This window comes from Streptomyces sp. NPDC091387 (genome assembly GCF_044756945.1).
Taxonomy (GTDB): domain Bacteria; phylum Actinomycetota; class Actinomycetes; order Streptomycetales; family Streptomycetaceae; genus Streptomyces.
This window is the reverse complement of record NZ_JBIVTZ010000027.1, coordinates 1-87,473: the sequence shown is the minus strand read 5'-3', so window position 1 is coordinate 87,473 and position 87,473 is coordinate 1. Positions and strand designations below refer to the sequence as shown.

The window sequence follows — 87,473 nt, the reverse complement described above, 5'->3', positions numbered from 1 at the left end:
TTTCCAGTTCTTCGCTTTCGCGTTTCCCTTTCCGGCGAGTCCGACTCTATCAGATCCTTTCGGGCCTGATTCCCAGTCAGTGGGGCTTGTCTTCCCGGCTGTTGGGCCGTTCCGACGTCCCAAACTCTAGCGGATCTTCTCGGCGGCTCATAATCGAGCCTTCGAAATCAATTTCGGCATACCGAAATTCTCCCGGCTGGGAGATCGTGCTGAGTTTTGGTTGCCGCATTCGCGGCGGGATCGGTTGTCGCAGAAGTATTTCGGCTCCGTGACAACTCGAAGAACCTTACGGATCGCGGAGGGGCATGTCAACCCCTCTCTGACCTGCCCCGGCAGGGCCCTGTCAGTCCAGGTCGGTGAGGCGGCCGCCGGCGTCCGGCTGGGCGTGTTCCACCCGGCGCAGGAGCCGGATCAGCATCTCGCCGAGCACTCCGCGCTCGTCGCCCGAGAGGTCCTGGAGCAGCTCCTCCTCGAAGTCCGAGGCCATCCGCATCGCCTCCAGCCACTTCGTACGGCCCTCGTCCGTCAGCTCGACGATGACGCGGACCCGGTTGTTCTCGTCGCGGTCGCGGGTGACCAGGCCCTCACCCGCCATGCGGTCGATGCGGTGCGTCATCGCGGCCGGGGTGAGTCCGAGCCGTTTGGCCAGCTCCCCCGGGCCCAGCCGGTAAGGGGCACCGGACAGCACGAGGGTCTTGAGGACCTCCCACTCGGCGTTGCTGATGCCGAGGGCGGCGACCTGGCGTCCGTACGCCACGTTCATCCGGCGGTTCAGCCGGCCGAGTGCAGAGACGACCTGCTCGACCTGTGGGTCCAGGTCCCGGAACTCGCGCTGGTAGGCGGCGATCTGCTCGTCGAGGCTCGGCTCCTGGAGGCCCGGCTCGGTGGTGTCAGACATGGCGCGCAGTATGGCACGCCTCCCATGGCCGTCGAAGTCCTTCGATCTGTATTGTTGAGCTTCTAACTTTAGTGCTAAAGTCTTCGGGTTCGAGTCGTCCGACTCGCTCGATCACATGGCTTCGAGACCTTGAGGTAGGTGAGTGTGACCAGGGAAATGGGTGCAGCACTGCGGCGGATCCAGCTGGGGAGCGCGCTGAGCGCGTTCGGGCTCGGGTTCACCGTTCCGTATCTGTACGTCTATGTGGCGCAGGTACGGGATCTGGGTGCCGGTACGGCGGGAGTCGTACTGGCGGTCTTCGCCATGGCAGCGCTCGCCGTCCTGCCGTTCACCGGCCGGGTCATCGACCGTCGCGGGCCACTGCCCGTACTGCTCGTCGCCTCGGTCGTCGCCTCCCTGGGCGCGGCCGCCCTGGGCTTTTCCTCGCAGGTCACCGCCTCCGTCCTGTCAGCCGCGGTCCTCGGCGCGGGGACCGCCGTCATGCAGCCCGCCCTCGCCACGATGCTCGTGCGGTGCTCCTCCACCGGCACCCGCACCCGTGCCTTCGCCATGCAGTTCTTCCTGCAGAACCTGGGGCTCGGCATCGGCGGACTCGTCGGCGGACAGATCGTCGACACGGAGCGGCCGTCGTCCTTCACACTGCTGTTCCTGATCGAAGCGGTGATGTTCCTCGTGCTCGGCGCCATCACGGCGACCGTGCGGATGCCCCGTACGCCTGCCGTCGCGGTGGGGGTGTCCGATGCCGGAGACGCCCAGCGGGGCGGGATGCGGGTGCTGCTCTCGCACCGGGCCATGGTGCAGCTGTGTGTGCTGGGGTTCGTGGTGTTCTTCGCCTGCTACGGACAGTTCGAGTCCGGCCTCGCGGCGTACGGAACCGAGGCCGCCGGGATCAAGCCCTCCACGCTCGGGATCGCGCTGGCCGCCAACACCGCGGTCATCGTCGTCGCCCAGTTCGTGGTGCTGCGGCTCGTGGAGCGGCGCCGTCGCAGCCGGGTGATCGCCTCGGTCGGTCTGATCTGGGCCTTCGCCTGGATCGTGGCGGGCTACGCAGGCCTCGGGCACGGCAGCCAGACCATGGCGACGGCCGCGATGATCTCCACGTACGCGCTGTTCGGGCTCGGTGAGTCGATGCTCTCGCCGACCGTCGCACCGCTGGTCGCCGATCTCGCGCCGGAATCGATGGTCGGGCAGTACAACTCGGCCTTCGCCCTGTGCAAGCAGCTGGCGCTGGCGGTCGGCCCCGCCGTGGGCGGTCCCATGGGGGCCTCGCTGCACGGGCCGTACATCGTGACGTTCGTGCTGTTCTCGCTCGGCATCACGGTGCTCGCGCTGCGGCTGGGCCGACGGCTCGCCCCCGTACAGGACCAGCCCTCGCTCGCGGCGGTGCCGTCGCGGGTGGTGGCCGTCTCGATGCCGGAGAGCGCGTCGGCCGAGGTGCCGGCCCCGGTCGCCGCCGTCCACTGAGGGCCGCGGCCTCTACCGGGGCAGGGCGAACTCGCACCAGACGGCTTTGCCGCCGCCCGGTGTGCGGCGACTGCCCCAGGACGTGGCGATCGTCGCGACGATGGAGATCCCACGGCCCGCCTCGTCGGCCGGTTCGGCGCGGCGGCGGCGCGGCAGGTGGTCGTCGCCGTCCGTCACCTCGATGATCAGCCGGCGGTCGGTGCGCCGCAGCCCCAGGCGCATCGGCGGTGTGCCGTGCTGGAGGGAGTTGGCGACCAGCTCGCCGGCGGCCAGGACGCCCAGGTCGCACAGGTCCACCGGGAAGCGCCACGACGTCAGGACGCCCGTCGCGAAGGCGCGGGCGCGCGGAGCCGCTTCGATGCCGCCGAGCAGATCGAGCGAGGCGTTGTGGAACAGCTCCGCGGTCGGCCCGGTGCGGGCGGGGTGCTGGACCACCAGGACCGCCACGTCGTCGTCGTGTTCCGCGGTGATGTTGAGGGAGCGCATCAGGCGGTCGCAGACCACCTGCGGCGCGCCCTTCGCGCCGGACAGCGCGCGCTCCAGCGCGGCCACGCCCTCGTCGATGTCCTCGCTGCGGCGCTCGACCAGGCCGTCCGTGTAGAGGACGGCGGTGGAGCCGGGCGGCAGCGCGATCGTGCCGGAGGTGTGGATCCAGCCGCCGGTGCCGAGCGGGGGCCCGGTCGGGCCCTCGGCGCGGTGCACCGTGCCGTTCTCGTCGCGCACCAGGATCGGGAGGTGACCGGCGGAGGAGTAGACCAGCAGCCCCTCGTTGGGATCGTGGACCGCGTAGGCGCAGGTGGCGATCTGGCTGGCGTCGATCTCGGCGGCCAGCCCGTCGAGCAGCTGGAGGACCTCGTGCGGCGGGAGGTCCAGTCGGGCGTAGGCCCGGACGGCGGTGCGCAGCTGGCCCATCACGGCGGCGGCGCGCACCCCGCGCCCCATCACGTCCCCGATGACCAGGGCGGTGCGGCCCGCGCCGAGCGTGATGACGTCGTACCAGTCGCCGCCGACCGCGGCGTCCGTGCCGCCCGGCTGGTAGGTGGCGGCGATCCGCAGGTCGTCGGGCTGTTCCAGCTCCTGCGGGAGCAGTGAGCGCTGGAGGGTGACGGCCGTTTCGCGGTGGCGCCGCTCGCTGGTGCGCAGCCGCTCGGCCGCTTCGGCGTGGTCGGTGACATCGGCGGCGTACACGAGCACGCCGCCCTCGTGCCCCTTGTCCTGGTCGCGCGACACGGGGGTGCAGGTCACGGTGTACGAGCTGCCGCTGCCCACCTTGCGGGACTTGACCGTGCGGGGTGTGCCGCTGCGCAGGACCTGGTCCATCAGGGGGAGCAGGCTGAGCTCGGTGAGCTCGGGCATCGCCTCGGCCGCGGGGACACCGGACGGGCGGGGGCCGAAGGCCGCGGCGTAGGCGTCGTTGACGTACGCGATGCGGTGGTCGGGTCCGTGCACCAGAGCGACGAGGGCGGGCAGCTGGCCGAGGATGTCGCGGGCGGAGAGGTCCTCCAGGGCGGGCGCCGGGGGCCGGGTCGCGGGACTGTCCGGTTCGCCCTCCGGCGGGCCGGACCCGGTCTCGTCCTGTGTGTACTCGGCGCGGGCCGCCGGTACGGCACTGTGGTCGTCCCGGGCGGCGCGACGCTGCGTACCGGGTAGGCGGGCGCTCCAACGCGTGAAGTTCACGGAATTTCTGGCCTCGTGTGTCGGTCTGGTCCGCTCGGGCGGGCTGCTTCCTCTGCCGGGTCCTCAGCCGGTTCTTCCTGCCGGTTCTCTCTCGCCGGTTCGGGGCCGGACCGGCGGGAAGGCGCAGCCGGAGCCGGTCGCTGCTGGTCACTGTCGGTCGCTGCCTGCCGGATCACTCTGTGCAGATGTGAGCCCACCTATGGTCACACGTCCAGTGTGACGGACCCTACTGACACCGGACCCTACTGACCGCCGTCGCCGTCGGTCCCGGGACGTCTTCCCGCGGCGAGTTCGAACTCGGCCCTGGGGTGTTCCAGCGAGCCGAGGGAGACGATCTCGCGCTTGAAGAGGCCGGCGAGGGTCCATTCGGCGAGCACGCGGGCCTTGCGGTTGAACGTCGGGACCCGGCTCAGGTGGTACGTGCGGTGCATCAGCCAGGCCGGGTAGCCCTTGAGCCTGCGTCCGTAGACGTGCGCGACGCCCTTGTGGAGGCCGAGCGAGGCGACGGAGCCCGCGTAGCTGTGCCGGTACTCGGTGAGCGGTTCGCCGTTCATGGACGCGACGATGTTCTCCGCGAGGGCCTTGGCCTGGCGGACCGCGTGCTGGGCGTTGGGCGCGGTCTCCCGTCCGGGCTCGTCGGAGGTCAGGTCGGGGACGGCGGCGGCGTCACCGGCGGCCCAGACGTGCTCGGCCCCTTCGACGGTGAGCCTCGCCGTGCAGATGAGCCTGCCGCGGTCGTTGAGCGGGAGGCCGGTGGCGGCGAGCAGCGGCGCGGGCTTCACGCCCGCCGTCCACACGAGCGTGCGGGTCGGGAAGCGGGAGCCGTCGCTGAGCACGGCCACCCGGTCCTCGCAGGACTCCAGCCGGGTGTCGAGGCGTACGTCGATGTTGCGGCCGCGCAGCTCCCGTACGGCGTACCTGCCCATCGATTCGCCGACCTCGGGCAGGATGCGGCCGGTGGCCTCGACGAGGATCCACTTCAGGTCCTCGGCCTTGATGTTGTGGTAGTACCGCGCGGTGTAGCGGGCCATGTCCTCCAGCTCGGCCAGCGCCTCCACGCCCGCGTAGCCGCCGCCGACGAAGACGAAGGTGAGGGCGGCGTCGCGGATGGCGGGGTCGCGGGTGGCGGAGGCGATGTCCATCTGCTCGATCACGTGGTTGCGCAGCCCGATGGCCTCCTCGATGGTCTTGAAGCCGAACCCGTGGTCGGCGAGGCCGGGGACCGGGAGGGTGCGCGAGACGGAACCGGGCGCGATGACGATCTCGTCGTACGGGATCTCGATGGCCCCGGTGCCGTCCTCCGCCGTGGCGAGGGTGGTGACCGTCGCGGTGCGCTTGACGGTGTCGATGCGCTGCGCCTCGCCGATGACGATCGTGCAGTGCGGCAGGACCCGGCGCAGCGGGACGACCACGTGGCGCGGTGAGATCGAACCGGCGGCGGCTTCGGGAAGGAACGGCTGATACGTCATATAAGGATCAGGAGTGACGACGACGATCTCGGCCTCGCCGCTTCTGAGCCGCTGCTTCAGCTTCCGCTGGAGACGCAGCGCGGTGTACATCCCGACGTAGCCGCCGCCGACGACGAGAATGCGCGCACCCGGCGGGGGGCCGGGGGGTGTCCCCCCGGAATCTGAAGCCATCACCACCCCATGACGCAACGCGCTCCGGAGTTTGTCCACAGCCCCGGCAAATTGTGTGACCGGAGCTTCCGAACGGGCCGCTCCGGTTGATCGTTGCGGCAATACGGACGCCCCGCAGGTCAGGGGTTGCGGTGAGGGGCACGGGCGGAGGGCGAATCGGTGACCAACCGGTCCTTGTTCCGATCGGGGGGCGCTCCGGGCCGAACTGCCCCCTTCTGAATTGACCCTGGCTCAACTATGTTCGTGTGTCGTCGGGGTGTCGGATGTGGACCATCGGTCAACCCGACAGACACGGCGGGAGTCTCCGGGGGGAGACGTCATAACCGGGGGAACAGTCATGCATATTCAGGAATCGCATTGGCCGGCTACTGCTGTCGCGTCCGAAGGAAACGGACGAATCAGCGCAGTCGGTACGGTCGGAACGGTGAGCGGTATCGGGTCGTCGGGGCCCGCCGCGCCGTCGGGAGCAGTGAGCACTCTGGGTGCCGCGCTCGGCGCGGGCACCGTCGGTGCCGGGGCGCACGGCCGCTCGGCGCCGCTGCGCGTGGACGCGCAGCGCAATCTGGAACATGTGCTGCGGGCGGCCCGCGAAGTGTTCGGCGAGCTCGGGTACGGCGCTCCGATGGAGGACGTGGCGCGTCGCGCCCGGGTCGGTGTCGGCACGGTGTACCGGCGCTTCCCCAGCAAGGACGTGCTGGTGCGGCGGATAGCCGAGGAGGAGACCTCACGGCTGACCGACCAGGCCCGGTCCGCGCTGGGCCAGGAGGAGGAGCCGTGGTCGGCGCTGTCGCGCTTCCTGCGGACCTCGGTCGCCTCGGGCGCGGGGCGGCTGCTGCCTCCGCAGATACTGCGGGTCGGCGCGGACACCGACGACTCGACGGTGGTCGGCGATCCGGGCGCCGTACGGGCAGCGGAGCCGGCCGGACCGGGCTCGGCGGCCGGTGACGCCCGCGGCGAGCACCGGGTGCCGCAGCAGCGGCAGGAGGCCGGGCAATCGGCAGGGCAGGGCGGGCCGCGCGTGGCCGAGCCCCGGTCCGCGTCGGAGATCGACGGCGTCGGCAGCGGAGCGGCCGAGCTGCTGGAGGTCGTGGGCCGGCTGGTCGACCGGGCGCGGACGTCCGGTGAGCTGCGCCGCGACGTGACGGTGGCCGATGTGCTGCTGGTCATCGCGACGGCGGCGCCCTCGCTGCCGGACGCGGCTCAGCAGGCGGCTGCCTCGGCCCGGCTGCTCGACATCCTGCTGGAGGGGCTGCGCTCGCGGCCTGCGTGAGCGGGCTGGGCCGCGGGCTGCGGCCTGTGCGGGCAAAGGGCCGCGCGCTGAGGCAACGGGCTGCGTGAGCGCTGCCTCGGCGGGTGCGGCGGGCCGCGTCCGGCTGCACGGAATGCGGTGAGCGCGGTGAAAGCCGGTCGGTGCGTCGGTGTGGTCCCGTGATCGTGGGGGCGTACCGGCGGCCGGCCATGGCCTCTTCTGTCACTCGCGGCGCGAACCTGCGCAACTGCCCCAGCAGCACATCCTGTTACTTCTTCCCCGAACGGGTGTCCGCTAGTGCTCATATTCGGGAGAACGCCCCGGATGAGTGGTTGCCGGGGCTGAGAGGCCGCCACGCCTGCCCTCTGTGGCACGCTTGCCCGGTGTTCGGGTCCGAAAGCGCATAACGGGGGCGTCCGCGATGAGCGGTGACGGGCAGCAGGAAGAGTCGTTCGACGGTGTCTCCACCGCGGACGTCGGCACCGGCACGGGCGGCCGGCCCTCGGAGCAGGTGCCGAACCAGGCCGGACCCGGGCGCAAGAGCGCCGGCGAAGAGCCCGGCGGCACGATTCTGCCCGGACCGTGGCCCCCCACACCGGTCGAGCACCAGGCAGCGGCGGACACGGACGCGATCGGCGCCGCAGCGGCGGCGGTTCCGTTGCAGCGGGTGGGCAGCGGCTCGGCCGCTGCGGATACCTCCGTACTCGCCCCGTCCGACGCCCAGTTGATCCAGCAGATGCGGGACGGCGACGACCTCGCGTACGAGGAGCTGTTCCGCCGGCACTCGGACGCGGTGCGCAGGTACGCGCGCACCTGCTGCCGGGACGCGCACACCGCCGACGACCTGACGGCCGAGGTCTTCGCCCGGACACTGCAGGCGGTCCGGGGCGGCAAGGGGCCGCAGGAGGCCGTACGCGCCTACCTGATGACAGCGGTCCGGCATGTCGGCGCCGCCTGGACGAAGACCGCCAAGCGGGAGCAACTCGTCGATGACTTCGCGGCGTTCGCCGCTCAGGCGTCGCGCTCCTGGGAGGTGTCGGACGCGGACACCCTCGATCTCGGCGCCGATGTGATGGCGATGCACGAGGCCGAGCAGTCGATGGCGATGCAGGCCTTCCGCAGTCTCCCGGAGCGCTGGCAGGCGGTCCTGTGGCACACCACTGTCGAGGAGGAGTCGCCCAGCGACGTCGCCCCGCTGTTCGGGCTCACCGCCAACGCCACTTCGGTGCTCGCCAGCCGCGCCCGCGAAGGGCTCAAGCAGGCGTATCTGCAGGCCCATGTGAGCCAGGCGCTCACCTCCGGCGGGGACTGCGCGCGCTACGCCGACCGGCTCGGCGCCTACGCCCGTGGCGGGCTGCGGATGCGGGCCGAGCGCGGGCTGCGGGGACACCTGGACGAATGCGCGAAGTGCCGGCTGGCGGCGGGCGAACTCGCCCATGTGAACGCCGGGATCCCCGCGCTGCTCCCGGTCGCGGTCATCGGCTGGTTCGCCGCCGGATACGCGCTCAAGGCCGCCGGGATCGTGGCGGGCGGCGCAGCCGGTGCGGCGGGCGCGGGTGCCGCGGCCGCGGCGACCGGCGGAGGTTCGTCCGCGGGGTCGGCCGGTGGCGCCGCCGCCTCCGAGGGGCTCGGCGCCCCGGCGAAGGCGGGCATCGCGGCGGCGGTCGTCGTCGCGGCGGCGGCCGGACTGGCGTGGGCACTGGTCGGGGACGACCAGCCGAGGCCGGAGGCGAGGCCGGTGGCCAAACCGCCGGCCGTGGCGCCCGCGGTGCCGTCTCCCGCACCGCCGAAGCCGACCCCGCCTCCCGAGCCCGCGCCGGCCGTTCCCGTACCTCCGAAGCCGACCCCCACACCGACTCCGACTCCCACGCCCACCCCGACTCCGATGCCCACCCCGCCGGCTCCCGCCCCACCGCCGCCCGCCCCGAAGCCGACGCCGACACCCACCCCGACTCAGACGCCGACCCCGAAGCCTCCGCCGCCCGCTCCGGCACCGGCGCCGGAGGTCTACCAGGTCAACGAGTTGAGCTACAGCCTCTTCGGCGACCACACCGGCCCCGAGGTGGTGCTCGGTGAGAGCAGCTGGGTCTGGCAGCGTTCCGGGATGTCGATCGGCGGCACGAGGTACGCCCACGGGGTGACCGTGCACAGCCGCTCCTCCGTCGTCATCCAGCTGAACCGCCGGTGCACCCGTTACGAGGCGATGGTCGGCGTCGACGACCTGACCATGGGGCTCGGTTCCGTGCGCTTCTCCGTGTACAACGGCGACGGGGCGCGGCTGTGGCGGTCGCCGGTGATGAACGGCAACGACCCTGCCGTACCGGTCGGCGTCGGCATCGACGGCCAGGACCGGATCCGGCTCGTCGTGGAGCCGATGACCGAGTTCGGCGGGGTGGCCCTCGCGAACTGGGCCGAGTCCCGCATCAGTTGCCGCTGACCGGGGCCGGACGGGCCTGACCTCGCCGGTCCGTCGTCCGGTGGTTCAGCGGCACCGGCGCTTCAGCGGGCGGCCGCCTCCGGCGGTGGCAGCTCCGCGGTGATGTCCATGAGCAGGTCGATGACGTTGTCGACGGTCAGTCCGCGGCCCGCCGCGTGCTCCTCCTCGTACCGCCGCGCCCCCAGCTCCTGGCGGGCCAGCTGCGCCGCCGCGTCCACCTCGGACTGTTCCGCCGCGGTCCTGGGGCCGGACAGCCGCCAGTTGTCGGCAGCGGCCAGGATGCGTACGGCGGCCGCGTGACGGCCCACCTCGGGCAGTACGGTCACCACGCCGTCCGCCAGGTTCCCGGTGACGATCTCGGCGCACTGTGCGTCCCGTGCCGAGACGAGGGCCGCCGTCAGCCCGCGCAGGCCGGCGGCGGGACCGCCCTCGGGCCCCGGTTCGTGGATGGTGATGCGGGCCGACAGCCCCTCCAGGATCGCGCTGAAGTGCGTCGGCGGGCTGCCGTACTCGTTCTCCGCCTTCGCCGCGGCGTACATCCGCCGCGCCGCCACGACGTCACCGCGTTCCAGCGCCATGGTGGCCCGCAGGTACGGGACGTACGCGGCCGCGTCGTGCGTCTGGTAGCGCTGCGCCTCGGACTCCGACCGTTCCAGGAGCCGATCTGCGGCGGCCCGGTCGCCGGTGCGGTGGAAGAGTTCGGCGAGCCTGGCCAGGAGGAACGGGGCTTCGGCATGGGCCCCGACCTCGTGGGCGAGCAGCAGGGCCTCCTCGTACGCCGCACGCGCCTCGTCGTACCGCCCGCGCATCATGCCCGCCTCGGCAGCCGCGGAGGCGACCTGGGCGCGCATCCAGCGGTCGCCGACGAGGCGGCCCAGCGCGCGCAGCTCCGCCAGATCGGCGTCGACCCCAGGCATACCGCCGGGCATGTCGACGACCATGTGCGTGCGGAACATCAGCGCGACGCCGTACTCCCACACCCCGCCGTGGACACGGGCGTTGTCGACGACCGAGTCGATCTTCCTCCGGACGTCCTTCATGCCCAGGCTGAAGAACGAGGTCATCGGCCAGAGCAGCCCGGGGAAGCGAGCGGCCTGGGGTCCCGAGGACATGAAGGCGTCGCCCACCCGGCTCGCGAGCGCCTGGATGTCGTGGCTGTCGCTGTCCACGTCGGACGGACGGTTCTCCATCTCCAGGAAGAACCAGAGCATGCGCAGATTCATCCAGGACCAGTAACGGGGATCGGTGCGCTCTGTGGGCTCCGGGCCGAACGCCAGCGCCCGCTCGGTCCAGGTGAGGCCCTCGGTGCGGTAGTTGCGCAGCCACCAGAACCAGCCCATGCCCAGCACCAGACGTGCCGCGTCCGCTTCGGACGGCTGGTCCGCCTGGCACGGATCGGACGGGTGGGACGACTCGGACGGGCCTGCGGGGGCGGTGGTGCGGTGGAGGGCGGCCCGGATGTTGTCGAGGTCCGTCTCCAGGCGCTGGATCCAGGGCAACTGGTCGGCGGAGCGCAGCCTCGGCTCCGCCTCCTCGACGAGGGCGAGGAAGTGCGCGGTGTGCGCACGCCCGGCAGCGGCCCGTACGCCCGGGGTCTCGGCGCAGCGCTCCATGGCGTACTCGTGAATGGTCTCCAGGAGGCGGTAGCGCATCCCGCCGCCGTCGACCGGGGTGGCGACGACCAGGGACTTGTCGATGAGTGCCCCGATGAGGTCCGCGGTGTCGGCCGCGGTGTGCCGGGCGGGACCGGCCGGCGCCGTGATGACCGCCTCGGCGGCGGGCAGGTCCCAGCCGCCCGCGAAGACCGAGATCTGGCGCAGGGCGGTGCGTTCGTCCTCGTCCAGGAGGTCCCAGGACCAGTCGACGACGGCCCGCAGCGTCTGCTGGCGCGGCAGTACGGTCCGGCTGCCGCCGGTCAGCAGGCGGAACCGGTCGTCCAGCCGGTCCGCGATCTGGCGCGGGCCGAGCAACCGGAGCCGGGCGGCGGCGAGCTCGATGGCGAGCGGCAGCCCGTCCAGGCGGCGGCAGATCTCGGCGACGGCGTCCGGATCGTGCGCGGCCTCCCGCTCGGGGTCGAACTCGGGCCGCACGGCACGGGCCCGCTCGGTGAAGAGGCGGTGGGCGAGATCGGCCGGGAGCGGGTCGACCGGACGTACGCATTCGCCGGGCACGCCGAGCGGTTCGCGGCTGGTGGCGAGGATGCGCAGCCGCGGGCAGCGGGTCAGCAGGGCCTCGGCCAGCGCGGCCGCCGCGCCGATGACGTGCTCGCAGTTGTCGAGGATGAGGAGGAAAGGACGGAACCTGGAGCAGTGCGCGAGGTGATCGGCGAGCAGGTCGACCGGATCGGTGCGCGGATACGTTCCTTCGAGGGCGCTGTCCCGCAGCAGGGCGGTCTCGCGCAGCCCGAGCGCGGAGAGCACGGCTCCCGGGACGGCTTCGGGGTCCTCCACCGGGGCGAGTTCGGCGAGCCAGACGTCACCGGTGGCGGCGCGGCCCTCGTCCGCCGCGGATTCCTCGGCGAGACGGGTCTTCCCCGAGCCTCCGGGCCCGGTGAGGGTGACCAGCCGGGAGCGGGTCAGATCGTCCCGGATGGTGCGGAGTTCGGGCTCGCGCCCGACGAAGGAGGTGAGGCGGGGACGGAGATTGCCCCGGGCGGCTTCCGCCCCCTCGGGGCCGGGTGCGGACGCTGCGGGGGTGAGCAGTGCGCGGTGGAGGGCGGTCAGTTCGGGCCCTGGGTCGGTGCCCAGGCCCTCGGCGAGGGCGCGGCGCGCGTCCTCGTACGCGGCGAGCGCGTCGGCCGGCCGGCCGGCGGCGCGCAGGGCGCGGATGAGCTGGGCCCGGAAGCGTTCGTCGTACGGGTGGGCCGCAGTCAGCTCCATCAGCTCCGGTACGAGGGCGGAGGGCGGGGCGGTCGCGGGCAGCGATGTCGCAGGCAGGGGTGTCCGGGACTCGGTCGTCGCCATCGCCGGTCCGTCGGCTCCCGCGCATCGCAGGTCGGCCTCGATGCGGTGCTCCAGTGCTGCCAGCCGGTGGGCCTCCGGGCGCAGCGCGTGGCCGTGGTCGCGGTCGGGCAGGTCGGCCAGGGCGGGTCCGCGCCAGAGGGCGAGTGCCGTACGGAGCGTGCGGGCGGCGTCCCCGGGCGCACCGGCCTCCAGCTCGGCGGCGCCCTGCCGGGCGAGCCGCTCGAACACGTGCAGGTCGACGTCCTCCGGGCCGGCCGCCAGGCGGTAGCCGCCCGGGGTGCTGGTGAGCGCGTCCCTCCCCAGCGCCCGGCGCAGCCGGCCCACCAGTGCCTGGAGCGCGGCGGGGGCGTCCGCCGGGGGATCGTCCGCCCACACGTCGTCGACGAGTTCGGCGACCGGCACGGACCGGCCGGGGCGCAGCGCCAGGGCCGCGAGGAGAGCCCGCAGGCGCATACCGCCGAGGGGCAGCGCACCGCCCTGCTCGTCTCGCGCCTCCGTGGCGCCCAGGATCAGATACCGCACCCCGCCATTGTGTCCCGCCGCTCGGACAACGGAAGGCGGCCGGCCCACGGCAGGCACACCGAGCTGATCGCCCTCCCCATTGCCCTGCCGACGGCTACGGCTACGGCTACGGCTACGGCTACGGCTGCAGTGTCCGTCGTGCCGGGACCACGCCGCCGGCGACCGCGCGCTGGCGCGGTGCCGCCGTGCCCGTCCAGCAGGTGCCGCGGCGCGAGACGAGACGGCGCAGCCACAGTTCGGTGGAGGCGAGGTCGGCGAGGCCGTCCAGGGGGAGGGGTTCGCCCTCGGCGGCCGCGCGCAGAGCCTTCCGTACGACGCGGGCCTCGACCAGGCCCGCGTCGGCGAGCAGCGGGGCGTCGAAGAGGGCGATCAGCTCGGGCAGCGAGGCGCGCAGGCCGGTACGGGTGACCTCGGTCGAGGTGGCCTGGGAGGGGGTGCCCCAGCCGGGCGGCAGGTCGTGGATGCCGGTGCCCGCCAGGACCCGGCGCAGGATCGCCGCGCGGGCGCCCGGCTGGACCCGGAGGGACTCGGGGAGCGCGCGGGCGGCGCGTACGACCTGGTTGTCGAGGAAGGGGGCGTGCAGCCGCTGGCTGCGGACCTCTGCGGCCTGCTCCAGGATCCGGTGGTCGGCGGCGTTCCGGGCCAGCGCGGCCCTGGCGCGGGCCTCGCCGGGGCGCTGGACGGAGGTGGGGCGGATCGACGCCTCCTGAAGGCGAACCGATACTTCAGCGAGCGCCTCCCCGGTCAGCCAGCGGGCGGCCGGCCCCGGACGCGACCAGGTCAGCGCGGCGAGCGAGGCATCCGCGGGGGTGCCGAGGTCGGGGGTGAGGCGGTTGGCGTGGGGAAGGCGGACGGCCGCCGCTTCGAGACCGGTGCGGTACGACGTACGGGCGAGGCGCCGGGCCGCCCGGTAGACGGTCAGCGGGACGAACAGGGAGTGCGCGGAGGGGCCTTCGGCCTTGGCGAGTGCGGCGACCGGGCGCAGCAGGTGGCGTCTGCGGCGGTCGATCAGCAGGTCCGCGAGGCGGGCCGGGTGGGCGTCGAGCACCTGCCGGGCGCCGTCGCCCACGAAGTGGTCGGCGCTGCCCGCGGAGAGCCGGCGGCGGTGGCGTTCGACGTCGACGAGCGAGGGAGCCGGTTCGTCGGTCAGGGGACCGTTCGCCAACTCGGCGTACGGCAGGGCCTCTTCGCCCGCGGCGACGACGACGTGGTGCAGCCGGGGGTTGGCGGCGATGACGCGGGCGCGTTCGAGTTCGTCCTCGTGGGCGCGGGTGGTCAGGTCGTTGAACGTGACGGCGAGCAGCCGCTCACCCGCTCCCGTGCCGTGGCCCAGGAGCGTGCCGGGCAGTCCGGGGAGTCCGGCGGCGAGCAGGGCGAGGGTGGCCGACGCATTGCCTCCGGAGAGGTCGGAGCCGATGCCGGGCACGGGCGCGCCCCGGGCGGCACGGCGTTCGGCGGGGCCCATGCCGGGGACCGGTCCGGGGTCGGGAGGCATGGTCTCCGGGGCGTGGCGGGGCGCCAGCAGCCTGGCGCGCACGGCCTCGACCAGGGCGTCGCGCACCCCGTCGACGGCGCTCACCGGATCGAGCTCGGGCGCGGCCACGGCGAGGGAGGCCACCGCCTCGTAGCCGGTGATCTCCCGCGAGCCCTCGCGGAGGATCAGCGCGTGCCCCGGCGGGATGCGCTTCACACCGGCGTACGGAGTGCCGTCGCGCAGCGCCTCCGGGGTTTCGGGGCAGGCGAGCAGCGCGGCGAGGTGGCCGATGTCGAGCTGCGCCTCGATGAGGTCGGCGAGCGGGAGGGCGGCGGTGGCGTACGCCGTGCCGCCGGCCCAGGGGGTGTAGAAGACGGGGCGGGCTCCGGCGAGGTCGCCGACCACGGTGATCCGTCGGCCGATCTGGACGACGGCCGTGTAGCTGCCGGTCCAGGCGGTGAGGTGGCGCAGGGCTCCGCCGCGGGCGGCGAGCAGTCCGATGCGCAGCTGTTCGTCGGTGGCGCCGCAGCAGCCGAGTACGGCGATCCGGACCGTGGGCGCGCCCTCGGCCGTGTCCACCCGGACGGTACGGATCTCGTCGGGCCGCCAGTCGCCGACCGCCCAGAGCGGATCCGGGTCCCCCCACAGGAGTTGGGAACCCACGGGGTGCATCGTGCGCCCGTCGTCACGCGCGCCGACCGCCCCGACCGTGCCGAAGCTCGCGGCGATACTGCTCCAACCCACCAACCAACGCATCGCCGCCTCCACAGGCTGTGGACAAAACGGCGCGGCAGGGCGGTATCGGGAGAACTCCGGTAACGCGCGGCGCCGTTGCGGACATGCTGCCACGACAACGGCGTGCAGGAGTGGCCAGGGACGGCGCACGTCGTGAGCGCATGCGCCCCTGGCAAAGGCCGGAGCGGGCTGTCGGCCTCACCGTCCGGCCCTTCGCCCGCGCGCGTCGGTCCCGGCGGCAACGGAGTCACGGATTGCGCGTGTTGCCCTTCCTCGTGCGCACCACGTCGGCGACCCGGATCCGGCCACCGGGCACGCCGTGCGCGGACGACCGGCGAGATGTCCGCGAATCCGTCGGCCCAACCTCGCTCGACCGGTGATATCCAGCCAATCTCAGGGCGTGTGGGAACCTCAAGGCCAGAAATCCGCGCCCGTCTTCATCCGTATTCGCCCCGTCTTATCCCTGCCGTACCGGATGGGGTCACAGGCCGCCGCGGGCCGCCTCGGGGAGCCGGAAGAGCGAGGCGACCGAACGGCACGCGCTCGCGCGCGGACGCACAAGGAACACGCACGGAGCTTCCGGCGGAACTCCCGTGCGACCTCCCGCGCGCAGGCGGCTTCCCCGGGCCCGACACCAGCCCCGACCCCTCGTTCCCGGTCCGACGCACGGTCCGGGAGACGCAGTTCGCCTCCCGGACCGGTCCACCGCCTGCGGGGAATGAGGCGGCGGTTTCCCCCAGCCCGCAGTGTCCAGTGCGGCGGGCCGACCCACGCAGCACCCATGGAAGCGCTTCCGTTCGGACCGGGCCAGAGCGCACGGCCGGGCGCACGGCCACACACGAGGAGCACGCCGGGACACCTCTCAGGAGGCCCCGGCGAGGGGCGGACGGACCTCGCGAACCAGGGGCGGACGGACCTCGCGAACCAGGGGCGGCCGGACCGCCCTGAACACGCGTTCGGGCTGGTCAGCACGTGGGGCAGGGGTGCGGCCACGCGTCCCGAGGCCTGCCCTCGCCCCTGCCCGCACCCGCCTCCCGCGCCGCCCCGGCGATCCTCCCGCGCACCCCTCCCCGACCCTCTCCCGACCCCTTTCCCCGCACCCTCCCGGGCGCGGCCGGCGGACCGCACCCCTCCTCCCCGCCCTCCCCGCTTCCTCTCCGCCCCGCCCTCACTCTTCCTCCGCCACCCACCCGCCACGGCCGCCCCACCGGCCCCACGCGCCGTCGCGGTCCCCGCTGTTGGCCGCTGTTCGCTCCGGACGTACAACAATCCCGCCATACGGACGTCCGCCCCTTAACGGTAGGGATGCGGCGAACTACGCTGGGTTTACTGATGTTCTCGGCCGGGGGCATATTCCTCGGGGCTCGGCCAAATGCGTGTGCGGTCGGAGTGCCGGGGTTCGTCCCTGGGGAGAACACGGTACGAATGCCGCGCGCCTCAACGGTGACGCGGCTGCCGTCTGTGTGTCGAGGGGTGGCGCATGTCCAGGGAGCAACGCGGGCCGAACGAGAAGCTCGGAACCGTTCTCGCCCTCGCGGGAATCAGCAACGCCGGGCTCGCCCGGCGGGTGAACGACCTCGGGGCGCAGCGCGGACTGACACTTCGGTACGACAAGACCTCGGTGGCCAGATGGGTCTCCAAGGGCATGGTGCCGCAGGGCGCCGCGCCCCATCTCATCGCTGCGGCGATCGGGGCCAAGCTCGGCCGTCCGGTCCCGCTGCACGAGATCGGGCTCGCCGACGCCGACCCCGCGCCGGAGGTCGGTCTGACGTTCCCGCGCGATGTGGGTGAGGCGGTCCGCTCGGCGACCGAGCTGTACCGGCTGGATCTGGCCGGGCGGCGGGCCGGCAGCGGCGGCATCTGGCAGTCGCTGGCGGGCTCGTTCTCGGTGAGTGCGTACGCCACTCCCGCGTCCCGCTGGCTGATATCCCCCGCCGACCCGTCGGTCGCCCGCGCCTCGGCGGCCGCGGAGGCGGCGGTACTCGGCACGCAGGGCGCACGGGGCGCAGTGGGGGCGCAGGGCGCGCCGGGTGCACCCGGTTCCGCGGCGCCGCCCGGCGTGCCGGGGCAGCACATCCTGTCCGGAACGCCGCTCGTGCCCGGTCAGGCGGGGGCGCCGCCGGTCCACGGGCACAGCGTGTCGATCCCGGCCCAGCCGGGTCCCGACTCCGCGCACGGCGGCTCGCCGCTACGGGTCGGCCACAGCGATGTGTCCAAACTGCGGGAGGCCGCCCAGGACGCACGCCGCTGGGACTCCAAGTACGGCGGCGGGGACTGGCGTTCGTCCATGGTCCCGGAGTGCTTACGGGTCGACGCCGCACCGCTGCTGCTGGGTTCGTACAGCGACGAGGTGGGCCGGGCGCTGTTCGGCGCCGCGGCCGAACTGACCAGGCTCGCCGGATGGATGGCCTTCGACACCGGCCAGCAGGAGGCCGCACAGCGCTACTACATCCAGGCGCTGCGCCTGGCGCGCGCCGCGGCCGACGTCCCGCTCGGCGGCTATGTCCTCGCCTCCATGTCGCTGCAGGCGACCTACCGCGGCTTCGCCGACGAGGGCGTCGACCTGGCGCAGGCGGCCGTGGAGCGCAACCGCGGGCTCGCGACGGCGCGCACGATGAGCTTCTTCCGCCTGGTGGAGGCGCGGGCGCACGCCAAGGCGAGCGACGCACCGGCCGCGGGGGCCGCTCTGAAGGCCGCCGAGGGGTGGCTGGAGCGCTCCCGGGACGGCGACGCGGACCCGTCGTGGCTGGGCTTCTACTCGTACGACCGGTTCGCGGCCGACGCCGCGGAGTGCCACCTCGACCTGAAGGCGCCGCGGCAGGTGCGGCGCTTCACCGAGCAGGCGCTGTCCCGGCCGACCGAGGAGTTCGTCCGCTCGCACGGGCTGCGGCTCGTGGTCTCCGCCGTCGCCGAGCTGGAGTCGGGGAACCTGGACGCGGCCTGCGCGGCGGGGACCCGCGCGGTGGAGGTGGCGGGCCGCATCTCGTCGGCGCGGACCACCGAGTACGTGCGCGACCTGCTGCACCGGCTGGAGCCCTACGGGGACGAACCGCGCGTCGCCGAGCTGCGGGAACGCGCCCGCCCGCTGCTGGTGGCGCCCGCGTAGCCGGTCCGGTCGGTACCCCGCGCCGCCGGATTCGCGGGCGCCACGCTGGCCCTGATGGGTTTGAGTGCGTTGTCAGTGGGTCAGTGCACTATCGGGGTGGGAGGTGGCGTGATGATGACGCACGCGGCGTACGACTGCGATGTGCTGGTGATCGGCGGCGGGATCGTCGGTCTGTCGACCGCGTATGCGATCACGCGGACCGCCCCGGGCACGAGGGTGACCGTGCTGGAGAAGGAGTGGGGCCCCGCGCGCCACCAGACGGGGCGCAACAGCGGGGTGATCCACAGCGGCATCTACTACCGCCCGGGTTCGCTCAAGGCGCGGTACGCGGTGCGCGGCGCCGCCGAGATGGTCGACTTCTGCCGGGAGCACGGCATCGCGCACGCCGTGACCGGCAAGCTGATCGTCGCGACCGGGCGCGCCGAGCTGCCCCGGCTGCACGCGCTGGTGCAGCGCGGCCGCGAGCACGGGCTGCCGGTGCGGGAGCTGGGGCCGGCCCAGATCGCGGAGTACGAACCCCGGGTGCGCGGCCTCGCGGCGATCCGGGTGGGCACGACGGGGGTGTGCGACTACGGCGCGGTCGCCGAGCGGTTCGCCGACGAGGTGCGGGCCGGCGGCGGCCTGATCCGGTTCGGCGCCGAGGTGAGCGCGATCGACCGGCGGCCGTGGGGCGTCGCGGTGCGGACGGCGGACGGCCTGGTGGTGCGGGCCCGGGTGCTGGTCAACTGCGCGGGGCTGCAGTGCGACCGGGTGGCGCGGCTGGCGGGCGACGACCCGGGGATGCGGATCGTGCCCTTCCGGGGGGAGTACTACGAGCTGGCCCGGCCCGATCTGGTGCGCGGCCTGGTCTATCCGGTGCCGGATCCGGCGTTCCCGTTCCTCGGCGTGCATCTGACCCGCGGCCACGACGGCGGTGTCCACGTCGGGCCGAACGCGGTGCCCGCGCTGGCCCGCGAGGGCTACGGCTGGCCGGTCGTGCGCCCCCGCGAACTGATGGACACGCTGAGCTGGCCCGGCTCCTGGCGGATAGCGCGCAGGCACTGGCGGTACGGGGTGGGCGAGGTGCACCGCTCACTGTCGAAGCACGCCTTCACGGCGGCCGTGCGGCGGCTGCTGCCCGATGTCACGGAGGCCGATCTGCGGCCGGCCCCGGCCGGGGTCAGGGCCCAGGCGGTCCTCCGGGACGGCACGCTGGTGGACGATTTCCTGATCCGTGAGGCCCCGTACACGGTGCATGTGCTGAACGCTCCGTCGCCCGCCGCCACGGCCTCGCTGCCCATCGGGCGGGAGGTGGCACGCAGGGCGCTCCAGCGGGCGCAGGGGACGGGGTGGAAACCGCCCGCCGTAGAATCAGGGCATTGTGTCTGAGCCCATGAACCCCTCCCCCACGACGCCCGGCGGCGTCGCGCCCGGAGCCGAACCGACGGCGGACGACGCGCCTGGGGCCGACGCCGCGCCCGTCGCACCCGCCACCGCCGGAATCCCCGACGATCTGCGCGCCGCGGCCCTGGACCGCCAGCGCAGGCTGCGTCAGGAGCCCCGCTTCCCCGGCGGCCCCGCGGCCGATCCGGCCGGCTCGCACCATGAGCGCCGGATCCGCAGCTTCCAGCCGCGCCGCAGCCGGGTCTCGCCCGGCCAGCAGGACGCCCTGGAGCGGCTCTGGCCGAAGTGGGGCCTGGACATCGACGGCCTGCGAGTCCTCGATCTGCCCGAGCTGTTCGACGGGCTGCCGGTGGTGCTGGAGATCGGCTTCGGCATGGGCGAGGCCACCGCCCAGATGGCCGCCGACGACCCGGGCACCGGCATCCTCGCCGTCGACGTGCACACCCCGGGCCAGGGCAATCTCCTCCGCCTCGCGGACCGGAACGGCATGTCCAACATCCGGGTCGCCAACGGTGACGCGATCATCCTGCTGCGGGAGATGCTGACGCCGGACTCGCTGGACGGGCTCCGGGTCTACTTCCCCGACCCCTGGCCCAAGTCCCGCCACCACAAGCGCCGGCTGATCCAGCCGGAGTTCCTCGACCTGGTGGCGCAGCGGCTGCGGCCCGGAGCGGTCCTGCACTGCGCGACCGACTGGGAGCCGTACGCCGAACAGATGCTGGAGGTGCTGACCGCGCACCCCCGCTTCGAGAACACGGCGGCGGACGGCGGCTACGCACCACGGCCCGCGTTCCGGCCGCTGACCCGGTTCGAGGGACAGGGCCTGGACAAGGGCCACGTCGTGCACGACCTGCTCTTCGCCCGCCACTGAGCAGAGCGGGGTGGGGTGGCGGACATACGCCATGGCCGTTGTCAGTCCACCTCGTTAGGGTCGTGGGGTGTCCGACGGTTCTGTCCAGCAGCAGCGGCAGTCGCAGCCGGCCGTCCCGGTGCTTGAGCAGCAGCGGGTCGGCGAGATCCTGGCTGCCGTGCCGGAGCGGGGCCAGTGGCGTTACCGGCCGCGGCGCGTCGGCATGCTGTGGCGGAGCAGGACGCTCCGTGTCGTCGCCGTCTTCACCGTGCTGGCCCTCTGCGGTCTGGTGATCCTCGCGCTGGTCCGCGACCAGACGGGCACTCAGGGATTCCTCGTCGGCCTGGGGCTGGCCGTTCTGCCGGTCCCGCTGCTGATGACGGCGTTCCGCTGGCTGGACCGGGTGGAGCCGGGCCCGTGGCGCAACATGCTGTTCGCCTTCGCCTGGGGTGCCTGCGCGGCCGCCCTCGTCGCGATCCTCGCGAACTCCTTCGCGACCCAGTGGATCGCCACGGCCACCGCCGACCCGGACAGTGCGGATACCCTCGGCGCCACGGTCATAGCGCCCGTCATCGAGGAGAGCGCCAAGGCCGCGGCCGTGCTGCTGCTCTTCCTGTTCCGAAGACGGGATTTCAACGGGATCGTCGACGGTGTGGTCGTCGCCGGCTTCGCCGCGACGGGCTTCGCCTTCACCGAGAACATCCTCTATCTGGGCAACGCCTTCGGCGAGGACCAGCAGCTGGGCTCGGGGTTCGTGTCGGTGACCGTCGCGACGTTCTTCGTACGGGCGGTGATGTCACCGTTCGCGCATCCGCTCTTCACCGTCATGACCGGCATCGGCTTCGGGATCGCCGCGAGCAGCGCATACCACCAGCGGTTCCGCCGCCTCGCGCTGCCGGTGCTCGGCCTGGTCCTGGCGATGGGCATGCACGCCCTGTGGAACGGCTCGTCGACGTTCGGCCCGTACGGTTTCTACGCGGTGTACGGCCTGTTCATGGTGCCGGCCTTCGGCCTGGTGACCTGGCTGGCGATCTGGTCCCGCCGGCGCGAGCTGCGCACCCTGGCCGTCGAGCTGCCCGTCTACGCCGCAGCCGGCTGGCTCTCCCCCGCCGAACCCCTCGCCCTGTCCTCGATGCGGGCCCGCGGCAGGGCCAGGGACGCGGCACGCCGGTGGGCGGCGGCAGCGGGAGGCGGCCCGTACGGCCGCCAGGGCTACGTACCGGCCCCGGTCACCGCCCAGGCCAGGGACCGGGCGAAGGCACAGGCCAAGGCGGCGGCCCGCGCGGTCGCCGAGTACGAGTCGTTCGCGACGTCACTGGCCTTTCTGCGCCGACAGGCCCGCCGCGGCACGGCGGGCCCGGACCTGGCCGAACGTGAGCTGGAGCTGCTGCACCACCTGTGGCAGCGCCGTGAGGTCGCCGGACCCGCCCTGGCGTACGCGGCGCAGGCGACGCGGCGCCCGCGCCCCCGGTTCACCCCTCAGGCGCCCCGGCCGTACCAGGGACACGGGGCGTACCAGGGACACGGGGCGTACCAGCCCCACGGCAGCCACGCCCCGCACCCGTACCCCGCGTATCCGCACCCCACGTATCCGCACGGCCAGCCCCCGCACGGCCAACCCCCGTACGGCCGGCCCCAGTACGGCCGGCCCCAGTACAGACAGCCGCCGTACGCGGGGCAGCCGTACGCGCAGCCCCCGTACGACGCGCCGCTCCAGGACCCGGCGCCCTACAGCCCTCCGGATCAGTACCCGGATCAGTACAGCTAGGCCGGCGAACGGTTCTAGGCGGATGCCTCGGTGAGCTCGGTCAGCTCCTGGTCCGTGAGCCGCAGATCGGCGACGGCCACCAGCGCGGGCAGCTGCTCGACCGTGCGGGCGGAGGCGATCGGGGCGGCGACGGTCGACTGGGCGGCCAGCCAGGCCAGCGCCACGGTCGCGATCTCGGCGTTCCGCTCCTGCGCCACCTTGTCGAGCGCGGCCAGGACCTTCCGTCCACGCTCCGACTCCAGGTGCTCGCCCGCCTTTCCGGCGCGTGCGCTGTCCACGGTCGTACCGGGGCGGTACTTGCCGGTGAGGAAGCCGGAGGCGAGGGCGGAGTACGGGACGGCGGCGAGCCCGGCACGCGCGGCGGTGTCCTGGAGCTCGCCCTCGTAGGTGTCCCTGGAAACGAGGTTGTAGTGCGGCTGCAGGGCCACGTAGCGGGCCAGTCCCTCGCGCTCGGAGAAGTCCAGCGAGGCGCGGAGCCGCTCCGGGCCGATGTTGGAGACGGCGATCTCGCGGACCTTGCCGTCCTTCACCAGCTGGTCCAGGGCGGTGATGATCTCCTCGACCGGGACCGTCTCGTCGTCGAAGTGCGTGTAGTAGAGATCGATGTGGTCGGTACCGAGGCGGCGCAGCGACTCCTCGGCCGCGGCCTTGATGGTGGCGGGGGAGAGTCCCTTGTACGAGGGGTGGGCGCCGACCTTGGTGGCCACGACGATGTCGGAACGGTTGCCCCGCGACGCGAGCCACTTGCCGATGAGGGTCTCCGACTCGCCGCCCTCGTTACCGGGGACCCAGGAGGAGTACGTGTCGGCGGTGTCGATGAAGTTGCCGCCGGCCGCCGCGTACGCGTCGAGCACGGCGAAGGACTGCGCCTCGTCGGCGGTCCAGCCGAAGACGTTGCCGCCGAGGGCGAGCGGGAAGACCTGCAGGCTGGACGATCCGAGCTTGCGGAGAGAAGTCATGGAGGGAACAACCCGTTCCCCCGCCTCCGCTATTCCGTGCCGTGTACAGCTACGGCAGCGGACCGGCAGCCCTGACGTCGGGGGGGAGCGTCAGGACTGCCGGGGTTCAGTCCGCTCAGACCGTCAGGCCACGGGCGCGCAGCCAGCTCATCGGGTCGATCCCGCTGCCGTCCGGGGTGTGGACCTCGAGGTGGAGGTGCGGGCCGGTCACGTTGCCGGTCGCGCCGACGCGCCCGATGGTGTCCCCGGTGGTGACCTTCTGGCCGACGCCGACACCGATCGAGGACTGGTGGCAGAACCACAGCTCCGTACCGTCGTCGAGCTCCAGGACCGTGCGGTAGCCGTAAGCACCGGACCAGCCTGCCGACTTGACGGTGCCGGTGTGGATGGCCTTGATCGGGGTACCTGTCGGAGCGGCGAAGTCGAGGCCCGTGTGGTAGCCGGAGGACCACATCGAACCGGCCTCGCCGAAGGTCGAGGTGATCGTGTACGAGGAGGTGGGGATGGCGTAGCCGGCGGCGAGCTTGGCGAGCCGAGCTGCCTCCGCCTTCTTCTTGGCCTCCGCCTCCGCCTTCTTCTTCGCGGCGGCGACCTTGGCCTCCGCGGCGTCCTGCTGCTTCTTCGCCTCGGTGGCCGCCTTCTCCGCGGCGTCCTTCTCCTGGGCCGCCTTGGCCTCCGCGTCGGCGGAGTCCTGCTGCTGCTCGGCCTGCTGGAGGATGCGGGCGCGGAGCGCCTCGCCGGCGTCCGTCGTGCCCTGCTCGGCCTCTGTGGTGGTGATGCCGGCCGTCGTCAGCGGGGCGGAGGCGGTCTCGGCCCCGGCCTTCTCCGCCTCGGAGCCGCTGGAGAACAGTGCGCCGACGCCCGGCAGGGACTTGGCCTCGGGGAGCTTGTCCGAGATGGCGTCGGGAAGGGAGATGGAGACCGGCGGCTTGCTCTGTGCGGAGGCCATGCCGCCCGCGCCGACGGCCGCGATGACACCGACGCCGAGAACGGTGGAGCTACGGGCGAGACCGTTGCGCTGCTTGGCGACGCGGTGCTTGCCGCGTACGGGGCGGACGGACTCCTCCGTGGGGTTCCATTCCTCCCACGCCTTGCCGGACTCGGCCTCTTCGGCAGGGAAGACGTTGCCGAACTCGCTGCCCCGATCGGTTCCGTAAGCGGTTCCGTAGTCGGTCCCGTAAACGGTTCCGTGGTGGGTGCCGTAGACGGCACCGGGCCCGGTTCCGAAGTCGTTTCCGAGTTCGGGTGCGAACCGGGAGGGGGCTTCGGGGGCAGGCTTGTTGGACGCCACTGGGGCGCACTCCTTTCCTTCCTTCTCGCCTACCGGGTTAGCTGACGGGTTCGGAGCAGGAAGGTCTCCTACGGGTCCCTCCGTCTCTCGACGAGACAGAGATGCCCGATTCACCCCATGTAGGTGGTTCCCCGGTTCCCTTGCGGAATTCGGCGCTCGCGCACGGTGCCGCCTCTGACGGCGGCTGGGACAACCGCGCTGCGTTATCGAACGTTAATAGACACACGGGTCCGATTCCAAGCCGTTCCAACTGATCATTCCCGTCTTTGGCCTGGACTTTACGGGACACAACCGGGTGGAATCGGACGAGTTGATCGCCCCTCAATCGTTATCTGTTTTCTGACGTTGCGTCAAATGTTATGCGGAGGGGTTCCTTACGGTTACGCACGGTGGCATCGGCCGCGCCTCCTCCCCCACTTCCCCGCGCACTCTCCCCCGTCCTCCCCTCCGCCTTCACCCGGCACCGCCCCCCAGACCCACGATCTTCACGGTCGTGCGCCGCTCCGGCTGACCCTCGGTGGGGCGCACGACCGCGAGCAGCGCCATGTCGTCGGTCGTCACCCCACCGGTGTGCAGCCGTACGTCATCGGTCAGCGCCGACAGCAGTTCCTCGGGACCCGGGAAGATCCGCCCGCGCAGCCGCTCCGCGGGGTCGTAGAAGACCCCGGCGGCGTCCCGGGCCTCGGAGAGGCCGTCCGTGTACAGGAGGAGCGTCGCCCCGGCGGGCAGCTCCCACTCGTCGGAGCGGTCCGGCCACACGCCCAGGTCCATCCCCAGGGGCAGCGCGGGCAGCGTGGGCCGCAGCACCTCCAGCGCCCCGTCCGAGTGCAGCAGCAGCGGTTCGGGGTGGCCGCGGTTGACGATCCGCACCCGGGTCGCCCCCGGCGGGATCTCGGCCAGGACGGCGGTGATGAACCCCTCGACCGCGTCGAGGCCGCCCCTTCTGCTCGATTCCCGCGCCAGCGCACGCTCCAGCCGCTGAGCCACCCCCTCCAGCGACCGCTCCTGCTCGGCGGCCTCCCGGAACGCGCCGATGATCACCGCCACCGCCTCGACCGCGTCCAGCCCCTTGCCGCGCACGTCCCCGACCACCAGCCGCACCCCGTACGGGGTGTCCGTGACCGAGAACAGGTCGCCGCCGACGAACTCGTCCGCCTGCGCCGCCTCGTACCGCGCGGCCACGTACAGTCCGCCGATCCGGTCGGACGGCGTCGGCAGCACCGCGCGCATGGCGGTCTCCGCGATGACCCGCGCGGACGCCAGCTGCTCGTTGCTGCGCCGCACGACGCCGTTGATGAAGACCGCGAGCACGGAGACGGTGAAGACCGTGAGGAGCTCGATGGACGGCACGACCTGGAACAGGGAGCCGTGGTAGAGCCGCAGCGCCGCGATGGCCACCAGCGAGGCGGCTCCGACCCGGATGGTGCCCGCCAGCGAGAAGAACGGCGCGGCGATCAGCGGGGCCGCGGCGAAGAGCGGGACAGCCGTGAAGGCGGGCGGGGTGAAGAAGTCGAACACCAATGCGATGACGATCACCAGGCCGGGCAGCGCCCGGACGAGCCGGCGGTTCCGGACCTCGTCGGTGCGCCTCCCCCGCCGCTGCTCCCGCTTCCCCACCTGTGCTCTCCCGCCCGGTGCGCTCAGGGCCGCGGACGGTACCGCGCACCACCCCCAGACTTCCCGGACCACGGGCGGAGGTCTACTCCTCGACGGCCAGTGGGAGTAGGTGCGCGGCGCGGGTCGCACCGGCCGTGGGCCGATGGCCCGGCGAACATACACATGCACAAACGAACGAGACCCGGCACGCTGTGCGTGCCGGGTCTCGTTCTTCAGTAGCGGGGACAGGATTTGAACCTGCGACCTCTGGGTTATGAGCCCAGCGAGCTACCGAGCTGCTCCACCCCGCGTCGGTAAACACAACTCTACGGCATGTTCGACGCACTCGTGACCACCCCGCGCACGCTCCCCCTGCTCCCCGTCCGCCTCACCCGCGCCCTCCCCTCTCCCCGCCCCCTCGCTCCCCTCTCCCCGCCCGCGACCGTCCTCCCGACGGAACGCGCCAGGAACGCCAACGTGTCGAAATTGAGAAGGTGTTGCGAGGAACACGTGTTCTGCCGCAAGGTATCTGCTGCATCCCCCGGACCGGTGGGCTGCCCGTGCGAGCAGACCCGGGGCCGCGCGCTTCACCGTGCCCCGCGAACCGCTCCCGGTCTCTCATCGCAGCCTGTCTGGAGGGCCTCCGCCGATGACCGCACCGCTCACTCCCGCCCCCGTCCCCGTGTCCGCCCCCGCGGCCACTCCGGCCTCACCGCTGCGCGGTGCCGTCATCAGCGGCGTGATCGGTGGAGCGATCGGGGCGGTGATGAGTGCGGGAGTCAATTACGCGATCTTCGGAATGCCGGACAGCGAATCGGTCAACGCGGTCAACCACGCGGCATCCGGCCTGGTCAGCGGGTTCCTCGCGGGCTTCATAGGAATCCTCGCGCACCACCGGAAGGTCACGTCGGCCGCGCGTGCGGAGGCGGCGGCGAAGGCGGCCGCGCCCCCGGTCGCCGTACCGGAGCCGTAGCCCTAGCCGGAGTCGGAGCCGTACCCGGGACCGGGACCGTGTCATTCCGCGTCGGCGATCCGGGGCGTCCGGTCCCGGTCCGGGCCTTCTTCCTGGTCCTGGTCCCGGTTGCGCATGTCGCGGTCCGCGGTCGCGCCCGTGTCCGTGCCGCGCTGGAGCGACTGAAGGAGCGCCAGCCCCTGGCCGACGACGCCCGCCGCCATCTCGTTGACACCGTCGGTGCCGTTGAGCACGGTGAGGCTGGCTCCCGACATCCCGCGGGCGGCCGCGTCGGCCAGCGCCGGCAGGTTCTCCACGATGCGGTTGGCCGCGATGAGTTCCTGGTTGCCTTCCCGCAGCGAGACCGCGCGGGCCGTGTTGGGGTACGCCTGGGCGAGGGCCCGTTCGGCGTACGCGCTTCCGTCCGCCTCGAACTTCACCCGCCGGGCGAGGGGCGAAATGCGGTGGTATGAATTATTTCGTATTCACCCGTTCGACGCGGCTCCCTGGAGTGGACGATGGACGACTACCCGCTGCTCAACCTCTTCTGGACCATGCTCTGGTTCTTCCTCTGGATCATGTGGATGTTCCTTCTCTTCCGCGTCATCATGGACATCTTCCGCAGCGACGACCTGGGCGGACTGGCCAAGGCCGCTTGGCTGATCCTGACCCTGGTGCTGCCGTACCTGGGCGTCCTGATCTACGTCATCGTCCGCGGTAAATCCATGGGGACGCGCGACGCGAAGGACGCCAGGGAGCGGGACGCGGCCTTCAAGGCGTACGTGCGGGACGCGGCGGGCACGGATACCCCGGGCGGTGCGACGAGGAGCAACCACGTCGAGGACCTGACGAGACTCGCCGAGCTCAAGGACAAGGGCGCGATCACGGACGAGGAGTACCTGCAGGCGAAGACGAAGCTCCTCGTCTGACCCCCGGGTGCCGCACGGCCGACTCCCACTCCTGCCGGGTGGGGCCGTCGAATCCGGGTGCGAAGTCCGGATGGTCGGCCAGCCAGCACGCCAGGCGGGCGCGGACCTCCTCGGTGCCGTACGCCTGCTCGGCGGGCTGGACGAGATGACGGATCCGGGACCGCGCCCGCATGACCACCGGGTCGTCCCAGGAGCAGGCGGACAGGGCGGCCCTCTCGCGGGCCTCGGCGGTCGGCGGCCGCGCCGGGGCCTGCGCGGGGCTGCTGAGCCGGGCCTCGTTGGCCCGGTCCATGGCGACCTGGGTGTCGAACCACGGGCGCAGCGCCCGCCCGGTCCAGCGGTGGTACTCCCCGGCGAACGACGCGGGGTCGTCCCCGGCGGCGGTGGCCCGCCGGGCCACCCACTGGGCCGCGCGGAGGGCCAGCGCCACTCCCTGCCCCACGGTGGGGTTGGTGTACGTGGCCGCGTCCCCGATCCCGACCAGCCCGGTGACCACGGGCCCGGCCGCGTCCGCGAGCCCGGTCCAGCGGTTGTCCAGGCCCCCCATCGCGAGCACCCCGGAGATCGCCTCGGGCCGCAGGTCCAGCCACGCCGCGACAGCGGGGAACGTCCGGGCGACCCGTTCGAAGACCGCGGGGTCCCGGAGCGCGCCCCGGGTGGGATCGGCGACGGACACGGTGAGGGACACCGCGAAGGTGCCGTTGTCGGACGGGAAGACCCCGCCCACCGCGAAGGCCGCCACCGAACCCGCCTTGACGCGCCCCGGATTTCGCGGCCCGTCCGGGCGCAGCCGGTACCAGCGGCAGACGTACGCGATCCCCGTGCGGTGGTGCTCCACGACCGCGTCCCGGCAGCCCGCCCCGGACAGCCAGCCCGTCACCGGGGAGCGGCGCCCGCCGGCATCGACGACCAGATCCGCGCCGTGCCGCCCCGACGCGGACCGCACCCCCGTGACCCGTGGGACGTCGCCGTGCCGGTCGAGGGCGAGCCCTTCGGCGGGCTCCCCGAGGCGCATGTCGATCCCCGGCTCGCGGTGCACCGCGTCGTGCAGGGCGGCTTCGAGGACGATGCGGCGGGTCTGGACCGTGACCAGGTCCTCGTCACCGGGCCGGGCGGGCGGAGGCTCGGCGAACCACTCCAGCTCGTTGCGCTCCACGGCCCCCATGCGCAGCATCGCGTCATACACGTCCGGGGCCTCCGCGCGCAGGACGGTACGGACCGGGGCCAGCAGCCCGTGCGGCTGGTTCGCCTGCGGCACTCCGGGACGGCGCCGGCCGAAGAAGTCCGCGTCGAGATCGGTCCCCGGCCTACGGCCGTCCCGCTCCAGCACGGTGACCGAATGCCCCCGACGCGCCAGGAACAGCGCGGCGGCCAGTCCGCCGATCCCCCCACCGATCACCACGACCCGTGTCAACGCGGCTCCCTCCGGGCGCTGTTGGACATCAACGGTAGCCCGAGGTCCGCTCCAACACCCACGACCAAGCGGTGCACACCCTCGCTCGGACGCTCCCTGCGGTGCGGGACAGCGGGGAGCGCGCCAACCCGATGCCCTGCCGGAACGCACTGCCACACGCATGACGATGCGCGCCATGTCTCATCGCCACCGCCCCAAGTCGCGCATGACGAGCGCCCCACCCACTGGCTGATGCCGGGGCGCGGCGCTTCATCGCGTCCATGGTCAGCCGAGCGCGTCGATGGCCTTCACGATCAGGGCGCGCGCGTCAGCCCCGTACACGGCCATGCCCCTCAGCTGCTCGAAGGCGGCAAGGTAGAGCGCGATCTCGCTGGGCTGCGTGATGTTCACCTGCGCGGACAGGAGCTCGACGGAGACGAGGGTGTCGTCGTAGATGTGGAACGTCTCCTGCGGCCAGAGCGCCCGTTCCCGCGTAGCCATGGGGATGATGCCCAGCGAGACGGCCGGCATTGCCCCGACGGTCAGCAGGTGGCCAAGCTGGGCCGCCGCCGCTTCGGCGGTCCCGAGCTGGTAGTAGAGCACCGACTCCTCGATGAGGAGCAGGCACCGGTGCCCCGGTTCGTGGATCACCCGGGAGCGCTCGACCCTGGCCTCGGCTGCCTCGGTTCCGTCGTCGGGGATGTCGAGAAGTCGGGCGTTCTTGCTGAGCAGTGCACCGGCGTAGCCCACGGTCTGAACAAGACCGGGCACGAGCGTCGGCGAGTACACGCGGAACACGCGGGTCGACCGGTAGAGCTGCACGTAGCTGTCCTGCAACTGCCTCAGCCCGGTACGGACCCGGCGCCGCCACTCGGTGTAGAGCGTCTCTGCGTGCCGGGATGCTGCGATCAGATCGTCCGCACGGGTCGACGCCTGGCAGGTGTCGCACCAGTCGCGGATGTCCCGGACCGAGGGGGGTGTCTTCGCGTTCTCGATCCTGGACGTCTTCGCGTGGTGCCAGCCGCACTTGGCGGCGAGCTGGGTGACGGTCAGGCCGGCGTCCTGTCGGAGCTCGCGAAGCTGCCGGGCCACGCCCTCGCGGGCGGCTTGGGCCGAGGACGACGGTGAGATGGGCATGCGGGTGCGGTGCTTCCTGTCAGAGGAGGTTGTACTGGTCGTGCGGTACGGCCCGGTCCCACACAGCCTCGAATGCGTCTGCGCATTGCTTCACGATGTGGGGCTCGGTGCGGAGCTCAAGTCCGGGTTCGGTCCAGTTGCCTTCGCCGGTGAAGTGGTTGAAGAGCAACGTCTGTCCGTCGAAGATCCACAGATCGTTGCCGGGAAGCATGAGGTCCGAGGCGAGACGGCGGGGCAGCCAACGGACCTGCTCCCCGGCGTGGATGTTGACGGGGGTGCCGGCGTACTCGTAGCGGATGTAGTCGGTGACTGGCTCGGAGACGACCCGGGCCCGGCGCACAGTGACGCCGCGTGCGGTCGCGGTCTGGATGAGGTCGACCCAGGGCGCCCAGTACGCGGATGCCGGGTCGGCGTCCCGGTCCCCGGTGCGCTTCCAGTGATCGAAGTCGTCGGCCTCGTCGCCGACTCCGTAGGCGTCACGCATCTCCAGGTGAACGGCGGACTGCTGGGCTTCGGTGAGGAGTTCGCTAAAGCTGACGTTCGGCGGCATCGCATGCCTCCCTCAGCGCCGGCACCATACGGGCCGGAACGCGGATGACGGCCTCATGGTCGGGGATGCCGTGTGCGTGGCCGGGTGCGGTGTTGTGGGCGCACTCTTCGAGGGTCGCCTCATCGGCCTTGTAACTCTGCATCACGATGTCCCGATTCTCAGGGTCCACCCACACCGTGGGAGATCCGCTCTGCCCTGTGTCCGGGTCGATCCCGATGAACTCTAAGTTCACTGCTGCCTCCGGCGTTAGGTCGGTGCGCTGATGTGCACCAACCTGAACGCCCCGGCATCCGTAGTCAAGACCCAGTATCGTCCGACCGCAACCACCAGAGGGCATCTGTGCACACCTGTGCACATCACTGGCGTCCACGCACGAACCGTCCCTACGGTCAGCCGTATTCACCGGCCGACGGCAGGTGAGCACACTCGACACCGAGGTCTGGGCCGGACCCTGCTGTGCAAGCTCCCCCCTGACTCCCGTTCGCGCTGGTGCACCCGTAACCCGGCGCGAACGGGCCCCGCAAGTCCGTTGCACCACCTACGTGCAGGAGGAATTGCCACGATGAGCACAGTCGTTCGGCAGCAGACGCGCACCCGCGACCCGCAGACCATCCTCAACGCCGTCCAGCCACACATCCACCACCTCACCGTCAACGTGACCGACGGCGGCACCGTCTGGGAGCGGGAGATCGCACTCCTTCTCCGCGACAACACCATGGTCCGCAACATGGCCGAGCGCATCCTCGCGAACGCCGTGATGTACACGATCACGGCCATGGAGCACCCCGACGTACACCTCGGCGTCGGGAAGATCGTGGACATCGGCGTGCACCAGCTCATCCTCGACACGCCCGTGTACTTCGCCCTGTGCGACGCCTACAACGGCGGCCAGTACAAGCACCACGCCCCGTTCATCGAGCGCCGTAGCGACGGCCTGTGCCTGAGGACCGCGGACTTCCTGCAGTCCAACGGTTTCGACGTCGACGGCGAACTCTGGGCCATCGACGGCGCGAACTGCTCGCCGTGCGACAGCAAGGTCCCCGACAGTCACTGACCGCTCCCAGGCCGCCTCTGCCCTTCTCCCCCGAGGCGGGCAGGGGCTTCGCCTGCTCCCGCCCATGGAGGTCATTCCGTGCCCGCACGCCACGACATCGCAGCCGAGACCGAACTCTGGGACACCTACGCGGGCAGCGCCTTCAAGGAGGACATGCCGCCGGTGTTCAACTGGACTCAGTACGCCGGTCACGGCCCGGGGGCCGAAGTGCTCGGCGAGCCCCGCTCGGTGCTGGAGATCGGTTGCGGTACGGGCCGCGCGCTGGCGTACCTCGCCGAGCGCGGCGTCCACGCGACCGGTGTGGATCTCTCGTCCGTCATGGTGAAGAAGACCACGGAGCGCTGGGGACCCGCGGGCGTGGACTTCGTCTGTGCGGAGGTACTCGATCACCTCCGCGACAGCCCGCAGAAGTACGACGCCATCTACTCGGTCTTCGGCGCTGTGTGGTTCACCGACCCGGCCAGGCTCCTCCCGCTCCTTGCCGAGCGGCTCGAACCTGGCGGCGTCCTGGCGTTTTCTCACCCGCCGGCCATCCCCGGCGCCTATGGCCCGCAGGGCATGTACAAGGGCGGCTTCGCCGGAAAGGCGATGTTCACCTACCGCTACAGCTACACGCCCCGCCGGTGGAAGGGCCTCCTCGAACGCCACGGATTCCGCGACGTCGAGGCCCGCATCATCGACGCACCCGAGCCCGGACACATCGGCACGCTACTCGTCCGCGCCCACAGGTAGTCCGCCGCCGCAGTGAGCCCCGACCGCCCCTGCGATCGGGGCTCGGCCATGTCGTGATCGTTTGCGGGTTCGATGGAGCATCGCTGGAGCATGCACCCGAGATGATCTGGAACACGAGGAAGCCCCAGGCCGGAATCAAGCTCTGACCTGGGGCTTAGGGGTAGGCCGTGTGGGACTCGAACCCACAACCAACGGATTAAAAGTCCGCTGCTCTGCCAATTGAGCTAACGGCCCTCGGCGAATCACCCCCGAGCATAGCCCGCCGCGACCCGGCCGCCGATCGGGTATCGGTTGCCGGGCCCCGTCATCGTGGTGGCGGCCCCGCTCAGCGAGGTGTATTGCGGTTGATCGTGCGCTTGTGATCCGGATTGAGGAACCAGTGGCGGGCCGAGGCCAGCCACCAGGTGGCGGCGAAGCCGAGGACCACCAGGACGGCGATCGGGGCGTAGTTGAAGGTTTCCCAGGTGACGGGTGAGACCTGGGGCAGCATGAAGAGCACCGTGATGACCGCCACCCAGACCACCGCGACGATGCCGATGGGACGGGACCAGCGGCCCAGGTGCCAGGGGCCCCGCCGGAAGTCGTCGCCGCGCAGGAGGCGGAGCAGCGTGGGGATGACGTAGGCGATGTAGAGGCCGATCACCGCGATGGAGGTGACGGCCGCGTACGCGGTGACGTTGATCAGGTACGGGAGGCCCAGGACCAGCGCCCCGATGGCGGCCAGCCAGACCGCCGCCACGGGGGTGCGGGTGCGGGGGCTGACCGTGTGCCAGACGTGGGAGAACGGGAGGGCGCCGTCCCGGGAGAAGGCGTAGATCATCCGGCTGTTGGCGGTCACGGACGCCATGCCGCAGAAGAGCTGGGCGCCGATCACCACCAGGAGCAGCAGCTTGCCCGTGGTGGCGCCCAGGGCGTCCAGGAGGATCTGGGCGGGCGGGGCGCCGGTCGGGGAGGCCAGGGCCCCGTCGTAGGACTGGATGGCGAAGGTGAAGCCGAGGAGGAGGACGAGGCCGGCGATCCAGGAGGTCCAGATCGACTGGACGATGCCGCGCGGCCCGGCCGTCGCCGCGTCGTGCGTCTCCTCCGTCATGTGGGCGGAGGCGTCGTACCCGGTGAAGGTGTACTGGGCCATCAGCAGCCCGATCATCACGACGTAGAAGCCGCTGCCCCAGCCGGTGTTGTTCACGAACTCCGTGAAGACGAACGACGCGGACTGGTGGGAGTCCGGTACGAAGGTCAGCGCGCCGACGATGACCGCGACGCCGCCCACGTGCCACCACACGCTGACGCTGTTGAGGATCGCGACGATCCGTACCCCGAAGGTGTTCAGCAGGCCGTGCAGGAACAGGATCGCGGCGAAGAGGAGGATCGTGCGGCCGGGCGTGATCCGGAAGTCGAACTGGAGGTTCAGGTAGGCCCCCAGGAACGACGCCGCCCCGAAGTCGATCCCGGCGGTCACCGCGACCTGGCCCAGCACGTTGAACCAGCCGGTGAACCACGCCCACGCCGCCGCCGAACGCGGCGGGGCCAGCCGGTGGGCCCAGAAGTACAGGCCCGCGGACGTCGGGTACGCCGAACAGATCTCGGCCATCGCGAGGCCGACGAACAGCGTCATCAGGCCGACGCCGACCCAGCCCCAGGTGATCAGGACCGGGCCGCCGGTGTTCATGCCGAACAGGTAGAGCGTCAGGCAGCCGGAGAGCACCGAGATGATCGTGAACGAGACCGCGTAGTTGGAGAACGCCGACATCCGGCGGGCCAGCACCTGCGTGTAGCCGAGTTCGGCGAGCCGCTCCTCGTCCGAGCCGGACGGACCAGATGGACCGGACGGACCGGACGGACCGGACGGACCGGACGGACCGGACGGACCGGACGGACCGGACGGACCGGACGGACCGGGAGTTTCGGACGGGGCACCACTCGGATTGTTTGTCATGCCCCCAGCGATTCCCTCGCCGGGGGCACGACATGCACCGGTCGCCGCCCCCTCGGGGCTGGAGCCCGTCAGCCCCTCAGAAGATCCCCTTGTACGTCCACCCCGTGGCGATCTGCGTACGGGACCCGAACGAGCCCTTGCCGTTGCCGTTGTTGCGGTACAGCTTCCCGGCCTTGTCGCGTACGACGAGGTCGTTCCTGCCGTCGCCGCTCAGGTCGCCGACGCCCACCATCAGGTTGTACGAGCTCCCCCAGTCCGAGAACACCTTCACCCTCGGCGCGAAGCTGCCGTTGCCCAGGCCGTCGTAACGCCACAGGCCGCCCTTGCGGTCATGGCCGAGCAGGTCGGGACGGCCGTCACCCGTGATGTCGCCGACACCCGTGATCTGGGCGTACGTCTTCCAGTTGGTGAAGATCCTGGCCTTCGGCGCGAACTTCCCGCCGGCCACGCCCGCGTAGAAGTACATGTCGCCGGTGGACGTCTGCCGGGCCACGAGATCGGCCCGGCCGTCCCCGTTCAGATCGCCGGGCGAGGTCAGCACGTCGTACTGCTGCCAGCCCCCGCCGATCACGGTGTGGCTGCCGCCCGGCGTGTACCCCGAGTTGCCGCAGCGGCCGGCGTACTGGCGCAGTTCGCCGCCCGGCATCCGCACGATCAGTTCGGAGCAGCGGTCGCTACCGGTGTCCGCGAGCGGCACGGCGAGCGTGCCGGCGGGCCAGCCGGTCCCGGTGATCTTCCCGTCGAACGTGCCCGGGGCCCCCTTCCCGAACTGGACGGTCATCCCACCGGAGGAGTTGAGGGTGACCAGGTCTCCGATGCTGTACCGGCCCTGGTCGTGGAAGCCCGCCTTGCCGCCGCCCACCCCGATGGAGCCGCTGGTGGTGTACGTCCCTGACCCGTCCTCGGCCCTCGCGTTCAGGGTCCAGGTGTGCCGGCCGTTGCCTGTGTATCCGCCCGCGTCCGTCCGGCCGTTCCAGGCGACGTCCGCCTCGGTGCCGGATCCGGTGCCCTTGAGGGTACGTACCGTGCGGCCGGTCCAGTCCTTGACGGTGTACGTCCAGGTGACGGGCTTGTTGAACTGCCAGGTGCTGAGCCACGCCTCCAGGCCGTTCACGCCCTTGAGGTCGATGGAGGTGCCGCCGACGTCGGAGGCGATCTTCGCGAGGGGCTGCGCGGGCACGCCGCTGGGCACGATGTGGACGGAGTTCGCGGCATCGACGTACGCGATGTCCCCGCCGAACCTGTCCACCGCCCAGGTCAGCCGGCGCTCGTCGGTTGTCTTCCCCGCCGCCAGGTCGGCCACCGCACGGGGAGCCGCGGCCTTGCCCGTGTGGAAGTCGGTCAGCAGCAGCTTCCCGGTGGTCCTGTCGTGCCGGACGAGGTATCCGTCACCGACGAGGGCGGGCCCCGACGGCACGGTGAACGACTTCTTCGCCGTCCGGTCGTACACCCCGGCCGCACCGGTCGTCCCGCAGTTCCAGTAGACCCAGCGCCCGACCGCGCGCACCTCCTTGATCACACAGGCGGTGCCGGTGGCGGCCGTCTCCACGACCTTGTTCTTCCCGATGTCGGTCGCGGTGAGCGCGCCCTTGGCGGAAGTCGCCGCCCACAGCGAGGTGCCCCAGACGGAGGCGGCGGTGGCGTCGCGGACGAGGGGGGCGGGGGTCGCGTAGTAGCTCGGGTACATGCCGGCCCGCTGCTTGACGGGCGAGCCGCCGTTGACGACCCAGGCGCGGGCTGTCAGGTCCACGATCTTCGCGGTGCCCTCGGGGTAGCGGACATCGCCCCCGTTGTACGAGTTCCCCGGCCCCCAGAACTGGACGCTCTCGGTGCCGGCGTTGTCGCCGTTGACGAACACGACACCGAAGTGCCCGTGCCCCGAGGCCACCAGTTCCACGCAGGAGCCCATGTCGCAGGGCACCGTCCTGAAGTGCGCGCCATTGGCCAGGGCCCCGGCGTACGCCCGGCCCTCCCGCGCCCCCACGGTCGTGCCGTCGGCGGACACCTGGCGTTCGTAGATCATCGCGTCACCACTGGGGCTCCGCTCGGCCGTGACCAGCCGCCCACCGGCGAAGTCGAGACCGCGGACCCCGGTGGTCGCCACGGTGGCCGGAGCCCCGGCGCCGGCCGCCAGGGGCACGAATCCCGCCCCGATTCCAAGTGCCGCCGTCATCGCGACAGCACCGCGTACAACAGTGTGGCGTCTCACGCCCAGCCCCTTCCGGGAACTACCGAAGAGCATGAGGAGGACGCGGCAGAGTGCCGCGGTCTGTGCGAAGTGTGAAAGCCCCCCGGCCCTGACCCCTCATGCGAGTGGGCCGACTTTAACAGCATCCGCACAGGTGGTGACAGGAGATTCGAACCCGTTCAAAGAAACAGGGCCCGCACACCACCGAAGTGATGTGCGGGCCCTGCTCAGCAGTCAGGCGATCGGACGATCAGCCGTTGCGCTTCCAGCGCGGCTTGTCGTCGCGGCGGCCGAAGGAGCCGGTGCTCGTGCCGGTTCCCGTGGAGCGGTGGTCGTCACGACGGCCGGTCGGACGGTCGTTGCCGCCCGAGCGGAAGCCGCCGGAGGGACGGTCGTCACGGTTGAACGGGCGGTCGCCGCCACCGGAGCGGAAGCCACCGGACGGGCGCTCGTCACGACGGTCACGGTTGAACGCCGGACGGTCGTTGTCACGGCTGAAGCCACCGGCCGGGCGGTCGTTGTCGCGACGCTCGAAGGGGCGGCCGCCACGGTCGTCACGACGGTCGCCGCCACCGGAGCGGAAACCGCCCGAGGGACGCTCGTCGCGACGGTCACGGTTGAACGCCGGACGGTCGTTGTCACGACGCTCGAAAGAACGGCCGCCACGGTCGTCACGACGGTCGCCGCCACCGGAGCGGAAACCGCCACCGACGGGACGGTCCTCGCGACGGTCGTTGCTGCCGCGGAACGACGGGCGGTCGCTGCTGCCGCGGTAGCCGTTGCTGCCGGCGGGACGCCCACTGCGCTCGCCGGTACGGTCGTTGCCGCCGCGGTAGCCACCACGGTCGCCGCCGCGGTTGTCCCGGCGCTCGAAGTTGCCGCGGTCGTCGCGACGCTCCTCGCGCGCGGCCTGCTGCTCCGGCACGGAAGCGGCGGCCAGGAGTGCGGCCTCCGCCTCCGCGGCGACCTCGGCCACCGCTGCCTCGGGGTCGTCGCCCCGCTCGCGCGCCGCACGGGCGACCAGGCGGTCGGCCTCCTCGCGCAGCTCCACGGCACGGCGCTGGATGCGCTCGAGCTGCTTGGTCAGGTCGGCGGCCTCGCGCTCGGCCTGCTTGGCGGCGTTGTTCGCGGAGTCGGCCTGGACCTCGGTGAGCGAACGGGCACCGGTGATCTCGGCGACCTCGGGCTCGAAGACGCCCGCGCCCTGGACGATGTGGCGCGAGGCGTCGACGCCCGCGTCCTCCATCAGGCGGAAGATCTGACGACGCTGGTGCGGCAGCGCCAGCGAGACCACGACACCGGACTTGCCGGCACGGGCGGTACGGCCCGAGCGGTGCAGGTAGTCCTTGTGGTCGCCGGCCGGGTCCACGTTCAGGACCAGGTCGATGCCGTCGACGTGGATACCGCGCGCCGCGACGTCGGTCGCGACCAGCGCGTTGACGAAGCCCTTCTTGAAGTCCTCGAGAACGCGGGTACGGGCGCCCTGGGTCATGCCGCCGTGCAGCGCGTCCGCCTTGACGCCCGCCTCGACGAGCTGCTCGGCGATGCGGTCGGCGCCCAGCTGGGTGCGGACGAAGATGATCGTGCGGCCCTTGCGGGCGGCGATGGCGGAGGTGACCGGCGCCTTGTCCTTCGGCTTCACGACGAGGACGTGGTGCGACATGGTCGAGACGTTGCCCTGGGCGGAGTCGACCTCGTGGGTGACCGGGTTGCTCAGGTAGCGCTTGACCAGGGTGCCGATCTCGTTCTCCATGGTGGCGGAGAAGAGCATCCGCTGGCCGCCACCGGGGATCTGGTCGAGCAGCTCGGTGACCTCGGGCAGGAAGCCCAGGTCGGACATCTGGTCGGCCTCGTCGAGGACGGCGACCTGGACGTTCTCCAGGGAGCAGGCGCCCCGGTTGATGATGTCGCGCAGCCGGCCCGGGGTGGCGACGAGGACGTCGACACCGCGCTCCAGCGCGTAGATCTGGTTGCCCATCGACGTACCGCCGCAGACGACCTTCATCTTCAGGCCGAGCACGTCGCCGTACGGCTGCAGCGCGTCCGCGACCTGCATCGCGAGCTCACGCGTCGGGGTCAGGATGATCGCGCGGGGCTTCTTCTTCTCGGTGTGACCGCCGGACAGCGAGGCCAGCGTCGGCAGACCGAAGGAGAGGGTCTTGCCGGAGCCGGTACGGCCGCGGCCGAGGATGTCCTTTCCGGCCAGGGCGTCCGGAATGGTCGCTGCCTGGATCGGGAAGGGCGCGGTCACGCCGTTCTGCGCGAGCTTGCGGACGATGCCGTCGGGCAGGCCCAGGCTGGCGAACGTGACGGTCGGCTCGGCGTCCGCCTCGTCGGCGGCGGAGTCGGTGTCCGTGTCGGCGTCGGCCTGCGGGGCGTCGAAGACGCTCTGCTCGGCCTTCTCGGCCTCCGGGGCGGCCTTCTCGGCCTGGGGGGCCGCGCTCTCGGCCTGCGGAGCGTCGGCGTCGGCCTGGGGGGCCGCGATGTAGTCCTTGATGGAGACGGCGGACTCGGCGACTACGGCCTCTGCGGCCTCGACGAGCTCGTCGTTCTCGATGTTCTCGGGCAGCACGGTGTGGTCAGAACTAGAAATTGACATGCGAAATGCGAAACCTTCCGGAGTCTCGGCACGCGCCCGTAACTCCGTGTTTTCGCAATTTCGACCGCCTCAATGCGGTCCAGCCACGGCAAGGGAGAGTACGCGCCACACGGCGCTCTTCTGTGTCGGCGCCGGGCAATGGATCAAACGATCTACTACCATACGCACTCATCCCCGTATCGCGCAAACCGGCCCCCCGACGACCACCCCGTCAAGCCGGTCCCACCTGCGGCGATGCCTCCGGAGTCCGCATCTCGTCCACGTTGTCCAGCGCACCCATCGCGTCCGTACGAAGCTGCGCGGCGGGCGACGCCGAAGGCACCTCCGGCGGCTCCGAGGGCTGCGGCTCGGGCTCCGGCGGAGCCGACGGCTCGGGGGCCTGCGGTTCGGACGGAGCCGGGGGGTCCGGCCGCTGCGGGACCCCGGGCTCCGACGACGGGGGCGGCGGCGCCGGCATCCGGCCGATCCGGACCCGACCGGGCTCCGCGGACCCCGTGCCGGGGCTGCCCGAGGGCTTCGCGGAGGCGCTCGGGGCGCCGGACTCGGCCGCCTCCCGCTCCGAGTGCGCCTCGGCACCGGCGGTACGGGCCCGGCCGGTACCGGCCACGGTGGAGCCGTCGGGGCCGGCCGTCGACCCCTCCGGTGCGGCGGACCGCGAGGGTGCCGGTTTCCCGCCGCCGTCGCCGACGCTCATACAGCCTGTGGACGCGGCGATCGTCACAACGGTGACGGCCGCCCAGCGGACGGGGACAGGGACGGACAACTGGCGCACGGGGCACCTCCGGGAGCACGAAGAGGGACGAGGCGGTACGGAAACGAGCCGGGGAGCGCTGTGCCCAACTCCCGCCGCCCCGCCGGGGACACGCCCCCGGCCCCGGCCCGCACACCTCATTCACACCTGAGGGTCTACGTCAGGCACCGGCCCCGCGAGCCCCCGGCACGATCCGGACCACAGGCCCCGGCCGCCCCGCCCCTCACCCGTAACCGAGCGCGTGGAGCCTCTCGTCGTCGATGCCGAAGTGGTGGGCGATCTCATGGACGACGGTGATCTCCGTCTCGGCGACGACGCGCTCGCGCGACTCGCACATCCGCAGCGTCGGCCCCCGGTAGATGGTGATCCGGTCCGGCAGCACGCCCGCGTACCACTCACCGCGCTCGGTCAGCGGCGTGCCCTCGTAGAGCCCGAGCAGATCCGGATCATCGGCTTCCGGTTCGTCCTCGACGAAGACCGCGACGTTGTCCATCAGCCGGGTCAGCTCCGGCGGGATCCGGTCCAGGGCCTCGCCGACCAGTTCCTCGAACTCTTCCCGCGTCATCTCCAGCACCCCGTCATTGTCACGTACCGGGGCCGGATGTGCCCCGAGGTGCCCGGAGCGCATACCTGCCCGCGGACCGGGGCACAGTCGCCCAATGGCCCGCGACCCGTTCCGTGCCGCAGCAGCCCGTGTCCGCCGCCTCCGCGTCCGCCGCGCCGGCGGCGCGCTCGTCGCCCCGCCGCGCCCGTTCGTCCGCGCGCTGGGTCTGGTCACCGTCGTGCTGTTCGGCGCCTGGCTCGGGCTGCTGGCCGTCGGCAGCGTCCGTACGACCGTCGGCCCGATGGACACGACGATGACCCTGCGCCCCTCGCTCAGCGGCGGCACCAAGATCAACGTGTCGCCGCTCGGCGCCCTGGAACTGGACTCGCACCGCGCCCCGGTCCGGCTCGACGTCGACGTCGACCGCCTCGACCCGGTCCGCTCCGAGGCCCTGGTCCAGCACCCCGAACGGCTGTCGGGCCTGGAGGACGAGGTGACCGGCGACGTCGCCGCCGGCACCCGTGAGCTCGCCCTGCGCTCCTGCGTCGCGGTCGTCTCCGGAGCCACCGCACTGGGCCTCGCGGTCTACCGCAGGCCCCGCCGCGCCCTCGCGGCCGGCGGGCTCGCCCTCTCGCTGCTGGCCGCCTCCGGGGTCAGCGCGTACGCCACCTGGAACCCGAAGTCGGTCCTGGAGCCCCGGTTCTCCGGCCTGCTCTCCAGCGCCCCCTCCGTCGTCGGCGACGCCCGCTCGATCGTCAGCGACTTCGACGTCTACCAGCGAGAGCTGGCCCGGCTGGTCACCAACGTCACCAAGCTGTACGACGCCACCTCGACGCTCCCCGTCTACAGCCCGGACCCCGCCACGCTCCGCGTCCTGCACGTCTCCGACGTCCATCTGAACCCCGCGGCCTGGCACATCATCGGCTCGCTCGTCGAGCAGTACGACATCGACGTGATCATCGACTCGGGCGACACGACGGACCACGGCGCCGCCGTCGAGAACAACTTCCTCGACCCGGTCAGCGATCTGGGCGCCCCCTACGTCTGGGTCCGCGGCAACCACGACTCCGCGACCACCCAGAAGTACCTGGAGCACGCCGAACGGTTCAAGAACGTGCACGTGCTGGACGAGGGCCGGGCGGTGAACGTCGGCGGGCTGCGGGTCGCGGGCATGGGGGACCCGGAGTTCACCCCGGACCGCACCGGCCCCGCACAGGCCGAGGACGTCGAACGGACGGCGGGCCTGCGGCTGGCGACCGCCCTGCGCGACCAGCAGCGCGCCGGCACCCCGGTCGACATAGCCGTCACCCATGAGCCGGCGGCGGCCCGGGAGACGGACGGCACGGTCCCGCTCGTACTGGCCGGGCATGTGCACCACCGGCAGAACGAGGTGATGAAGCGCGGCACCCGGCTGAAGGTCGAGGGCTCCACGGGCGGCGGCGGGCTGCGCGCCGTACAGAACAAGAAGCCGGAACAGGTGCTCGCGTCCGTGCTCTACCTGGACCGCTCCACCCGGCGCCTGCAGGCCTGGGACGAGATCACCCTGGGTGGGCTCGGCCTGACGACGGCCGAGGTCAGCCGCCATCTCCCGGAGGAGAAACCGGCCCTCCCGACGCCGCTCCCGACGGCTCCCACGACGTCCCGGTAAACCGTTTTGGCGATAGCTGCCGCCATCCCATATGCTTCTGACGTCCCCGACGCGCTGGGAAAGCGCGCAGGTGGGCCCTTAGCCCTCATCGTCTAGTGGCCCAGGACGCCGCCCTTTCAAGGCGGTAGCACGGGTTCGAATCCCGTTGGGGGCACGCTAAAACGTGTGCGAGACTCGTCTCGCACATAGCTTGGTCCTGTGGAGCAGTTTGGAGTGCTCGCCACCCTGTCAAGGTGGAGGCCGCGGGTTCAAATCCCGTCAGGACCGCTGCAGCCCGTACGAGCTGCGTGGCTGGGTAGCTCAGTTGGTACGAGCGATCGCCTGAAAAGCGATAGGTCGCCGGTTCGATCCCGGCCCCAGCCACCACCCGAAGGCCCCGTCCGGTGGACGGGGCCTTCGCCGTGTCAGGCATCCTCCCGGTCGGCGGTGTTCAGCTCGTCCGCGGCCTCCGCACGGCGGCGCCGCCCGGCCCGTACCGCGAGCATCAGCAGCACCACGGCCACCACCGCGACCAGCATCACCGCGTCCGGCACATGCTCGCCGACGCCCTGGGCCCACTGCTCCACGGCGAACGACTGGTCCACGTCCAGCAGTCCCGGCAGCGCGGTCGTCCCGTCGTACACCAGGAACATGGCGCCGAGCCCGATGAAGAAGAGCCCCGACAGCAGCGACGTGGTGTGCAGCTCGAAGCGGCCGAGCCGCACGACCCGCCCGCGCAGCCACGCGCGGCGGCCCAGCTCGAACCGTTCCCAGAGCAGCGCGAGCAGGAAGAGCGGCACCGCCATGCCCAGGGCGTAGACGGCGAGCAGCAGTCCCCCGTACGCCGGGCTGCCGCTGACGGCCGCCACGGTCAGCACGCTCCCGAGGATCGGCCCCGCGCAGAATCCGGCCAGTCCGTAGACCGCGCCGAGCGCGTAGACCGATACGGCGGTGGTGGGACGGATCCGGCCGCTGAGGGCGGCGATCCGCCGCGAGGCGAAGCCGAGACCGACGATCTGGGCGACGCCGAGCACGATGATCAGCCAGCCCGCGCCGAGAACGAGGGCGTCGCGGTGGCTGTAGAAGAGCCGTCCGGCATACGAACCCGCCGCGCCCAGCGGGACGAGGGTGGTGGCCAGGCCCGCGTAGAAGATCCCGGTCCGGGCGAGGAGCCGTGAGGTGGAGTTGATGGAGTACGCGAAGAAGGCGGGGAGCAGCAGGGCGCTGCACGGGCTGAGCAGCGCCAGCAGTCCGCCGAGGAGTGCGGCGAAGTAGCCGATCCCGGCCGTCACTTCGTCGCGCCCGCGGAGCCCGTGCTGCCGGGGGACGGCTCGGCGCCCTTGGCGTCCTCGCCCGCGCCGCCGGCGTTCTTCGCCTGCTCCGCCGCCTGCTCGATGGCGTCGACGAAGGTCTGCGTCGACTGTGCTCCGGCGAGCGGGCGGCCGTTGATCAGGAAGGACGGGGTGGACGTCGCGCCGATTCCGTACCCCTGCTCCTGGTCCTTGCTCACCGCGGCCGCGGAAGCCGCGCCGTCCGTGTCGGCCTGGAAGCGGTCCAGGTCGGCCACTCCCGCCTGCTGGGCGAGCGCCTTCAGCCGGTCCTTGCCGAACCCCTTCTCCTTGACCCCTTCGGCGTACGCGGCGCTGTGGAACTGCCAGAAGCGCCCCTGCTGTCCGGCGGCCCAGGAGGCGCGCGCCGCGGTCTCCGACTCGGCGCCGAAGATCGGGAAGTTGCGCCACTCGATGCGCAGGGTTCCGTTGTCGACGTACTTCTTCACCAGGGCGGGTTCGGTGTCGCGGGCGAACTTCGCGCAGTAGCCGCACTTGAAGTCGGCGTACTCGATGAGGACGACGGGCGCGTCGGGGCGGCCCTGTGCCAGCTTGTCGCCGGCGTCGCGCCTGGCCAGCTTCGCCAGTTCGGGGTAGACGCCGGCCTCCGGGTCCGCGCTGACGTCGGCGACCGCGGAGGAGCCGGAGCCCGGGGAGTCGGGGGCGGTGGCCCGGTAGGAGACGTAACCGAGCAGGGCCGCGGCCACCACGATCCCGGCGCCGTAGACGAGTGGCTTCCTGGACCTGGCGGCCTTGTTCGGCCTGCCGGTCGTACGGGACTTCGGGGACGGCTTGGACATGGGCTTGGACATGCGGAACTCCGTGCTGGCGATGCGGGCGGGGTGAGGGAACGGCCGTGGGGACGCGGGCCGTCTACACCCTCAGTACGGAGAGCTCCACCGGAGAGGGCGCGGTCGCGTCGGGCCCGCGCAGCGCCGTCGGAGCGGGCGGCCGGACCGGCCCCGGCCCGGTGGCGACGGGCAGGCCCCATTCGGCGAGGCCCGGCGCCTGGTCCTGGGCCGTACGGGACCGGGCGGGAACGGCTGGTTCGCTGCCCTGGCGCTTCCCGCCCCTGCCGCAGCCCGGAATCCCGTCCCCGCTGTCCGCGGTGACCGTCACGACCGGCACCGGGTCCTGGGCGGATACGTGGACGGATGCCGGGCCGGATACCGGGGACGGCGCAACGGCCGCCGCCGGGACCGCCGCGGCGGCTGCCGTCCGGGCCACCGCCGACTGTCCGCAGAACAGCCCGAGGACCACCGCGAGGGCCGCCACCAGGCAGCACCACTGCGAACGGGTCACGGGCGGCCGGCCTTCCTGCGGGCTGTTCCGCGGACGGGGTTCACGGGGGTTCAACTGTCCGGAATGGTACGTGCTGTGATCGCGCCGCCCCCCACCGTGCCGACTCCGTGACCGAGCCCGCGGGAAATACGTTCGCCGTTCCTCGGGCCCGGGTGAGATCCTGGAACCCGTATGTCTACTTCCTTCGCCGATCTCCAGTCCCAGCTCGGGCAGCTCTCGCTGCGCGACGCCCACCGGCTCGGCCGCCGCCTCGAAGGCGCGCGCCGCATTCGTCAGCCCGAGGCCCAGCAAGGTGTGCTGGACGAGATCGCCGCCCAGGCCACGAAGGCGGCGGGGCGGCTCGCACTGCGGGCCGGGCGGCTGCCTGCCCTCACGTACCCCGAACAGCTTCCGGTCAGCCAGAAGAAGGACGAGATCCTGGAGGCGATACGTGACCACCAGGTCGTGATCGTCGCCGGTGAGACCGGTTCCGGCAAGACCACCCAGATCCCCAAGATCTGCATGGAGCTGGGGCGTGGCGTCCGGGGCATGATCGGGCACACCCAGCCCCGCCGGATCGCGGCGCGCACAGTGGCCGAGCGGATCGCCGAGGAGCTGAAGACGCCGCTGGGCGAGGCGGTGGGCTGGAAGGTCCGCTTCACCGACCAGGTGAATCAGGACGCGACCTTCGTCAAGCTCATGACGGACGGCATCCTGCTCGCCGAGATCCAGACGGACCGCGAGCTGCTCGCGTACGACACGATCATCATCGACGAGGCCCACGAGCGGTCGCTGAACATCGACTTCCTGCTCGGCTATCTGGCCCGGCTGCTGCCCAAGCGCCCGGATCTGAAGGTCGTCATCACCTCGGCGACGATCGACCCCCAGCGTTTCGCGCGCCACTTCGGCGAGGCCCCGGTCGTCGAGGTCAGCGGCCGTACGTACCCGGTGGAGGTGCGGTACCGCCCGCTCCTCGAGGAGGAGGGCGACGACTCCGACCGCGACCAGATCACCGCGATCTGCGACGCCGTCGACGAGCTCCAGTCGGAGGGGCCCGGCGACGTCCTGGTCTTCCTCTCCGGGGAGCGGGAGATCCGCGACACCGCGGACGCGCTGGGCAAACGCAACCTCAGACACACCGAGGTGCTCCCCCTCTACGCACGTCTGTCGCACGCCGAGCAGCACCGGGTGTTCCAGCGCCACACCGGTCGCAGGATCGTGCTGGCGACCAATGTCGCCGAGACCTCGCTGACCGTCCCCGGCATCAAGTACGTGATCGACCCGGGCAACGCCCGTATCTCCCGCTACAGCCACCGCACCAAGGTCCAGCGGCTGCCGATCGAGCGGATCTCGCAGGCCAGCGCCAACCAGCGCAAGGGCCGCTGCGGCCGTACGTCGGACGGCATCTGCATCCGGCTGTACTCCGAGGACGACTTCCTGACCCGTCCGGAGTTCACGGACCCGGAGATCCTGCGGACGAACCTGGCCTCCGTCATCCTCCAGATGACCGCGGCCGGTCTGGGCGACATCGAGAAGTTCCCCTTCATCGATCCGCCGGACCACCGCAACATCCGCGACGGTGTGCAGCTCCTCCAGGAGCTGGGGGCGCTGGATCCGGAGGAGAAGGATCCCAAGAAGCGGCTCACCCCGCTGGGCCGCCAGCTCTCCCAGCTGCCGGTGGACCCGCGCCTGGCCCGGATGGTCATCGAGGCCGACCGCAACGGCTGCGTCCGCGAGGTCATGGTCATCGCCGCCGCGCTCTCCATCCAGGACCCGCGCGAGCGCCCGTCCGAGAAGCAGACGCAGGCCGATCAGCAGCACGCCCGGTTCAAGGACGAGACGTCCGACTTCCTGGCGTTCCTGAACCTGTGGCGCTACGTCCGCGAGCAGCAGAAGGAGCGCGGCTCCTCCAGCTTCCGCCGGATGTGCAAACAGGAGTACCTGAACTTCCTGCGCATCCGCGAATGGCAGGACATCTACGCGCAGCTGCGCACGGTCGCCAAGCAGATGGGCATCGAGCTCAATGACGAGGATGCTCCGGAGCAGTCGGTGCACACCTCGCTGCTGGCCGGTCTGCTGTCGCACATCGGGCTGAAGGACACCGAGAAGAACGAGTACGTCGGTGCCCGCAACGCCAAGTTCGCGATCTTCCCGGGGTCGGCGCTCTTCAAGAAGCAGCCCCGGTTCGTGATGTCGGCCGAGCTGGTGGAGACGTCCCGGCTGTGGGCGCGGGTCAACGCCCGCGTCGAGCCGGAGTGGATCGAGCCGCTGGCCCAGCACCTGCTGAAGCGCACCTACAGCGAGCCGCACTGGGAGAAGGACCAGGCGGCGGTGATGGCGTTCGAGCGGGTCACGCTGTACGGCGTACCGATCGTCGCCCAGCGCAAGGTTAATTTCGGCCGTATCGACCAGGAGATCTCGCGGGACCTCTTCATCCGCAACGCCCTGGTCGAGGGCGACTGGCGCACGCACCACCAGTTCTTCCACGACAACCGCAAGCTCCTGGGCGAGGTCGAGGAGCTGGAGCACCGTGCCCGGCGCCGCGACATCCTCGTGGACGACGAGACGCTCTTCGACTTCTACGACCAGCGGCTCCCGGAGCACATCGTCTCGGGTGCGCACTTCGACTCCTGGTGGAAGCAGAAGCGCCGGGACGAGCCGGACGCGCTGGACTTCGAGCGCTCGATGCTCATCAACGAGAAGGCCGGGGACGTCACCAAGGACGACTACCCGGACTCCTGGCGGCAGGGGAAGCTCAAGTTCCGGGTGACGTACCAGTTCGAGCCCGGCGCGGACGCCGACGGCGTGACCGTCCACATCCCGCTCCAGGTGCTCAACCAGGTCACGTCGGAGGGCTTCGACTGGCAGATCCCGGGCCTGCGCGAGGAAGTGGTCACCGAGCTGATCCGCTCCCTGCCCAAGCCGATCCGCCGGCACTACGTCCCCGCCCCGGACTACGCGGACAAGTTCCTCGACCGGGCCGTGCCCCTCCAGGAGCCGCTGCCGGTCACGCTCGCCCGCGAGCTCCAGCGGATGGTCGGCGTCCCGGTCACCGCGGACGACTTCGACCTGAGCCGTGTCCCGGACCACCTGAAGATCACCTTCCGGATCGTCGACGAGCGGCGCCGCAAGGTCGCGGAGGACAAGGACCTGGAGGCGCTGAAGATCCAGCTGCGCCCCAAGGCCCGGCAGGCGCTCTCCAAGGCCGCCGCGGCGACCGCGGGCCCCACGGGCGAGTCCATCGAGCGTTCGGGCCTCACGGACTGGACGATCGGCACCCTGGACCGGATCTTCGAGACCCGGCGGGCCGGCCAGCCGGTGAAGGCCTACCCGGCCCTCGTCGACCAGGGCGAGACGGTCGCCGTACGGCTCTTCGACACCGAGGCCGAGCAGCAGCAGGCGATGTGGCGCGGCACCCGGAAGCTGATCCTGCTGAACATCCCGGTGAACCCGGCGAAGTTCGCCTCGGACAAGCTGACGAACCAGCAGAAGCTGGCCCTGTCCCGCAACCCGCACGGCTCCATCCAGGCGCTCTTCGACGACTGCGCGACCGCCGCCGCCGACCGGCTGATCGCCGCGCACGGCGGGCCCGCCTGGGACGAGGCGTCGTTCCGGAAGCTGTACGACAAGGTGCGCGCCGATCTGGTGGACCTCACCGTCCGCACGATCGGCCAGGTCCAGCAGATCCTGGCGGCCTGGCAGGCGTGCGAACGCCGGCTGAAGGCCACCAACAGCCTGGTCCTGATCAACAACGTCACCGACGTACGGGAGCACCTCGCCCGTCTCGTCCCGCCCGGGTTCGTCACCGCGACCGGGCTGCGCAGGCTGCCCGACCTGATGCGCTACCTGGTCGCGGAGGACCGCCGGCTCCAGCAGATGCCGACCAACGTCCAGCGCGACACCTCGCGCATGGAGAAGGTCCACGAGATGCAGGACGAGTACGCCTGGCTGCTCGAACAGCTGCCGCAGGGCAGGCCCGTTCCGCAGGAGGTCCTGGACATCCGCTGGATGATCGAGGAACTGCGCGTCAGCTACTTCGCGCACGCGCTGGGCACCGCGTTCCCCGTTTCCGACAAGCGGATCGTGAAGGCGATCGACGCCGCCGCCCCGTAACCGTCCGCCGGTGGCCGGGTAACCGGCCGGCCACCGGAAGTGAGGTCGACCGCACCCTCTGACCTCCTGTAGAGTCTGTCTTCGCAGCCAGCCGCGAGGCAGCCGCGAAAACCTGGTCCTGTGGAGCAGTTTGGAGTGCTCGCCACCCTGTCAAGGTGGAGGCCGCGGGTTCAAATCCCGTCAGGACCGCAGTAACGAAAGCCCGGATCCCCTGGATCCGGGCTTTCGCGCGTATTGACTCCGGTGTCCGCCGACGAGTACTCAGAAAACAGGGGCTGTCCCTGTTTTCTCGGCGCGGGACAGCGCGCATCCACCGGGAGGTGGCGCGGATGGCGGCATCCACGGGCGAGGGATTCCGAACGGGCGAGGGCGTCCGGACGGACAGGGAATCCGGGACCGATGACGGTTTCCGGCCGGACACCGGTTTCCGGACGGAGCAGAGACTGCGGGCGCCCGTGGATCTCCGGACGGACGGGGGCGGCGCCCCCGAACCGGCCCGCCCGCTGCCCCGGGCCCGGCGGAGAACACCCCGGCACGAGATCCGCGCCCTGCTGCGCGCCCATCTGGCGGCCGCCACCGGCTTCCGCCACCTCACCCGGCACTGCGCGGTCTGCGCCCGGCTACTGCGGCTCGCCATGGACCTCGTGACGGCCTCTCAGGTGGCGGACCCGACCGAGGAGCCGCCCGACCCTTCCGGGGCGCCCACAGGGCCCCGGAGGGCCGCCGTGCGGGCCCTCGGAGCGCCTCCCGGCGACGCACCGGCGCCGGGAGGCCCGGAACCGGTCCATGACGGCCGCTCCGCCACCCGGCAAGCACGGGACGAAAGTCCTCCCGCCACGTGACCAATGGCGTGCTGTCGCGCCCCTATGCAGTGGCAGGCTCGTGCTTGGCAAGAGTCATGCCGTGTGACGGGAGTCACTGAATCCGTTTTGAGAAGGGGTGACTTTACACCCTTCCTACAACTGGCGAATTTAATATGTGCAATTGCACCACTCGGACGGGACCCGCCCAGGAGCCCCCGAACCGTCCGCGCCAGGCCTTCCCGGGACGAGGTCACACAGTCCCGCACAGACCCGAGCAAGCCCGCACGAGAACCGTCGGGAGCCAACCGGGCGTCCGGTTTCCAGTGGCCTGAACAGGCAGCGCGCCGCGGACCGGAGCACACGTGAGCGGCCGGCCGTGCACGCACAAAAAAGATCGCGCTGGACCCGGCGGAGTCCAGCGCGATCTGACGACGTGACCTGTACGACACAGGTACGGCGCCCGTTGGGGCGGGCGCCCGTCATATGGAGCTATGGGTGGGCTACCTGGGTTGGGGGACCCAAAAGCCCGGTTGTGCTGCGGCGACAGGGGTTTGTCAGGCCTCGCTGCGCTGCTGCGGAATACCCGCAAGCAGTGCGCGGACCTCTGCCTCGCGGTACCGGCGATGTCCACCGAGCGTGCGGATGGACGTGAGCTTGCCTGCCTTGGCCCAACGGGTAACCGTCTTCGGGTCCACGCGGAACATCGTGGCAACCTCAGCCGGGGTCAGCAGCGGCTCGGCATCAGGGGTGCGAGCGGTCATGAGCGGCCTCCTCGGGAGAACCGAACAATCTCGGTTCTTTCCTCTAAATTCTGCACCTTGACCCACGTTGCCCGAAATGGCGGACGCGGGCCGAGTCGGTTATAGGACGAACGGCTTGTCCTCGGCACTACAACTACACCATCCGTCCAGCCACGTCGGCCAAACCGATGGAATTGCCCTCCCAGGTGTTCATCAGCGACGGAAGCCGATGGACCATGCCATAGCGGACAGTCACACCACCGTGACGATCAGTCACAGAGCGATCAGGAGTCGTCAGACCCCCCGTAGAACGCAATACAGAGCACTCCGCCCATAATTGGACGAATGGAGCCCTCCCCGGACTCCTTGTCCTATTTTGGCACGAGGAGTAGGTAAGGGCGCAAGGGCCCCGTAAGTGCAATCCATCACGCTTGAGGCAAAGGCCCGGTTCGGGACGTAGGTCCTGACACATCAGGAGTACGCTTCCGCCTCTTCACTCTCACGTGTCACACAGGACGCAGGTTCATCGCTTGTCAGTTCGCGAACTGACGATCCCTTACGGACCTCCAGCGCTCCGAAAGACGGGCGTACGCCGCACTCGCCCCCTCGGCATCACCGGACCGCAGCGCCTCGATGCCCTCCGCCACGTCCGCGGCACTCCGGTCCTCGGCGAGGTGCCGCGCCGGCAGGGCGTGCACCAGCCCGCCGTAGTCCAGCTCGACCAGGGCGCGCGGATGGAACTCCTCCAGCCAGCGCCCGACATCCACCAGGCCGTCGGTGAGCGGCCCCTCGTCCATCGCCTCGCGCAACGTCTTCAGCGCCCGCGCCAGCCGGCGGCGCGCCTGGACCATCGGCGTCCGGTAGCGCAGCACGGCCGGCTCGCCGTCCTCCCCCGCCGGCCGGTGCTCGCGCTCCTCGTCCGAGACCAGGACGAACCAGCGCACCGGGACCTGCCACACCGCCGTCCTGATCCAGGGCCGGGCGTCCGGATTGCGCTCCGACCACCGCTCGTGGTCGGCGAGCGCCTGCCCGCGCACCACCGGCGGCAGCACCGCGTCGAGCACCGGCCCGGGGAACATGTCCGCGAGACCGTCCAGCGCCAGCCAGCCGCGCAGCCGGGTCCGCCACGGGCAGACGCACACCACACCGTCCACCTCGGCGACGAACGCGTCGGCGCTCTCGTGCGCCGGGACACCGACCGGCGGGGTCGCCACCAGGTCGGCCAGCGAACGGCGCAGTTCGTCCTGGGCCGTGGGGATCCGGGCACGGCCCGCATAGCGCGCCCAGTGCGCGCGTTCGGCCTCCGGGAAGGCCGCCAGTGGCTCGTAGACCCTGAGGTAGGACGCGTATGGAACGGGCACCGAAGACACCACCGACATGCAGCGATCGTGTCACGCCCGTACTCCGGTCGTGGGTGATCCGCGGCACCTGATCGCATCTCCGTCGGTACGGGACGAGCGGCCTTAAGCTCATGCCCACGGACCGCCCGTGCCGGTCGGTCCGGGGCCCTCCCCACCTTCAGGAGGGCCTTCCCGCCGCTTCGTAATGGGGAGTCACCACAGTGACCGATGTGACCGACGGCGTCCTGCACACCCTGTTCCAGTCGGATCAGGGGGGCCACGAACAAGTCGTGCTCTGTCAGGACCGTGCCAGCGGCCTCAAGGCCGTCATCGCCATCCACTCCACCGCCCTGGGCCCAGCCCTGGGCGGTACCCGTTTCTATCCGTACGCCTCCGAGGAGGCGGCCGTCGCGGACGCCCTGAACCTGGCGCGCGGCATGTCGTACAAGAACGCCCTGGCCGGGCTCGGCCACGGTGGCGGCAAGGCCGTCATCATCGGCGACCCCGAGTCCTTCGAGGGCGCCCGGCGGACCGAACTGCTGCTGGCCTACGGCCGGTCGGTGGCCTCGCTCGGCGGCCGCTACGTGACGGCCTGCGATGTGGGCACGTACGTCGCCGACATGGACGTCGTGGCCCGCGAGTGCCGCTGGACCACCGGCCGTTCCCCCGAGAACGGCGGCGCCGGCGACTCGTCGGTGCTCACCGCGTTCGGCGTCTTCCAGGGCATGCGGGCCTCGGCCCAGCACCTCTGGGGCGACCCGACGCTGCGTGGCCGAAAAGTGGGGGTCGCCGGAGTCGGCAAGGTCGGCCATCACCTCGTCGAGCACCTGCTGGCGGACGGCGCCCTGGTCACGATCACCGATGTGCGGGACGAGTCCGTGCGCCGGATCACCGAGAAGCACCCCGAGGTCGCCGTGGCGGCGGACACCGGAACGCTGATCCGCACCGAGGGCCTGGACATCTACGCCCCGTGCGCGCTCGGTGGCGCGCTGAACGACGACACCGTTCCGGTGCTCACCGCTTCCGTGGTGTGCGGCGCGGCCAACAACCAGCTCGCACACCCGGGCGTGGAGAAGGATCTCGCGGACCGCTCGATCCTCTACGCACCCGATTACGTGGTGAACGCCGGCGGCGTCATCCAGGTCGCCGACGAGCTGCACGGCTTCGACTTCGACCGCTGCCGGGCCAAGGCGGCACGGATCTTCGACACGACGCTGGCCATATTCGCACGTGCGAAGAGTGATGGCATCCCGCCGGCCGCCGCGGCCGACCGGATCGCCGAGCAGCGGATGGCCGACGCACGCCGTCGCTGACCGCGGCGGGGGCCCTACGGGGCGTCATTCCCCGCGCAGGGCTCGCTGTACCCGCCGATCGGGGAGACATGCCTCACCCCGGACGGCGGGTCGCATGCCCAGAAGAGGTTAAAATCGCAGTTGACCAGCGAGGACGGGGCTCCTCGCGGGTCCTCTTCCGGGGCGTGTGATGCGGGCGGCGTACCGTAGGGCCGCGGAAGCAGGTACCGTTAAAGCTCTACAGGCACGGTCTCTCTGCCGAGAGTCCGTCCTGAAACATGAACGCGTGTCAAGACTCTGGGGCCGTCGAGCCCCGTCACCGAGGGGGTCGAGCCATGGGGCGCGGCCGGGCAAAGGCCAAGCAGACGAAGGTCGCCCGCCAGCTGAAGTACAGCAGCGGCGGGACGGACCTGTCACGTCTGGCCAATGAGCTGGGCGCATCGCCTTCGAGTCAGCCACCGAACGCAGAGCCGTTCGAGGACGACGACGAGGAAGATGACCCGTACGCACAGTACGCGGATCTGTACAACGACGACGATGACGAGGACGAGGACGGCCAGTCCGGTCCGTCGTCACAGCGCCGCGGCGCTTGACCTCGCGCTGACACATCAACCCGGTCCGGGCCTGCCCCGGACCGGGTTCTGTGCTGTCCCGGTCCGAAGAGCGCGCCGTCCCGGTCCACCGGGCGGATCATGGCGACCCGCCCGGCGTCCCGGAGCCGTATTCCGTGCCGCGCTCAGCGCGCGTACCCGCCCACGAGCTCCGCGCCCGTCGTGTGCGCACCGCGGTCGGTGATCTCGCCGGCGATCCAGGAGTCGACACCGCGGTCCGCCAGCGTCGTCAGGGCCGCGTCGGCCGACTCCGCCGGGACGATCGCGATCATGCCGACGCCCATGTTGAGCGTCTTCTCCAGCTCCAGCTGCTCGACCTGACCGGCCTTGCCCACCAGATCGAAGACCGCGCCGGGCGTCCAGGTGGAGCGGTCCACCGTCGCGTGCAGTCCGGCCGGGACGACCCGGGCCAGGTTGTTCGCCAGACCGCCGCCGGTGACGTGGCTGAAGCCGTGCACCTCGGTCGTACGGGTCAGTGCCAGGCAGTCCAGGGAGTAGATCCTGGTGGGCTCGAGGAGCTCCTCGCCGAGCGTCCGGCCGAACTCCTCGACCTCGCGGTCCAGCGTCCAGCCGGCCCGGTCGAAGACGACGTGGCGCACGAGCGAGTACCCGTTCGAGTGAAGCCCGGACGACGCCATCGCGATGACCGCGTCCCCCTTGCGGATGCGGTCGGGGCCCAGCAGACGGTCGGCCTCCACCACACCGGTACCGGCGCCGGCGACATCGAAGTCGTCCGGGCCGAGCAGGCCGGGGTGTTCGGCGGTCTCGCCGCCGACCAGGGCGCAGCCCGCCAGCACACAGCCTTCGGCGATGCCCTTCACGATGGCCGCGACACGCTCGGGGTGCACCTTGCCGACACAGATGTAGTCGGTCATGAAGAGGGGTTCGGCGCCGCAGACGACCAGGTCGTCCACGACCATGCCGACGAGGTCGTGGCCGATCGTGTCGTACACGCCCATCTGGCGGGCGAGGTCGACCTTGGTGCCGACGCCGTCGGTGGCGGAGGCGAGCAGCGGACGCTCGTAGCGCTTGAGGGCCGAGGCGTCGAAGAGTCCGGCGAAGCCGCCGAGGCCGCCGAGGCCCGCGACCTCGGGGCGCTGCGTCTTCTTCACCCACTCCTTCATCAGCTCGACGGCACGGTCGCCGGCCTCGATGTCGACGCCCGCTGCCGCGTAGGAAGCACCTGTTGTCTCAGACATTGCCTGGGATCTTTCGTGTGGAGATACGGGGCTGGTGGAAAGGCTGCCGGACGGTCCGGGTCACGGACGGCGCAGCGCGTCGGCCGCGGCGGTCGCCGCAGGGCCTGCCGCCAGCTCGGTCTCCAGCAGCTGCTTGCCGAGCAGCTCCGGGTCCGGAAGCTCCATCGGGTACTCGCCGTCGAAGCAGGCGCGGCAGAGGTTCGGCTTGTCGATCGTCGTCGCCTCGATCATCGAGTCGATCGAGATGTACGAGAGCGAGTCGGCCCCCATCGACGTGGCGATCTCGTCGACGGACATGCCGTTGGCGATCAGCTCGGCGCGGGTCGCGAAGTCGATGCCGAAGAAGCAGGGCCACTTCACCGGCGGGGACGAGATCCGGATGTGGATCTCGGCGGCGCCCGCCTCGCGGAGCATCCGGACCAGTGCGCGCTGGGTGTTGCCGCGGACGATCGAGTCGTCGACGACCACCAGGCGCTTGCCCTTGATGACTTCCTTGAGCGGGTTCAGCTTGAGCCGGATGCCCAGCTGCCGGATGGTCTGGGACGGCTGGATGAAGGTCCGGCCGACGTAGGCGTTCTTGACCAGTCCGGCACCGAACGGGATTCCGCTGGCCTCCGCGTAGCCGATGGCGGCGGGAGTGCCGGATTCCGGAGTCGCTATGACCAGATCGGCCTCGGCGGGAGCCTCCGCGGCCAGCCTGCGGCCCATCTCCACCCGGGAGAGGTAGACGTTCCGCCCGGCGATATCGGTGTCGGGGCGGGCCAGATAGACGTACTCGAAGACACAGCCCTTGGGCTTCGCTTCCGCGAACCGGGAGGTGCGCAGACCGTTCTCGTCGATGGCGACGAGCTCGCCGGGCTCGATCTCCCGGACGAAACTGGCGCCGCAGATGTCGAGGGCGGCGGACTCGGAGGCCACCACCCAGCCGCGCTCCAGCCGGCCCAGCACCAGCGGGCGGATGCCCTGCGGGTCACGGGCGGCGTAGAGGGTGTGCTCATCCATGAAGACGAGGGAGAAGGCCCCCTTCGCCTCGGGGAGCACCTTGGTGGCGGCTTCCTCGATGGTGAGCGGCTTGCCCTCGTCATCGGTCTGGCCGGCGAGCAGCGCGGTCACCAGATCGGTGTCGTTGGTCGCTGCGACCTGGGTGGCGCGACCGTCCTTGCGGGGGAGGTCGGCGACCATCTCGGCGAGCTGGGCCGTATTGACCAGGTTGCCGTTGTGGCCCAGGGCGATCGAGCCGTGCGCGGTCGCACGGAACGTCGGCTGCGCGTTCTCCCACACCGAGGCACCGGTGGTGGAGTAGCGGGCATGACCGACCGCGATATGGCCCTGGAGTGATCCCAGAGAAGTTTCGTCGAAGACCTGCGAGACCAGTCCCATGTCCTTGAAGACCAGGATCTGGGACCCGTTGCTCACTGCGATGCCCGCGGACTCCTGTCCACGGTGCTGCAGGGCATACAGTCCGAAATAGGTGAGCTTGGCGACCTCTTCGCCCGGAGCCCAGACACCGAAGACGCCGCAAGCGTCCTGGGGGCCTTTCTCTCCGGGGAGCAGGTCGTGGTTGAGTCGTCCATCACCACGAGGCACGCCACCGAGTGTAGGCGAGATCGACCACTGGTCCGAATGGGGACACCCGGCCGGAGCACGGGACAAGCGCCACCGCCGCCGCCTCCGGACGCCACAGGGGCGATCACCCGGAGTGATCATCGCGCGGGGGCGGGCGGCCCGCCGCGAGGGCCGCAGGGCAGTTGTCGCCCGGATCACCGGCGGATTACCGACTGGATCAGGCCAGGACCCCGAGGACCCGCCGGACCGGTTCGTGGCACTCCGTGAGCCGGCCCCCGGGCTCGCGGGACGGGGTGGCCGAACGCTCGTTTCGTGGTGAGCCTCACACCGGGCGGACCGGTATGCGGTATCTGGGAGGCGGGGTGATGCGGGGGTGAGGTGGGGCGAGGGGCTGCTGGGGAGGCGCGACTTTGGGGCGAGGGCGGGGCTTGGGGGCGGGCGCAGGGCTTGGGGCGGGGCTCGGGGGCTGGGGTGTCGCAGACCGGTCGGTCGGTCTCGACCGTTGGCCGTTGGCGTCGGCCGGTCGGTCGCGCGTCTTTGCCGCCGGTCGGCGCAGGGGTTCGGGGGCTAGCTCATCAGGGGCAGCAGCGCGGCGAGGTCCGCACGCTCGCCGCTGGCGCTGACCTTCGCCGCGTCGAGTGCCTGAGCCCACTCCGTCCGCCCGGTGGCCAGTCGGAACCAGGTGACCGGATCGGTCTCGACGACATTGGGCGGGGTGCCCCGGGTGTGCTTCGGGCCCTGGACGCACTGGACGACGGCGAACGGCGGGACCCTCACCTCGACCGAACCACCCGGCGCCTTCTCCGCCAGCGCGTCGGCGAGCAACCGGGTACAGGCGGCGAGCGCCTGACGGTCGTACGGGATGTCGAGCCCGGCCGCCTCGTTGAGGTCGTACGTGTGGACGACGAGCTCCACGGTCCGGGTGACCAGGAAGTCGCCGAGGCGCATCGCTCCGACCCGCGTGGGCAGCAGCCGATCCTCGGACGCGCCGGCCACGAGCGACTCGAAGCGGTCGGCGACCTCACCGTAGAGCGCGTTCACATCCGGGTGACCGGCGGCGAGCGCCGCGGTGTCGTCCGCGATCCGTCCGGCCCGCGCGGCGGTCGAGAACGGCCACTCCAGGAGCGTGACATCGGGCTTGGCGACGGCCAACTCGGGTTGCTCCAGATTCCGGCTGACGTGCGAGAGCGCCATGGTCAGGTGGACGGCCAGCTCGCGCACCGTCCAGCCGGCGAGGCCGCTCGGCCCGTCCAGCTGCTGGGCCGTGAGGGCGCCAACGGCCTTACGGACAAGGGCGAACTGCGCCAGGACCGCGGTGCGGGTCCGGACCGGGTCGTAGCGGCGGGCGCGCTTCTGGGACGGCGGCATGACGAGGAGCCTACGGCTTCGCCCCTGGCCCCTGCGGGGGCCGGCCGCGGGTCGCGTAGTCGCCCAGCCCCTTTTCGAGCAGGTCGAACCCGCGCCCGGCGATCACCACCGCGTCCGCGGCGATCTCCTCGACCGGCTCCCCGGCGAGCAGCCGCCGGTGGTTCTCCGTGATCAGGGCGTTGCGGGTGCCGATGAGCTGGGCGGCCACGATGCGCGCGATGGCCGGCTCCTCGCCCTCCTCGACCAGGACGTCGGTCAGCTGGTCGAAGGAGAGCACGAAGAAGGCGTGGGCCCTGGTCAGCAGCGCGGGCGTCTGCTGGATCAGCCGAAGGAGTCCGAGCGCCACCGGCGAAGCGCTCATCCCCACCGAGGCGTCCCGGTTCTCGATGGACGTCAGGAAGTGGCGGCGCACGCCGGCCACCGCGGACTCACCGGGCTCCCGGTTCCGCACCACCTGAGCGACATCGCCGATGTGCTCCTCCATCGGCGCGAAGACCAGGTCCTCTTTGCTGTCGAAGTAGTTGAAGACCGTCATCTTCGACACGTCGGCCGCTTCTGCGATCTCCGCGACCGAGACCTGGTCGAAGCCACGCTCCGTGAAGAGCTTCGCGGCCTCGGCCAGCAGACGGCGCCGCGTCTGGATCTTCTTGCGCTCACGCAGGCTCAGCCCCTCGGTCATGACATCACTGTACCAGGATGAAACTTAATCTTGGGCGACAACTTGACTGGGTATATTTTGATCGGGAGAGTGGTGGCCACCACAGCGGCGCCATGCCGCTCCGGAGGGGAGCCCCGCCATGCCCGAAACGAAGCCCGGGACAGAGACCGGGACCGGGACCGGGAGCGACACCGGGACGACGGCCATTACGGCCACGCGACCCACCGATTCGCAGTCCAGCAGTTCGCAGTCCATCGGCTCGCAGTCTTCCAGGCCCTCGGCAGCGCCCTGGGCGCGTCCGTCTTCGGCACCGTGCTGAGCCGGGTGTACGCGGCCCGCGGGCCGGGCGGGTCGGCCGGTGGAATCGGTGAGCTGACGGGAGCCGCCCGCCAGCAGGCGCTGCATGCCTCCGCCTCTTCGACCAACGTGGTGTTCTACTGCGCCACCGGCGTGATGATCCTCGCCGTATTCCTGGCCACGCGGCTTCCCGGGGCCGTCCGGACTCAGGAGGTCTGAGCCCCTCCCGGCTCCCCGGCCGGACTTCCGTGAACAGCCGCCCCTGCCGTGAATGCCTCCTCGTTCGCCGGAACACCTATCCCCCGCCAGGTGAACGGAATTCCGACCGCCACATCCAGATCCGGATCGTCCATCAGCTGGAAATGCACATGTGGTTCGGTGGAATTACCGGAGTTTCCGCACTCGGCGAGAGGCTGCCCGGCCCGGACCTTCTCCCCCGCCCTGACCCGGATCGAGCCGTGCCGCAGATGGGCGTACATGGCGTACGTACCGTCGCCCAGGTCCAGCACGATGTGGTTCCCGACGATGGCTCCCGCGCCGCGCACGTCCCGCACGGATGCCTCTATCAGCATCAAGTAGGCGAGCGCGGGGCCTGAGTTGCGGCTGAGGTGGTCGCGGCGGCCGTGCGAGGCGTGCACCACCGTGCCGTCCGCCGCCGCGAGGAGCGGAGCCCCGAAGGCCGGGAAGTGGTGGTTGCGCCGGGCGACGGGCCACAGCACGCGGAACTTCGGGCGGGACAGGGCGGTGCGCCCTTCTGGGGCGGCCCCGGGCCCACGATCCGTCCCGGGCCCCATCTCCGGCCCCAACCCAGTCTCCGGCTCCGGCTCCGGCTCCGGCTCGGCCACGATGTCGATCGCGTACGTCTGCCCGTAGGCGTGCACCCCGTGGCTGGGCACCCGGTCCGCCGGGCTGTTCAGCGCCGTCCAGCGCCCCGTCACCGGCGGCTCGATCTCCACCGCGGGCCGTGGGTCCGCCACCGCTGCCCGGCCCCTGCGGCCCGTCGTCAGACCGAGGGCGACCGCGGCGGCCGCCGGCACCCAGGTCAGCCAGTACGGGAACGGCGGCCGGGGGAAGAGGCTGATGACCACCATCACGAAGAAGGCGATCCAGCAGACCCGGTACAGCACCATGACAGCTTTACGGACGGACATGACTTCCCCCTGGATCGTCTGTTGCGTCGTGTGCGTTCCCCGAATTACCCGCTTCGTCGTGCGCGTTCCCCGAATTACCTGCTTCGTCGTGCGCGTTCCTCGAATTGCCTGCTTCGTCGTGCGCGTTCCTCGAATTGCCCGTCTTCCTCGTACGCGTTCCTCAGGATCTGGCCGCCGTGAGGACCACCAGCAGCGGCACCACCCTGGCGCCGGGGACCTCGTACCGTCCCCGCCCCGCCGTGTGCAGCCAGCCAGCACCGGTCAGTTGACGCAGATGGTGGTAGATCTGGCCCGTCGTACCGGTCTCGTCGAGCGCGGCGAGCTCCGCGGCCGTGCGCCGGCCGCCGAGGATCTCCCGCAGCAGCCGCAGCCGCACCGGATGCCCGAGCGCGGCGAACGACTCCGCGGCATCCGACCAGTCGGCGCCCGGTTCCCCGGGGTCAGCCGCCTCCCCGTCCTCCAGCAGCTGTTCCGTGAGCGCGCTGTACTGCCACTCGTACCGCTCGCCCGTCGGCAGTCGTACCGCGCCTGTGTACAGCACACCGCCATCCGCGGTCCCGGCCTCGGAGAGCTGTTGCTTCAGCCCTTCCAGGGCCCAGAAATCGGCCCCCGTCGGACGCGGGGCGTCCGGGCGGTCACCCACGAGCGCCTCGAGCCGCCGCTCCAGCTCCGAGACGCGCTCTTCCAGTTCCATTCAGCCAGATTACGTAATTACGTAATCTGGCGCAAGAGGGGACGTGCACGGTAACCAGCACGTGGAAAGCGGATGGCGGAAAGCCGAAAGGCCCCCACCCGGACGGAAACGACCGGGTGGGGGCCTCTGCGGCAGTGCGCGGGCCGAACTACGCGAGCAGTGCGGGGATCGTCCCCTCGTGCGCCGTACGCAGCTCGCTCAGCGGGATGGCGAACTCACCCTGGATCTCGATCTCCTCGCCGTCCACGACACCGATCCGGGCCACGGGCAGACCCCGCGCCCCGCACATGTCGTTGAAGCGGAGCTCCTCGCTGCGCGGGATCGAGACGATCGCGCGTCCCGCGGACTCGGAGAACAGGAAGGTGAACGCGTCCAGTCCGTCCGGCACGACCAGCCGGGCACCCTTGCCGCCGCGCAGGCAGGACTCGGTGACCGCCTGGATCAGACCGCCGTCGGACAGGTCGTGCGCCGCGTCGATCATGCCGTCGCGGGAGGCCGAGATCAGGATCTCGCCGAGCAGCTTCTCGCGGCCCAGGTCGACCTTGGGCGGCATGCCGCCGAGGTGGTTGTGGACGACCTCGGACCAGGCCGAGCCGCCGAACTCCTCGTGGGTGTCACCGAGCAGGTAGAGGAGCTGGCCCTCTTCCTTGAAGGCGACCGGCGTACGCCGGGTGACGTCGTCGATCACGCCGAGCACGGCCACGACCGGCGTCGGGTGGATCGCCGTCTCGCCGGTCTGGTTGTACAGCGACACGTTGCCGCCGGTGACCGGCGTGCCCAGCTCCAGGCAGCCGTCGGCCAGACCACGGGTGGCCTCGGCGAACTGCCACATGACGTCCGGGTCCTCGGGCGAGCCGAAGTTCAGGCAGTCCGAGATGGCGAGCGGCTTGGCGCCGGAGGCGGCGACGTTGCGGTACGACTCCGCCAGCGCGAGCTGCGCGCCGGTGTACGGGTCGAGCTTCGCGTACCGGCCGTTGCCGTCGGTCGCCATGGCCACGCCGAGGTTGGTGTTCTCGTCGATGCGGACCATGCCGGCGTCCTCGGGCATCGCGAGCACGGTGTTGCCCTGCACGAAGCGGTCGTACTGGTCCGTGATCCAGGACTTGGAGGCCTGGTTCGGCGAGGAGACGAGCCGCAGGACCTGCTCGCGCAGCTCGGCGCCGTCGGCCGGGCGGGCCAGCTTGCCGGCGTCGTCGGCCTGGAGCGCGTCCTGCCAGGACGGCCGGGCGTACGGGCGGTGGTACGTCGGGCCCTCGTGGGCCACGGACCGCGGCGGCACGTCCACGATCTGCTCGCCGTGCCAGAAGATCTCCAGCTGCGAGCCCTCGGTCACCTCACCGATGACGGTGGCGATGACGTCCCACTTCTCGCAGATCTCCAGGAAGCGGTCCACGTGCTGCGGCTCGACGATCGCGCACATGCGCTCCTGCGACTCGCTCATGAGGATTTCCTCGGGCGAGAGGGAGGAGTCGCGCAGCGGCACGGTGTCCAGCTCGACGCGCATACCGCCCGAACCGGCCGAGGCCAGCTCGGAGGTGGCACAGGAGAGCCCGGCGCCGCCGAGGTCCTGGATGCCCGCGACGAGCTTCTCCTTGAAGATCTCCAGGGTGCACTCGATGAGGAGCTTCTCCTGGAACGGGTCGCCGACCTGGACGGCCGGGCGCTTGGCCGGACCGGTCGACTCGAAGGTCTCCGAGGCCAGCACGGAGACGCCGCCGATGCCGTCGCCGCCGGTGCGGGCACCGTAGAGGATCACCTTGTTGCCGGGGCCGGAGGCCTGGGCGAGGTGGATGTCCTCGTGCTTCATCACGCCGATGCAGCCGGCGTTGACGAGCGGGTTGCCCTGGTAACAGGCGTCGAAGACGACCTCGCCGCCGATGTTCGGCAGGCCCAGGCAGTTGCCGTAGCCGCCGATGCCCGCGACGACGCCCGGCAGGACGCGCTTGGTGTCGGGGTGGTCGGCCGCGCCGAAGCGCAGCGGGTCGACGACCGCGACCGGGCGGGCGCCCATGGCGAGGATGTCGCGGACGATGCCGCCGACGCCGGTGGCCGCGCCCTGGTAGGGCTCGATGTACGAGGGGTGGTTGTGCGACTCGACCTTGAAGGTGACCGCGTAACCCTGGCCGACGTCGACCACACCGGCGTTCTCGCCGATGCCGACGAGCATCGCGTCGTTGGCGGGGACCTTCTCGCCGAACTGCTTGAGGTGGACCTTGCTGCTCTTGTAGGAGCAGTGCTCGGACCACATCACGGAGTACATGGCGAGCTCGGCGCCGGTGGGACGGCGGCCCAGGATCTCGCGGACCTTGGCGTACTCGTCCTCCTTGAGGCCGAGTTCCTTCCAGGGCTGCTCGGTGTCCGGGGTTTCGGCCGCGTGCTTGACCGTGTCCAGGCTCATGCGTTGACCAGCTTCTTGATGATCGAGGTGAAGAAACCGAGACCGTCGGTGCGACCGGTGCCGATCAGCGGCTCGACGGCGTGCTCGGGGTGCGGCATCAGACCGACGACGTTGCCCGCGGCGTTGGAGATGCCGGCGATGTCGCGCAGCGAGCCGTTGGGGTTGACGTCCACGTAACGGAACGCCACGCGGCCCTCGGCCTCCAGCTCGTCGAGCGTGTGCTCGTCGGCGGTGTAGCGGCCGTCCATGTTCTTGAGGGGAACGGAGATCTCCTGGCCCTCGGAGTAGTCCGAGGTCCAGGCGGTGTCCGCGTTCTCGACGCGCAGCTTCTGGTCGCGGCAGATGAAGTGCAGGTGGTTGTTGCGCAGCATCGCGCCGGGCAGCAGATGTGCCTCGGTCAGGATCTGGAAGCCGTTGCAGATACCGAGAACCGGCATCCCCGCCTTCGCCTGCTCGATCACGGTCTCCATGACCGGCGAGAAGCGGGAGATGGCTCCGGCCCGCAGGTAGTCGCCGTAGGAGAAACCGCCCGCCAGGATGACCGCGTCGACCTGGTGCAGATCCTTGTCGCGGTGCCAGAGCGAAACGGGCTCGGCGCCCGCCACCCGTACGGCCCGCAGGCTGTCCTGGTCGTCGAGGGTGCCCGGAAAGGTGACGACTCCGATACGAGCAGTCACTTCGACTCCTCGGCCTTCTCCACCTTCACGGTGAAGTCCTCGATGACGGTGTTGGCGAGGAACGTCTCGGCCATCTCGTGAATACGGGCGAGGGCGGCCTCGTCGACCGGCCCCTCGACCTCCAGCTCGAAACGCTTTCCCTGACGTACGTCCGCGATTCCCTCGAAGCCGAGACGGGGCAGCGCACGCTGCACAGCCTGTCCCTGCGGGTCGAGGATCTCGGGCTTGAGCATGACGTCGACTACGACGCGTGCCACTGGCACTCCCGGTGTGGTGGTGTGGTGCGGCTGTTTCTCCGGGGGGTTCCCCAGGACCCCCGCGGGTCCTGCCAGCGTACCTGTCCAGAAATTCTACGCGGGTAGATATCGGACGGCCCGGATCACGCCGAGATATCGGCCGCGACTACGGAAGCGTCAACGGAACCGGGAACGCGTGCGGGAACGGATGTGGCAACGGATACGGAAAATCCTGTGGAAAAAATCCCCCCCAGCAGCACACATAGCAGGCTGACACGCGCACGTAATTGGGTGGGCTTCACAATGCGGTGCCCATCGCTGTACAAATGATTACCGGGGAAAGTCACATTGCCCCGGAACGGCCGGCACCAGTCGGCCCTCATCCGCGCTCTCAGCCGGAAGGCCGGCATCCGCGCATGTCAGACGCGCAGATGCCGCAGGAAAGGACCGATATCCGTGGCTCAGCGCGTAGTGGTCACGCTCTCCGACGACATCGACGGGGGAGCGGCAGCGGAAACGGTCGCCTTCGCGCTGGACGGGAAGGCGTACGAGATCGACCTCAATCCGTCCAATGCAAAGAAACTGCGCAAGGCCCTGGCCCCGTACGTGGCGGCCGGCCGTAAGCAGACAAATGCCAGCAAGCACGGCAAGGTTCCCGTCTCGTACCGGCACACCTCGCTCGCGCCCGACCCGGCGGCCGTGCGGGCCTGGGCCCGGTCACACCGGATGGAGGTGCCGGCCCGCGGCCGGATTCCCAAGAAGGTCTACGAGGCGTTCCAAGAAGCCAGTTGAGCAAAGACGCCGGACGACCGGTGCCGGGCGGGGGTGTCGGACCGCCCGGCACCGGCCTCCCCGACGACACCTCGAGGGAGCCGACTTGCGCGACACCCCTGCAGGTCGGCTAGAGTCTGGAGCACGCCGAAGGGCAAGGCCGAAAAGCCGGGCCCCAAGCAGCGTGCGGGTGTAGTTCAGTAGTAGAACATCCCCCTTCCAGGGGGAAGGCGCAGTGTGCAATTCCTGTCACCCGCTCTGCATGACTCTTCCTCAACCACTTCAGTGGATCAGGTAGAGTAGTGCTCGCTCCACCGGTGAAAGCCGAGTGGCTGCAAATGCGGACGTAGCTCAGTTGGTAGAGCGCAACCTTGCCAAGGTTGAGGTCGCCAGTTCGAACCTGGTCGTCCGCTCATTGAGTAAGAAACCCCCGGTCTTTCGGCCGGGGGTTTCTTCGTGTGCGATCCCGGTCATATCCGCACCGCCCGCACCCCCCCATGACGTTTGTCATGGAGTGCGATGACAGCTCGCACTGCTCCCGGCACCGTCCGGGAGGAAGTCTTGAGTCATCACCTTCGACGAAATTCCCCATGAGTGCGTGATCGAGGCGGACGGTGTCCGACGCAGTTATGCGGGCGGCTTCGAGGCTGTGACCGGCGTCTCCTTCTCCGTGGCACGCGGCGAGCTGTTCGCCCTGCTCGGCACGAACGGCGCCGGCAAGACCTCCACCGTCGAACTGCTGGAGGGTCTGGCCCGTCCCGACGGCGGAACGGTTCGGGTGCTCGGCCACGACCCGTTCGAGGAACGCGCCGCCGTCCGCCCCCGGATCGGGGTGATGCTCCAGGAGGGCGGCTTCCCCTCCGACCTGACGACCACCGAGACGGTACGGATGTGGGCCGGCTGCACCAGCGGGGCCCGGCCCACCGGCGAGGCCCTGGACCTGGTGGGGCTCGGCCACCGGGCGCGCGTCCGGGTCAAACAGCTCTCCGGCGGCGAGCGGCGGCGGCTGGACCTGGCGCTGGCCCTGCTCGGCCGGCCCGAGGTGCTCTTCCTCGACGAACCGACCACCGGCCTCGACGCCGAGGGGCGGCGCGACACCTGGGCGCTGGTGCGACGGCTCCAGGAGGGCGGCATCACCGTGCTGCTCACCACGCACTACCTGGAGGAGGCCGAGGCGCTCGCCGACCGGCTGGCGATCATGCACCGGGGACGGATCGTGACCTCGGGCACCACCGCGGAGGTGACGGCCGCGCGGCCGTCCCGGATCCGGTTCGAGCTGCCCGAAGGGACCGCCGCGGGACAGCTGCCGCTGAGCCTGCGCGCCGCGGCCGACGGCCCGCGGATCGAGATCCGCACCCACCGCCTCCAGGAGTCGCTGGCCGAACTGCTGCGCTGGGCAACGGAGTCGGACGTCCGGCTGATCGGGCTCGACGCACGGTCCGCCTCACTCGAAGAGGCGTTCCTCGACATCGCCAGGTCCGCGGCGGCGACCGAGAACCACAAGCACGAAGACGAGAACAAGACCGGTACCGGAACCGAAAAGGTGGCTGTGGCATGACGACCGCGACAACGCGTGCGAACACCGCGACGCCCGGATCCCCGACCACGACGGCCCGGGGCCGGCTGACCGCCCTCGGACGGGCCGAACTGACGCTGCTCCTCCGCAACAGGACGGCCGTCTTCGTCGCGCTGTTCATGCCCGCCGTGATGGTCATGGCCATGAAGTCGACGTTCGAGCAGATAGACCTCGGCGGGACCGGGCTGACCGTAGCCGGAGCCGCGCTCACCGGTGGCATCGGAACGGTGCTGCTCCAGGCCGTCTACATGAACATGGTCGCCGCCTATGTGGCACGCCGCGAGGAACTGGTCCTGAAGCGGCTGCGTACCGGCGAGGTCACCGACGGGGAGATCCTGACCGGAACCGCGCTGCCCGCGGCCGCACTTGCCCTGGCGCAGACCGCCATGATCGTCGTGGCCGGTACCGCCTTCTTCGGCCTCGGCGCGCCCGAACGCCCCGAGCTGCTCCTGCTGGGGCTGGTGATGGGTGTGGTGCTGCTGACGGCACTGGCCGCCGCCACCTCGCTGATCACCCGCACCGTGCAGACCGCTCAGCTCACGACCCTCCCGCTGTTCTTCGCCTCGCTGATGGGCTCGGGACTCTTCGTACCGCTGGCGATCCTTCCGGACCGGCTCGCGGCTGTGTGCGAGCTGCTGCCGCTGACCGGAGTGATGACACTCGTACGGGCCGGCTGGCTCGGCGGCGCGGAGAGCGCCGACCTGCTGCGGGCCGCGCTGACCGGGTTGGTCTGGACCGTGCTCGCGGTGTTTGCTGTCAAGCGGTGGTTCCGCTGGGATCCGCGACGCTGAAGGGTGTGGTGCAGTGCTGACGCGTGTACGTGGCTGGCGCCGCGGCTGGCAGGAACGCAGCAAACTCGAACGGATCGACCTCTACACGCGGCTGACCGTGTCGGCGATTCCCTGGCTCTTCACCCTGACGTGGCAGCTGGCTCCGCTGAAGCAGGACATCCGCCATGAGCCGCTCCCGCTGGCGCTGGGCCTGGCCCTGCTCGTGGTCTGCCTGGCGCAGTGCGTGCTGAGCAGCCGCAACGTGCGGCCGTCGTACGAGCACTACCTCGGCATCTCCGTGTTCCCCCGGCAGCGGATGATCGCGCCGCTCGCCCTGCTGCTGGTGGGGCTGGGACTGCTGGCGGCACTGGCCGCCGTGGACGGGGTCGGCGGATCGGGGCTGCTGATGATGACCATGAACGCACCGATGGCGCTGGTGATGACACAGGTCCTGCTGGTCCCGGTCCGCACGTTCCTGGTCCAGTCGCTCGTCCTCGTCGGGCTGACCACCGGCATCCTCGCGGCCGCCGGGGCGCGGGGCGGAATCCTGGCCGGCGTGGTGCCGGCCACGCTCTTCGGCTGTGTGCTGGTCCTGATCTCCGTACGTCCGAGCACCTGGAGCCTGAGCGTGATGTGGCAGGCGGAGGAGGCCCGTGACGTGCAGGCCCGGCTCGCGGTCGCCGAGGAGCGGCTGCGGTTCGGGCGGGACATGCACGACGTGCTCGGCCGCAATCTCGCCGTGATCGCGCTCAAGAGCGAGCTGGCGGTGGAGCTGGCCCAGCGCGGCAGGCCCCGGGCGGTGGACCAGATGGTCGAGGTGCAGCGCATCGCCCGCGCCTCCCAGCAGGAGGTCCGCGACGTCGTACGGGGCTACCGGGAGGCGGATCTGCGTACGGAACTGGCCGGGGCGAAGGGCGTGTTGCGGGCGGCCGGCATCGAGTGCGCGGTGGTGGGCGACAGCGGAGCCGAACTGGCCGCGCCCGTCCAGGCCGCCCTCGGCTGGGTGGTGCGCGAGGCGGCCACCAACGTGCTGCGGCACGGCGACCCCCGACGCTGCACGATCCGGCTCACCGCCTCGGCCGACCAGGTGGTGCTGGACGTGGAGAACGACGGCGCGTCGACGACGACCACGACCGGGGAGTGCGGTTCCGGCGGGAGCGGTCCTGGCGGGAGCGGTTCCGGGCTGGCCGGACTGCGCGAACGGCTCGGCTCGCTCGACGGCTCGCTGGACGCGGGAACGCCCGGCGACGGGCTCTTCCGGCTGACCGCGAGAATCCCGCGGTCCCGCCCGGACACGGGCCGGAAGCCCGGTGTCGCGGCGCGTACGGCTCCCGCCGATGTACCGGATACGGCTTCCGCCGATGTACCAGCCACGGATACGCGTACGGCCTTTCTGGAGGAGCGAAGATGACTGCGGTGCGGGTGCTGCTCGCCGACGACGAGCACCTGATCCGGGGCGCGCTCGCCGCGCTGCTCGCGCTGGAGGACGACCTGGTGGTGGTCGCGGAGGCGGCGACCGGCCCGGAGGCGCTCGCCATGGCCCGTGCGCACCGTCCGGATGTGGCGGTCCTGGACCTGGAGATGCCGGGGGCGGACGGTGTGAGCGTCGCCACATCACTGCGGTCCGAACTCCCGGGCTGCCGCACCATGATCGTGACCAGTCACGGCCGGCCGGGACATCTGAAACGGGCCCTCGCGGCGGGCGTGCGGGCGTTCGTACCGAAGACCGTCAGCGCCCGGCAGCTGGCCGGGATCATCCGTACCGTGCACGCCGGGAACCGTTACGTGGATCCGGAGTTGGCGGCCGACGCCATCGCCGCCGGGGACTCGCCGCTGACCGTGCGCGAGGCCGAGGTGCTGGAACTGGCGGCGGACGGGGCGCCGGTCGCGGAGATCGCGCAGCGGGCCTCGCTGACGCAGGGAACGGTCCGGAACTACCTCTCGTCCGCGGCCTCGAAGCTCGGGGCCGAGAACCGCCACGCGGCGGTGCGTCTCGCGCGCGAGCGGGGTTGGGTATAGTAGTTCTCGCGCTTCGGCGCTTGCGGACGTAGCTCAGTTGGTAGAGCGCAACCTTGCCAAGGTTGAGGTCGCCAGTTCGAACCTGGTCGTCCGCTCCGTTCAGCAAGAAGCCCCCGGTCGAAAGACCGGGGGCTTCTTCGTGTGCCGGGGGCGGCTACTTCCAGGGCATGCCGGTGAGGAGTTCGTACGCCTCCAGGTACTTGGCCCGGGTCGCGTCCACGATCTCCTGCGGCAGTGCCGGCGGCGGCTGCTCGCTTCTGCGGTCCCAGCCGGAGACCGACGAGGTCAGCCAGTCGCGCACGAACTGCTTGTCGTACGACGGCTGGGCGTGGCCCGGCTCCCAGGTGGCGGCGGGCCAGAAGCGCGAGGAGTCCGGGGTCAGCACCTCGTCCGCGATGATCAGTTCCTCGCCGCCGTCGGCGGTGGGCGCGAAGCCGAACTCGAACTTCGTGTCCGCGAGGATGATCCCCCGCTCGCGAGCGATGTCACGGGCCCGGCCGTACACGTCCAGCGTCGTGCGGCGCAGCTGCGCCGCTGTCTCGGCGCCGACCTGGCGGGCCACTTCCTCGTAGCTCACGTTCTCGTCGTGGTCGCCGACGGCCGCCTTGGTGGCCGGGGTGAAGATCGGTCCCGGGAGCTCGGAGCCGTCGACGAGGCCCTCGGGCAGGCCGAGGCCGCAGACGGTGCGCGAGGCGTTGTACTCGGCCAGGCCGGAGCCCGTCAGATAGCCGCGGGCGACGCACTCGACCGGGACCATCCGCAGCGACCTGCAGATCGTCGTGCGGCCGGCCCACTCCTCGGGGGCGCCGGCCGGCAGCTCGGTGGACAGGACGTGGTTCGGCACGAGGTCGGCGAGCTGGTCGAACCACCACAGCGAGAGCTGCGTCAGCACACGGCCCTTGTCCGGGATCTCGGTGGGCAGGACCCAGTCGTACGCGGAAATCCGGTCGCTGGCGACCATGACGAGGTCACCGGCCTCGTTCCGGTACAGGTCGCGCACCTTGCCCGTGTGCAGGTGGGTGAGCCCCGGTACCTGTACGGGCTCGGGCTTTTCTACAAATCCGGACACGCTGCCTCCGCGTAGGTTGATCCAGGAGTCGTTCCGATTGTCCCGTATCCGGGTGCGGACGGCTGCGCAGGGGTGGAGCAGGGACGCGGCCCGGCGAGGGCGGGTGCCGTGGTCCTCAGGCGCGCTTGCAGATGCGGTCGAGGAGGTTGGCGGTGGCGCGCTGGATGCGCGGGTCCACATGGCCGGGGCGGTCCAGGGCCGGGGACCAGGCGAAGGTGCCGGAGGCGAAGACGAGCGCGCCGGACGGGGCCCGGTAGAGGGACGTCTCCTGGTGACGCGTCGCACCCTCGGTGTCCTGGTACGGGGAGTGGGCCAGCAGGATGCGGTTGTCGTGCTCGGGAAGCGTGGTGCGCGGGAAGTAGCGGTCGGCCTCGCCCGCGACCAGGCCGTCGATCTCGTCGCCCTCGCCCGCGCCGGTCGCGTCCCACAGCCAGTGCTCCGCGTTCCGTACGACGAGGGGGTGGGGGTCGGGGACCCGGCCCGCGTACTGGATGCCGAGGAGCTGCTGCTCGGCCCGGTCGACCTCGCGCCAGAGGGCGGGTTTTCCCGGGCCGCGCCGCTTGCGGCAGGTGAGGAGCCGGTCGGGGACGCCGGACGCCGACGGAGCGAGGCCGACCTGCCAGTACATGGTGTTGGCGGAGAGGAAGACCAGCGAGGTGCCGTTGTCGCGGGCGCGTTCGGTGGTGCGGCGCATGGGGACCGACCAGTACTCGTCGTGGCCGGGGAAGACCAGGCCCCGGTAACGGGTCGGGTCGACGCGGCCCGCGTGCAGGTCGCGGGCGTCGGCGTAGGCGATGTCGTAGCCGTAGCGCTCGGCCCAGCGGATGAAGTCGTAGGCATGGCCGACGTGCAGCGGGAGGCCCGCGCCGGCGTACGGGCGGTCGAAGGAGACGGTGACCGCCGCGTCCTCCTCGCCCAGCAGCCGGCCCTGTTCGTCCCACGCGTGGTAGAGGCTGGCGCCGGTGCGGCCGTCCTCCGGGTAGAGGTTGTACGCCTGCCAGGTGATGTCCGGGAGGATCAGCAGCAGATCGGCCGGCTGGTCGTCGCGGACCGTGAACGGGATGTGGGAGCGGTATCCGTCGACCGTCGTGAGGACGGCGACGTAGGCGCCGATCGACCAGTAGGTGGGGATCTGGAGCCGCCAGGACTGCCACCAGTGGTGGCAGGAGACCGTGCGGTCGGCGGCGAGGGGCGCGGGCTGGACGATGCCGGAGAGCCGCGGGCTCGTGGTGATCTTGGCGGCGCCGTCGCCCCCGTAGTGGCCGATGCGGTAGATGTCCACGGAGAACTGCTGGGGCGGGTCCACGGTGATGTGGAAGTCGATCGCCTCACCGGGGGCCGCGGCGCCGGTGGAACTGAAACCCTTGATCTGCCGGTGCACGTCGTCGGCGGTACGGGTGCCGCCGCCGGTGGAGCCGCGGGGCAGCGTGGGATCGGCGTACCAGGGCACAACCTGGCCGGTGTCGTCGAAGTAGTTCTCACTGCCGCGCAGCCACGGGAGGGGACCCTGCCCGAAGGGGTCGGTGACGGCGTGCGCGAGGGCACCTGATTCCCAACGACGAATCTGCTCCGCCCCCATAACGCGCTTCCCTCTCTCAGGCCCCCGGAACAACAGTGGTGCGCTGACTGTCAGCGCCGGTCCCCAGCACATCACATAACGCATCCACTCCGTCACCGTTCGTCGCGAATTGACGTTAACGGAACCTATTCTTCCGGGTATTGGGCGTCGAGGAGTGGTGATATGCCTTGATTACACCCCAGTTGCACCGAGGATCGCAGCGGAATCGCGCGAGCGGCGTGGCACACGCACGGGACGCGTGTGGCGGTGCCCGCGGGACGCGTGTGGCGGGCGTCCAGGATGCGTGCGGCGTGCGTTCGGGACAGCGCGGGGGCGCGTCCGGGGTGCGTGCGGGGCGCGCCTTCGTTACGCCCGGGGCGCGTCCGGAGTGCGTGCGGGGGCGCCATCGTTTCGCCCGGGGCGCGTCCGGGTTCGAACCCGGTTCAGACGAGGCGGACGGGCTTGTCGGTGCGCACACCGACCGAGGCGAGCCAGGAGTGCAGGGGGCCGGCGTCGCCGTCCTCGACGAGGCTGAGGACCGGGGCGCCGAGATCGGACCGGCGCGCGCCGTCGACCAGCAGCGCGGGACCGTCGAGCCAGTCGAGGCCGGGGGCCGCGCCCGCCGTGTCGACCGCGGCGCAGCAGACCATCGCCGCGACGTGGTCGGCGAGCAGCTCGGTCCCCGTACGGGGCGGCTGCAGCGGGAAGAGCGGGAGGGGGTCGGGCCCCCAGAAGTCCAGCACGTCTCCACCGGACCCGCCGGACGGGCCGGCCCCGCCGGGTATGGGCTGCGGGGACTGGCCCTGGGCGTGTCCCTGGGAGTGTCCCTGGCTCTGGGCCTGCGCCTCGTCACGGGCCACGGCGGCACTGATCCCTGCCGCGAGCTCCTCGCTGCTGCTGCCGCCACTGCCGTTGCCGTCGCCGTTGCCGTTGCCCGAGACGAGATGCTCGACGACGCGGGCCAGTGTGGGCACCGCGGCACCGGCGACGTCGGACGCACCGGCGGAGGACGCGGGCGGTACGCCCATGTCGTCCAGGACCCGGTGCAGCCGGGCCGCCTCCGTGCGCCACTTCCGGTCGACGACTTCTTCCGGATACTGCTGCCAGTCCACCGGGGACCAGTCGGGCCCCGTCTCCGCGGGACCGCCGTGGAAGAGCCGGGCGGCCAGCAGGGACGCCGCCTCGTCGGCCGCTCCCGGTTCCTCCAGGAGGTCACAGGCGGGCCGCTCGCCGAGCCGGGAGGTGAAGCCGTCGGCCAGCCGGTCGCGCCGGGAGAGCTCGGTGAGGGCGGAGACGACTCCGGCGTCCAGCCGGGACGGCCAGCGCCCCATCCGCCAGGCGGGCAGCGCGACCCGCGTGAGCAGCCGGTCCCAGCCCGCGTAGGCGAGCCCGACCTGCTCCTGGGCGACTATCCGCAGCCCGTAGTCCACCGCCTGGGCGCGGGTGGACGCCGCGGCGGCGACACCGCGCTCCATCTCCGCGGCGTGGCTGTGACAGCTGCGCAGCAGCAGCCGGGCGATCCGGCCGATGAAGGCGTGCGGCAGCCGCAGAACCTTGCTCAGCGGCCCCTGTGCGGGTGCGGCAGCGTCGGCGACGGCCCCGTCCAGTCCCCGCACGAAGCGCCGGGCCGCGGCTATGTCGGGATGGGCGGAGGGGCCTGTGCCCGCGACGACCGGGGCGAGCACGGCCCGCAGCTCCGCGACGCGCATCCACCAGAGGAACGGCGAACCGATCACCAGCACGGGCGCGGCCTGCACTCTGCGGCGGCGTCCCGGACCCGTCCCCGGCCCGTCCGGATCCCGGCGGGCGGCTTCCCTGGCCGCACGGTCGGCTGCCGGGTGGGTGCGGTCCTCCAGCCAGCTGTCGCAGTCGGGCGTCAGCGCTATGGCCGAGGGCGCGGGGACGTCGAGGCGATCGGCGAGATCACGGACCAGCCGGTAGAGATCCGGGGCCGCCTTCTCACTGAGCGGGACGGTCGGGCTGACCGCCGGCTTCGCCCGTACCACCGCGATGGCGGTGGCCGCCGCGACCAGCAGGACGACGACGGCGCAGGCCGTCACGGCCCAGCGCACCGCCTCCCAGCCCCCGCCGTCGACGAATCCCTGTGCGCCCGCGGCGAACAGCACGACGGCGACGGCCGCGGGCAGCAGCGCCACTGCCGTCGCCCTGCTGCGGATGCGCAACAGAGCGAGCGCACGGGCACGTGCAGCCTGCGCACCCAACTCCTCACCTGTACCGGTACCGGACACGGCTGGATGTCACCCCCTCTGCCCTCGCGACGGTGTTGCTCACTCCCCCACTGTGGCACCCGTCACTGACATCGCAATGCCGGTGGGCCAAGTGCCGGAAAGCTTCCGCCGCACCCTAGTTGGGGCTTCGACGGGCGTCATCCGGATGGCTCAGCCGTCACTCGATGGAATGGCTTTGGGCAAAGCTGCTGACGCGCCGCTGTCCATGGGAAACGGCGCGTCAACGGAGGCAGGACCCCGACCGGGACCGGGGGCGGACCGGGTCGGAGAGGGCGCGGACCTCCGCGCCCTCTCCGACGGTGGACGGATCAGGCCCCCGGCGTTCTCCGCCAGGTGCTTCTACGGCTCAGGCCTCCGCGGCCTTCTTCGCGATGTCCGTACGGAGCTGGGAGCCGTCGAGGCGGATCCGGGCCGCCGCCGCGTAGGCGCGCTCGCGGGCGCCCGCGAGGTCCTTGGCGGTCGCGGTCACGGAGAGCACCCGGCCGCCGGCGCTGACGACCGCGTCGCCGTCCCGCCGGGTCCCGGCGTGCAGGACGTACGCATGCGGGGCATCCTGTGCCGCGACGTCTTCGAGACCCTCGATCGGGTCACCCGTTCGCGGGGTGTCCGGGTAGTTGTGGGAGGCGATGACCACGGTGACGGCCGCGTCGTCGCGCCACTTCAGCGGGGGCAGTTCGTCCAGGGTGCCGTTGGCGGAGCCCAGCAGGAGACCGGCCAGCGGGGTCTTCAGACGGGCCAGGACCACCTGGGTCTCCGGGTCGCCGAAGCGGGCGTTGAACTCGATGACCCGTACGCCGCGCGAGGTGATCGCGAGACCCGCGTACAGCAGCCCGGAGAAGGGCGTACCGCGGCGGCGGAGCTCGTCGACGGTCGGCTGGAGGACCGACTGCATGACCTCGTCGACCAGCTTGGGGTCGGCCCACGGCAGCGGGGAGTACGCGCCCATGCCGCCGGTGTTCGGGCCCTCGTCGTTGTCGAGGGCGCGCTTGAAGTCCTGGGCGGGCTGGAGAGGCAGCACGGTGGTGCCGTCGGTGATCGCGAAGAGGCTCACCTCGGGGCCGTCGAGGAACTCCTCGATGACCACGCGGTCGCAGGCCAGCGCGTGGGCACGGGCCGCCTCGACGTCATCGGTGACGACCACGCCCTTGCCGGCGGCGAGACCGTCGTCCTTGACGACGTACGGAGCACCGAACGCGTCGAGGGCCGTGTCGATCTCCGCGGAGGTGGTGCAGACGTAACTGCGGGCGGTCGGAACGCCTGCCCCGGCCATCACGTCCTTGGCGAACGCCTTGGAGCCCTCCAGCCGGGCCGCCTCGCCGGACGGGCCGAAGCAGGGGATGCCGGCGGCGCGCACGGCATCGGCGACCCCGGCGACAAGCGGTGCCTCCGGGCCGACGACCACCAGCTCGGCGCCCAGTTCAGTGGCGAGGCGCGCGACGGCAGTGCCGTCGAGTGCGTCGACCGGGTGCAGTTCGGCCACCTCTGCGATGCCGGCGTTGCCGGGGGCGCAGTACAGAGCGGTGACGTCGGGGTCGAGGGAGAGAGAGCGGCACAGGGCGTGTTCGCGGGCGCCGCCGCCGATGACGAGGACCTTCACGGGGTGCAGCCTAGCCGCCGGGGCAGGGCGGCCTTGACGGGCGCCGGTCCGTGGACACCGGACCGGGGGCTGCCCGCTGGATCTGGGCCGGACGGGGCGCGGTTGCCGTCCGGCTGTGCACCGCGCGGCGTTACCGGATACCCCGGCACCCCCGACAACCCCGCCGCCGAGACGCTCCGGCGCCGTCCCCGTACCCCACAGCCCCCGTGGCGCGCCCTACTCGTTGGTGAACTCCTCGACGACCGTGGCGCCCAGCTCGCGGACGATCAGGTCGTGGCCGGAGAGCGCGGAGTCGACCAGGTCCGGGTCGTCGGCCTCGGCGGTGTCGTCCTCCGGGGCGACCGAACGGGGCGGTTCGGGAGCGGTGTACGGCGGCGACGCGGGCGCCGCGGAGGATTCGCCGCCCCCCTGCCGCTGCCGCTCCGGGGCCGGCCGGGACTCGTACTGCTGCTGCGGCGCGGGCGGCGCAGGGCGCTGCGGTGCGGGCGGGGCCGAGGGGCGGCCGCCGCCGGTCTGCGGGGGCTGTCCGGCGCCGCCCGACGGGTCGACGATCGCCTCGATCTTCCACTGGGCGTTGAACCGCTCGGCCAGTGCCTGCTTCAGCACGTCCTCGCTGCCGCTGCTCGTGAAGTTGTCACGGGCCCCCGCGTTGAGGAAGCCGATCTGGAGGGTGGTGCCGTCGAAGCCGGTGACCTGGGCGTTCTGGCTGAGCAGGATCCAGGTGAACCGGCGGCGGTTCTTGACCGCCTCCAGGATGTCGGGCCACATGTTGCGCACCTGTCCGGCGCCCTGCGTCATACCCGGGGCCGGCTCCGGGGCGGCGGGCCCGGGAGCGGGTGCCACGGGCGCGGCCGGTGCGGGGGCGGCCTGCGGGGCGGGTGCCTGGCCGGGGGCGGAGGCGGTCGGCCAGCCTCCGGGCCGGCGCCCCTGCTCGGGCGCGGCCGCGGCGGGCCAGGCGCCGGGCCGCTGACCGGCCGCGGGGGCCTCGGCGGGCTGGGGCTGTACGGGCTCGGCGGGCGGGGCGGGGGTGGGCTGCGCTGGGGTGGGCGGCACCGGGGTGGGTGGCGCTGTGGTGGGCGGTGCTGCCTCCCCGCGTGCGGCGGCACGCGCGGCGGCGGGCCCCGACCCGGCGTCCGGCTGCGCGGCGGGGTACGACGCGGGAGCAGGGGCCTGCGGGGCTTGCGGGGCGACGGGGGCGTGGGCCAGGGCCTCGGGGCCCGGGGTGTAGCCCATGGCGGGCCCCGGTCCGGTGGTGGCGAAGGACGCGCCACGCTCCAGCCGGTCCAGCCGTGCCTGGAGCGAGCGCTCGTCGTCGAAGGCCGCGGGCAGCAGGACCCGGGCGCAGATCAGCTCGACCTGGAGCCGCGGCGAGGTCGCCCCGCGCATCTCCGTGAGCCCCTCGTTGACCAGATCGGCGGCGCGGCTCAGCTCGGCGGCCCCGAAGACGGACGCCTGGGCCTGCATCCGCTCGACGACATCGGCCGGGGCGTCGATGAGCCCCTTCTCCCCCGCATCCGGCACCGCGGCCAGGATCACCAGGTCGCGCAGCCTCTCCAGCAGGTCGGCGACGAAGCGCCGCGGGTCGTTGCCGCCCTCGACGACCCGGTCCACGACCTCGAACGCCGCCGCCCCGTCGCCCGAGGCGAAGGCGTCCACGACGGAGTCGAGCAGCGAGCCGTCCGTATAACCGAGCAGGGACGTCGCCATGGCATACGTCACACCGTCATCGGCCGCACCGGCCAGCAACTGGTCCATGACCGACATCGAGTCACGCACGGAGCCCGCACCGGCCCGCACCACCAGCGGAAGCACTCCGTCCTCGACGAAGCTGTCCTCCTTGGCGCACACCTCGGCGAGATAGTCGCGCAGCGTCCCCGGCGGCACCAGCCGGAACGGATAGTGGTGGGTACGCGACCGGATGGTGCCGATGACCTTCTCGGGCTCCGTGGTCGCGAAGATGAACTTGAGGTGCTCCGGCGGCTCCTCGACCACCTTCAGCAGGGCGTTGAACCCCGCCGAGGTGACCATGTGCGCCTCGTCGATGATGTAGATCTTGTAACGACTCGACGCGGGCCCGAAGAACGCCTTCTCCCGCAGATCACGGGCATCGTCCACACCACCGTGCGAAGCGGCGTCGATCTCGATCACGTCGATCGAGCCCGGCCCGTTGCGCGCGAGGTCCTGGCAGGACTGGCACTCCCCGCACGGGGTGGGCGTGGGCCCCTGCTCACAGTTCAGACAGCGGGCGAGGATGCGCGCGCTGGTCGTCTTGCCGCAGCCGCGCGGCCCGCTGAACAGGTACGCGTGATTGACCCGGTTGTTCCGCAGGGCCTGCTGCAAGGGGTCAGTGACATGCTCCTGACCGATGACCTCGGCGAACGACTCGGGGCGATAGCGGCGGTACAGCGCAAGGGACGACACACATACGAGGCTATAGGGGCGGACCGACAACCGGCCCCGGGCCGGGCACACCACCGGCCCCGAGAGCATCATCACGGCGAAGACCAGGGCCCCGGACACATACCGAACGACCCCGGAAACGTAAGGACCCCCCACGCACCCGCCAGAGCCAACCTACCCTTGCTGCCTTCCGGCCCTGGGGGAGTTCAGTCAGATAGCGCCACGTGAGGGGCTGACGCCCACCTTAGCCGATCCCCGCCCCCGCAAGTCCACCTCCCCACCCCTCAGGACCCCGCCGGGACCGCCGACGGGGAACGGGTTCGCGAGCACTCCTCAACGTCTTGTATTGTTTGCCGCGGAGGATTCGCCTAGTGGCCTAGGGCGCACGCTTGGAAAGCGTGTTGGGGGCAACCCCTCACGAGTTCGAATCTCGTATCCTCCGCCATTGCTCTCACCGGGCAATACGTCGAAGGCCCCCGCTGCTTGCAGTGGGGGCCTTCGACGTTGGTGGTTGCAGTTCCTGGCTACCGCCCGTTGAGGACTGCCCGGCACACGTTGCAGTACATGGCCGCGTTCTGCCCGTACCGCGGGCCGCTGGGCCGGCAGGCCGGGTAAGGGTGAAGCCGCCCGACCCTCGAGATCACTCGCTCGGTGCGGCCGCCCCGGCCTGCTCCTGCTTGTCGGCGTCGGCGAAGAGGAGCGTCGGTTCGGCGAGGATGTCCCGGCCTGCCTCGCTCTTGTAGATCTCGTCGACGCTGCCGAACCGAGCTCCCGAATAGTCGAGGTCGAGGAGGTCTGCTGCCTGTCGGACTGATGCTTCGTCGGGTCCTTCGATCTCGACGAAGGTGGGGAGGTCCGGCCAGGTGTCGAAGTCGAAGGCGACTTCGCCCAGGCGCCACTCCTCCCGGTAGTTCTCCTGGTAGCGGACTTCGCGCAGGCCGACGTTGCGGAGGATCTCGGCCATGGCGTGCAGGTCGGATACCTCGGTCTCGATCTCGGTGGTGCCGTCGATCGTCGTGGAGTCGGTGACCTGCTTCAGCGTGAGAGTGGAGCGCGTGGCCTCGTCCCTCAGGCGGACCCAGGCTCCGCCTTCGAGTGCGTCGTTCTCGAAGATCTTCCGGGTGAGCAGGGTGCGCGGAAACGCCTGGACGGCTCCGAGTGCCGTCAGTTTGGCCTGGAGGCCGTCGACGTCGACGGCGAGGAACTTGGCCTCGTACTCGTGCTTCATAGGTCCTTCTTCCCGTAGCTCTAGGAGGGGGTGGAGGCACGGGCGGCGAGGAGGAGGCCCATGCGGTGGTTGTGGTCCTGCAGCTGCCCGACGTGCGCCTGCTCGGTGAACTCGTTGGTCCGCAGGGTGAGCAGGACGTCCCAGTCCCCGATGAAGTAACGCCGGAGCTTCTCGGGGGATGTGTAGTGCTCCAGCACGTGGTGGCGTTGCGTGAGGGGCATCATGAACTCCGCGCCGAACAGACCGCCGGGCCGGACCAGGCGCTGCATGCGGTCGACGAACTCGCCCAACGGCCGGTGGTGGTTGGCACTGTAATGCCACGAGCAGCTCGTCCAGACGGCATCACAGGGGGCGGTGACGGGTTCGGAAGCGAGGAAGTCCTCCTCCACGACCTGGACACGGTCGTGGAGCCCTTCCTGCTTCAGCCGCCAGATCATGCCCGTCGCGTGACCGGTTCTGCCACCCGGGAGTTGGACCTCGCCGCCGTGGAGGGCGAGCGGGTCGCGCTCGATGGCGATGACGCGGTAGCCGGCCGCGGCCAGTGGCACGACGAGTCTGCCGTCGCTCGCGCCGATGACCGTCACGGTGGAGTCAGGCTCCGTACGCTCCTTCAGCGCGGCGAGGAACTGAGGGAAGAAGGTGAGGGTGTGCCGCCACATGCTTGGTGCCTGCACTGGCTTGCTCTCCTTGCGGGTGGGTGCTCAGGACGGCTTGGAGTACCTCGTCAGAGGTGAGACCGGTGGTGTTCACGCGGTGCATCGGGAACGAGGCGTAGGCGTCGGTGATCTTGTCTGCGGTGATCTCGGCGAGGGCGTCCCAACGCGAGACAGGCTTGTCGCGTCTGGCGAGTCGGCGCTGGCGCTCGTCCTCCGCGCAGACCAGGTAGTAGGTGACGGGACGCGGGATGCCCTGCGGCAGGGACACGGAGAGGTCGGCCCCGAAAGCGCGGTGGTTGGCCAGACAGCGTGCGAAGTAGCTCTCGACGACGACCGGGATGCCGGCGGACAGGTACCGCTGGATCTGGTCGGTGGCGGTGAACAGGGCCGAGAGGTAGAAGCACATGCGTGCCTCTGCATTGCCCAGCCGGTCGACCTCCTGCCGCAGTGCCTGGTAGGTGGGCGGCACGGTCGGGACCAGTACCGCGCCACGGGCAGCTGCGAGCAGGGGGGCGAGGGTGGATTTGCCGGTACCGCGGAGCCCTTCGACGCTCTCGAACGACGCCGGGTCAGACACGTCCGTACACCACGTCCGGCACCGCGAGGGTGAGTTCGTCGGTGGCGGAGGGCCGGTGGTCGATGTGATCGGCGAGCTTGTCGTACCAGAAGGCGTGCGAGTCCTTGCCGACGGCCTTGCAGGACATGGTGAGCGCGCCGCGAGGGTCGGCCTCGATCCGCTCGATCTCCACAGGGCCCCCGGAGGGGAGGCACGCGTCTGGTGCACCGAGCTCGGACAGGTCCTCGTCGAGGATCACCTCGATGTCCAGCTCGGCCGAGGCCAGGCACTCCCGCAGACGGGTGTAGGCCGTGGCGTCGTTGACGAGGAGCTCGGGGTGATCGGCTGCGTTGCCGACCGGCCGGAGGCAGTGGAGTTTCAGCTGCTCCACCCCGTACTGCTGCAGTGTGCGGGCGAGCGGCAGAACCTCGTCGATATTGCGTGAAGTGACCGTCATGGTCGCGCCGACGCGAACGCCGAGCTGCTGAGCGATTTCGAGGGCGCTCAGGGCACTGCGGTAGCTTCCGAACTTCCGGATCTTGTCGTTGGTTGTACCGATGCCCTCCAGCGATACCCGGAGCAGGTCCAGGTCGGGGGCGATCTCAGCCAGCCGGCGCTCGATCCGGTAGCCGTTGGTGCAGATCTCGACCTGCATGCCCAGGTCCCGCTTGGCGTACCGGACTACCTGGGCGAGGTCTCGGTAGACGAACGGCTCGCCGCCCAGCAGGGTGACAGCCTCGGTGCCGTACTCGTCACGCATCAGCGTGAGGAGGTTGACCGCCTCGTCCGTGGTGAAGGCGTCGGCGCGCTGGAGCCGTTCGCCGTGGAAGCAGTGCAGGCATTCGAAGTTGCAGCGGTAGAGCAGCTGCAGGTAGAGCATCCGGATCCTTCGGATCCCGGTGACTTCGCTGATCACGAGGGTCTCCTTCGGGCGCTTGCCTGGTGGGAGACCTGATATTGGCGGGGTGGATACGGACTTCGTCACCGCGTATCGGGACGCTCCGAGGACGTCCTGGGACGTTTTCAGCGGGCGGAGAGCGCGTCCAGAATCCCGAGTACACGGCCGGTGTCCATCAGATCGGGCAGAACCGTATGGGCACCGGCGTCTGCCAGTTCTTCGGTGCTGTGGACGCCGGAGGCGACCGCGATGATCTCGGAGCCCGTGGCGAGTGCGGCCTCCACGTCCCTCGGGGTGTCTCCGACGAGCACGACCGGCACGCCATCCGGGGCGCCCCGCAGCCGCTGGGCACGCTCCCGGGCGACAGCGACCAGGTCGGGGCGTTGAAGGGCATCGGCCCCGTAAGCGCCAACTGGTAGGTCGAGGAGTGGATCAAGGCCGAAGGCCGCGACCTTCACGCGGGCGTTGTCCGCGATATTGCCGGTGAGTACCGATGACACCCAACTGCTGCGCACGGAGACCTCCTTCAGGACTTCCCGCACGCCGGGGAGGGCTGCCCCCCGCTGGCTGAGAGCGTGGAGACGCGCCCCACCTGCGCCGGACAGCGCCCCCTCGATAGCGGTCCAGTCCGGCTCGGCCAGGCCGTTCCGATGGAACATGTCGCGCATGATCAGCCGGTCCGTACGCCCTTCCGTCCGCGCCGGCCCTGCGGGCGCCCTTCCTGCCAGGGCTGTGAAGGCGGCGGCGTAGATCTCCTTGCTGACCCCGGCGTTCTCGATCAGGGTGTGGTCGATGTCCCACAGGACGATGAGCTCCATACATCCAGCGTAAATACAGCAGCCATGACCCCCTCCTTCCGTGGAACGTCCCGAAACGTCCTTGCCGCTCCTGCCCCGTCTCGGCTTGTATGGCTTCTGTGAACGAGCGATTGCACTCCGTGCTCGCCCAGCGCGGCATCCCACCCGAATCACTCGCCGAAGTCTGCGAGGTGGACCCCAAGACCGTTGGCCGGTGGCTCGGCGGGCGCGTTCCCCATCCTCGCCACCGCTTCCGCGTCGCCAAGCACTTACGGGTCGAGGAACTGTTCCTCTGGCCCGCACCGGCACCGAGCACTCCGCAGCAGCTCACCGGTTCAGGGCAGGAGCTGGTCGGGACCTACCAGAACCGGGCGAGCGTCCCGCGCGACACGTGGCTGTCGCTGCTCAATGGCGCCCAGGAGCAGATCAGCGTCCTCGTCTTCTCCGGCACCTTCTTCGCCCAGTCCAACCCTCACGTCGCCAAGATGCTCGCCGAGCGCGCATCAACCGGAGTGCGAGTGCGGCTCTGCTTCGGCGACTCGAAGGGCCAGGCTGCGGCAATCCGGGGCCACGAGGAAGGAATCGGCGACACACTCGCCGCCAAAATCCGCGCCTCCCTCACCTACTACCGGCCCCTGCTGTCCGAGACCGGCTGTGAGGTGAGGCTGCACGACACCACGCTCTACACCTCTATGTTCCGGTACGACGATGACCTTCTGATCAACCCGCACGTCTGGGGCCAGCCGGCCAGCGCCAACCCCCTCCTCCATCTCCGCAGAGCAGACACGGCGGGCTGGTTCGACAACTACGCTCAGAGTTTCGAAGCTGTCTGGGCCTCCGCACGGCCCTGGACACCAGACCAGGAGGGGCCCTCGCCACATGGGCAGGACTGAGTACTACAACGACCCCAAGGCCCCCAAGGCGAACACGCTCATCCCCGCCAACAACCTGCTCGTCGTCGACGACAACGGCGCCATACTGCTCCAACGCCGCCGGGACACCGGCCAGTGGGCCCTGCCCGGAGGAGCCCAGGACATCGGCGAGACGGCGGCGCAGTGCGCGGTGCGGGAATGCCTGGAAGAGACCGGGATCATCGCCGAGATCACCGGCTTCCTGGGGGTCTACACGAACCCGAACCACATCGTGGCCTACACCGACGGCGAGATCCGCCAGCAGTACGAGAACACCTACATCGGCCGCCCCCTAGGCGGCGAGCCCACCATCAACGACGAAGCCGACGGCGTCCGCTACGTCCAGCCGAACGACCTGGACCAATACGACATCCACCCCAGCATGCGCCAGCAGATCGGCGACTACCTTGCTGGCACGTACCCCTACCTGGGCTGAGCGGCCAGTGCCGACTCCACCCGCCTCACCGCCGCAATGATATCCGGCTCCGCCCGACGGATAAAGTGCCCCACCAGACTGCCAGCCCCATAGCGAGCAGCGATCTCCGCCAGCCTGGCTTCGACAGACGTGACCTCGCCATCGGGCGTGGTCGTCATGTCGCAGTACACAAGGGCGTCAACAAGACGCTGGTCATCGAGGAGCGGAAACTCCGCTTCCAGCACAGCGCGCAATCCGCGCTCCTCCGCTTCCAACAACGCGAACGAGTGGTTGGCCACCAACCGAACCAACCGTTCATCCACGGCATGGGTGTCACGAAGAAACCGGGCCCCATCCAACGAATGAAAACCGGTGACGGCCAGGCGTGGGGCGTAACCAACGTCGTGCAGGATGGCCGCGGAGAACAGAAGTTCCGAGGCACCTTCCATGGCTTCGGCCACTCTGGCCGCGCGCCGTGAGACTCCTAGCGAGTGCGCCCATCGACGAGGAAGCGGTCCGCTCAACTCGGCCTCGGCAACCGCACGTGCCCAGTTCGCCATCGATCCGCCCATTCCCGGTACATGCCCAAGGCCAACCTTGCTCAGTCTCAGCAGAAGCGATCACTGTGCACCCTGTCGGTCAGGTTCGGCGATTCGCAGAGAGGGGTGTCGTGGGATCTGGTCCTCGACCCGACGATGCCGCCGCCGCGTGGTAGAGACGACCAGTGCCTGTCCGGTCGGCGGTAGCTGGGCCTGGGCCGCTGTCAGTGGGCTGTGGGAGCGTGGTCTGCTGACCGGCGGTGGAGCGAGAACAGGGAGTCGTCGATGGCAGGGGACGCTTTGGAGCTACCGGAATGGCTGGCGAGCGGTCGAGGGTCCGGTGCTTTGGACGGGATGGCCGTCCTAGATGCCCGAAGGATGGGATCTCGTTCCCACGGCATGATCGGGCGGTTCGGGATAGGAGCGAAGAGTGTACTCACTCTGCCCACCGGTACGGGAAAGACCAGGACTTTCGTAGCGACGGCAGTCGAGGCGGCCCAGCAGCGGCGTCGGTTGACGGTCGTGGTCAAGGACCGTTACAAGGTCGCGGAGTTCAAGGCGGAGCTAGAAGCCGCTTGGGGTGGGCTCGGTACGGCGGGGGACAATCTCACCGCACCGGGCAGTTTTCCTCTAATTCCCGAGCCTTACGTGCTACGGAGGCTGCGCGCCCGCACCGACCCAGTGGCCGCCTACAGGGCGCTGTGCAGGAGAGCCGTCGAGTGGGAAGCGACCGGGCGGGACCAAGAGCGGCGAGCCGTATCGGGAGACCAACGAGTACGCAATCGCGCGGCAACTCGTGCGGTGATCATTCGCAGCAGGGGGCAATGCGAGAGCCCGGAGTGCTTGTTGCCGAAGCTTCCGTATCGGACGACAGCCGGAGAGCCGCTGCTGGAGGCCGATCACATCGATGACCACGCTGGCGGCGGCCGTGACCATCCGGCAGCGATGATCGCCTTGTGCCCGAACTGCCACGCCAACAAGACCCGCGGCGCCGGGCGGGCTGAGCTTACCGAGAGGCTGCGTTGGGTCGCGGTGGGCCTGCATGCCGCCTGGGAGGCCAGCATCGTGTAGCGCGAGCGACGGGTTCAGGCGATGGCCTGCCGAGTATCTGGTGCTCGGGCAGATCCGGGTCTAGGGCGGCTACTGAGGCACCCCCGTACCCGCGCTCGCCGCTCCGCCGGCTTCCTTCACCACACCGCCCAATGCCACGGCCACCTCTTGGCCATCTTCCACGCCCTCCTCCTCGGCCTCCTCACCCACCGCCCAGAAGGCCCCTGCGCCTTCACGCCTGCAGCAAGAGCACCCTGGGAGTTCGCCGAGCGCCGTCTCTATACATGGGCTGATGCCGGAGCAGCGACTCATCAATCGTCGGTGTCGCCGTGCTTCCCCGGGCCTCTTGTGCGGGGAAGCGCCGTTCAGCCAAGGGCGGCCGCAGTGGCTCGGCAAGTGAAGAATTCGCAGGGCTACTAGAGGGTGGAGCACAGTCCACAGCGCCTCTCGTGCAAATCCGACGCATTCTGCTTCTGCCCAAGCGGCATTCGGCGCAGCAGCCGGATGCGTCGCAAACGGTAACCCGGAGGACTGTATTAGTTCCTGAGCGGCACGCAGCCACCAGCCCTCATTCAACGATTTTGGAATCAACAGGGTCGAGAGGGCGTCGCCGAATCCAGAAGTCGCTGGAAGTCCCGAACGAGGACCATGCGATAGATGTCGAGGTGTTTCAGATTTCGAAAGATGTCTGCCGCGATCTGCTCTTGTCGCTGAACGTCACTGCCGAAATCCCGTACAGTGATCAGCGCGTCATAGTTTTCGAATCGGATACCGTGGTCCTCTTCGTAATCATGTGACAGCTCCACTTCAACAGCCGCATGACCAAGAGATACGCTGTAGTCAATGTATCCGGGCGTCTTGATATGCAATAGGGCTCCGCAAGCGGATCCGATGTCAGAAATCAGCCTCTCTACTGGCTGGCCGGGGCTAATAAAGATGGCGTGGGTGATACTCATGAATCCTCCTATGGATAAGTGAGGTTGAAGTTGTCGCCGACGACACGAATGCCATCCATTCGACCCGGCGGATTGTTGCGGAAAAACTTGCCGACCCCCTCCCTGGCGGCTTCCTCGCTAAGACCACTTCCTCGTGCTTCAATAATTGCATGACGCGCCTGCCCCTTGGCCTTGTTGAGTTGATTCTTCACAGTGCTTGAGCTTGCTCCAGGATCGAGGCTCTTGAATTCAGTCTCAACCCCGTCTACGAATGCATCAGCTCGTCGCACCCCATCCTCAGTAGATTCCACTTGTGCCCTGACATGCTTCCCTTCCGATTTCAGTAGTTCAGCTACCTCTCGTTCCCTTAGATCGAATGTCTTTTCCGTCTCATCGATGCTGCCCTCTCTGCTGCCCTTCCCTTCACTACCCATCCCCGCCCGCTCACTTTCAGTGCCCCCGAAGCCCCCATTGGCACTGGCCCCCATGAGCACGATGCCCGCAGAGCCCAGGAGAGCTGCGTTAACTGCGGCGACGACGGTCAGACCGCCCGTGGCGCCCCCGCCAGCGAGGGCCAGACCGGCAAAACCCATACCAGGTCCGATGAGTGCGGCCAGGGAGACCAGAAGGAGAAGGAGTCCGACCCAGAAGAGAGTCTGGTCGAGGGCTTCCAGTAGATGGGCCGGGGAGAGGAGCGTGTCGGTGGTGACGTCGGCGCCACCCAGACCGCGGAAGAGCATGAATGCTCCGGCGGCGCCGGAACCCAAGGCAGTGGTGATGCGGAAGCGGTGCAGGGCCACTTGCTCACCGATGGGTTGGGCCGCAGTAGCCCGCCAGGTGCGGAGCAGGGCGGTCAGCTGCCAGGCGATCCAGGCCAGGGCTACTGGAGCGGAGTAGAGAAGGATCTTAGCTTGATCTTTATGGTCGACGGCCGTAGTGCTCTTCGAGTGATTCGGCGCGTTTGGTGGTTTTTCCCGGTGTGTGGCGGGGCGCTCTCGTACGGTTGATCGATCCGCGGGGGCGTCCTGGGCCGGGGCGGGAGGGTTTCGGTGCAGCTGCGGGACGGGCTGCCTTCGCGCGGATGTTGCGCAACCCCCGGCGCACCCGGGCGGGGGTCAACTTCTGTGCAGGGAGCGGGTGTTCCCATGGGCGGTGCAGGTCTTGCGCGGCCGGTCGGGCGAGCCACAGTTGGGTGTGCACGGCAATGATCAGGGTCGTCCACAGGTCGGCGGCGGCCGGGGCACGGAGCTTGGGCACGGTCCAGCCGAGTGTCTGCTTCATCAGGCGGAAGGTGTGTTCCAGGTCGAATCTGCGGAGGTAGGC

The 87,473-nt window shown here is 70.8% G+C and carries 70 protein-coding genes, 10 tRNA genes, 1 other RNA gene, 1 pseudogene and 1 riboswitch; of the genes and pseudogenes, 33 read left to right on the top strand and 49 right to left on the bottom strand.

Translation table 11 applies throughout. The features are described from left to right. Positions 1 to 343: 343 nt before the first annotated feature. Entirely contained in the window at positions 344 to 898 is a 555-nt protein-coding gene (locus ACIQM0_RS36260; protein ID WP_363031153.1) for a MarR family transcriptional regulator, read from the bottom strand. Between the two features lie 156 nt (positions 899 to 1,054). On the opposite strand from ACIQM0_RS36260, the gene ACIQM0_RS36255 reads away from it, so the two are divergent. Then, positions 1,055 to 2,362, top strand: coding sequence for an MFS transporter (locus ACIQM0_RS36255; RefSeq protein WP_401294948.1), 1,308 nt, complete (start codon positions 1,055 to 1,057; stop codon positions 2,360 to 2,362). A 12-nt stretch (positions 2,363 to 2,374) separates the two neighbouring features. Here the strand turns inward: ACIQM0_RS36255 and ACIQM0_RS36250 are convergent, their stop codons facing one another. Both ACIQM0_RS36250 and ACIQM0_RS36245 read right to left on the bottom strand, forming a co-directional pair. After that, complete coding sequence (locus tag ACIQM0_RS36250; protein ID WP_401294946.1) at positions 2,375 to 4,039, bottom strand: SpoIIE family protein phosphatase; 1,665 nt, start codon at positions 4,037 to 4,039, stop codon at positions 2,375 to 2,377. Between the two features lie 242 nt (positions 4,040 to 4,281). Next, positions 4,282 to 5,679: an NAD(P)/FAD-dependent oxidoreductase gene (locus ACIQM0_RS36245; RefSeq protein ID WP_401294944.1), complete on the bottom strand. Its 1,398-nt coding sequence runs from the start codon at positions 5,677 to 5,679 to the stop codon at positions 4,282 to 4,284. A gap of 337 nt (positions 5,680 to 6,016) precedes the next feature. Between ACIQM0_RS36245 and ACIQM0_RS36240 the strand changes: the two genes are divergently transcribed. Together ACIQM0_RS36240 and ACIQM0_RS36235 are read left to right on the top strand one after the other, a co-directional pair. Continuing rightward, positions 6,017 to 6,949, top strand: a complete 933-nt coding sequence (locus ACIQM0_RS36240) for a TetR/AcrR family transcriptional regulator (RefSeq protein WP_401294942.1) — start codon at positions 6,017 to 6,019, stop codon at positions 6,947 to 6,949. 400 nt (positions 6,950 to 7,349) lie between these two features. Then, positions 7,350 to 9,365 (top strand): sigma-70 family RNA polymerase sigma factor, encoded by a 2,016-nt coding sequence (locus ACIQM0_RS36235; protein WP_401294940.1) that lies wholly within the window; start codon positions 7,350 to 7,352, stop codon positions 9,363 to 9,365. Positions 9,366 to 9,427: 62 nt separating this feature from the next. On the opposite strand, the gene ACIQM0_RS36230 is transcribed toward ACIQM0_RS36235, so the two are convergent. Both ACIQM0_RS36230 and ACIQM0_RS36225 read right to left on the bottom strand, forming a co-directional pair. Beyond that, entirely contained in the window at positions 9,428 to 12,850 is a 3,423-nt protein-coding gene (locus tag ACIQM0_RS36230) for an ATP-binding protein (protein ID WP_401294939.1), read from the bottom strand. Between the two features lie 118 nt (positions 12,851 to 12,968). Then, positions 12,969 to 15,080 carry an asparagine synthase-related protein gene (locus ACIQM0_RS36225; RefSeq protein WP_401294937.1) on the bottom strand — a complete coding sequence of 704 codons (2,112 nt, stop codon included), beginning with the start codon at positions 15,078 to 15,080 and terminating at the stop codon, positions 12,969 to 12,971. Positions 15,081 to 16,539: 1,459 nt separating this feature from the next. Between ACIQM0_RS36225 and ACIQM0_RS36220 the strand changes: the two genes are divergently transcribed. The 4 genes from ACIQM0_RS36220 to ACIQM0_RS36205 all read left to right on the top strand — a co-directional run bounded on the left by ACIQM0_RS36220 (position 16,540) and on the right by ACIQM0_RS36205 (position 22,166). Continuing rightward, entirely contained in the window at positions 16,540 to 18,165 is a 1,626-nt protein-coding gene (locus ACIQM0_RS36220) for a collagen-like protein (RefSeq protein WP_401294935.1), read from the top strand. Between the two features lie 111 nt (positions 18,166 to 18,276). After that, a complete protein-coding gene (lhgO, locus tag ACIQM0_RS36215) occupies positions 18,277 to 19,533 on the top strand; it encodes an L-2-hydroxyglutarate oxidase (RefSeq protein WP_401294933.1) in 1,257 nt (418 codons plus the stop codon). 4 nt (positions 19,534 to 19,537) lie between these two features. Then, the gene (trmB, locus tag ACIQM0_RS36210) at positions 19,538 to 20,419 is read left to right on the top strand and encodes a tRNA (guanosine(46)-N7)-methyltransferase TrmB (RefSeq protein WP_401294954.1); all 882 of its coding nucleotides are present in this window, start codon (positions 19,538 to 19,540) and stop codon (positions 20,417 to 20,419) included. A 67-nt stretch (positions 20,420 to 20,486) separates the two neighbouring features. Then, positions 20,487 to 22,166: a PrsW family glutamic-type intramembrane protease gene (locus ACIQM0_RS36205; protein WP_401294931.1), complete on the top strand. Its 1,680-nt coding sequence runs from the start codon at positions 20,487 to 20,489 to the stop codon at positions 22,164 to 22,166. Between the two features lie 14 nt (positions 22,167 to 22,180). On the opposite strand, the gene ACIQM0_RS36200 is transcribed toward ACIQM0_RS36205, so the two are convergent. From ACIQM0_RS36200 to ACIQM0_RS36185, 4 genes are all read right to left on the bottom strand, one after another. Then, complete coding sequence (locus tag ACIQM0_RS36200; RefSeq protein WP_401294929.1) at positions 22,181 to 23,125, bottom strand: aldo/keto reductase; 945 nt, start codon at positions 23,123 to 23,125, stop codon at positions 22,181 to 22,183. Between the two features lie 115 nt (positions 23,126 to 23,240). Next, positions 23,241 to 24,416, bottom strand: coding sequence for a M23 family metallopeptidase (locus tag ACIQM0_RS36195; RefSeq protein ID WP_401294927.1), 1,176 nt, complete (start codon positions 24,414 to 24,416; stop codon positions 23,241 to 23,243). An 11-nt stretch (positions 24,417 to 24,427) separates the two neighbouring features. Continuing rightward, positions 24,428 to 24,581, bottom strand: a riboswitch (cyclic di-AMP (ydaO/yuaA leader). A gap of 288 nt (positions 24,582 to 24,869) precedes the next feature. Next, on the bottom strand, positions 24,870 to 26,033 hold the full coding sequence (locus ACIQM0_RS36190; protein WP_401294925.1) for a PP2C family protein-serine/threonine phosphatase: 1,164 nt from the start codon (positions 26,031 to 26,033) through the stop codon (positions 24,870 to 24,872). A gap of 216 nt (positions 26,034 to 26,249) precedes the next feature. Beyond that, positions 26,250 to 26,323, bottom strand: a tRNA-Met gene (locus ACIQM0_RS36185). A 338-nt stretch (positions 26,324 to 26,661) separates the two neighbouring features. Here ACIQM0_RS36185 and ACIQM0_RS36180 point away from each other — a divergent pair. Continuing rightward, positions 26,662 to 26,985 (top strand): hypothetical protein, encoded by a 324-nt coding sequence (locus ACIQM0_RS36180; protein WP_401294923.1) that lies wholly within the window; start codon positions 26,662 to 26,664, stop codon positions 26,983 to 26,985. Between the two features lie 41 nt (positions 26,986 to 27,026). On the opposite strand, the gene ACIQM0_RS36175 is transcribed toward ACIQM0_RS36180, so the two are convergent. Then, a complete protein-coding gene (locus ACIQM0_RS36175; protein WP_401294921.1) occupies positions 27,027 to 27,404 on the bottom strand; it encodes a hypothetical protein in 378 nt (125 codons plus the stop codon). Positions 27,405 to 27,482: 78 nt separating this feature from the next. Here ACIQM0_RS36175 and ACIQM0_RS36170 point away from each other — a divergent pair, with 78 nt between their 5' ends. Continuing rightward, a complete protein-coding gene (locus ACIQM0_RS36170; protein WP_401294919.1) occupies positions 27,483 to 27,893 on the top strand; it encodes an SHOCT domain-containing protein in 411 nt (136 codons plus the stop codon). On the opposite strand, the gene ACIQM0_RS36165 is transcribed toward ACIQM0_RS36170, so the two are convergent. The 4 genes from ACIQM0_RS36165 to ACIQM0_RS36150 form a co-directional block, all read right to left on the bottom strand. Further along, a complete protein-coding gene (locus ACIQM0_RS36165) occupies positions 27,847 to 29,307 on the bottom strand; it encodes an NAD(P)/FAD-dependent oxidoreductase (RefSeq protein ID WP_401294917.1) in 1,461 nt (486 codons plus the stop codon). The two genes, ACIQM0_RS36170 and ACIQM0_RS36165, sit on opposite strands and share 47 nt — an antisense overlap. Positions 29,308 to 29,571: 264 nt before the next feature. Next, positions 29,572 to 30,423: a helix-turn-helix domain-containing protein gene (locus ACIQM0_RS36160; protein ID WP_401294915.1), complete on the bottom strand. Its 852-nt coding sequence runs from the start codon at positions 30,421 to 30,423 to the stop codon at positions 29,572 to 29,574. A 19-nt stretch (positions 30,424 to 30,442) separates the two neighbouring features. Continuing rightward, positions 30,443 to 30,973: a DUF6879 family protein gene (locus ACIQM0_RS36155; protein WP_401294913.1), complete on the bottom strand. Its 531-nt coding sequence runs from the start codon at positions 30,971 to 30,973 to the stop codon at positions 30,443 to 30,445. Continuing rightward, positions 30,951 to 31,205 carry a hypothetical protein gene (locus ACIQM0_RS36150; protein WP_401294952.1) on the bottom strand — a complete coding sequence of 85 codons (255 nt, stop codon included), beginning with the start codon at positions 31,203 to 31,205 and terminating at the stop codon, positions 30,951 to 30,953. The genes ACIQM0_RS36155 and ACIQM0_RS36150 overlap by 23 nt, the downstream gene beginning before the upstream one ends. 330 nt (positions 31,206 to 31,535) lie before the next feature. On the opposite strand from ACIQM0_RS36150, the gene ACIQM0_RS36145 reads away from it, so the two are divergent. Both ACIQM0_RS36145 and ACIQM0_RS36140 read left to right on the top strand, forming a co-directional pair. Further along, positions 31,536 to 32,027 carry a hypothetical protein gene (locus ACIQM0_RS36145; RefSeq protein WP_401294911.1) on the top strand — a complete coding sequence of 164 codons (492 nt, stop codon included), beginning with the start codon at positions 31,536 to 31,538 and terminating at the stop codon, positions 32,025 to 32,027. A gap of 78 nt (positions 32,028 to 32,105) precedes the next feature. Then, positions 32,106 to 32,759 (top strand): class I SAM-dependent DNA methyltransferase, encoded by a 654-nt coding sequence (locus ACIQM0_RS36140; RefSeq protein ID WP_401294909.1) that lies wholly within the window; start codon positions 32,106 to 32,108, stop codon positions 32,757 to 32,759. Positions 32,760 to 32,920: 161 nt separating this feature from the next. On the opposite strand, the gene ACIQM0_RS36135 is transcribed toward ACIQM0_RS36140, so the two are convergent. The 6 genes from ACIQM0_RS36135 to ACIQM0_RS36110 all read right to left on the bottom strand — a co-directional run bounded on the left by ACIQM0_RS36135 (position 32,921) and on the right by ACIQM0_RS36110 (position 40,807). Further along, positions 32,921 to 32,993: transfer RNA gene (locus ACIQM0_RS36135), tRNA-Lys, on the bottom strand. 91 nt (positions 32,994 to 33,084) lie between these two features. After that, positions 33,085 to 34,695 (bottom strand): amino acid permease, encoded by a 1,611-nt coding sequence (locus ACIQM0_RS36130; protein ID WP_401294907.1) that lies wholly within the window; start codon positions 34,693 to 34,695, stop codon positions 33,085 to 33,087. A 76-nt stretch (positions 34,696 to 34,771) separates the two neighbouring features. Then, the gene (locus tag ACIQM0_RS36125; protein ID WP_401294905.1) at positions 34,772 to 36,868 is read right to left on the bottom strand and encodes an FG-GAP repeat domain-containing protein; all 2,097 of its coding nucleotides are present in this window, start codon (positions 36,866 to 36,868) and stop codon (positions 34,772 to 34,774) included. Positions 36,869 to 37,133: 265 nt separating this feature from the next. Further along, positions 37,134 to 39,482 carry a DEAD/DEAH box helicase gene (locus ACIQM0_RS36120; RefSeq protein WP_401294903.1) on the bottom strand — a complete coding sequence of 783 codons (2,349 nt, stop codon included), beginning with the start codon at positions 39,480 to 39,482 and terminating at the stop codon, positions 37,134 to 37,136. A 211-nt stretch (positions 39,483 to 39,693) separates the two neighbouring features. Next, the gene (locus ACIQM0_RS36115) at positions 39,694 to 40,254 is read right to left on the bottom strand and encodes a hypothetical protein (protein ID WP_401294901.1); all 561 of its coding nucleotides are present in this window, start codon (positions 40,252 to 40,254) and stop codon (positions 39,694 to 39,696) included. A gap of 202 nt (positions 40,255 to 40,456) precedes the next feature. After that, complete coding sequence (locus ACIQM0_RS36110) at positions 40,457 to 40,807, bottom strand: metallopeptidase family protein (RefSeq protein WP_311304231.1); 351 nt, start codon at positions 40,805 to 40,807, stop codon at positions 40,457 to 40,459. A gap of 85 nt (positions 40,808 to 40,892) precedes the next feature. Here ACIQM0_RS36110 and ACIQM0_RS36105 point away from each other — a divergent pair, with 85 nt between their 5' ends. The 4 genes from ACIQM0_RS36105 (at position 40,893) to ACIQM0_RS36090 (ending at position 42,791) form a co-directional block, all read left to right on the top strand. Continuing rightward, positions 40,893 to 42,425 carry a metallophosphoesterase gene (locus ACIQM0_RS36105; protein ID WP_401294899.1) on the top strand — a complete coding sequence of 511 codons (1,533 nt, stop codon included), beginning with the start codon at positions 40,893 to 40,895 and terminating at the stop codon, positions 42,423 to 42,425. 81 nt (positions 42,426 to 42,506) lie between these two features. Continuing rightward, positions 42,507 to 42,579: transfer RNA gene (locus ACIQM0_RS36100), tRNA-Glu, on the top strand. 38 nt (positions 42,580 to 42,617) lie between these two features. Beyond that, positions 42,618 to 42,692: transfer RNA gene (locus tag ACIQM0_RS36095), tRNA-Asp, on the top strand. Between the two features lie 22 nt (positions 42,693 to 42,714). Continuing rightward, a tRNA-Phe gene (locus ACIQM0_RS36090) sits at positions 42,715 to 42,791 on the top strand. A 38-nt stretch (positions 42,792 to 42,829) separates the two neighbouring features. Here the strand turns inward: ACIQM0_RS36090 and ACIQM0_RS36085 are convergent. The 3 genes from ACIQM0_RS36085 to ACIQM0_RS36075 form a co-directional block, all read right to left on the bottom strand. Then, positions 42,830 to 43,696, bottom strand: a complete 867-nt coding sequence (locus ACIQM0_RS36085) for a cytochrome c biogenesis CcdA family protein (RefSeq protein ID WP_401294897.1) — start codon at positions 43,694 to 43,696, stop codon at positions 42,830 to 42,832. Then, on the bottom strand, positions 43,693 to 44,544 hold the full coding sequence (locus tag ACIQM0_RS36080) for a DsbA family protein (protein WP_401294895.1): 852 nt from the start codon (positions 44,542 to 44,544) through the stop codon (positions 43,693 to 43,695). The genes ACIQM0_RS36085 and ACIQM0_RS36080 overlap by 4 nt, the downstream gene beginning before the upstream one ends. Before the next feature lie 61 nt (positions 44,545 to 44,605). Next, complete coding sequence (locus ACIQM0_RS36075; protein ID WP_401294893.1) at positions 44,606 to 45,034, bottom strand: hypothetical protein; 429 nt, start codon at positions 45,032 to 45,034, stop codon at positions 44,606 to 44,608. Positions 45,035 to 45,205: 171 nt separating this feature from the next. On the opposite strand from ACIQM0_RS36075, the gene hrpA reads away from it, so the two are divergent. The 3 genes from hrpA (at position 45,206) to ACIQM0_RS36060 (ending at position 49,968) form a co-directional block, all read left to right on the top strand. Beyond that, positions 45,206 to 49,126 (top strand): ATP-dependent RNA helicase HrpA, encoded by a 3,921-nt coding sequence (hrpA, locus tag ACIQM0_RS36070; protein WP_401294891.1) that lies wholly within the window; start codon positions 45,206 to 45,208, stop codon positions 49,124 to 49,126. A 114-nt stretch (positions 49,127 to 49,240) separates the two neighbouring features. Then, positions 49,241 to 49,315 (top strand) — tRNA-Asp (locus tag ACIQM0_RS36065). 140 nt (positions 49,316 to 49,455) lie between these two features. Then, positions 49,456 to 49,968 carry a DUF6274 family protein gene (locus tag ACIQM0_RS36060; protein ID WP_401294889.1) on the top strand — a complete coding sequence of 171 codons (513 nt, stop codon included), beginning with the start codon at positions 49,456 to 49,458 and terminating at the stop codon, positions 49,966 to 49,968. Positions 49,969 to 50,483: 515 nt separating this feature from the next. Here ACIQM0_RS36060 and bldC read toward each other — a convergent pair. Continuing rightward, positions 50,484 to 50,690 carry a developmental transcriptional regulator BldC gene (gene bldC / locus ACIQM0_RS36055; RefSeq protein WP_003949541.1) on the bottom strand — a complete coding sequence of 69 codons (207 nt, stop codon included), beginning with the start codon at positions 50,688 to 50,690 and terminating at the stop codon, positions 50,484 to 50,486. A gap of 512 nt (positions 50,691 to 51,202) precedes the next feature. Then, positions 51,203 to 52,048: a hypothetical protein gene (locus tag ACIQM0_RS36050; protein ID WP_363023110.1), complete on the bottom strand. Its 846-nt coding sequence runs from the start codon at positions 52,046 to 52,048 to the stop codon at positions 51,203 to 51,205. 182 nt (positions 52,049 to 52,230) lie between these two features. Between ACIQM0_RS36050 and ACIQM0_RS36045 the strand changes: the two genes are divergently transcribed. Together ACIQM0_RS36045 and ACIQM0_RS36040 are read left to right on the top strand one after the other, a co-directional pair. Further along, positions 52,231 to 53,322: a Leu/Phe/Val dehydrogenase gene (locus tag ACIQM0_RS36045; RefSeq protein WP_401294887.1), complete on the top strand. Its 1,092-nt coding sequence runs from the start codon at positions 52,231 to 52,233 to the stop codon at positions 53,320 to 53,322. Between the two features lie 314 nt (positions 53,323 to 53,636). Then, complete coding sequence (locus tag ACIQM0_RS36040) at positions 53,637 to 53,894, top strand: DUF3073 domain-containing protein (protein WP_145764667.1); 258 nt, start codon at positions 53,637 to 53,639, stop codon at positions 53,892 to 53,894. A 143-nt stretch (positions 53,895 to 54,037) separates the two neighbouring features. Here the strand turns inward: ACIQM0_RS36040 and purM are convergent, their stop codons facing one another. From purM to ACIQM0_RS36020, 4 genes are all read right to left on the bottom strand, one after another. Further along, the gene (gene purM / locus ACIQM0_RS36035; protein ID WP_401294885.1) at positions 54,038 to 55,111 is read right to left on the bottom strand and encodes a phosphoribosylformylglycinamidine cyclo-ligase; all 1,074 of its coding nucleotides are present in this window, start codon (positions 55,109 to 55,111) and stop codon (positions 54,038 to 54,040) included. Between the two features lie 60 nt (positions 55,112 to 55,171). Next, positions 55,172 to 56,698: an amidophosphoribosyltransferase gene (gene purF / locus ACIQM0_RS36030; protein WP_363023106.1), complete on the bottom strand. Its 1,527-nt coding sequence runs from the start codon at positions 56,696 to 56,698 to the stop codon at positions 55,172 to 55,174. Positions 56,699 to 57,244: 546 nt separating this feature from the next. After that, positions 57,245 to 58,045 (bottom strand): sterol carrier family protein, encoded by an 801-nt coding sequence (locus ACIQM0_RS36025; RefSeq protein WP_401294883.1) that lies wholly within the window; start codon positions 58,043 to 58,045, stop codon positions 57,245 to 57,247. Positions 58,046 to 58,055: 10 nt separating this feature from the next. Then, on the bottom strand, positions 58,056 to 58,724 hold the full coding sequence (locus ACIQM0_RS36020; RefSeq protein WP_401294881.1) for a TetR/AcrR family transcriptional regulator: 669 nt from the start codon (positions 58,722 to 58,724) through the stop codon (positions 58,056 to 58,058). A gap of 69 nt (positions 58,725 to 58,793) precedes the next feature. Between ACIQM0_RS36020 and ACIQM0_RS36015 the strand changes: the two genes are divergently transcribed. Then, positions 58,794 to 59,219: a hypothetical protein gene (locus ACIQM0_RS36015; RefSeq protein WP_401294879.1), complete on the top strand. Its 426-nt coding sequence runs from the start codon at positions 58,794 to 58,796 to the stop codon at positions 59,217 to 59,219. Here the strand turns inward: ACIQM0_RS36015 and ACIQM0_RS36010 are convergent. The 5 genes from ACIQM0_RS36010 to purS all read right to left on the bottom strand — a co-directional run bounded on the left by ACIQM0_RS36010 (position 59,207) and on the right by purS (position 64,183). Further along, positions 59,207 to 60,151: a M23 family metallopeptidase gene (locus ACIQM0_RS36010; RefSeq protein ID WP_401294877.1), complete on the bottom strand. Its 945-nt coding sequence runs from the start codon at positions 60,149 to 60,151 to the stop codon at positions 59,207 to 59,209. The two genes, ACIQM0_RS36015 and ACIQM0_RS36010, sit on opposite strands and share 13 nt — an antisense overlap. Before the next feature lie 160 nt (positions 60,152 to 60,311). Continuing rightward, entirely contained in the window at positions 60,312 to 60,845 is a 534-nt protein-coding gene (locus ACIQM0_RS36005; RefSeq protein WP_385041062.1) for an ArsR/SmtB family transcription factor, read from the bottom strand. A 148-nt stretch (positions 60,846 to 60,993) separates the two neighbouring features. Further along, positions 60,994 to 63,243 carry a phosphoribosylformylglycinamidine synthase subunit PurL gene (gene purL, locus ACIQM0_RS36000; protein ID WP_401294875.1) on the bottom strand — a complete coding sequence of 750 codons (2,250 nt, stop codon included), beginning with the start codon at positions 63,241 to 63,243 and terminating at the stop codon, positions 60,994 to 60,996. Beyond that, the gene (gene purQ, locus ACIQM0_RS35995; RefSeq protein WP_363023096.1) at positions 63,240 to 63,920 is read right to left on the bottom strand and encodes a phosphoribosylformylglycinamidine synthase subunit PurQ; all 681 of its coding nucleotides are present in this window, start codon (positions 63,918 to 63,920) and stop codon (positions 63,240 to 63,242) included. Before purQ ends, purL begins: the two co-directional genes overlap by 4 nt. Then, positions 63,917 to 64,183, bottom strand: coding sequence for a phosphoribosylformylglycinamidine synthase subunit PurS (gene purS, locus ACIQM0_RS35990; protein ID WP_148837069.1), 267 nt, complete (start codon positions 64,181 to 64,183; stop codon positions 63,917 to 63,919). Before purS ends, purQ begins: the two co-directional genes overlap by 4 nt. Before the next feature lie 429 nt (positions 64,184 to 64,612). On the opposite strand from purS, the gene ACIQM0_RS35985 reads away from it, so the two are divergent. The 8 genes from ACIQM0_RS35985 (at position 64,613) to ACIQM0_RS35950 (ending at position 69,387) form a co-directional block, all read left to right on the top strand. Further along, a complete protein-coding gene (locus tag ACIQM0_RS35985; RefSeq protein WP_363023094.1) occupies positions 64,613 to 64,948 on the top strand; it encodes an Lsr2 family protein in 336 nt (111 codons plus the stop codon). A 165-nt stretch (positions 64,949 to 65,113) separates the two neighbouring features. Next, positions 65,114 to 65,185, top strand: a tRNA-Gly gene (locus ACIQM0_RS35980). Between the two features lie 82 nt (positions 65,186 to 65,267). Further along, positions 65,268 to 65,340: transfer RNA gene (locus ACIQM0_RS35975), tRNA-Gly, on the top strand. A 155-nt stretch (positions 65,341 to 65,495) separates the two neighbouring features. Continuing rightward, the gene (locus ACIQM0_RS35970) at positions 65,496 to 66,485 is read left to right on the top strand and encodes an ABC transporter ATP-binding protein (protein WP_401294950.1); all 990 of its coding nucleotides are present in this window, start codon (positions 65,496 to 65,498) and stop codon (positions 66,483 to 66,485) included. Beyond that, a complete protein-coding gene (locus tag ACIQM0_RS35965; protein ID WP_401294872.1) occupies positions 66,482 to 67,294 on the top strand; it encodes an ABC transporter permease in 813 nt (270 codons plus the stop codon). The genes ACIQM0_RS35970 and ACIQM0_RS35965 overlap by 4 nt, the downstream gene beginning before the upstream one ends. 13 nt (positions 67,295 to 67,307) lie before the next feature. After that, positions 67,308 to 68,684 carry a sensor histidine kinase gene (locus ACIQM0_RS35960; protein ID WP_401294870.1) on the top strand — a complete coding sequence of 459 codons (1,377 nt, stop codon included), beginning with the start codon at positions 67,308 to 67,310 and terminating at the stop codon, positions 68,682 to 68,684. After that, the gene (locus ACIQM0_RS35955; protein WP_401294868.1) at positions 68,681 to 69,292 is read left to right on the top strand and encodes a response regulator; all 612 of its coding nucleotides are present in this window, start codon (positions 68,681 to 68,683) and stop codon (positions 69,290 to 69,292) included. The genes ACIQM0_RS35960 and ACIQM0_RS35955 overlap by 4 nt, the downstream gene beginning before the upstream one ends. Before the next feature lie 22 nt (positions 69,293 to 69,314). After that, positions 69,315 to 69,387, top strand: a tRNA-Gly gene (locus ACIQM0_RS35950). A gap of 59 nt (positions 69,388 to 69,446) precedes the next feature. On the opposite strand, the gene ACIQM0_RS35945 is transcribed toward ACIQM0_RS35950, so the two are convergent. The 6 genes from ACIQM0_RS35945 to ffs form a co-directional block, all read right to left on the bottom strand. Next, positions 69,447 to 70,361 (bottom strand): phosphoribosylaminoimidazolesuccinocarboxamide synthase, encoded by a 915-nt coding sequence (locus tag ACIQM0_RS35945; protein WP_401294866.1) that lies wholly within the window; start codon positions 70,359 to 70,361, stop codon positions 69,447 to 69,449. Between the two features lie 115 nt (positions 70,362 to 70,476). After that, on the bottom strand, positions 70,477 to 71,940 hold the full coding sequence (locus ACIQM0_RS35940; protein WP_363023086.1) for a N,N-dimethylformamidase beta subunit family domain-containing protein: 1,464 nt from the start codon (positions 71,938 to 71,940) through the stop codon (positions 70,477 to 70,479). Between the two features lie 422 nt (positions 71,941 to 72,362). Then, a complete protein-coding gene (locus ACIQM0_RS35935) occupies positions 72,363 to 74,168 on the bottom strand; it encodes a hypothetical protein (RefSeq protein WP_401294864.1) in 1,806 nt (601 codons plus the stop codon). Between the two features lie 346 nt (positions 74,169 to 74,514). Continuing rightward, positions 74,515 to 75,765, bottom strand: coding sequence for a phosphoribosylamine--glycine ligase (purD, locus tag ACIQM0_RS35930; RefSeq protein WP_401294862.1), 1,251 nt, complete (start codon positions 75,763 to 75,765; stop codon positions 74,515 to 74,517). Positions 75,766 to 75,981: 216 nt separating this feature from the next. After that, entirely contained in the window at positions 75,982 to 78,186 is a 2,205-nt protein-coding gene (locus ACIQM0_RS35925) for a DNA polymerase III subunit gamma and tau (protein ID WP_401294860.1), read from the bottom strand. A gap of 119 nt (positions 78,187 to 78,305) precedes the next feature. Continuing rightward, positions 78,306 to 78,402: signal recognition particle sRNA small type (gene ffs, locus ACIQM0_RS35920), an RNA gene on the bottom strand. Between the two features lie 120 nt (positions 78,403 to 78,522). Between ffs and ACIQM0_RS35915 the strand changes: the two genes are divergently transcribed. Further along, positions 78,523 to 78,610 (top strand) — tRNA-Ser (locus tag ACIQM0_RS35915). 195 nt (positions 78,611 to 78,805) lie between these two features. Here the strand turns inward: ACIQM0_RS35915 and ACIQM0_RS35910 are convergent. The 5 genes from ACIQM0_RS35910 to ACIQM0_RS35890 all read right to left on the bottom strand — a co-directional run bounded on the left by ACIQM0_RS35910 (position 78,806) and on the right by ACIQM0_RS35890 (position 82,321). Continuing rightward, the gene (locus ACIQM0_RS35910) at positions 78,806 to 79,393 is read right to left on the bottom strand and encodes a class IV adenylate cyclase (RefSeq protein WP_401294858.1); all 588 of its coding nucleotides are present in this window, start codon (positions 79,391 to 79,393) and stop codon (positions 78,806 to 78,808) included. A 20-nt stretch (positions 79,394 to 79,413) separates the two neighbouring features. Then, on the bottom strand, positions 79,414 to 80,067 hold the full coding sequence (locus ACIQM0_RS35905; RefSeq protein ID WP_401294856.1) for an SAM-dependent methyltransferase: 654 nt from the start codon (positions 80,065 to 80,067) through the stop codon (positions 79,414 to 79,416). Further along, positions 79,985 to 80,626, bottom strand: a complete 642-nt coding sequence (locus ACIQM0_RS35900; protein ID WP_401294854.1) for a hypothetical protein — start codon at positions 80,624 to 80,626, stop codon at positions 79,985 to 79,987. Before ACIQM0_RS35900 ends, ACIQM0_RS35905 begins: the two co-directional genes overlap by 83 nt. Further along, a complete protein-coding gene (locus ACIQM0_RS35895) occupies positions 80,619 to 81,521 on the bottom strand; it encodes a radical SAM protein (RefSeq protein WP_401294852.1) in 903 nt (300 codons plus the stop codon). The genes ACIQM0_RS35900 and ACIQM0_RS35895 overlap by 8 nt, the downstream gene beginning before the upstream one ends. 107 nt (positions 81,522 to 81,628) lie before the next feature. Beyond that, positions 81,629 to 82,321, bottom strand: a complete 693-nt coding sequence (locus tag ACIQM0_RS35890) for an HAD family hydrolase (RefSeq protein WP_401294850.1) — start codon at positions 82,319 to 82,321, stop codon at positions 81,629 to 81,631. A gap of 98 nt (positions 82,322 to 82,419) precedes the next feature. On the opposite strand from ACIQM0_RS35890, the gene ACIQM0_RS35885 reads away from it, so the two are divergent. Further along, a complete protein-coding gene (locus tag ACIQM0_RS35885; protein ID WP_401294848.1) occupies positions 82,420 to 83,193 on the top strand; it encodes an XRE family transcriptional regulator in 774 nt (257 codons plus the stop codon). Then, entirely contained in the window at positions 83,180 to 83,647 is a 468-nt protein-coding gene (locus tag ACIQM0_RS35880) for an NUDIX hydrolase (RefSeq protein ID WP_401294846.1), read from the top strand. Before ACIQM0_RS35885 ends, ACIQM0_RS35880 begins: the two co-directional genes overlap by 14 nt. Here the strand turns inward: ACIQM0_RS35880 and ACIQM0_RS35875 are convergent. Continuing rightward, the gene (locus ACIQM0_RS35875; RefSeq protein ID WP_371777159.1) at positions 83,635 to 84,198 is read right to left on the bottom strand and encodes an HD domain-containing protein; all 564 of its coding nucleotides are present in this window, start codon (positions 84,196 to 84,198) and stop codon (positions 83,635 to 83,637) included. The two genes, ACIQM0_RS35880 and ACIQM0_RS35875, sit on opposite strands and share 13 nt — an antisense overlap. 813 nt (positions 84,199 to 85,011) lie before the next feature. Between ACIQM0_RS35875 and ACIQM0_RS35870 the strand changes: the two genes are divergently transcribed. After that, positions 85,012 to 85,236, top strand: coding sequence for an HNH endonuclease signature motif containing protein (locus ACIQM0_RS35870; protein ID WP_360926363.1), 225 nt, complete (start codon positions 85,012 to 85,014; stop codon positions 85,234 to 85,236). Between the two features lie 566 nt (positions 85,237 to 85,802). Here the strand turns inward: ACIQM0_RS35870 and ACIQM0_RS35865 are convergent. The 3 genes and pseudogenes from ACIQM0_RS35865 to ACIQM0_RS35855 form a co-directional block, all read right to left on the bottom strand. Next, entirely contained in the window at positions 85,803 to 86,171 is a 369-nt protein-coding gene (locus ACIQM0_RS35865; RefSeq protein WP_401294843.1) for a hypothetical protein, read from the bottom strand. Positions 86,172 to 86,179: 8 nt separating this feature from the next. Next, on the bottom strand, positions 86,180 to 86,950 hold the full coding sequence (locus ACIQM0_RS35860) for a hypothetical protein (RefSeq protein WP_401294841.1): 771 nt from the start codon (positions 86,948 to 86,950) through the stop codon (positions 86,180 to 86,182). Between the two features lie 118 nt (positions 86,951 to 87,068). Next, positions 87,069 to 87,473 (bottom strand): annotated as a pseudogene (locus tag ACIQM0_RS35855) (transposase); the annotation flags it as partial.

Bases quoted from the DNA above. Each gene is read 5' to 3' on its own strand.
- ACIQM0_RS36155 (WP_401294913.1), bottom strand. From the start codon at position 30,973: ATGCCGCCGAACGTCAGCTTTAGCGAACTCCTCACCGAAGCCCAGCAG.
- ACIQM0_RS36060 (WP_401294889.1), top strand. From the start codon at position 49,456: ATGGCGGCATCCACGGGCGAGGGATTCCGAACGGGCGAGGGCGTCCGG.
- ACIQM0_RS36225 (WP_401294937.1), bottom strand. From the start codon at position 15,080: ATGCGTTGGTTGGTGGGTTGGAGCAGTATCGCCGCGAGCTTCGGCACG.
- ACIQM0_RS36180 (WP_401294923.1), top strand. From the start codon at position 26,662: ATGACCGCACCGCTCACTCCCGCCCCCGTCCCCGTGTCCGCCCCCGCG.
- ACIQM0_RS35875 (WP_371777159.1), bottom strand. From the start codon at position 84,198: ATGGGCGGATCGATGGCGAACTGGGCACGTGCGGTTGCCGAGGCCGAG.
- ACIQM0_RS36160 (WP_401294915.1), bottom strand. From the start codon at position 30,423: ATGCCCATCTCACCGTCGTCCTCGGCCCAAGCCGCCCGCGAGGGCGTG.
- ACIQM0_RS36245 (WP_401294944.1), bottom strand. From the start codon at position 5,679: ATGGCTTCAGATTCCGGGGGGACACCCCCCGGCCCCCCGCCGGGTGCG.
- lhgO (WP_401294933.1), top strand. From the start codon at position 18,277: ATGATGACGCACGCGGCGTACGACTGCGATGTGCTGGTGATCGGCGGC.
- ACIQM0_RS36105 (WP_401294899.1), top strand. From the start codon at position 40,893: ATGGCCCGCGACCCGTTCCGTGCCGCAGCAGCCCGTGTCCGCCGCCTC.
- ACIQM0_RS36020 (WP_401294881.1), bottom strand. From the start codon at position 58,724: ATGACCGAGGGGCTGAGCCTGCGTGAGCGCAAGAAGATCCAGACGCGG.
- ACIQM0_RS35880 (WP_401294846.1), top strand. From the start codon at position 83,180: ATGGGCAGGACTGAGTACTACAACGACCCCAAGGCCCCCAAGGCGAAC.
- ACIQM0_RS36220 (WP_401294935.1), top strand. From the start codon at position 16,540: ATGTCCAGGGAGCAACGCGGGCCGAACGAGAAGCTCGGAACCGTTCTC.
- ACIQM0_RS36010 (WP_401294877.1), bottom strand. From the start codon at position 60,151: ATGTCCGTCCGTAAAGCTGTCATGGTGCTGTACCGGGTCTGCTGGATC.
- ACIQM0_RS36130 (WP_401294907.1), bottom strand. From the start codon at position 34,695: ATGACAAACAATCCGAGTGGTGCCCCGTCCGAAACTCCCGGTCCGTCC.
- trmB (WP_401294954.1), top strand. From the start codon at position 19,538: ATGAACCCCTCCCCCACGACGCCCGGCGGCGTCGCGCCCGGAGCCGAA.
- ACIQM0_RS36240 (WP_401294942.1), top strand. From the start codon at position 6,017: ATGCATATTCAGGAATCGCATTGGCCGGCTACTGCTGTCGCGTCCGAA.
- ACIQM0_RS36170 (WP_401294919.1), top strand. From the start codon at position 27,483: ATGGACGACTACCCGCTGCTCAACCTCTTCTGGACCATGCTCTGGTTC.
- ACIQM0_RS36050 (WP_363023110.1), bottom strand. From the start codon at position 52,048: ATGTCGGTGGTGTCTTCGGTGCCCGTTCCATACGCGTCCTACCTCAGG.
- ACIQM0_RS35890 (WP_401294850.1), bottom strand. From the start codon at position 82,321: ATGGAGCTCATCGTCCTGTGGGACATCGACCACACCCTGATCGAGAAC.
- ACIQM0_RS36080 (WP_401294895.1), bottom strand. From the start codon at position 44,544: ATGTCCAAGCCCATGTCCAAGCCGTCCCCGAAGTCCCGTACGACCGGC.
- ACIQM0_RS36260 (WP_363031153.1), bottom strand. From the start codon at position 898: ATGTCTGACACCACCGAGCCGGGCCTCCAGGAGCCGAGCCTCGACGAG.
- purM (WP_401294885.1), bottom strand. From the start codon at position 55,111: ATGTCTGAGACAACAGGTGCTTCCTACGCGGCAGCGGGCGTCGACATC.
- ACIQM0_RS36145 (WP_401294911.1), top strand. From the start codon at position 31,536: ATGAGCACAGTCGTTCGGCAGCAGACGCGCACCCGCGACCCGCAGACC.
- ACIQM0_RS35955 (WP_401294868.1), top strand. From the start codon at position 68,681: ATGACTGCGGTGCGGGTGCTGCTCGCCGACGACGAGCACCTGATCCGG.
- ACIQM0_RS36025 (WP_401294883.1), bottom strand. From the start codon at position 58,045: ATGCCGCCGTCCCAGAAGCGCGCCCGCCGCTACGACCCGGTCCGGACC.
- ACIQM0_RS36005 (WP_385041062.1), bottom strand. From the start codon at position 60,845: ATGGAACTGGAAGAGCGCGTCTCGGAGCTGGAGCGGCGGCTCGAGGCG.
- ACIQM0_RS35965 (WP_401294872.1), top strand. From the start codon at position 66,482: ATGACGACCGCGACAACGCGTGCGAACACCGCGACGCCCGGATCCCCG.
- hrpA (WP_401294891.1), top strand. From the start codon at position 45,206: ATGTCTACTTCCTTCGCCGATCTCCAGTCCCAGCTCGGGCAGCTCTCG.
- ACIQM0_RS36255 (WP_401294948.1), top strand. From the start codon at position 1,055: ATGGGTGCAGCACTGCGGCGGATCCAGCTGGGGAGCGCGCTGAGCGCG.
- ACIQM0_RS36200 (WP_401294929.1), bottom strand. From the start codon at position 23,125: ATGACTTCTCTCCGCAAGCTCGGATCGTCCAGCCTGCAGGTCTTCCCG.
- bldC (WP_003949541.1), bottom strand. From the start codon at position 50,690: ATGACCGCTCGCACCCCTGATGCCGAGCCGCTGCTGACCCCGGCTGAG.
- ACIQM0_RS35910 (WP_401294858.1), bottom strand. From the start codon at position 79,393: ATGAAGCACGAGTACGAGGCCAAGTTCCTCGCCGTCGACGTCGACGGC.
- ACIQM0_RS36120 (WP_401294903.1), bottom strand. From the start codon at position 39,482: ATGTCAATTTCTAGTTCTGACCACACCGTGCTGCCCGAGAACATCGAG.
- ACIQM0_RS36125 (WP_401294905.1), bottom strand. From the start codon at position 36,868: ATGACGGCGGCACTTGGAATCGGGGCGGGATTCGTGCCCCTGGCGGCC.
- ACIQM0_RS36235 (WP_401294940.1), top strand. From the start codon at position 7,350: ATGAGCGGTGACGGGCAGCAGGAAGAGTCGTTCGACGGTGTCTCCACC.
- ACIQM0_RS35865 (WP_401294843.1), bottom strand. From the start codon at position 86,171: ATGAGTATCACCCACGCCATCTTTATTAGCCCCGGCCAGCCAGTAGAG.
- ACIQM0_RS35940 (WP_363023086.1), bottom strand. From the start codon at position 71,940: ATGGGGGCGGAGCAGATTCGTCGTTGGGAATCAGGTGCCCTCGCGCAC.
- purL (WP_401294875.1), bottom strand. From the start codon at position 63,243: ATGAGCCTGGACACGGTCAAGCACGCGGCCGAAACCCCGGACACCGAG.
- ACIQM0_RS36040 (WP_145764667.1), top strand. From the start codon at position 53,637: ATGGGGCGCGGCCGGGCAAAGGCCAAGCAGACGAAGGTCGCCCGCCAG.